Raw genomic sequence first — 114,067 nt, 5'->3', positions numbered from 1 at the left:
CAAACGGAATGGCGGACATCATGCGCGCTGCAGTCGTCAAGAAGACCGGTGGACCCGAGGCCGTCGAGGTCCTGGAGGTTCCCCTCCCGGAACCTGGCCCCTTCGAGATCCGCGTCAAGGTCGCGGCCGCCGCGCTGAATCCCGCCGACGCCGCCGTGTGGGGCGGGTTCTTCGGGCCGCTGGACGAGGTCGAATACACCGGCCTCGGTCTGGACGCCGCCGGGACGATCGACGCGGTCGGTACGGGCGTTCTCCTCAAGATCGGAACGCCGGTCATCGTGTTCCACGCCCCCGTACAGCGCCCCACCAAGGCCCAGGCCGAGTACCTGGTGACCGACCTCAACTCCATCGCCCCCGCCCCTGAGGGCATGGACCTGACACTCGCGGCGACGATCCCCCTCAACGCGATGACCGCCTCGATGGCCCTGGACCACCTCCCGCTGCGCCCTCGCGACACCCTGCTCATCACGGGCGCCGCCGGGGCCGTGGGTGGCTACGCCGTCGAGTTGGCACGGACGCGGGGTGTGCGGATCGTCGCGCAGGGGCGGCCGGAGGACGACGAGTTCCTCCGCGAGCGTGGTGCCACCTGGTTCGTGTCGCGCGACGAGCAACTGAGCGACGCGGTACGCCGGTTCGTGCCGGAAGGCGTGGACGGCGTGCTCGACGCGGCGGCCCTGGGCGCACCCGCGCTGGCGGCCGTCCGCGACGGCGGCGTCTTCGTGAGCGTGCGGATGGACGCGCTGCCGACGCCGGAGCGGGGCGTGGTCGTACGCAACACCAGCGCCGGCCCCGAACCCACGCGTCTCGCCCACCTGTCCGCCCTCGCCGAGGTAGGCGTCCTGACACCACGCGTGGCGCAGACCTACCCCCTGTCCCAGGCCGCCGAGGCCCACGCCCAGCTCGCCCGGGGCGGCCGGCGCGGCCGGATCGTACTGGTGCCGTAGAACCCGAGACCGCCCTACACACCAGCGATCAGCCGATCACGTTCGACACGGGGACGGCTTCCTCCGCGGAAGTGGAGGAAGTCTCTCCATGTCCATTGACGCTTTTTTACGACGGTGACAAACTCGCTACATGACTCCTGAGATCCCGTCCGCCCCCAAGCTCCCCGTGCCCATGGCCGGCACCATCGCGCCACCCGACCTCGCCGACAGCACCTTGCTGCATGTCAGCCCGGATCCGCAGATGACCCTTGGCGCGGTCGAGATCGAAAGCCACCCTGACGTCGCGTTCAGCACCGTGGATCTACCGAACGGAGAGTCGCGCGAGCTGAAGGCCGACATTCTGCGGCCCGCGTCGGGAGACCGGCTTCCGCTGGTCGTCTTCCTTCCCGGTGGTGCGTTCCTTCGCTGCAACAAGGCGATGGCGTTCGACGTTCGTCGACACGTCGCCGAATCGGGTTTTGTCGTCGCCAGTGTCGAATACCGCGTCGCACCCGACGGTGGCACGTACCTGGATTCCGTCCACGATGTGCGGGCCGCCCTCGCCTGTCTGCGGCAGCATGCGGATGACTTCGGTATCGACCCGCGTGCGGTTGCCCTCTGGGGAGAGTCGGCCGGTGGTCATGTGGCGGCGCTGACGGGTGTCACGAATGACCTGCCCGAGTTCTCCGGAGACACGGGGCCCGCCTCAACAGGTGCCGTGCAGGCGGTGGTTGACGCCTTCGGCACCTCCCTGCTCTCGGCGATCGCCGACGACTTCGACGAGGAGGCGCGACTTCACTACCAGCGCACGGCCACGCATTTCTCGGCCTACGTCGGCAAGGCAGGCGCACTGTTCTCGGAGATTCCCGAGGCAGTGAGCGCCGCGGACCCCGCGACCTACGTGACGGCTTCGGCGCCGCCCTTCCTGCTCCTCCACGGCAGCGACGACATGCTCGTCTCCTCCTCCCAGACGCAGCACGTGCACAAGGCCCTTCTCAGCGCCGGCGTGGACAGCACCCGCTATGTCGTGGCCGGGGCAAATCACGGCGATTTCGGAGTCCTCGCGGATTCGGATGCCGCCCTTGCCTGGTCGTCCGCGACCGTCATGGGCGTCATCACCGAATTTCTGAACCGCCACCTCCGCTGAACATGTCGAGCAGGCTCTGCGGAGCGTTGTCGCCGAAGAGCACCTCGTTCAGGTCGGCGCCATCCGTTGCGGCCGCGGCGCTACGAGGGAAGAGGGGCTGCTCGTATGCGGTGAGGGCGGCCTCGGGGTTCTCAGGGCGGGCGGCGAGAGCCTTGCCGAGTTCCGCGCCGTCGTACATGGCGAGGTTGGCGCCCTCGCCGTTCGGGGCCGAGAGGTGGGCGGCGTCGCCGAGCAGGGTTATGCCGGGCACGCGGTCCCAGCGGTGCGCGACGGGGAGAGCGTGGAGGGGTCGTAGGACCAGCGGGGTGTCGCTGTCGGTGATCAGGGCGGTGAGTTCGGGAGCCCAGCCGTCGAATTCCCGCGCGATCCGCCGGGCCGCCGTGGCGGAGTCCGTGAAGTCGATGTCGGCGAACCAACTCTGCGGCCTGGACAGCGCCACGTAGGTGTGGAGGGTGCCGCCGCTCTCGCGGTGTGCCTGGATGCCCTTGCCCGGGGCGAGTGCGAACAAGGAGCCGCCGCCGACCGCTTTCGCGACCGCGGGGTGGCGGTCGTCGGCGTCGTACAGGTAGGTCTCGATGTACGACTTGCCGGTGTATTCGGGTGTCGCGCCGGACAGCAGCGGGCGGACCCGTGACCATGCGCCGTCCGCGCCGACCAGGAGGCTTGTGGTGACGGCGGTGCCGTCGGCGAAGGTCACCTCGTGGCGGCCCTCGCCGAGAGCGCGGACGCCGCTGACCTTGTGGCCCCACCGGACGGTGCCGGCCGGGAGCGAGTCGAGAAGGATGCGGCGCAGTTCGCCGCGCAGTACCTCGGGGCGTCCTCGCGTGCTGTCGTCGTCGAAGAGGACGGTCCCGTCCGGGGCGAGGACGCGTGTCGCCTCGCGGCCCTCCAGGACGAGGCCGCGGAACTCCTCGGTCAGGCCTGCCGCGTCGAGGGCCGGCTGGCCGTTGTCCTCGTGGATGTCGAGCATCCCGCCCTGGGCACGTGCGGTCGGGGCGGGCTCCGCCTCGTAGACGGTGGCCGGGATGCCGTGCACGTGCAGGACGCGGGCGAGGGTGAGGCCGCCGAGTCCGGCGCCGATGATCGTGATGTGCGTGTTCATGGTGACTCCTTCGGGATCCGGGTCGCCGGGTGAGCTCCGAACGACCTCTCTGGAATGCCGTTCCATTGTTGGAACGGTGCTCCAGTCATGTCAAGATGGCCGCATGGCAACACGGACGGGCCGGTCACAGCGGCGTACGGAGGCGCTCTCCCGCGAGCGCATCGTCGAGGCCGCCGTCGAGCTGCTCGACGCGGTCGGCGAGGACGGGCTGACGTTCCGGACGCTGACCGAGCGCCTGGCCACCGGGCCCGGGGCGATCTACTGGCACGTGGCGAACAAGGGTGAACTGCTCGGCGCCGCCACCGACGCCGTCGTCGCCGCGGCCTTGGCCATTGAGCCCGCCGATTCTCCGGACACGCCACAGGACGGGATCCGCGCCGTCGCGCTCGGCCTGTTCGACGCGATCGAGGAACACCCGTGGCTCGCCACGCAGCTCGCGACGCAGATCTCCCACAGCCCCTGGGGGCCGGTGGCGCCGCGGCTCTTCGAGAGCATCGGCCGGCAGGTCCGCGCGCTGGGTGTGCCCGAGGCAGGCTGGTTCACCGCGACCTCGGCGTTGATGCACTACATCCTCGGCGCCGCCGGCCAGAACGCCGCGAACACCGTGAGCGCCGGCACTCTCGGGCCCGACGTGGACCGCGCCCAGTTCCTGGACGCCGTGTCGACGGCCTGGGAGGAACTCGACCCCGACGACTACCCGTTCACCCGGGCCGTCGCGGACCAGGTGCGCGGGCACGACGACCGCGAGCAGTTCCTCGCCGGGATCGACCTCGTCCTCGCAGGCGTCACCACTCTCCACCCGATGAACGGTTAGGTCTGCCGACAGCCTCGGCCATCACCGCCCAGGGCAGGGTCGTCACGTCGCTCGTCGCATGGCCGAGGGCCCTCTGGGCGCCGCCCGCCGAAGTGTCGCCCTGAAAAAAGTCCACGTTCATCCGGTTGTTCCCGAACCTCACCGGCACCCCTGCCTATCGTGCGCCGGAACAGAGCGTTCCGCCCCCGAACCAGAATGCCCGGAGCAACCACCATGCCCATCCGGACCCTTGACCGTTCCCTCGCCGCCTCGCCTCGGCCCACTCGACTCCCCCGGTCGACCCGGCCCGCGCGGAGTGCCGCCGCGCTGCTGTGCGCCGCCGCCCTCACCATGGCCGCTTCCGCCTGCTCCTCGTCGTCCTCCTCGTCCACCTCCGTCGGCGGAGCCGCCGCCCATCACCTCACCGCCTACGTCAGCGGTGACACGAACATCCAGAAGTTGTGGGAGGACATCGTTGTCCCGGCCTTCGAGAAGGCCAATCCCGGTTACCAGGTCAAGGTCGTCTTCTCCGCGCACGGCACCGCCGACGCCACCACGCTCGCCAAGCTCCAGGCCGCCGCGAAGACCGGCCGCGACCCCGGCTACGACCTCATGGAGTCGTCCGTCACCCTCAACGCGGCCACCGCCGGTCTGCTCACCAAGGTGTCGGCGAAGAACGTGCCGGGACTCAAGGACGTCGACTCCGCCCTGCTCGGTCCGGTGGCCAACTCGGCCGTGCCGTACCGCGGTTCATCGGTCGTGCTGGCGTACGACGCGACGAAGGTGAAGACGCCGCCGAAGACGTACGACGGCCTGATCTCCTGGATCAAGGCCAACCCGGGCAAGTTCGCGTACAACAGCCCGGCCAGTGGCGGTTCCGGGGGCTCTTTCGTCGAGACGACGCTCGACCGGCACCTCGACGCGACGACGCTGAAGACCTTCCAGGACGGCTACGACGCCTCTCTCGAATCCAAGTGGGACCCGGGGTTCAAGGAGTTGAAGGCCCTGAACAAGGACGTCTACGGCAAGGGCGTCTACCCGAACGGCAATCAGGCCGTGCTCGACCTGCTCGCCAAGGGGCAGATCGAGCTGGCCCCGGTCTGGTCGGACCAGTACCTGTCGGGCATCCAGAACCACACCCTGAACTCCGGCATCAAGTTCACCCAGATATCGGACCCGACGTTCACCGGCGGCGCCTCCTACCTCGGCATCCTCAAGTCGAGCAAGAAGCAGACCGCGGCCCTGAAGCTGGCCGACTTCTTCCTCCAGGCCGAGCAACAAGACGCGATCGTCAAGCAGTTGGGCGCCTACCCGGTGATCCCGGCGAGCGAGCTGCCCGCGGCGACGGCCGCCCGGTTCAACGGCGTCGACGTCGGCAACCTGCGTGCCGGTTACTCCGGCCAGACCAGCAGCGACATGAACAACCTGTGGCAGCAGAAGGTGCCCGGTCAGTGAGCCGGACCAGCACAACGGGTGCCGCAAGTACCACGGGTACTACGGCGGGGGCGGCGGCCGGCGCCAATTCCGGTGCGCGCCGCCGTCGTTCCCCGACCAGGGCCGGAGCCGTCGGCACACTCATGGTGCTGCCGCCCCTCCTGGTCGTCGCCCTCTTCGTCGGCATCCCGGTGGTCTCCGGAGTCCTGTACACCCTCGGCCACTTCGGCGGCCTCAACTCCGTCATCGCCTCCATCGGCCTGCACCAGCACCCCGCCGACCACTGGTGGGGCACCCTGGCCGCCTACCGCGAGGTCCTGACCAGCGACACCTTCCTGCGCAGCCTGACCGTCACCGTCGAGGTGACGCTGGCGAGCGTGGTGGCCGTCTTCGCGCTCGGGCTCGCCGTCGCGCTGTACGCCCGCATGTCCGGCGGCCGAACTGCCCGCCTGGTCACCGCACTTGCGGTCACTCCGCTCTTCCTGCCCGCGGTCATCGGCTCGTACGCGATCCTCACCTTCTACGCCGGCGACGGCGCCCTCACCACCATGGCGCACGCGCTGGGCTGGTCCTCCGCACCCCGGCTGAGCTACACGACATGGGGCGTGATCGTCGGCCAGGTGTGGACCAACCTCCCTTTCGCCGTGCTGGTGTTGACCTCGGGTCTGGCCGCCGTACCGGACGCGCTGATCGAGGCCGCCCGTGACGCCGGGGCCCGCCCCGCGCAGGTCGTGCTGCGTGTCCTGCTGCCGATGACGAGCGTGCCCGCGGTCATCACGGCCACGTTCACCACCATCGCGGTGCTCGGCAGCTTCACCGTGCCCTACCTCGTCGGGCCGACCGCGCCGACCATGCTCGGGGTCCAACTCGCCAACGCCTTCCAGTCGTTCAACCAACCGCAGCAGTCGCTGGTGACGGCAGTCGTCGTCTTCGCGCTCGCCTCGGTGGTGGGTGTGGCGTACGTCCGCTCCAACGTCCGCGAGACCCGGCGCGCCGCGTCGGTGACGCGGTGAGAGGGCAACGCATGACCGCCGCGGCCGTGGTCCGTCGCGCGGGCGGTGCCGTACTGGCCGCGCTGCTCGCCCTGTTCATCCTGGGCCCGTTGCTGTGGCTGCTCCCCCACGCCTTCGCGGACACCTGGCGCTACCCCGACCTGCTTCCGCAGGGCTGGACCCTGCGCTGGTGGACGGCGGTCGCGGACAACCCGGACCTGGTGGCGGCGGTGCGCTGGAGCTTCGTGTTCGCGCCGGTGGTGACACTCCTCTCGGCGGTGATCTGCCTGCCCGCCGCGTACGCGTTCGCCCGCCGCGACTTCCCCGGGCGCCGGTTCTTCCTGGTGGCGCTGTTCTCCGTCAACGCGTTCCCGAAGATCGGCCTGTACGCGGCGATGGCGTCCCTCTTCTACACGTTGAACCTGATGACGACGTTCTGGGGCGTGGTCGTCGTGCAGTTGCTGGGCACGGTCGTCTTCATGACCTGGCTGCCGGCTGCTGCGTTCGCCGCGGTGCCGCGCAGTCTGGAGGAAGCCGCCCGGGACGCGGGCGCGGGTCCGCTGACCGTCTTCTGGCGGGTCACCCTGCCGCTCGCCCGCCCCGGCATCCTCGTGGCACTGATCATGTCGTTCCTGGCCGCGTTCGACGAGGCCCAGGGCACCCTGCTGGTCGGCGCGCCCACGTACACCACCATGCCCACCGCGATGTACAGCATGGTCACCAACTACCCCGAGGGCGTCGCCGCGGTCTTCTCCCTCCTGCTGTCCGTGCCGTCCGTCCTGCTGATGCTCGGCGTACGGCGGCACATCATGGGCGGCCATCTCGCGGAAGGGTTCCAACTGCGGTGACCAGCACCCCTGTTCACACGGCCACCGCCGGACTCGTACTGTCCGGCCTCACCAAGACCCTCGGCGGCAGGACGGTCGTCTCCGGCCTGGATCTGCATGTCGAACCCGGCGAGATGGTCTGCCTGTTGGGCCCGTCGGGCTGCGGCAAGACCACGACCCTGCGGATGGCGGCCGGGTTCCTGACCCCGGACTGGGGCCGGGTCGAGATCGGCGGCACGGACTACGCCGCCGTACCGCCCGAGCGCCGCCCCACCGCGATGGTGTTCCAGAACTACGCCCTGTGGCCGCACATGACGGTACGTCAGAACATCGGCTTCGGCCTGAAGATGCACAGGGTGCCGCGCGCGGAGGCCGACCGCCGGGTCACCGAGGCGCTGGAACTGGTCGGCCTCGCCCACCACGCCGACAGCCGCCCGGCGCACATCTCGGGCGGCGAACAGCAACGCACGGCGCTGGCAAGGGCGTTGGCCCTGCGCCCCCAACTCCTCCTCCTGGACGAGCCGTTGTCCAACCTGGACGCCAAACTGCGCGAGCGGGTCCGCGAGGAGATCAGGGACATCCAGCAACGCCTCGGCATCACCACCCTGTTCGTCACCCACGACCAGGACGAGGCGCTCAGCATCGCCGATCGCATCGCGGTCATGAACGCCGGCCGCATCGAGCAGTACGCGTCCCCGGACGAGCTGTACCGCACCCCGGCCACGCTGTTCACCGCCGAGTTCGTCGGCAGCCTCAACCGCCTGGACGACGCCGTCGCCGCACCGGGCACAGTACGGCTCGGCCAAGTCACCCTGCCGTGCGCGGAGTTGACCGGCCCGGCGGGGTCGGGACTGACGGTCGGCATCCGCCCGGAGGAAGTACGCCTGGACGGCACATCCGAAGGAGCCGCCGCCCGCGTCGAGAAGGTGCTCCCTCGCGGCCACTTCACCGAGGTGGTCGTGGAGTTGGAGGGCGGCCCGCGTCTGCGGTCGTACGTCTCCGGCGCTACGGCACCCGCGCGCGGCGAGGTCGTACGGGTGAGGGTCGGACAGGCCCTGTCGTACGCGGTCTCCCCCGCCGTAGAGACAGAAGCGGCGGAGGCGGCGTGAGCACGCGGCGGCCGTTGGCCGTGGCGCACCGGGGTGATCCGTGGGCCGCGGTGGAGAACACGCTGGAGGCCGTGCGGCGGGCGGCGGGTGCGGGGGCCGACGCGATCGAGGTGGATCTGCGATGCACGGCGGACGGGGTCGTCGTACTGCATCATGACGACGACCTGCGGCGTCTGTGGGGGCGTCCGGAGTCGGTCGCGGCCCTGACGCTGGCCGAGTTGAGGGACATCGTGCCGACCGTCCCGACCCTGCGGGAGGCCCTGGACGCCGCTGACGGGGTCCCGTTGCTCCTGGACACCGGGGACCCGGTGGTCGCGACCGCGGCGCACGCGGAGCTCGGTCGGCTGGGGGCGGTGGCCATGTTCTGTGGCGCCGCGGAGGCGATGGCGGCGGTGCGGGCGCGCGACGAGCGGATCACGCTGTTCCTCAGTTGGTACGGCGAACTGCCGCCGTCCGAGGGCGTGTTGGGGACCGTACGCCCGCAGTATTTCAATCCCGAGCACCGGTTCCTGAGCGAGGAGGCGGTGGCGTACTGGCATGCGCGGGATGTGCTGGTGAGTTGCTGGACGGTGGACGACGCGGACCGGCGCGGCGAACTGCTCGACTGGGGTGTGGACGCGATCATTGGCAACGACCTGAACGGGGTGGTGAAGAGCTGTGCCGAACGTGCCGAACGGACATGACCTGGACGGTGCTCTGCGGGTGGCCGTGGAGTTGGCCGAGTGGGTGACGGAGGCGATCCGAGGCGGGAACCGAGGAGGTGCGGGTCCGGTCCGGGAGAAGGCGAGCCCGGCCGACATCGTCACGGACACGGACGAGGCGGTGGAGCGGCATGTGCGGACGGTGCTGCGGCGGGAGTTCCCCGACTGGGGCATCGACGGCGAGGAGTACGGCGCCGAGGAGGGGACATCAGCCGACGCGCCGCACTGGGTGATCGACCCGGTGGACGGAACGACCAACTACGCCCACGGGCTTGGCTGGTGCTCCTTCTCCCTGGGCCTGGCGGAGCCGGACGGCGGTCCGCTGCTGGGTCTGGTGGCGGACCCGTGGCGGGGTGAGGTCTTCACGGCGGTGCGGGGCAAGGGCGCGCACCTGAACGGGACTTCGATCCACGCGGCGGACCACACCACGCTCACGGGCCATGTGTTCCTCACGGAGTGGGCGGCCCACGCGCACTGGCCCGGCCTCGACGCACTGCTCGCGCAACTGGCCGACCGGCACTGCACGGCCCGCGTCATGGGCTCGACCGCGCTGTCGTTGGTCCAGGTCGCGGCGGGCCGGGCGACGGCCGCCGCGATCGGCGAGTTCCACCCGGTGGACGGCCTGCCCGCTCTCCTCATCGCGACCGAGGCGGGCGCGGTCGCCGTGCCGCAACTCCCCTCGTACGGTGAACCGTTGCTGCTCGTGGCGCCGGAAGCGGCGGCGGAGGCCGGGGAGTTGTGGCGTTCGACGGTCGGGGCCGCCTAGCGCATCGGACGGCGGCCATCGACTCGGTGGCCGCCGGCGTCCCTACGCCAGGGGCATCACCTTGCGATAGGTGACCACCGCGGCCGTCGCGACCGTCACGTGCATCAGGAGCAGCGCCCCGACACCGGTCGCGCCACCGTCGCCGTAGAGCAGGAAATCGGGGACGAAGGACACCAGGACGAGGGTCGGGACCAGCCACCGCAGCAGTGCCTGGGGGTCCTTCGACACCTTGCGCAGGATGGCCCAGCCGATGGCGCCCGCGACGATGCCGAGCGCCGTCAGGAAGATGTACGACGGTGCCTTCAGGGGCTGGAAGTCGTCGGGTGCGCCAGCGGCCAGGGCGAGTTGGGCGAGAACGGTGTCCACCGCGGAGGCCAGCACGATCGCGGCGAGGACACCTCCCGCGACGACGAGCGGGCCACGGCGGACGGCGACGGCATCAGAGGCGAGTGACATGACAACTCCAGGGAGGGAGATTTCGGGCAGAGCCCAAAAGCCCCGAGACGGACCGGATCGTTTGAACTCTCAAACGAGAGTCTGACCGACTCCGTTTGAAAGTTCAAGCGCGCCTGATGGGCGCCTGTCCTGGCACTCTCTAGGATCGGGTGCACGATCTTGACCCGTGGGAGTTCGGATGAGCGAGGATGTGCGGCCGGAGCCCGGGCTCTCACCGGAGCGACTGGCCTTCTTCACGGACGCTGTCATGGACCAGATCCGCGTGCTGTCGCCGACCTTCGCGTTCTGGCACGCGCCCTATCTGCTGCTGGTCGCGTTCCTGCCGTTCCCCACGACCGTCATCGGCTCCGCGATCACCAATCCGATGGCGCAGACCCTCTTCGCCGGGACCATGGCGGGCATCGTCTTCTGCGAGGTCGCCCTCAAAGAGGTCTCGGCCGACGGCGGCCTCGTCATCGGCGATGTCGCACGGGCCCGCAGACACGCCGACGCCTCCTGGGCGGTCGGCCTCTGGTTCGTTCTGAGCCTCGGTCTCGCCTGGGTGTTCTCCTACGCCTACGTCCTGTGGATCTTCGCGCCGCTGTCCGCCACCTACGGCGGTCCGCTCATCACCCGCCTTCGCACCCGGCGCACCCGCTCCCACGACGAGCAGCCGCCGCCGACCGGGTCGTAGACAGTCGTAGCCAATGGACGGAGTGAAGGGCATGTACAACCTGCGCCGCCTGGAGGCGCTGCGGGAGTTGAAGCACCGCGGCACGCTGGCCGCCGTCGCGACGGCCATGTCGTACAGCCCCTCGGCCGTCTCCCAGCAGCTGGCCCTCCTGGAGTCCGAGGTCGGCGCAGCACTGCTGGAGCGGGAGGGGCGTGGGGTCCGGCTGACGCCACAGGCCGAGATCCTCGTCGCCCGTACGGAAAAAGCCCTACGGGAACTGGAGCGCGCCGAGACGGAGATCGCGGCCTCGCTGCGGGAGGTGTCGGGGACCCTCAGGGTCGCGGCCTTCCAGACCGCCATGCTCGCGCTGCTGCCCGCCGCACTGACCTGGCTGCGCGAGCATCACCCCCGGGTGCGGATGGAGGCCACACAGGCCGAGCCCGACACCTCACTGCCCGGCCTGCTCACCCGGGACTTCGACCTCGTGATCGACGAGACGTTCCCCGGTCACCCGCGACCGGCACGGGCCTCGGAGGTCGAACACCACCCCCTGTACGAGGACGCCATGCGGCTCGCGACCCCCGCGCCCGTGGCGGCCGTGGCCGAACTCGCCGAGCATCCCTGGGTGATGGAACCCGCCGGCACGCCCGCCCACGCATGGGCGACCGGCGTCTGCCACGCGGTCGGCTTCGAGCCGGACGTCGCCTATGTCTCCGCGGACATGCTGACCCACGCACGACTGGTCGAACAGGGCCACGCGGTGGCCTTCCTGCCCGACATGCTCTGGTTCGACCGCACGCCCCGGCCGGCGCTCGACGCCTCCGCCGTCCACGTCCGCACCGTGCTCGGGACCGTGCGCGCCGGTGCCGGGGAGCATCCAATGATCCGGAATCTCCTCGCCGCTCTGGGGTACGCGGTCGGCGGGCTGCCCGCGCGCACGGGGTGACGTCGCCGGGTCATCTCATTCATCAGTATTTCTAATCTTTCACCTCCAAAAACATTCGTTTTACTGAACTGGTGCGGCTTGAGAACGTGAAGGAAAGGGTTCCTCGGACAGACGGGAAGCACAGGACATGGACATCGAAGCGCTCCGCCAGGACACCCCGGGCACCGCGAACCGGGTACATCTCAACAACGCGGGGGCCGGTCTCCTGTCCCGTCGGACGCTGGAGGTCATGACCTCCCACCTGGAGCTGGAGGCGGCCATAGGCGGTTACGAAGCCGCCGGCCAGGAACGGGACCGTATCGACGCCACCCACGCGCACATCGCCCGGCTGGTGGGCGGACAGGCGGACGAGATCGCGCTGTTCGACAACTCCACCCACGCGTGGAACGCGGCCTTCTACTCCATGACGTTCAAGCCCGGCGACCGCATCCTCACCGGCCGGGACGAGTACGGCAGCAGTGTGCTCGCCTATCTGCAGACCGCCCGGCGCCATGGCGCCGAGGTCGTCGTCGTGCCCGACGACGAGGACGGACAGCTCGACACCGCGGCCCTGGCCGACCTGATCGACGAGCGCACCAGGCTCGTCGGCGTCACCCACATCCCCACCAGCGGAGGTCTGGTCAACCCGGCGGCCGAGATCGGCCGGATCACCCGCGCGGCCGGCGTCCCCTTCCTGCTGGACGCCACCCAGTCCGTGGGCCAGTTCCCCGTCGACGTCGCCGAGATCGGCTGCGACATGCTCACCGCGACCGGCCGCAAGTTCCTGCGGGGCCCGCGCGGCACGGGCTTCCTGTGGGTGCGTCCCGAGGCTCTGGAGTACCTGGACCCGTACGTCACCGAGATCGAGGCCGCGACCTGGGACGGCGAGCGCGGTTTCAGCTGGCACGACGGTGCGCGGCGCTTCGAGACGTGGGAGGTCAACTACTCCAACGTCCTCGGGCTGAGCGCGGCCGTCCAACAGGCCCTGGAACTCGGCATGGACGAGATCGGCCGCCGCGCCGTCGCCCTGGGCTCCTATCTGCGTGACCGCCTCGACGCACTGCCGGGTGTCACCACGTACGACCTGGGCCGCGACCGGTGCGCCATCGTGACCGTGAAGGTCGATGCCGTCCCCACGGCCGATGTCGCCGCGGCGCTCGCGAAGCAGGGGATCAACGTCACCACGACCGTGGCCGAACACAGCCAGTTCGACACCGAACACCGCGGCGTCCACCCCCTGGTGCGGCTGTCCCCGCACTACTACAACACCGAGACCGAACTCGACCAGGCCGTCGAGGCCATCGCCGAACTGGCCCGCGGCGCGCGGTAGAGCGAGGAGGCCGCCCGAGGTTCACGGGAACCGGATCGCGGTCGGCGGCCAGGCCGGGGCGGTGTAGGGGCGGCGGAAGGTGTGGCGTCCCGAGCCGACCTCGAACGGGGCGCTGCCGTCCGGTAGTTGGACCTCGGCGTGCGTGTTCGCGGGGACCAGCGCCTCTACGACGATGACGTCTCCCTCGATGCGCCAGCCCGCCTCGGCCCTGCCGTACGGGGTGTCGTGGGCCGCCTTCGCCCAGGTCAGATCGCCGCCCGGGACCGGGGCGATGCGCAGCCGCCGCCAGCCGGGTTCGGCAGCGGCGAGTCCCGCGACCGTGCGGTGCAGCCAGTCGGCGACCGCGCCGAGGGCGTAGTGGTTGAACGAGGTCATCTCGCCGGGGTTGACGGTGCCGTCGGGGAGCATCGAGTCCCAGCGCTCCCAGACGGTCGTGGCACCCATGGTCACGGGGTAGAGCCACGACGGGCATTCCTTCTCCAGGAGCATGCGGTAGGCGAGTTGGGGCTCGCCCGCCGCGCAGAGGGCGTCGCAGATCAGCGGCGTGCCCGTGAAGCCGGTGGCGATACGGAAGGACGCGCGGCGCACGATCTGCGCCAACCGCTCGGCGGCGCCCCGGCGTTGACGTTCCGTCGGCAGGAGTGAGAAGGCGATGGCCAGGGCGTGGGCGGTCTGGGTGTCCGAGGAGAGCCGGCCGTCCGGCGTGACGAACTGGTCGGCGAACCGCTCGCGTACGGCCTGCGTGTGCTCGCGGAAACGGGCAGCGTCCTCCTTGCCGTCCAAGTGTCCGGTGTCGTCCAGGAGTTGGGCGACCTCGGCGAGGACCTCCGCGGAACGGATGACGTACGCGTTGGCCACGAGGTCGCCGTCGGTCCGCGCCTCCCCCGGACGGTCCGGCGGGGCCTGCGGGTCGAGCCAGTCCCCGAGTTGGAAGTCCTGGCGCCACAGTCCGTCGCCCTCGGCGGTGAGCCTGATCGTGGCCTCGACCCAGGCCCGCATGCTCGGGTACTGGGTGCGCAACACCTCCAGGTCTCCGAACCGCTGGTACAGAGTCCACGGCAGGAGCACCGCGACATCGGCCCACACGGCCTGGGCACCCGCGTCCTGGAAGGCGTCCGGCAGCACATCGGGGACGACGAGGGGCGGCACACCGTCCGCTCGCGCCAACTGCTCCGCGGACAGGTCGCGCAGCCAGCCGGTCAGCATGCCGGAGCAGTCGTGGAGGAAGGACGCGGTGGGCGCGAAGACCTGGATGTCGCCGGTCCAGCCCATGCGTTCGTCACGCTGCGGGCAGTCCGTGGGGATGTCGAGGAAGTTGCCGCGCATGCCCTGCACTACGTTCTCGTGCAGCCGGTTCACGAGGGGGTCGGAACACTCGAACCAGCCGGTGCGGGCCATGTCCGTGTGGAGTACGACCGCTTCGACGTCGGCGGGGTCGAGCGCGCCGGGCCAGTCCCCGATCTCGGCGTATCTGAAGCCGTGGAAGGTGAAGTGGGGTTCGTAGGTCTCAACCCGCTCGTCTTCATCCCCCTCTCCCTCCGCCCCATCTCCCTCCACGCCTGCGCCGCGCAGGACGTACGTGTCCGTGGCGGCGGCGACCCGCAAGGGGCGGATGCTCAGTTCGCCGTGCTCCAGCACCTCCGCGTGGCGCAGGGTGACCTCGTGGCCGGCGGGGCCCTTGACCCGGATGCGCAGCCGGCCGACCAGGTTCTGTCCGAAGTCCAGGACGGTCTTCCCCGACGGCGTTGTGATGACCTCGACCGGGACGACGGTCTCGGTGCGGCGCACGGGCGGACCCGTCGGTGCCACCAACTCCGCGCTCGGCTCCGGGAGTTCGCGGACGGAGTCCCAGCCGGACGTGTCGTGTCCCGGCGCGGACCACCCCGGCCGCTCCCGTCGCGCGTCGTACGCCTCGCCGTCGTAGATCTCCGAACGCCGTACGGGCCCGGTCGTCGTACGCCACTGTTCGTCGGTACGGACGGTCTGCGTCGTGCCGTCGGCGTACGCGATCTCCAACTGGGCCAGGAGCACGCGGTGTTCACCGTAGATATTGCGGCGGCCACCGTGGAAACCGAGGCGTCCGGTGTACCAACCCTCCCCCAGCAAGGCTCCGATGGTGTTCTCACCGGTTCGCAGCAACGGCGTCACGTCGAACGTCTGGTAGCGCAGGCGGTGTTGATACGAGGTCCAGCCGGGGGCCATGACCTGGTCACCCACGTGCTCCCCGTTGATCTCGGCCGAGTAGACGCCGTAGGCGGTGATGTACAGCCGGGCGGAGGCGACGGGACCGGCGAGGGTGAAGTCGCGGCGGAGCAGCGCTACGGGGAGCGGTTCCTCGGCGGGGGTGTCGAGGTCCGGGGTGATGGGGCGGGCCGTCCAGTCGGCCGCGTCCAGGAGTCCGGTCTCGGCGTACGCGTGCTCCGACCAGGGTGATGGCGCGTCCTCCCCCTCGCCCCAGACCCGTACGCGGACGCCGACGCGTTCCCGGGAAGCGAGGCACGGCCCGGGCCAGGGGACGAGGACGGACTCGGCGTACTCGACGCGTCCGGTGTCGGCGAGGACCGTGCCGTCGGCGGCGGTGATCTCCACCTGGTGGGCGGCCTGGTGCCAGTCCCCGGTGTCGGTGACCGTGCGCCAGCTGAGGCGGGGAGCGGATTCGCCGATGCCGAGGGGTTCACGGTGGTGCTCGAAGGTGGGTGGTGTGACATGCACGGGGATCAACTCCGGCTCGGGTCATGGCAGATGTACACCCGTGGGGCTCCGCCTTCGTCGGGTACGGGGTCCCCGGCATCGGCGCGCACGCCCTCGCGGACGGTCTCGCCGGTGCGGGGGTCGATCACCCGGTACGGGAGCGGGACGTTGTCCGGGTCGGTGATGAACAGCGGGCCGCCCTCCTCGGCGTAGCAGAGGTACAGGACGCCGGGGACGGACAGGCCCCGGGGCGCCAGGGCGGAGCGCCAGTCGGGCCGCATGTCCGTCAGGGGGAGGCCGTCGAGGACGCGGGAGATCATCCCGACGTGGCGCGAGCCCTCGAAGTCCAGCGCCTCGCGCCAGCCGGCGTCCTCGGCCAGGAAGAACTCCTCGTGGCCGGGTTCGGCGGCGTGCAACCGCCACTGCCACAGGCTCGCCGCGCCGTAGACCACGCCCATCGTGCCGCCGGCGCACAGGTTGCTCCAGGCCTCGTGTCCCTGCCACCAGCCCGCGGCGCGGCCGGGTCGCCCGGTGTTCTCGTACGTCGGCTCGGCGTTGGCGACCGCCTTGGCGGGGGTGTTGCGCCACATGTCGGCGACGCGTTCCTGGACGTGCCCGCCCATGTGGCCGGTCTGGCACCACTGGAAGTGCAGCCAACTCTCGCTCTGGTGGGCGGAGTTGTCGGCGTGCGGCCGGTAGTGGATGCCGCAGGGCTGGCCGTAGTCGTCCCAGCGGCCGACCTCCGCACCGCCCGCCGCGATCTGCGGTTCGTGGCCCTCGCCGTCGGCGCCGACCAGATAGACGGTGGGACCGGCGCCGTAACGAGCCACCAGATAACGGCAGTAGCGCGCGTACTCCTGCGGCGGCACCACCGGACCCGCCACCCGCAGGCCCTTCCAGCCGAACCCGTGGAAGAGCGGCTGGAGTACGGGGACGATTCCGTGCTCGCGCAGGATACCGATCAGCCGGTCCACGTACTGGAAATAGGCCGGGTCGAGCACGTTGACGTGGCCAGTGGGCAGGTCCTCGAAGCCGACGTCGAACCCCTCGTCCACGGTGCGGTCGCGCGGTCCGCGCGCGTCCATGTCGGGCTGGACGCTCATCAGCAGGGCCGCGTTGAAGCCCTTGGCCCGCCGGTCGGCGGCGTACTCCGTGACCTGCTCCTCGGTGGCCCGCCAGGGCAGGGCCCAGGCGGTGTCACCGACCAGCAGCGCGGGTGTCCCGTCGGCGTGCACCAGGCTGCGTCCGCCGGGCGACATCCGCCAAAAGCCGTGCCGGTGGAAGGAGTTGCCGTCATCGACGGCGGGGCGTACGACGAATGTTCCGCCCTGACCCGACAGTCCTTCGTCCGCGACGGTACTGCCGCTGCGCCAGGTCCAGCGGCCGTCCGCCTCCGGGGAGGCGAACCGGACCTTCCAGACCCGGCCGCCGTCCCAGAAGGCGGGGCGGCGCAGGACAGTGCCGGACTCGTGGGTGAACTCGGCCCATACGTCGATGTCGGTGTACGGGTTGGCGTGGTCGCGGGCCCCGGTGAGGGTGATCTCGGTCTGCCGCCAGGGGGCGACCACCGGGTCCGCTTCCGGCCGTGTATCACTCATGAGTCGCCGACGGCGATGTCGGCGGCCAGCGGCAGGGTCGCCGAGGACGATCCGGCTTCCAGGGTGAAGGTCCCCGACTCGACCGCCCAGCCGCCCACTTCGGTGTCCCAGTGCTGGAACGCCCGCGCGTCCACGGTCACCGTCGCGACGGTCTCTTCGCCTGGTGCCGCCTCGACCACGGCGAACCCGGCGAGCCAGCGGAGCGGGCGTTCGACGGTGCCGCCGGGACGGCCGGCGTAGACCTGCACGACCTCCTTGCCGTGCCGGGTACCGCTGTTGCGTATCCGCACCTTTACCGTGAGGTCGGCACCGGACAGCGCCTCGCCGGGTGCGTCGATCGAGGCGTAGTCCCAGGTGGTGTAGCCGAGCCCGTGGCCGAAGGCGTATCGGGGCGGCTGGATTCCGGTGCGGCCGTCGCCCCGGTATCCGATGAACAGCCCCTCGTCGTAGGCGAGTACGCCGTCGATCGGCTCGGTGGCGGGCAGTCCCTGCTCGGTGGCGGGCCAGACGGTCGGCAGTCGGCCGCCCGGCTCCGCGACGCCCAGCAGGACATCGGCGAGCGCGTTGCCGAACTCCTGCCCCGGGAACCAGGCGAGCAGCACCGCCGCCACCTCCTCGGACCACGGAAGCAGCACCGGAGCACCGGAGTTGACCACCACGACGGTACGGGGGTTGGCCTCGGCGACCCGGCGGACGAGTTCGTCCTGCCGGCCGGGCAGCGCCAGGCTGTCGCGGTCGAAGCCCTCGCTCTCGACCTCTTCGGTGGTGCCGACCACGACCACGGCGACGTCGGCCTCGCGGGCGAGTGCCACGGCCCGCTCGATCTCCTCGTCGTCACTGCCGTGCGGGGGCTGGAGGTTGAGCTGGAACATGGTGACCGCGTCGCCGAGGGCGTCGTCCGACGAGTCGACGTCGTGGGTGACCATGTCGTGAGCGACCGTGTCGTGGGTGAGGACGACCTCGGTCTCCTCGCCCTCCGCCAGGTCGACGGTGTGGAGACGCTGCGGCGGAGTCATCAGACCCTCCACCAGGTCGGCGCCCGGCGGGAGTTGGAGGCGCGCGTCGAACACCTCGGCCCCCGCGACGGACAACCGGAAGCGTCCGATGCCCGAGCCGCCGATGGCGTACCGGCCGGCGTCGGCCGCACGGATCACGGTGCGCACCTCGACCCGGGCGACCTGACCGGTGGACACACCGGGGCCGTAGGACCCCATCCAGGTGTAGGCGCCCCCGGCACGACGCTCGGAGCCGAGCAGGGTTCCGTCCTCGGACAGGAAGTTCACCTGCACGCCCTCGCCGGAACCGTCGGGGTGGCGGAGGTAGGCAAGTGCCGCCGCGGGTACGCGGGTCTGCGGGGTGACGCCGACGCCGTGGGTGACCTCGACGCCGTCACCCAGGGCCGCGCGGATGCCGTCGAGCGGCGAGACGGTGTAGGGCGGGAAGACGGTCGCGCTGCCTCCGCCGAGGCTTCGGGCCACGGCGGCGTTGGGGCCGAGGACCGCGATCCGGTTCAACGTGGCTCGATCCAGAGGGAGTTGGGCGTTCTCGTTGCGGGCCAGCACGAATCCGGCGGCGGCGGTCTCGCGCAGCCTGGCCGCCACGGACTCGGCGTCATGGTGCGGCGGACGGGCTGTGGTGGGGATGTCGCTCAGCGCGCCGACGCGGGCGGCGAGGCGCAGCAGTCGTAGCACCTTGTCGTCGACGAGCGACTCGTCGACCTTGCCCTTGCCTACGGCGGCGACCAGCGCGTCGCCCCACGGACCGATCGGGCCGGGCATCACCAGGTCGAGAGCGGCGCGGGCAGACGGCTCGGTGGTGCGGGCGGCGAACCAGTCCGACATCACCAGTCCGTCGAAGTCCCAGTCGTCGTGCAGTACTTGGCGCAGCAGCGGGCTCTCGGTCATCGGGTGCCCGTTGACGCCGTTGTAGGCGGCCATCACGGCCCAGACCCCGCCCTCGCCGACGATGCGCTCGAACGGCGCCAAGTACAGCTCACGCAGGGCGCGTTCACCGATCCGCGCGTCGAGCGTCATGCGCTGGGTCTCGGAGTCGTTGCCGACGAAGTGCTTCACGGTGGCCGCGACACCGCCGCCCTGGACACCTCGGACGTAGGCGACTCCGATGCGGGCGGTGAGCAGCGGGTCCTCGCTGAAGCACTCGAAGTGCCGTCCGCCGTAAGGGGTTCGGTGCAGGTTCACGGTGGGGGCGAGGAGGACATCGACGCCCTTGGCGCGCGCCTCGTGGGCGAGCAGTCCACCGAGCCGTTCGATCAGGGACTCGTCCCAGGTGGCGGCCAGTGCGGTGGGCGAAGGCACGTTGGCAGAGGGGCTGCGCTCGTCCCACAACTCTCCGCGAACTCCGGCGGGTCCGTCCGAGACGACCAACCGGCGTAGTCCGACGGCCGGTTCGGGGTGGAGGGACCAGAAGTCGGCGCCGGTCAGCAGCCTCACCTTCTGCTCCAGGGTGAGCGCGCCGAGGCGCCTGGCGAGCTCGGCCTCGTCGGTGACGGAGGGGGTGGAGGGGGCGTCGGTGGTGGGCTGCCGGGTCACGGCGTCCTCCTCGGTGAGGGTGAAGGCGAATGTGCAGGTGCAGGTGCAGGTGTTGGTGTAGGTGAAGTGGGGTTGTCGGTGCGTTCGATGAGCAACCGGACGTCCCAGGGCCCGAGTTCGAGCGCGGTTCCGGCGGCGAGGGGCTCACCGGTGAACAGGTCGTGGACGTCCCCGGGCAGGCGGTAACCGACCGGTTCCCAGGCCCAGTTGTGGACGAAGCGCAGGGCGGCGCCGTCGGCGGTGGTGGCCGACGTACAGGTGACGGACGGCGGCCGGTCCTCGCGCCAGGCGTCGGAGGGGAGCGAGACCGTGCCGACCCAGTCGGCGAGGCTGCGCGAGAGTTCGCGGTCCGGGACGGTTCCGATGTACGTCACGCGGCCGGCGCCGTACTCGTGGGTGGTGACGGCGGCGAACTGGCCCAGGTGCGGATGGTCGTACCCGGCGAGGACGGTGGCACCCTCCGCGATCAGTCCATCCGCCCAGGCGGTGGCGTGCCCGTGCAGAGCGGGGCCGCTCATGTCCCCCGGTGTGACCGTGACCGGCGTCAGCACATTGGTGAACTCCTGATAGCGCACGCCCGCCGCGGGCCGCAGCACTCCAGGCATGACCGTGTGCCGGGCGACGGCCTCCTCGTCGGCGTAACCGGTGCGCGGGGTGAGGACGAGATGCCCGCCGGCTTCGGCGTACCGGCGCAGCAGGTCGAGCGTCGCGTCGTCCGCGATGTACAGCGCCGGGACGACCAGCACCGGCCACAGGTCCACCAACTCCTCCGGACTGGAGGGAAGTTGTTCCGGGGAAACGATGTCGACGGACAACCCGGCGTCGAACAGCCCCCGGTAGAAGGCGGCGACGATGCGGTCGTAGGACCGCGGATCGCCGAACCAGGCTGGGGTGTTGCCCCGGAGCGGTGCCATGAACTCCATGGCCCAGCGGCTGTCGGCGGACAGCAGCATCGCCACGTCACTGCGGGGCCGCAGGCCCTCGATCGCGGTACCGGCCTGCTTGAACTCCCCAGCGATTGCCGAGAGTTCGTCGTACGTCCGGCCGGGTTCCAGGCTGTGGCCGAGGATGCCGCCCCAGTAGGTCTCGGCGCCGTAGTGCAGGGAGTGCCAGTGCCAGTACTCGATCATCCTGGCGCCGCGCGCGACCATGCTCCACACGGCCTGGCGGGCCTGGCCGCGGTAGAGGGGGAAGTTGTCGGCGGAGCCGCCGATCGAGGTGGCGTTGGTCTCCATGACGAGGAAGGGTTCCTGGCGGATACCGCGTGCCATGTCGTTCTGGAGGTAGAGCCAGGCGGGTCCGGACCAGGCGACGAAGAACGGGTACAGGCCGCCCTCCGGCTCGTCGGGACCCGGCAGCGCCAGCCCGTCCTGCGTGGCGTAGTAGATGTTCGCCCCGGCGATGTCGAGGGGCCGGCCGATCGTCGCGATGTCCAGGCCCTGTTGGCCGAGGGCGACGCAGGTGGTGACGAAGTGGTGCTCAGGGACGAGGCCGCGGACCAACTCGGCGTGCCAGGTGATGTATTCCTGCGTCAGCTGCGATTGATAGCGGCGCCAGGCGAGGTCGTACGACGGGGTGGAGTTGCCGTCGGGGGTCCACAGGTCCGCCCAGTCCTGCAAGCGGTGGGACCAATAGGTGAGCCCCCAGCGGCGGTTGAGGGTCTCGACGTCGCCGTAGCGTTCGCGGAGGTGGTCGAGGAAGCCCTGGAACACCGAGTCGTTGTGGAAGATGCGTAGGCCGGGTTCGTTGTCGACCTGCCAGCCGATGACCGCCGGGTGGTCGGCGTAGCGCCCCACGATCTTGCGGACCAGCCGTTCGGCGAGATGCCGGAAGGCGGGGTGCGAGTAGTCCGCGTCCTGGCGCATGCCGTACGGGATGGGTTGCCCGGTGCCCGAACGGGCCGCCGTTTCGGGGTACTTGCGGCGCAGCCAGGGCGGGACGGCGTAGGTCGGGGTGCCGATGATCGCCTTGATGCCCCGGTCCTGGGCGGCGTCGAGCACCGGTTGCAGCCAGTCGAGTTCGAAGTGGCCTTCGCGGGGTTCCCAGGTCGACCAGACCGACTCGCCGACCCGGATGACGCTGAACCCGGCCTCGGCCATGAGATCGAGGTCCCGCGCGAGCCGCTCGTACGGCTGGTACTCGGTGTAGTACGCGGCTCCGAAGAGCATGCGTGGGGAGGAAGTGCCCATACGGTGCTGGTGGCTTTCTCTCGGTGCCGGTCGGCTGTCTCGGACGGGAGGACGGCTCAGTCCTCGCCCCGGTACCTGAACTGGCCGAAGGCGACGGTCCCTTCAGCGGCGTACATGCCGACGACTCGGCCGGTGAAGGACGCGGCGGTCTCGGCGGAGACGTAGCGGCCGTCGAGCGCCGCGAGTTCGACCGGTCCGGTGCCGGAGTCGACGGACAGGCGGACCACGTCCGGGCCGAGGGCGTCGAGACCCATGCCGCTGACCGGCTCGGTCTCGATCCGTACGGTCACCGGCCCTGCGGCAAGCGGCTGCTCCCAGGTCTGGCAGAGCCCGCCCACCCGAGCCCGGGCACGGGCGACACCGGCGCCCACCTCGATGTCGTAGTGATGGCGTTCGTCGATTCGCAGGCTCAGGCCGCCGACTCCCCCGGCGCTGTCCACGCGGACCGAGAAGGCGGCCGCCTGGTGCTGCTGGCGGCGCCCGACGAACCGTGGCCGCGGGTCGTCCATGGTGGAGCCGTCGGCCTGTACGACGAGGTGGCCCGGTCGTTCGGTGAGCGATGACCAGTCGGCGGCCGGTGTCCGTATGGAGAGCCACTCCGGGCCGAGTTGGGCGCCGGTGAAGTCGTCGTGGTGCTCAACCGGTGCGGTGGGCGCAGTGAGTTCAACTGGCTGCACCACCGGCCAGCCGTCAACCCATTCCAGCGTCGTGCTGAATGTCTCCCGGCCCATCGGAGAGAACGCCCTCGTCAGACCGCCGGGGCGCATCCCCAGCAGGAACAGCGCCCAGCCGCCGTCGGGAGTGCGGACGAGGTCGGCGTGGCCGGTGTTCTGGACCGGGCGGGCGGTGCTGCGGGCGCTGAGCACCGGGTTGGCCGGGCCGCCTTCGAAGGGGCCGTCAGGGCGGGTGCCGCGGGCGATGCTCACGGAGTGCCCGCGCTCGGTGCCGCCCTCGGCGATCAGGAGGTACCAGGTGCCGTCGATCTCGTAGAGGTGCGGTGCCTCGGGGAACATGAGGCCCGTGCCCGACCACAACGACCGGGGTTCTTCGAGGGCTTGGCCCGTCTCCAGGTCCATGCGGACCTGCTGGATGCCGAGGTGCTCGCCGGCGTGGTCGCCGTCGAGCTGGAGTCCCGAGTAGGTGACGAAGCAGGTGCCGTCGGTGTCCCACGCGAGGTCCGGGTCGATGCCCGGCACACCCTGCATGACGATGCCGTCGGACCAGGGTCCCTCGGCCTGTTCGGCGGTGAAGATGAGACTGCCGCGTCCCATCGCGTCGGTGACGACCAGCCAGAAGCGTCCGTCGTGGAACCTGATGGTGGGCGCCCAGGCACCGCCGAGCGTGGGGACCTTCTCCACCGCCAACTGCCCCGGCCGGGTTACCACGTTGCCGATCTGCTCCCACCGCACCAGGTCGCGGCTGTGGAACAGCGGTACACCGGGGAGGTACTCGAAGCTGGAGCACGCGAGGTAGTAGTCGTCGCCGACGCGGGTGATGCTGGGGTCCGGGTGGAAGCCGGGGAGGACGGGGTTGGGCAGGGTCATGCTCGGTCTCCCGACGTCGGGGCGGTCGTGGATACGGCTGTGGAGGCGCCCGGGGACGCGGCTGAGGCGTCGGCCAACCGGCGCCGCTCGGCCCGGCGTTCCGCCTGCCGCTCCGGGTCCGGCACGGGGGCGGCCAGCAACAGGCGTTGCGTATAAGGGTGTTGGGGCGCGGTGGTGACGGTGGCCGCGTCGCCGGTCTCGATGATCTCTCCGCCGCGCATGACCGCCACCCGATGGCTGATGTGCCGGACCACGGAGAGGTCGTGGGTGACGAAGAGGTAGGCGACGCCGGTGCGTTCCTGGATCTCGACGAACAGGTCCAGTACCCGGGCCTGGGTCGACAGGTCCAGTGCGCTGACCGGTTCGTCGCAGACGATGACGCGCGGGTCCCGGGACAACGCCCGTGCGATGGCGATGCGTTGGCGCTGTCCGCCGGAGAACTCGCGCGGCAGCCGCTCCCCCGCGTCGGCGGGCAGCCGTACGTGGTCGAGCAGGTCCCGCACCCGCTTCTCGGCCTCCGTCCGAGGGGTTCCCGCGACGCGCAGCGGTTCGCTGAGGATGTCGTTCACGGTCATCGCCGGGTTGAGGGAGGTGTACGGGTCCTGGAACACCACCTGGATGTCGCTGCTCAGCGCCCGGCGTTCCCTCGCGCCGAGACCCGAGATGACCTTGCCGTCGTAGCGGACGGTGCCGGAGGCGATCGGAGCCAGCCCGAGGACGGCCCGGCCCAGCGTGGTCTTGCCCGATCCCGACTCGCCGACCAGTCCGAGGGTCTCGCCCGCGCCGATGGCGATCGACACGCCCTTCAGCACCCGGAACGGCGGCTTGCGCCAGCCTTTCGCCGGGTACTCAACGACCAACTCGTCGGCGACCAGCAGGGGTTCGATCGGGAGTTCCTTGTTCGGCGTACCGTTCATGGTTCCGTTTTTGGTCCCGTTCAATGTCCCGGTCATGCCGGACCCTCCTGACGTCCGGTGTGCGTGGTGCCCGCGCTGTTCGTGATGCCTGCGGTGTCCGTGGCTCCCGCGACGCTCGCCGACACGGTGCGGTTCAGGCTCAGCGCGGACCGCGGCTCGGCGTCCTCCAACGTGGAGGACAGGAGCATGCGGGTGTACGGGTGTTGCGGAGCGGCGAACAACTCCGCCACGGGTGCGGACTCGACGACCGTGCCGGTCTGCATGACCGTCACGCGGTCGCAGATGTCGGCCACCACGCCGAAGTCGTGGGTCACCAGGATCACGCCCATGTTCCGCTCGCGCTGAAGGGACCGCATCAGGTCGAGCACCTCGGCCTGCACGGTCACGTCGAGGGCGGTGGTCGGCTCGTCGGCGATCAGCAGGTCCGGTTCGCAGGACACGGCGCCGGCGATGAGGACGCGTTGCGCCATACCGCCGGAGATCTGGTGCGGGTAGGAGCGGAAGACCCGTTCGGGGTCGGAGATGCCGACGCGTTCCAGCAGGCCGAGGGTCTTCGCCTTCGCCTCGGCCGCGGACAGGCCGAGGTGTCGGCGTACCGGTTCGACCAGTTGGGCGCCGATACGGAAGGAGGGGTCGAGGTTGGACATCGGTTCCTGCGGGACGTAGGCGATCCGGTGGCCGCGGTAGCGGTTCATCGCGGCGCGGCCGAGCCGTCCCAGTTCCGTGCCGTCGAACTCCAGCCGCGCGGTGGCGACTTGGGCCTCCCGGGGTAGCAACCCGAGGACGGCGAAGGCTGTTTGGCTCTTGCCCGAACCCGACTCCCCCACCAGTCCGAGGACTTCGCCCCGGCGGACCGTCAGGGAGACGCCGTCGACGACGGTCTTCTCGCCCTGGGCCGTCGGGTAGGAGACGGTCAGGCCTTCCAGGACGAGCAGGGCTTCGTCCGTCTCACCCGCCTCAACTGTGACGGGCGGTGCCTTCTTGTCCGCGGTCGGCTTACGGGTCGTAGCGCCACGCGACTTCTTCCGCCCGCCCGTCGCGCTCCCGTCCAGCGCGTCCCGCAGGGCGTTGCCCAGCAGGCCGAACGTGGCGACGGTCACGGCGAGCGCCACTCCGGGCCAGACCATCAGGACCGGCTTCGTGTAGATGTTGCCGAAGGCGTCGTTGAGCATGGAGCCCCAGCTCGCCTGCGTCGCCGAGCCCAGGCCGAGGAATTCGAGCCCGGACTGGATGACGATGCCGAGGCCGAGCATCTGGGCGGCCTGGATGATGGTCGGCGCCTGCACGACGGGCAGGATGTGCCGGCGGATGATCCGGGCGTCCGTCAGACCGGACACCCGTGCCGCGTCGACGTACAGCTCCTCGCGCACGGAGATCACCGAGGCGCGGATCAGCCGGAAGACGCCCGGTGACATCAGCAGGCCGAAGACCGCCATGGCGAGGTAGGTGTTCTGGCCCACCGCGGACATCACGACGAGGAGCACGATGATCGCGGGTACGGCCATCAGCAGGTTGGAGACCCAACTGCTCACCGCGTCGAACCACTTGCGGTAGTAGCCGGCCACCAGACCGGCGGGCACGCCGATCGCCACGGCGACGGCCACCGCGAGCAGCGCGCCGAGCAGGCTGGTCCGGCCGCCGTAGAGGAGTCGGGCCAGGACGTCGCGGCCGACGCCGTCGCCGCCCAGCGGGTGTGTGCCGCTGATCGGGGCGAGGCTGTCGGTCAGTGAGGTGTGGGCCGGGTCCTGGCTGGTCAGCAGGGGTGCGAAGAGGCTGGCCAGGGAGATGAGGGCGAGCAGCACCAGGCAGGTCACGGCCACCGGGTCGCGCAGCAGTCGGCGCAGGAGTCCGGTCCGTCCCTGCGCGGCTACGGCCGTGGCGACCGCGCCCGCCGGCTCTTCGGACTGGGGAAGCGTCATCCGACACGCACCTTCGGGTTGAGCCAGCCGTACGCGAGGTCCATCAGGATGTTGACCACCACGACGAGGGCGACCATGACCACGACGACGCCCATGACCACCGGGGTGTCGCCCTGCGAGCCGGCGCTCGTCGCCTGGCTGCCGATCCCGTTGAGGCCGAAGACCTTCTCGACCACCACCGCGCCACCGACCAGGCCGATGAACTGGAGGGCCAGCACGGTCAGCGCGGCCGGGGCGGCGTTGCGCAGGGCGTGCCGGAACAACAGGCTCCGCTCGCTGATGCCACGGCTGCGCAGGGTGCGGACGTAGTCGGCGCGCAGGACGTCGACCATGGAACCGCGCACCTGTTGGGCGGTGGCGGCGATCGCTCCGACGGAGAGCGACAACGCGGGGAGGGTGATCGACCGGAGCCAGCCACCCGCCGAGTCCGCCAGCGGCACGTAGCCGGTCGCGGGCAGCCAGCCCAGGTCGACGCCGATCACGACGGCGAACACCAGGGCGACCAGGAAGCTGGGTACGGCGAACCCCAACACCGCGAGCAGTTGCACCACTTGGTCCAGGGCGCCCCGGCGGACCGCGGCGGCCACGCCCAGCACCGTGCTCAGTACGGCCGACACCAAGAGCGCGGCCAGCACGATCGACAGGGTCACCGGCAGTTTGTTCTCCAGCGAACTCGTCACGGACTCGCCGCTGAACCACGAGCTGCCGAGGTTGCCGTGCACCGCGTCCGCGAGCCAGTGGCCGTAGCGGACCACGAAGGGCTGGTCGAGCCCGAGTTCGGCGGACTTGGCGGTCACCTGCTGCTGGGTGGCGGTCTGCCCGACGATCTGGCGGACCGGGTCGGAGCCGGTGAGGCCCATCAGCGCGAAGGTCGTGGTCGCGATGACCAGGACCAGGACCAGCCCGGCGACGATGCGCCGGACCAAGAAAACGATCATCTGTCTCTCCACCTTGCCTCTCCCTGACCGGAGTTCATCGGCGGCCGGGCGGAAGCCGTGTCACGGCTCCCGCCCGGTCCGACTCCCGGTCAGCCAGCGGGCTTGAAGTTGTAGATCGGCGGGACGGCGGCGAACGTCTGCGGCGTGAAGGTGACGTTCTTGGTCGTGGCGTAGGTGTTCTCCACGGAGTCCCAGGGCGCGTTCCACGCCTGGTCGACGAGGTACGTGTTGAGCTGCTTGAACAGCGCGTCCTGGGCGGCACCGGTCGCGGACTGCGCCTTGGTGATGAGGTCGGTGACCTTCGGGTCCGAGCTGTGCAGCGGGTTCCACAGCGCGCTCTTTCCCACCTCGATCTGGATGGTGTCCCAGGGGCGGAAGGAGGCCAACGTCATGTACGACAGCGGGTACTTGCCCGCGAGAAGGGCGCTGATGAACTGCGTGACCGGGATCTTGTCGACCTTGACCTTGATCCCGATGTCCTCCAACTGCTGCACCATGGCGGCCTGTTGGTCCGGGAAGACCGACGACACGTCCGGGACGGTGACCGAGAAACCGTTCGGGTAGCCGGCCTCGGCCAGCAGCTGCTTGGCCTTGGCGGGGTCGTAGGTGTACTTGGAGTCGAGCGAGCTGTCGAAGGCCGAGCCGCCCGGGTTGAAGATCTGGGTCGTCGCCTTGCCCAGTCCCTGCTTGGCCGTCTTGACGATCGTGGAGCGGTCGAAGGCGTAGTTCAGGGCCTGGCGGACCCGGACGTCGCCGAGCGCCTTGACGATCTTCCCTTCGCGGTCCCAGATGTAGACGCCCTCGACGTCACCGGAGGTGTACTTGGTGACGTTCAGCCCGCTGCTCTTGGCCGGCGCGACGTTCTTGGCACTGGCCAGTAGCGCGCCGTTGACCTGCCCGGAGCGCAGCGCGTTGAGCACGGCGGTCGGGTCGGTCAGCGGCTTGAGGACGATCTTGTCGAAGGGGAAGGCGGCCTTGTTCCAGTAGCCCTGGTTGCGCACGAAGGTGTACGTACTGCCGTCCGTGGTCGCGGACTTGTCCAGGGTGTACGGCCCCGAGCCCACCGGGGTGGTCTTGATCGTGCCCGCGGCGATGGCCTTGGGGCTGGCGATCATGCCGGCCACGTTGCCGAGGTTCGGGACGAGGGAGGGGTCGGGCACCGAGAGCCTGATCTCGACCGTGGTGGCGTTGACGACGTCGACGCCGGTGATGCCCTTGAGCTGGCCCGCGGCCTCGCTGGTGCCCTTCTCGGTGTGCAACAGGTTGGTCTTGACCGCCGTCGCGTCCAGGGCGGTGCCGTCGGTGAACTTGACGCCGGTGCGCAGGGTCATCGTGAGGACCGTACGGGCCGCGTTGTACGACCACTTGGTGGCCAGGTTGGGCTTGACCTCGGCCGTCGGGGACAGCCGGAGCAGCGAGTCGTATACGGGCTGGTAGTACTGCGTGTTGTTGCCGAGACCGGCGTCGGCCAGATCCCATGGCTGGGCCGCGACCAGGGGGGCCAGGGTGAGGGTGCCGCCGGTGGCCGCCTTGCCCGAACCGGATCCCGATCCCGAGCCGCACGCGGCCGCGGACAACATCAGGACAGCCGATACGGCGGTCAGCGCGATTCTTCGCATGGGTGCTCCGCTGGTGAGTGGTTGACCGGACGGCATCGCACGGCGAGCCGCCCTCAAGGGCCTCGGAGGGAGTGGGACACCAGGTCCTGACGCGGCCTGGACCGTTCTTGGCGGTCAGCCGTTCCTGGCGGAAGGGGGCTATATGTCCACCGTTTTTCGGTGGGTCCGAAATCAGCCACTGATACGTACAAGTGAAACGTATGCGTAACGTAGCCCCGCGCTTGGAGGACCACAAGGGCCGTGCAGCAGCTTTTTGGAAAGGGGGATTCCGGACGAACGGCGACGGACGGTGGAGCCATGGGGCACGGGGAACCGGGAGCAGGGCGCGCGAGGAGTCTGCGCTGTTGCACGCCGGGAGCCGGGCCTACCCGCAGTCGGCCGAAGACCTCCTGGTCACACCGGCCAGGGTCAGGCGGACTCGCGGACGACCAGCGTCAGTGGGGTCACCTGGGGTACCGGTGGCTGGGATTGGCCGGTCACGCCGTTGACGATCATGCGGGCGATACGGCCCACGGCGACGTCGAGGTTGTTGTCGATCGTCGTCAGCGGCGGTACCGCGAACGGCGCCAGCTTGTCGTTGTCGACGCCGATCACGGCCAGGTCGCCGGGGGCGGCGAGGCCCACCCGGCGCATCCCCGCGAGGAGGGCGAAGGCCGTCTCGTCGTTGTAGGCGCACACCCCCGTGACGGCGGGCACGGCCGCGTGCCACTGCTCGGCCGCCGCGGCGGCCGCCGAGATGTCGAGGGGCACGTCCAGCACGACCGGCGGTTCGAGACCGCACTCCTTGCAGGCGGTACGGGCGCCGTCGAGCCGCAGGTCCAGGAAGTCCCGGAGCCGGGGGTCCCCGGGGGCCGCGTAGCCGATGCGCGTGTGTCCCGTCGCCGCGAGCCGCTCGACCTGCATCGCGCCGATCAGGGTCTGGGGCACGGTCAGGACACCCGGGGCGACCGCGGGGCCCATCCCGGCGCTGACCACGTGGATGCCGGCCGCCCGCATGCTGGCCATGTCGTCGGCGCCGACATCGAAGGCCGTCATCACGGCCGCCGGCATCAGCTCGCGCCACAGCGACTTGAGGGGGGCGTGCCGCTCGCGTCGGGTGACGAGGTTCAGACCGTGCCGTTCCAGTTCGTCGCCGAGCAGTTCGACCAGGGCGGTCAGCGTGCCGCCGACGGGAACGTCCGGGAGGAACAGCAGCACGAGATCGCTGCGGCCCAGGCGCAGGGCGCGTGCGGCGGCCGACGGTTCGTAGCCCAGCTTGGCCACCGCGTCGAGCACTTTGCGCCGGGTCTGGTCGGAGATCTTCTGGTGCGACACGTCGTTCAGCACATAGCTGACCGTGGTCTGCGAGACCCCCGCCTCCTTGGCGACGTCGGTCGCCGTCACGCGGCCGGTCCTGCGCGCCATGGGAGTCTCCTGGGGAAGGTCTCGGGCAGTCCTGATTGCGGAGCGATTGCGGGGCGTCGACTGAGCGGCGAACTCTACTGAATCGTAACAGTGGGCATGCGGGATGTCCGATACTCCGGACACCCCGGACCGTGAAAATCCGGTGCGCACCACGCGCCGGCCGACGTCGGGCTCACCCCCTGTTGTCGATGCTCCAGGCCCACATCTTCCCCGTGGCGATGCGCTTGAGGAGGGTGTTGAAGTCGGCCTTGACGGCTTCCGGTGTCTTCTCCGGCGGGAACAAGGGCTTGATGGGCTGGCGCTCCAGGGGCAGGTCCTGGGCGAGGCGGGCCTTGTAGTCGTTGTACACCGCCGCGATGTCCTTGCGGATCGTCTCGCCCTCGCTGTTGCCCAGGAGCGGCATACCGCGCTTGCGGTCGTCGTTCGTCGCGGCGATCGACGCGACGTCCATGAGGAAGCAGTCGATCAGGTCGGTGACGTCCTGCTCCCTGGCGCCGTCCTCCTTGTTGCGCACGTCCCGCAGCAGCAGGTCCGCCATCTCCAGGGTGACGTCGCGGTAGACGGTGTACCGCGGGCTTCCGGGGATGACGCCGAGCACGTGGTCGGCCTGCTGGGCGGTGTCGGAGTTCATCGACGCGAATCCGTCGGGAACGTCCTTCCCCTCAAGACCCGGCACCGGGTACGGCATGCCCCGGAAGTTCTCCTCCTCCTCGTTCATGTTGGGGGCGGCCTGCGCCATCGGATGCATGCCGAACTCATGGCACAGCATGCCCACGATGTAGCCGATGTCGTAGTTCTCCAGGTAGTAGGAGGCCAGCGTGACGAAGACGCCCTCGGCCCCCTTGTCGACCACGTTCGCCGGCGCCTCCAACACCCGCTTCTCCAGCGTGATCCGGCAACTCCGGTCACCGAGAAAGGACTTGACCTTGGAGTTGGAGGCCAGAAGTTCCAGAATCCGCGTGGCCTTCCCCTGCGATTCCGGGTACTTGAGCGACACGTTGGTGAACGAGATGTTCCCGTGCGACAACTTGCTCCGCTGAACCACCGCCCTCTGCACGGCCGCAGCGGGATCGGCCGCCCGCCCGGCCCAGGAGTGACCCCCTTCGCCGAGCATCCGCACGACCCCGGCGTTGCCCGCCTTGCCCTGGAGCGACAGCAACTCGTGCGGCGGCGCAACGGAGTTGACGGGACTGACTGCGGGGCTGACTGCGGGGCCGCTCACCGAGGCACGCCGGGCTCCGGCATCCTTCGGGCGGACTTCGTCTCGGGCGCGCACGTGCTCACTTCCTGGCCGGCCTGACATCGCGATCATCGCTGTCTAACCGCAGGCCGGACGCCCCCACCAGGTCCTCCGGGGCAATGATTCACGCCGAAGATCCACTCCAACTGCCCGTAGGGGCACAGAGGTCCAAGGAGGATTCCGGGGTGTTCAAGGGGTGCGCCGCGCGAATCTGGCACGGGCGTCGTCATGCGCGCCGCGCAACAACTCCACGACCAACTCCCCCGTCCTCTCACCGGGATTGACGACACAGATCCAGCCGAGCGCCCCGTACACCGGGTGCGGCAGCACGGTGTCGGTCGCCGCGAAGTCGTGGGACAGGTCGAGACCGGGTGGCAGCGACTCCCCCGTGAGTTCGCGGAACGCCGAGCGGCCGACATGGATGTTCACGCGCCAACGCCCCGAAGGGTCAAGGTCGGACACGGTGTCGTCGGAATAGTTCTTGGTGACGACGGTGCCGTACGGCTGGACGTTCTGCGGGAGTTGGCCGTCGGGGGCGTAGTAGAAGAAGGCGTCTCCCCAGGCGAGTTCGGGAAACGCACTGCCCGGTTCCGGTACGAGCACGAAGGAGCCGGTGAGGTCTCGTACGGTCGCGATGATCTGTTCCATACTCATGGTTCAAGCATGACCTTCAAGTGCTTATGTGGGGTTGGGCGATGAGTGAACCGGAGGGCGGTCCGAAACAGGAGACGCTCAGGACCGCCGATGCCGCGCGGGAGTCGGGGTATTCGGTGCAACAGGTGCGCGACCTGGAGCGGCTGGGAGTCATCCCTCCGGCGGCCCGGTCGAGCAATGGATACCGTTCCTACGCACCGCTGCATGTCCACGCCCTCCGCGCCTATCGAGGCATCGCCGGTGCTGTAGGACCGGTCGTAGCGCGGCAGTTGCTCGCGGAACTGCGCACGAGGACGATCACGGAGGCGGCCTCGGCGATCAACGAGGTCCATGTGCGGCTCGCGCGGGAACGCGAAGAAGCTTTGCGCGCCCAACATGCCTTGCGCACGATCCAAGCCGAGGCGGACACACCGGAGTTCGAGCAGGACGTCGAGCAGGACAGCGACGCGATGACGATCACCGAACTCTCCAGAGCACTCGGCGTCCGCTCTTCGACCCTGTGCTTCTGGGAACAGGAGGGACTCGTCACCCCTGAGCGCGTGACCTCCGTCCAGGCCCGCCGCTACGACCTCTCCGCCATCAGGACGGCCCGTATCGTCGCGGCCCTCCGTAGCACCGGTTACGGCATTCCGGCGGTGCGCGAGATCGTGGGGTCCCTGCATCAGCTGGACGGCGCGGAAGAGGCCCACCGCGTCCTGCGCGCACGTCTCGACGGGATCGCGCTACGGACCGTGGGACTGCTCCGAGCCGGGGCGGACCTGGCAGCCGTCCTCACCGACCCTCGCTGCGCCCGAACCTGACGTAGGCGAAGAGGCCGAAGACGTTCCCGAAGGCGCAGATCGCGAGCCAGATCTGGGGCGGGAACCGTTGGGTGCGGGGGTGGCGTGCGATGTCGAGCATGCAGAGGACCGCGGGGAGGATCGCGATGAGCGGCACGATCGCGACCCACGGTGTGGGTGGCGGTGAACCGAGGGAGTCGGCGAACACGGGAAGCAGCCCCGGTGTCATGGCGTGTCGGGGGCGAGGATGAAGATGCCGGCGACCTTCTCGTCCGTGTCGAACGCGACGCGGGCCTTCATGTCGCCGGCCTCGTAGGTCAGCGGGATGTCGACGACCGTGTGGTCGCCGATGCGGCGGACGAACGGCTCGCCCTCGCCGTAGCCCTCGAACTCCCCGACGAGCCCGGTGACGGTGGCCAGGCCGTCGCCTCGGACCTTGTCGGTGAAGGCCTCCAGCACCTGCGCGTTGAAGGACTGCCTGGCCTCGTCCATGCGCCCTTCGAGAACGGCCGTGACGATCGCGATCGCTCGCTCCGCCGCGTCGGCCATGCGCACCGTCTTGTCCATGGGTTCTCCCGTGCGGGGATCAATGGGTTTGCCGAACCGCTGGAAGGCGGCCTGGCGGGTGACTCCGAGCAAGTCCCCGAGCTCCTGCCAGGTGTGACCGGCGTCGCGGCTCTGCTGCACACACAGCCTGAGCACCTGTTCCGCCAGGCCGTCGACGTCCCTCGCCCGCCGGACCAGGTCCAGGTACGCGGGTGATGCCAGCGGACTGCCCAGCGCCCGCGCCAGGACCGCGGCCCGCTCGGCCAGCAGGTCACTCAGGGCAGCGAGAGTCTGAGGGGAATCGGCCACACGTAAAGGATGCCTTTACACGTCGACCACGTCAAGGATTCCTTTACGGCTTCGGCCCGGTGTCCGGACAGCCCCCGCCCCAGGACACTCCCCACCGAATTCCCGTGCCGGCACGGTCAGTTCACGGTCAAGAACCTTGACAGGTGATTGGTCTAGTCCAAATATGGTCGCTGTTCGTCCCGGTCAGGGGCGGCTTCTCTCCTCTCAGCATGGGAGCGTCAATGAGACGACCTGGGCCTCTTCGCGCGTCGTTGTCCTGCGCGGCCGTAACCGCCTTGTCCGCGGGGCTTGTTGGTCTCGGCGGAGGTGCCGCGGATGCCTCGCACCGCGCTCGGCCCATGCCCGACCATGTCGCGGCGCCCTACTTCGAGGCGTGGACCGGTGAGAGCCCGGCGGCGCTGGCCGCCGCGTCCGGGAACAAGTACCTGACGATGGCCTTCTTGCAGACCGAGGCGGCCGGTTCATGCTCGGCGTACTGGAACGGTCTGCCCGCCCAGCCGATCGCGAAGTCCACCTTCGGCAAGGACATCGCCACGATCCAGGCGCGCGGCGGCAACGTCATCCCGTCCTTCGGCGGCTACGCGGCGGACACCACCAACACCGAACTGGCCGACAGTTGCACCGATGTCGGCGCCATCGCGAAGGTCTACGAGAGTCTGGTCACGACGTACGGCGTGAGCCGGATCGACCTCGACATCGAGGCCGACTCCATCAACAACACGGCCGGCATCGACCGCCGCAACAAGGCGATCGCGAAGGTGCAGCGCTGGGCCCAACGCACCGGCCGAAGCGTGGAGTTCTCCTACACGCTGCCGACGACCACCACCGGTCTGGCGCCCAACGGCGTCGCCCTGTTGCAGAATGCCGTCGACAACGGCGCGCGCGTGGACGTCGTCAACATCATGACGTTCGACTACTACGACGGCGCGACCCACGACATGGCGGAGGACACCAGGACCGCCGCGACCGGCCTGCATTCCCAACTCGCCGCGCTCTACCCGAAGAAGAACCCGGCGAAGCTGTGGAAGATGATCGGCGTCACCGAGATGCCCGGCATCGACGACTTCGGCCCGGCGGAGACCTTCACCACGCAGAACGCGGTCACGGTGAAGAAGTGGGCCGTCGCCCGGGGTATCAACACGCTCTCGTTCTGGGCACTTCAGCGCGACAACGGGAATTGCGTGGGCACCGGCGGCGCCAACAACTGCTCCGGGATCGCCCAGGACACCTGGTACTTCAGCCACACCTTCAAGTCGTTCACGCGCGACTTCGGCTACCAGCCCTAGCGGCTCGGCTGACTGCGTGTCGCCGCCTCCCCCAGGGCGGCGTCGCGTCAGTCCTGCATCATCTCGCGCACCAGCGGCGCCACCTTCGTGCCGTACAGCTCGATGTTGGTCATGAGGGCGTCGTGGGGCATTCCGGTGATGCCGTACTTGAGGTTGAAGCGGGTCGCGTCGAGGGTTTTGAGGGTGTCCGCGATCTTGCGGGCCACGGTCTCGGGCGAGCCGACGTGCAGGGCGCCGCCGGGGCCGACGTCCCGCATGAGGCTCTCGCGGGTCGGGGTGCGGAAGCCGCGTTCCCGCGCCACGCTCGCGATCAGCTGCTGGAAGGCCGGCACGAACTCCTCCACCGCCTGTTCGTCGGTGGCGGCGACATGGCCGGGGGCGTGCACGCCGATGGGCCGCGCGGGGTGGCCGAACTCCGCCAGCGCCCGCCGGAACAGCTCTGAGAACGGGGCGAAGCGGGCCACGTCCCCGCCGATGATCGCCAGCATCAGGGAGAACCCGTACTGGGCGGTGCGGATCACCGACTGCGGGCTGCCGCCGACCCCGATCCAGGTGGGGATCGAACCCGTCTCGCTGTGCGGGTAGACGGAGACGCCGTCGAGGGCGGCCCGGGTGGTGCCGGACCAGGTGACGGGCTTCTCCTTGAGCAGTTCGGCGAAGAGGGCGACCTTCTCCTCGAACAACTCCTCGTAGTCGTTCAGGTCGTAGCCGAAGAGCGGGAAGGACTCGGTGCTCGACCCTCTGCCGAGGATGACCTCGGCGCGGCCCGCGGAGACGGCGTCGAGGGTGGCGTAGCGCTGGAAGACACGGACGGGATCGTCCGAACTGATCACCGTAACGGCCGAGTTGAGGCGGATGCGCTCGGTGCGGGCGGCGATGGCCGCGAGGACGACGTCGGCGGCCGAGAGGGGCATCGACTCGGTGTGGTGCTCGCCGATGCCGAAGTGGTCGACGCCGGCCCGGTCGGCCAGAACGCCTTCCTCGACGAGGCGGCGGATGGCCTGGCCGTGGGTCAGCGGCGTGCCGTCGGCGTCGTTCGTGACGTCACCGAACGTGTCCAGGCCGAGCGTGATGTCGAAGGGGGTGGTCGGGCTGGTCATCTCATGCTCCTTGGTTCTGCTCGGTGGGTCAGGCGGCGATACGGCGCATCACGCCGAGGAGCCGGGTCAGGTCGGAGGCGTCGACGTGGTCGAGGACATGACGCCGGACGCTGGACAGATGGGCGGGCCATGCCTCCTGGAGGCGGGCGAGACCCTGGTCGGTGAGGACGGCGTTCCAGCCCCGGGCGTCCTCGGCGCACCGCTCCCGTCCGACCAGCCCCTGGGTCTCCAGACGGGTGACGATGCGGGTCATGCCGCTCAGCGAGAGGTTGCAGACGGACGCCAGCTCGCTCATGCGCATGCGCCGGTCCGTGGCCTCGGACAGGTGCATGAGGGTCGTGTACTCGGACAGCGGCAGGCGCTGCTCGCGCAGCATGTCGGCGTCGACGGCCCGGGGCAGCACGAGCATCACCCGCGCGAGTTCGCGCACCAGCTCCTCCTCGTGCGGACTCATGGGGCGCAGTGGCTGCTCGGGCGTGGTCATGCCACCAGTTTACTTGATTGACGAAACAAGTAAGTGGGCTGAACTGTGCGGTGGGGGCGGACCCGCGGCGCTCACCGGCCGGGAGGGATCTCCTCGGTCGTGGTCGCGTGGCCGTGATAGCGCAGCAGGAGCATCGCGGCGTCGTCGTGGAGCGGTCCGGCCGTGTGCCGGACCAGGTCCTCGCGCAGGGAGCCCAGGGCGCTCTGCGCGTCGGGCTCCTTCAGCAGGTGCGCCCGCTCGCCCAGCGGATAGAACGTGCCATGGCCGTCGCGGGCCTCGGTGACGCCGTCGGTGTAGAGCAGCAGTTGCTCGCCCGGCGCGAAGCGCACGGAGAACGGCTTCGGGCTCTCGCTGCCCTGCGCGCCGCCCAGGCCGAGCGGCGGGGCGTAGGAGGGCGGTGCCGGGAAGTCGGCGGTGCCGTTGCGGCGGACGACCATCGGGGGCGGGTGGCCGTAGTTGAGGAAGAGCACCTCGTGGTCCGTTCCGATCTCGGCGAGGACGGCGGTCACGAACTTCTCGTCGGACAGCACGCGGGAGACGCTGCGCTCCAGGCGTTCGCCGAGTCCGACGAGGTCGGGTTCGTCGTGCGCGGCCTCGCGGAACGCGCCGAGCACCACGGCGGCCGTCTCCACGGCGGCGAGCCCTTTGCCCTGCACATCGCCGACGATGACCCGCACCCCGTGTGGGGAGGCGACCACCTCGTACAAGTCGCCGCCGATGCGCGCTTCCGCGACGGCCGAGGTGTACGAGACCGCCGCCTGGAGGGGTCCCGCGGTCAGCGGCACGGGCCGTAGAAGAACTCTCTGCGCGACCTCCGCGATGGAGCGCACGCTCGCGAGTTCGGCCTCGCGGCGGCCGCGCATCACGGCGGCGGCGATGCCCGCGCCGGTCACGCCCACCACCGACACCATCGCCAGGAAGCCCCGGCGTTCCTGGAACAGGCCGTCGTAGAGACCGAGTCCGACGCACAGGGCGAGCGCCGCCGCGCCGAACCACGCGGTACGGCGCCAGCCGCCGACCAGTCCGGCGAAGGCGGGGCCGAGGGAGGCCAGAGGCAGGAAGCCGAGGCCGGGGCCCGTGACGATGTCGCCGACCGCCACCACCGCCATCACCGCGGCGGGCAGCCAGGTCAGCACGGAAAGACTGCGCTGCGGCTTCGCTGCGGCCATGGTCCACTCCAAGGGCGTCGCGGCTTTCGGGGGCCGCCTTCCGCAGGGGCCCCTCCCCCACCTTTGGACATCGCAAGGTTGCCAGGCAATCCCCCCGACGTGCCCGGCGCTTTACCCAATTGAGTCCGAGAACGGATATTTCCTGATCGACGAAAACCAGTCGGCAACCATCTGTTGCCGCCTGGTTGCCGATCACGGACTCAGGGCAAGTGAACTGTGTAGGACCGGCCGCGCAAGATCTGCGGCGGCCCCGGTGCGGTGGCGCCGCGGGGATACCGGGTTGTCCTAGGAGGGGAAGTGATTCGCCATGCGTACGCATCGGCGTACCCATAGGCGTTCCGTACGCGTGGAGTACCTGCTGCCCGACGAGGCCGCGTCGGCGGGTCAGGCACGGAAGTTGACCTCGGAGTTCCTCGCGCGCTCCCGCCATCAGTTGGCACGGGTGGACGCGGAGCAGATCGACGACGCGACGCTGATCGTGTCCGAACTCGTCGCCAACGCGACCGAGCACGGCCGCGGTGAGTGCCGGCTGCGCCTCCAACTGTCCGACGAGCGCGTCACGGTCGAGGTCTACGACGGCAACCCGGCCCCGCCGCGCGTGCGGCCGTTGACGGTCGAGGGCGAGAGCGGACGCGGCCTGGCCATGGTCCGCTGCCTGGCCCACCGCCTGGACGTCACCCCGCTCACCGGGGGCGGCAAGCGGGTGCGGGCGATCCTGGCGATCTGACCCCGGCGGACGGTCCGTTCAGCCAACGCGCAGCGGCGGTACGACGGGCACCTCCGGGGCGGCGTCGATGTCGGCCTGGGTGATCCGGAACTCGACGGGGTAGGCCTCGCGCCGGGTGCGGCGGTCGGGTTCGGTGGTGCGCCACATGTAGAGGCAGCGGGCGCATTGGAGTACGTCCCATACGCCGTGGACCGGCGAGGTGGTCACGGTGTCGACCGTGTCGTGGGCGCAGCGGGGGCAGATCATGGCGGGTGACTCCTGAGGTCGGGTCAGCGGGTTCTTATCGGGCGGCGATGAGGGCGCGCAGCCGGTCGGCCCACTCCGGGGTCTCGGGCAGGTCCCGTACCGGGGTGTCGAAGTGGCCACGGTTGTCCGGTGCGACCGGGGTCGTGGCGTCGATGATCATCTTGCTGGTGATTCCCGGGGTGTTGGCGGCCGGGGCCAGTGCCATGACCGACAGATTGGGGACGATGATCACGTCGTCCTGGGGGTTCACCTTCGCGGACATCGCCCACATCACCTGGGGCAGGTCGAAGGGGTCGACGTCCTCGTCCACGACGATGACCTGCGTGACGTAGCCGAGGCCGTGCGGTGTGGTCATCGCGCGCATGCCGACCGCCTTGGCGAAGCCGCCGTAGCGCTTCTTCGTGGAGACGATCACCGCGAGGCCGTGGGTGTACATGGCGTTGACGGCCTGCACCTCGGGGAACTCGGCGCGGAGTTGTTTGAGGAGGGGGACGCAGGTGTTGGGGCCGACGAGGAAGTCCACCTCGCTCCACGGCATACCGAGGTAGAGGGACTCGAAGACCGGGTCGGTGCGGTAGGAGACGCGGTCGACACGGATCGTCGGCATGCGTCGGCCGCCGGAGTAGTGGCCGGTGAACTCGCCGAAGGGGCCCTCTATTTGACGCTTGCGGCTCTCGACCACGCCCTCGATGACGACCTCGGAACCCCAGGGGACGTCGAAGCCGGTGAGGGGGGCGGTGGCGATGGGGGCGGGGGCCCCGCGCAGGGCGCCGGCCATCTCGTACTCGGACTGGTCGTAGCCCATCGGCATACCGGCGACGATCGTGATGACGGGGTCGTTGCCGAGGGTGATCGCGATGGGGAGGTCTTCACCCGACTCCTCGGCGGCGTGCAGGTGTTGGGCCACGTCGTGCATGGGGACCGGCTGGAAGGCGAGGCGGTCGCGGCCGATGACCTCGATGCGGTAGGTGCCGACGTTCTGCTTGCCGAAGTGGTCCGGGTCGCGCGGGTCGCGGGAGACCACGGCCGCCTTGTCGAGGTAGAAACCGCCGTCGCCGTCGTTGAGCCGGAACAGCGGGAGGACCTTGAACAGGTCGATGTCGGCGCCCTGTTGGGTGTTCTCCCGCCAGGGCGCGTCCGCACGGCGCTCCGGTGCGACCGGGAAGGCGTCCCAGCGGCGGGCGAACTCCTCGACCTGCTCACGCACGGAGGTGTCCGGGGGCAGTCCGAGGGCGAGGGCGTGGTTGCGCCAGGAGCCGTGGACGTTCATCGCGATCCGGGCGTCCGTGAAGCCCTTGACGTTGTCGAAGTAGAGGGCCGGGGCGCCTTCGCCGATGCGTCCGGCCGCGTTGGCGGCGGCGGCCAGGTCCGGTTCGGGGAGGACCTGTTCGGTGATCCGCAGCAGCTGGTTCTCCTTGTCCAGGGTGTCCAGGAAGCTGCGGAGGTCGTCGTAGGGCATGGGGGCTCCGTACGTGAATAGGCGTGTGGCGCAGGGGTTTTGGGCGCCTCGGGTGGCTCTGGCGGTGCGTCAGGCGGCGGGGTGGACGCGGGCGTCACGGGCGGGTCGCATGCCTTCCCAGCGCTTGGCGGCGGGGGCGGGCAGGTCGAGCTGGTCGAGGACGCGGGAGGTGATGTGGGTGACGATGTCGTCGACCGAGGCGGGGTGGTTGTAGAAGGCGGGCATCGGCGGCACGATCCGCACGCCCTTGCGGGCGAGGTCGAGCATGTTCTCCAGGTGGATCTCGCTCAGGGGTGTCTCGCGTGGCACGAGGACCAGTGGGCGGCGCTCCTTGAGGATCACGTCCGCGGCGCGGCCGATCAGCCCGTCGGCGTAGCCGGTGCGGATGCCGGCAAGGGTCTTCATGGAGCAGGGCACGATGACCATGCCGTCGGTGCGGAACGACCCGGAGGCGATGGTGGCCCCCTGGTCCTCGGGGCTGTGGACGACGTCCGCCAGCTCGGCGACCTCGCGGGCGGTGTACCCCGTCTCCAGCTCGACGGTCGTCCGGGCCCAGCGGCTGAGGACGAGATGGGTCTCCACCTCGGGCAGCTCGGCGAGCTGCTCCAGCAGCCGGACACCGAGGACGGCCCCGGTCGCTCCGGTCATCCCCACGATCAGTCGCACGTCGCCAGCTCCTTGCCCAGTCCGGTCTCTGCGCTTTCGACCGTAGGAGCGGTTCGCTGCCCGACAAGGGTAGGCTCGGGACTCACCATGGGAAAAAACGGTCAGTATCGGCCCGAGATCACGGACGTGTCGTACCGTCCGTCACTCAGCGCGCCCATCGGTATGGACATCGTGGGATTCACCGAGCTGCTCGCGCGCGGTGAGCGTCGCGGCATCGATCTTTCGGCGCCGCAGCGGCCGGACTTCCACCACCTGATCCACGTCACCGAGGGCACGCTGCGCCACCGGGTGGACTTCACGGACTGCGCGGTGGAGGAGAGCGGCTGGCTGTGGGTGAGCTCGGGGCAGGTGCACCAGTACGTCCCCGCCGACCTGACGACGACCCGGGGCACGATCGTCATCTGGCAGCCCGGCTTCGTCCTGGCCGATCCCCCCTTCGACCAGTCACCCCTGCTCCCGACGGGCCCGCACGCGCGAGCGGCCCGCCTGGCACTCCGTCACCTGACCCACGAATACGCCGACTTGGCGTCGCTCCCCCTCGACGCCCACCTCCAGACGCTCCGCACGCTCCTCTCCGTCCTCCTGTTGCGCCTCTCGCACGTCCGCCCGGACCCGGTGTCGTCCGCCCCGCCCGACGACACGTTCCGCCGCTACAGCGCCGCCCTGGAACGGGACTTCCGCACGAGCCACCAAGTCGCCGACTACGCCGCCGCGTTGGGCTACAGCCCGCGCACCCTCACCCGGGCGACCCTCGCGGCGACCGGCACGACCGCCAAGCAGTACCTCGACGCCCGCATCCTCCTGGAGGCCAAGCGCCTCCTCGTCCACACCGACGCGACGGCGGCGGACGTCTCCCGCACGCTCGGCTTCAGCGAGCCGACCGACTTCGCGAAGTTCTTCCGCAAGCGAGAGGGCCGTACGCCGCTGGAGTTCCGGGCGGTGGCACGCGGGCAGACATGAGTAACCCGAGCAACCGGAGGTGGGTATGCGGGAGTTCCAGCCGGGTCGGACCGCCGTACGGCGTGATGTGTTCCGGCGGAAGGTGTGGAGTGCCCATGCGTTACGGGTCGTCGAGGACACCGCCGAGGCACTGGTCCTCGGGTGCCGGCCGGGCGCGGAGTCGTTGGCCCCGACGACCTGGATCGAGTCGCTCCTCACCGGCGACCAAACCGCCCGGCTGCGCGCCCTGCCGAACCTGGCCGACGGCAACTGGCAGCTCGGCCGCTGGACTTGGCGGGACACAACCCATCTCCAATGGGTGCCTCCCGACAGATGGTTCAGCGTCAACGCGTTCTTCGACGCCACGGGAGACGGCCAACTCACGCACTGGTACGTCAACTTCCAGCAGCCGATGCGCCGCACACCCATCGGCTTCGACACCTTCGACCTGCTGCTGGAACCTGGTGGTCACGCCCGACCTGTCACGGTGGGACTGGAAGGACGAGGACGAGTACGCCCACGGCCGCCGGTTGGGGGTGGTGCGCGAAGCCGATCATCGGGCGGTGGAAAAGGCTCGCGAGGAGGCGGTCGCGATGATCGAGGGGGGCGTCGGACCGTTCGCCGCGGAACGGGGGTTGGGGACGTGGCGCTACGAACCTCACTGGCCCGACCCTCAACTACCCACCGGGGTCCTGGACTTGAACTAGCCCGCACCGCCCGGGTCTCCCGACGGGCCGATACGCACCGGCAGTTCGCTCAGGCCCCGCAGCAGCGTGCTCGTTCGCCAGGTCAGTGTCGCGGGGTCGGTGGCGAGGGCGAGTTCAGGGCAGTGGTGCAGGAGGAGGCGTACGGCGATGGCGGCCTCGGTGCGGGCCAGGGGTGCTCCCAGGCAGTGGTGGAGGCCGTGGCCGAAGGCGAGGTGCGCGGGTCCCCGGCGCCGTAGGCAGAAGCGGTCGGGCTCGGGGAAGTGCAGCGGATCGCGGGAAGCCGCCGCCAGGGAGATCTGTACCGCGTCCCCGGCCGGGATGCGGGTACCGGCGAGGTCCAGGGACTCGGCCGCGAAACGGAACGCGGTGGCGTGCACGGGCGAGTAGTGACGCAGCGCCTCCTCCACGGCGGCACCTGCCAAGTCCCGTTCAGCGCGCAGCAGTTCGAGTTGGGCGGGGTGGGTGAGCAGGGCGTGGACGGTCGCGGAGATCAGATTGACGGTCGTCTCGTGCCCGGCGACGAGCAGGAGGAAGGCCATTCCGAGGAGTTCCTCGGAGGTGAGGGGCGACGCGGCGGCGGGCTCGCGGGCCGCGCCGACCAGACCACCGAGCAGGTCGGTCTCCTGCGTGCCGCGCTTCCGGTGGATCAACTCAGCCAGGTAGCCGCCCAGGGCGGCGGCGGCCGAGGCACCCGCCTCGGGCGAGGCGGGCATGACGAGTTCGTTCGACCAGGCGTGGAACACCGCGCGGTCGGCGGCGGGCACCCCGAACAGGTCACAGATCACCGTGACGGGCAGCGGCAGGGCATACCGGCTCACCAGATCCACCGTCCCCCGCGCCGGAAGCTCCGCGAGCAGATCGGCGGCGATCTCCACGATCCGCGGCCGGAGAGCGGCGATCCGCGCGGGCGTGAAGTGCCCCGCGACCAGTCGCCGCAGCCGCGTGTGGTCCGGCGGATCGGTCTGCAGCATGTTCCGGCCGAGGGCGTGTCCGCCGTCGTCCTGCCACGTCGAGGAGTGCCGGATGTCGTTGCGCAGGCGCGGGTCGGCCAGCGCGGCGCGAGCCGCGTCCCGGGTGACGACCAGCCAGGTCTCCCCACTGCCCGGCACCAGAACCCGGTGCACGGGGCCGCGCTCACGCAGGGCCGCGTAGACGAGGTGGGGGTCGGCGGTCAGGTCGAGGCCGTCGGGGGCCAGGTCTTGCAGGGTGGGTGCCGTCACGGCACTCCTTTCGTCGGCTACGGGGCACTCCTGGTCGGACGATCACGCGCGGCCACGCCACACGGCATGCACCGCGTGCGCGAGGGCCGTCGCCTGGGCGTGGCCGACTCGGGCCGCTGCCGGGCGGCGGGCGTCGGCGGTCAAGTCGCGGCCCATTGCGCGTCGGGCCGCACGGTCGGGGGTCAGGAGGGTGATCTCGGCTCCCTGGGCGGCGAGTTGGGCCGCCTGGTCCTGGGCGCTGGGGTGCGGGCCGACCGCACGCGGGATCGGTGCGATGGCCAGGATGTGGTGGTGGTCGGCGGCCAGGTGGAGGTTGGCGGTCGTGCGGCTGCCGCCGTCGATCCAGCGGCGGCCCGCGGCCGTGACGGGCGGCGAGACGAGAGGGACGGCGCAGCTCGCGGCGACCGCTTCCAGGAGGGGGACCTTCGAGTCGGCGTCGAACGTCTCCAGGACCCCGGTCGTGGCGTCGACGGCTGCGATCCGCAGGGCGCGGTCGGGCCAGTCCCGTGCGCCGCGCAGCAACGTGCCGACCGCGTCGAGGAGTTCGGACTCGGGTCCGGTGCGTGCGCCGAGGGCCGCACGGCCGAGACGTCGCACGGAGCGCTGCGGATCTCGGGATCCCAGCGCCGCCCACAGGAAGCGCATCGTCTGGGCCGTGGTGACCCGCAGCTGCACCTTGTCGGCGCGGGTCACCTGACGTTCGTACGACTCCTGCGGTGTCTCGCCGGCCGCGAGCCGTGCGCCGAAGATCGCGCCCGCGGAGGTGCCGATGATCACGTCGGCTCGGTCGAGGTCGACACCGGCCTCTGCCAGACCGGCGAGCACCCCCGTCATCCACGCCCCGCCGACGGGCCCACCACCACCCAGGACCAGTGCCGTGCCATGCATGACGCCACCCCCTCACCGCCAAGCAGGGACTACTCCCCACTTGGTGGATCGACGATAGCATCACTACCGGGGAGCACTCCCCACCAGCTCGGAGGACGATGATGACGGGCCCGAACGACGCGCCGGCACCTGCCCGACGCCGCGATGCGCGGCGCAATCGGGAGTTGCTGATCGAGGCCGCCCACGCCGTCTTCACCGAACAGGGGCTGCACGCGCCGATCGACGTGATCGCCCGCCGCGCGGGCATCGGCAACGCCACGCTGTACCGACACTTCCCCACCCGCGCCGCGCTGGTGGACGCGGTCTTCCGCGACCTGCTCACCGACACGATGACCGTGGGCGAGCAGGCACGCGCCGCCGAGGACGCGTGGGCCGGGCTGACCGGTTATCTGGAGACCGTCTTCGCCGGTCTGGCCGCCGACCGCGGCACCAACGACCTGATGACCACCCACCTCGACGGCGTCGAATCACTTCAGGCCGTGCACGCCCACAACCGGCACACCGTGGAACTGCTGCTGAGCCGGGGCCGCGACCAGGGCACGGTCCGTGCGGACGTCACCCCGGAGGACGTCCTGTTCGCCCTCGCCGCCCTGGGCCGCACCGTCCCGTCCCTCACGGCGGCCGCCGGCCCCGACGCCTGGCGCCGCCCGCTCGCCCTCCTTCTCGACGGTCTGCGCGCCACCCCCGCTACGACCCCGCTCCCCTCCCCCACCCTCACCGCGACCCAGCTCAACGACGCGCTACAGGGCCTCGGGCCGCGTAACTAAGCGGATTGCGGGGCGAGTTCACCGGCCCAGACCGGGCTACGGCCGTGCGCCAACCGCAGTTGCCCCCCATCCGGCATCCACGTCCGACCATCTCGCCGCAAGGGCTCTTGCCCACCCGGGAGTTGACGCCCGAGCAGCACGCTGCCCGGCGTAGAAGACCGATCCCTCGAACCTCCAGCGCCGGGCAGCACCCCCCGTACGTTCAACCCACCGAGGTCAGGACTCGACCCCCGCATCCTCCAGCTCGCTGACCGCCTCGGTCTTCTCCTCGGTCGGCGCGGCCGCCCGTACCGCCGGGATGGCCACCGCGACCAGGGCCGCCAGCAGGGCGACGCTGCCGCCGATGATGAGGCCCGTGCGGAAGCCGCCCTCGGAGGTGAAGGTGTAGCCGCCTGCCGTGGTGGTCATCTGGGCGAGGACCACGCCGATGACCGCGGCGCCGATCGAGGTGCCGAGGGAGCGCATCAGGGTGTTGAAGCCGTTCGCCGCGGCGGTCTCGGAGAGCGGGACCGAGCTCATGATGAGGGCGGGCATCGCGCCGTAGGCGAGGCCGACGCCGCTGTTGATGACGATGCAGACGACCATGAGGCCCCAGGCGGAGCTCATCAGGCCCATCGACAGGGCGTAGCCGGCGGTGATGACGAGCACGCCGCTGATCAGGGTGAACTTGGGGCCGCGGGCGTTGGTGAGCTTCCCGCCGAGCGGGGAGACGATCATCATCATGATGCCGCCGGGCGCCATCCAGAGGCCGGACGCGAGCATCGACTGGCCCAGGCCGTAACCGGTGGCCTCGGGGAACTGGAGCAGCTGCGGGACGACCAGCATGCTGGAGTACATGCCGACGCCGACGAAGACCGAGGCGATGTTGGTGATCAGGACCCGGGGGCGGGCCGTCGTACGGAGGTCGATCAGCGGGTCGCTGGTCCGCAGTTCCCATACGCCCCAGGCCAGGAAGGCCACGAGCGCGACGGCGAACAGGCTCAGCACGGTGGCCGAACCCCAGCCCCAGTCGGCACCCTTGGAGATGCCGAGCAGCAGGCAGACGAGGCCGACGGCGAGGCCGAGGGCGCCGGGGGCGTCGAAGCGCTGACCCTTGGCGGCGGCCGGTACGTCCGGGATCAGGAACCAGATCAGCGTGGCGACGACCACGGCGAGAGCGGCCGAACCCCAGAACAGGGCACGCCAGTTGGCGTACTGGGCGACGGCCGCGGCGATCGGCAGACCGAGGCCGCCGCCGATGCCCATGGAGGCGCTGACCAGGGCGATGGAGGGGCTCAGTCGCTCCTGCGGTACGACGTCCCGGAGGAGGGCGATGCCGAGGGGGACCATGCCCATGCCCATGCCCTGCAGACCGCGTCCGACGATCATCGGGACCACGGACGAGGAGAGCGCGCAGACCACCGAGCCCACCATCAGCGGGACGGAGCAGGCGAGCAGCATGCGGCGCTTGCCCAGCAGGTCGCCGAGGCGGCCGACGACCGGCACACAGACCGCGGCCACCAGAAGGGTTGCCGTGATCACCCACGCGGCGTTCGAGGACGAGGTGTGCAGCATCTCCGGCAGGTCGGCGATGAGCGGCGTGACCAGCGTCTGCATGATCGCCGCGGTGGTGCCGGCGAAGGCCAGCGTGGCGACCACGCCGCCTGCGCGGGCTGAAGGCTGGGGGGCGTCCATGACGGGACTCCTCGGCATGTCTGTTCAGTCGGGATGTGAAGGAATGTGCATCGTACACATCGCATGTATCAGCCATGTGATGGGGATGATGCATACGGTCGTGCGAGGATGGGCCGGGCCGCACCGGAGCGCAGGACACGGCGGCGGCATCGGCTGGAAGCAGGAGGCAGCGGACCGATGGACAGGCGCACGCGCGAGGTCGAGTACGAGCAGATGCTTCTCAGCCGGCACGGGTTGCTCGCACAGAAGGGCGGGCGCCGCAAGGACGGTGTGCTGGAGCGCAGCGCCTACATCCTGTTGAGCCGGATCCGCGTCCAAGGGCCCATGTCCATCGGCGAGTTGAGCGACGCCTTCGGTCTCGACACGTCCACCCTCAACCGGCAGACGGCGGCGGCCATGCGGTCCGGCCTGGTGGAGCGCATCCCCGACCCGCAGGGCGGCATGGCCCGCAAGTTCCGCATCACGGACCAGGGCGCGCGGATGCTCGACGAGGAACGCGAGGGTCTCGTCCGGTCCCTGGACCAGATCATGGACGGCTGGCCGGACGAGGACATCGACGCCTTCGCGGCTTTTCTACGACGCTTCAACACCGACATCGAACGGCTCGGCGGGCGCCCCTGGCCACGGCCGTGAGCCCCGCCCCGTGACAACTCACGGAGCGGGGCTCTCAGTTCACGCCGGGCGTGTCCGGGTCAGGAGGAGCGACGGGCGCGGCCGGCCGCGTAGACACCGCCGGCGCCCAGGGCGATCACCAGGGCCGCGCCACCGGCTATGAGGCCGACCGGCGCGTTGGAACCGGTCTCCGCCAGCGGCTGGTTGCCACCGTTCGGCGTCGCCTTCGGAGAGGGCGAGGGCGACGACTTCAGCGGCGGCACGTGCGCGGACGTGGGAGGCGTCGTCGACGGCTTCGGGCTGGGCGGCGGGGTCGACTCCTCGGCGGGAGGCGTGCTGTCGGCCGGGGTCGACGGCGTCGCGGGCGGCGCCGAGGCGGGCTGCGTCGGCGTCGGGGTGGGCGAGTCCGGCGTGCTCGGGGTGCACTCCTTGTCGCCGCCGTTCCACGCCGCGATGAGGTGGTACGGCGTCATGATGTTGTCGGGCTGGTAGGGCAGGGGGCCGTGACCCTCGCCCGTACCGCCGTCGTACGTGACGTCGTCGCCGTACAGGTCGATCTGGCCGTAGCAGTCAGGTGACTTGACCTTCAGCTGCTGCCAGGTCTGCTGGGCGTCGCTCGCGCCGGCGACGTCCTTGGCGGTGAGGTAGACCGTGGCCTTGTCGACCATGGTCTGGTGGCCCGAGGTGTACCAGGTGGAGCCTTCGGCGGTGTACTCGGCAAGGGAGACGGGGTACTTGCAGCTGTCCCCGACGCTCTGGTCGGGAGCCAGCCGGACCTGGACGGTGCCGGGGATGGTGTCCCACTGGAGGAACCCGCCCTGCGAGGTCCAGTCGGCGCCGACAACGTTTCCATCGGCGCCGACGATGCGGTACTGCACGGTGGCGGACTGGCATGCGTCGGAGTCGCTGGCGCTCGCCGGGCCGGCCGCGAGCACGGGCGCGGCGGCGGCGATGAACGCCGTGGCCGCGAGGGCGGACAGGGATTGGAGGTGGTGCGAACGTGACAAAGTGAGCCTCGACGATGGTAAAAGGTGTGGGAGGTGGCAGAACGAGCGGCGGGCGCACGAAAGGAAACGATCGAGGGCGTGCGCGACCGGACCGCTCGCAGGTGCTCCGCTCAGCTAAGACACAGCGAAGCAAGCTGAATTCTTGTCACCTTTCACAACTCCCGTCAATCCTTCACCAGTTGGTCACAGGTCAAGATCAGGGCATCACCGCGAGTAGATGCCAGCGAAGCCCCTCCAACTCTACGTAGAGACCGGAGTCGACCAGCTCGTCGCCGTCCCGATCGTAGGTCAAGTCGGTGAGCAGTTCGGTGAGTTGGTGAGAGCCGCCGCGAAGGTCGGCCCACGGGAGGCGGACCCGGCCCTGGGCGGGTTGTTCGGAGAGGTTGACGACGACGAGATGGCGGCTGGAATCCATTGTCCAGGACCAGGCGATCAGGTTCTCGTGGGTGGGGTTGTCCGGCCAGCCCGTGCAGTCGAGCAGCTGCCACTCCCCTCCCGCGCGCATGCCGGAGGAGGCGACGGAGGCGAGCAACTGGTGGTGGAACGCGAGGAGTTCCTTGTCGACCGGCTCCTCCGGCCGGCGGGAGAGGAAGACCGGCGGGCGCACCCGTCGCCCCTCGAACTGGCCCTCGTGCCAGAGCGTCGCGCCGGGCAGGGTGGCGATGGTGACGGCCGCCGCCCGTTCCCGCTCGGGTGACAGGGTGGCGGCGGCCCGGGGTTCGTCGTGGTTCTCCAGGAAGCGGACCAGACCGCGCTGGTAGCGGACGTCGGCCTGTAGATGACCGCGCACGGAATCGGCGCCCTCGTGCAGCAGCCGGTCGTAGAGGCGTTTGTCGTAGCAGTGGTCGAACCCCTGTTGCTGTAGGGCCCATTCGAGGTCCCAGTACGCCTCGGCGACGAAGAGGAAGTCGGGGTGCCGCTCGCGGACCTTGGGGATCGTGTACGGCCAGAAGTCCTCGGCCGGTGCGGTGCCGGCCCGTTCGCCCCAGGTCTTCGTGAAGACGTCGGTCATCAGCAGCATGGCCATGTCGCAGCGGACGCCGTCGGCCTGGTCGGCGATCGAGGCGAGGGTGTCGACGGCCGCCGTGCGCAACTCCTCGCTGAAGGCGTTGAGTTGGACGACGTCCGGCCAGGGCGCGAAGTACGGGTCGCGGCCTCGGGCGAACACCTTGCCGCCGGCTTCCAGGAAGGCGGCGGGGTCGCGGGACAGGTCGTCCTGGGTGCCCTGGACGAGGCAGCCGGGGCGTTCGGTCAGCCAGGGGTGGTCGGGGGCCACGTGGTTGGGGACGTAGTCGAGGATCAACCGGACTCCACGCGCGGCCAGTTGGGCGCGGGCCGCCGCCAGTCCCTCCGGGCCGCCGAGGGATGCGTCCACGACGTAGTTGCGGACGCAGTACGGCGATCCGGCGACGTCCTCCGGGCGGAGGTCGGGCAGCGCGGCCCGGAACGACGCCTGGAGCGAGGCGTCGCGCAGCCCGATCTCCAGTCCGGCCGGGCTGCGTTCCCACACGCCCATCAGCCAGACGGCGTCCACGCCCGGGAGGGCGATCTCGTCCCAGGCGGGCGCGGGCACCTCGCCGAGGGTGACGGTACGGCCGTAGCGGGTGCTCAACTCCCCCAGCCAGATCAGGGTGTTGATCTCGTAGATCACCGGGTGCTCGGGCCAGGCGGTCATGACAGGGGCTCCTCTCGGTCTCCGGTCGGGCGCAGGCTCTCACGGCCCCGGGCCGACCACTCCTCGTCGCCCAGGGTGTGGAAGAGGGTGGCGGTGACCGCGGACAGGCCGGTCCAGCCGGTCTGGTGGGAGGCGCCGAGTCCGGCGCCGTTGTCGCCGTGGAAGTACTCGTAGAAGAGGATCAGGTCCTTCCAGTGCGGGTCCTTCGCGTACTTGGCCTGGGCGCCGTGCACCGGCCGGTGTCCGTCGGCGTCGCTGAGGAAGGTGGCGGTGAGCCGGTCGGCGATCTCGCGGGCGACCTCGTAGAGGGTGAGTTGTCGGCCCGATCCGGTGGGGCACTCGACGGTGAACTCGGCGCCGTGGAAGGCGTGCAGGTTGAGCAGCGCGCGGATCAGCAGCAGGTTGACCGGGAACCACACGGGGCCACGCCAGTTGGAGTTGCCGCCGAACATCCCGGAGTCGGACTCGGCCGGCAGATAACCGACGCCGTACGACTCCCCGTGCACCTCGAAGGTGTACGGGTGCTCGGCGTGATGGCGGGAGAGGGAGCGGATGCCGTGCGGGCCGAGGAACTCGTCCTCGTCTAGCATCCGGGTCAGGATGCGCCGCAGCCGGTCCTCGCCGAACAGGGCGAAGAGGTAGCGGCCGTCGGCGTTCGGGCCCAGTGCCTCGTGCGAGGAGATGGTGGCCTCGACTGCCGGATGGCGTTCGATGAACTCCCTTGCTCCCGCGACCAGTTCGGGGAAGCGCCGGTCCGCCCAGCCGCCGACCAGGCTGGTGGCCGCGAGCGGGATCAGTCCGACGAGGGAGCGGACCTTGAGCCGGGTCGCCGTGCCGTCGGGCAGCCGCAGCACGTCGTAGAAGAAGCCGTCCTCCTCGTCCCACAGGCTCGCGTTGTCGGCGCCGATGCGGTTCATGGCGACGGCGATCCACGCGAAGTGCTCGAACAGGGACTGTGCCTGCTCGATGTAGACGGGGTTGTCGACGGCCAGCTCTATGGCGATCTCAAGGAGGTTCTGGCAGTACAGCGCCATCCACGCGGTGCCGTCCGCCTGGTCGAGGTGGCCGCCGGTGGGGAGCGGGGCGCTGCGGTCGAAGACGCCGATGTTGTCGAGGCCGAGGAAGCCGCCCTGGAAGACGTTGTTGCCGTCGGTGTCCTTGCGGTTGAGCCACCAGCTGAAGTTCTTCATCAGCTTCTGGAAGGCGTTCTCCAGGAAGGCGCGGTCGGCCTTGCCGGTGCGGTGTTTCTCCAGCTCGTAGAGGAACAGGGTGGCCCAGGCGTGCACGGGCGGGTTGACGTCGCCGAAGTTCCATTCGTACGCCGGGATCTGGCCGTTGGGGTGGAGGTAGAGGCGGCGCAGCAGCAGGTCCAACTGGCCCTTGGCGAAGGTGAGATCGACCATCGACAGGGCGACGGTGTGGAAGGCGAGGTCCCAGGCCGCGAACCACGGGTACTCCCAGGTGTCCGGCATCGACATGATCTCGTCGTTGACCATGTGGTACCAGTTGCTGTTCCGTACCCGAGGGTCGGAGGCGAGCGGGTCGACGCCGTGCTCGGACAGCCAGCGCTCGACGTCGAGGTAGTAGTACTGCTTGCTCCACAACATCCCGGCCAACGCCTGCCGGACCAGCCGCCGTTCGTCGACCGACGAGTCGGCGGAGGTGATGCCGTCGTAGAACTCGTCGGCCTCAGACCGCCGTTGGGTCATGACGGTGTCGAAGTCGCCGGTCCAGTCGGGCAGTTCGGTGGCGGTGAGGCGCAGGCGGACGGTGGCGCTCTGACCGGCCGGGATGGTCAGCACGTGGTGGACGGCGGCCTTGGTGCCGGTCCGTTCGGGGTTGACGGCGCCGGTCTCGCCGCCGACGACACAGCGGTCGATGCCGTCCTTGACGTACGGGGAGGAGTTCGAACTCCCGAAGATCTTCTCGTTGTTGGTGTCGTTCTCGGTGAACAGCGTCTCCGCGTCCGCGTCGCAGTACAGCCAACGCGGCCCCAACTCCTCGTGGTCGGCGCGGAGATGGCCGCCGGGCTCCTGGCGGAGTGACGGTACGGCGGTGTCGCCGGCCCACGACCAGGTGTGCCGGAACCACAGGGTCGGCAGCAGGTGCAGCGGAGCTTCGTCGGGGCCGCGGTTGTGCGCCGTGATCTCGATCAGCAGGTCCTCGGGCCCCGCCTTGGCGTACTCGACGAACACGTCGAAGTAGCGGTCCTCGTCGAAGATGCCGGTGTCGAGGAGTTCGTACTCGAAGTCACCGCGTCCACGGGCCTGGTTGGTGGCCTTGAGGTCCTCATAGGGGAACTCCGACTGCGGGTATTTGTAGAGGTACTTCATGTACGAGTGCGTGGGTGTGCTGTCGAGGTAGAAGTAGTACTCCTTGACGTCCTCGCCGTGGTTTCCCTCGGAGTTGGTGAGGCCGAACATCCGCTCCTTGAGGATCGGGTCGCGGCCGTTCCACAGCGCGAGCGCGAAACACAGCCGCTGTTTGTCGTCGCTGACGCCCGCGATGCCGTCCTCACCCCAGCGGTAGGCGCGGGAGCGGGCCTGGTCATGCGTGAAGTACGACCAGGCGTCACCGGTGTGGCTGTAGTCCTCCCGCACGGTCCCCCACTGGCGCTCGCTCAGATAGGGGCCCCAACGGCGCCAGGGCACCCCGGAATCGTCGGCCTCGGCCAGGCGTCGCCGCTCGGCATCCGGCGTGTCACCGCTCGTCCCCATCGTGTGTCCTCCTCGTGGCCCGGCACCTTCCCCAAGACTCCGGTGTCTTGCGCGCGACGGCAACGGATACAGGGCCGACCCTCCGGATGGCCGCTTCTCGTTCATGTCCGGGTTCCGGCGGATCGTCGATCCCGGGTTCGGGCGGAGTGCGCGCCGACCACGGCGACAGCCAGCAGCAATGCGGCCGTCGCCGCCACCGGCGCCACCAGGAACGCCCCGGCACTGCCTTCCCTGTCGGCCAGGAACCCGGCCAGTGCCTGCCCGGTCGCGGTGCCGAGCGGGCCGCCCGCGCACAGGATCGTCAGGGCGACGGTCGCCCGGTCGGCGGGTGCGAGGCGTTCGGTGAGGGCGTAGAGACTGATCAGGTAGGGAGCGACGGTCACGCCGGCGACTGCCATGGCGGCCGGAAGCGCGTGCCCCCTCTCCCCGGCCAGCAGGGTGAGCGCGCCCAGCAGCAGCGTCGCCGCGAAGGTCACGTACCGCTGACGGAGGCTGAAGCGCGCGGGGAGCCAGGCGCAGGCGGCGCCTGCCAGGGCGCTGCCGATGCCGAAGACGGCGTAGAGGAGTCCGGCGCTGCCGGGGTGCCCGCTCTCGTTCGAGTAGGCGGTGACACCGGTCTGTACGGCGCCGAATATCGTGCCCATCGCGGCCATGGCGAGGAACATCGCGGCAAGTGGAAGGCGGGGCAAGGGAGTTCGCGCGGCGCGCGGGCCCTGCCGGGGTTCGGTGCTCCCCTGGGTCAGGGACAGGGCGAAGGGCAGGGTGGCCAGGACGAGGAGGGCGATGGCGGCCAGGGTCGGCGCTGTCGGGCCGAGAGCGGTGAGCAGTCCGACGAGCGCGGGTCCGGCGACGAAACTGATCTCGTCGGCGGTCGCCTCGTAGGAGAAGGCGGTCGGTATGAGGTCGGGCCGGGCGCGTGCGTGCAGCAGGCGTGACCAGTGGACCCGTACCAGGGGGCCGACCGGGGGCTGGGTGAGTCCGGACAGGGCGGCGGCCGTCAGCATGCTCGCGCGGCCGGTGTGACTCGCCACGACGAGGGAAGTCAGGGCGGCGGCGTTGGCGAGTGCGGTGACCGTCCCGACCAAGCGGTGGCCGTGGCGGTCGGCCAGTGCCCCGGCGATGGGGGCGCCGAGCGCGTTGGCGATGCCCTGGGCCGCCGCGGCGAGTCCGGCGAAGGCGTAACTGCCGGAGGCGGCCTGGACGAGGACGAGGGTCGCGAGGGAGGAGGTCGCGTAGGGAAGCCGGGCCAGAAAGCCCAGGGGGAAGAAGGCCGCGCCGGGAACACGCAGCAGGGATCGGTACGCCATCGGCGTCTCCATGAGCACGTCGGAGAGACGCGCTACCCAGCCACCGGCGCGTTGACGATCCCGATTCTGTCGCGCAGCCTAGCGAGCGGACCGGCCCGTCACCAGAGTGTTCAGTCCCCTCCGTGGTCTCCGTAGGCGGTGACGGACAGGAAGCGGACGGGGAGTTCGACCAGTTCCTGGGGGCCGTGCGCGCCTTCGCCGTCGAGTTGGAGGGCGTCGCCGGGGCGCATCGTGTAGGCCGCCTCTCCGTGGCCGTAGACCATGACGCCTTCGAGCATGAACAGCAGCTCGGTGCCGGGGTGTTGGAAGAGGGGGAAGACCTCGCTGGACTCGGCGAGGGTGACCAGGACGGCTTCCATGCGTTTGTGGGGGCCGCGCAGGGCGCCGAGGAGTTCGTAGAGGTGGCCGACCCGGCTGCCGCGGCGGAGGATCTGGGCGCCGTGTCCTGCGGGGACGTAGACGGCCTCACGTTCGGTGTCGACGCCGCGGAAGAGGGCCGTGACCGGGACGTTCAGGCCGGTGGCGAGGCGGCCGAGAGTCGTGAGGCTGCACGACGTGTTCGCGTTCTCGATCTTGGAGAGCATCGCTTTCGAGATGCCGACCCGGGCCGCCATCTCGGCCACCGACAGACCGGCCGCGATCCGGTAGCGGCGCACCTGGCGGGCGATCGCGGTCTCCAAGTCCACTGGCCCGTCGGCCTGTTCGGGGGTGATCTCCCGGTCGGGCAGCGCGGCTGCCCGGTCGTCGTGGTCGGTGCCCATGGCGGTCATTCTGCCTGATGGGCGGGTGTTCGCCGGGAGTTGTGGGTCGGAGGTCATCGGCGGCTCAGCGCGAAGCGTGGGTGGGGCTCGGCGCGACCCAGGGCGAGGTCGGCGGCCATCGCGCCGATGAGCGGGGTGAACTTGGCGCCGTGGCCCGAGCACGGGGAGACGACGACGAACGGGCCGGTGCGGTCGAGGACGAAGTCCTCGTCGGGGGTGGTGGTGTAGAGGCAGCTCGCCTCGGCGACGGGTGTGGGGTCGAGGCCCGGCAGGGTGCGTTCCACCCACGCGGTGACCTTGTCGCGCGAGACCGGATCGACAATGCCGGTGCGGGTGTCCGCAGTTGCGGGGGTCCCCTCGTCGTGCTGGGCGACCTTGAACGCCGGGAGCGGGCCACCGTCGCTGCCGGACGGGAGGCCGTAGAGGTTCAGTTCGTCCTTGTGGACGAAGACGGGCCAGCTCGCTGACGGGTCGCGGCGGCGGAAGTGGAAGACCTGTTGCTGGGTCACCTGGAGGGGCGGCAGGGGCTCGGGAATGCCCAGTGGGGCGGCGAGTTGGGGCAGCCAGGCGCCGGACGCGACCACGACGGTGTCCGCGACGACAGTGGGGCCGTCCGAACTCAGCGCGACCCGGCCGTCGTTGAGGATCTCCGCGCCGGTGACGCGAGTGCCGGTGAGGACGCGGGCGCCCAGCTCGGCGACCCGTCGCACGGCGGCGGCAACGGTCGCGTCGGCGTCGACCGTGCCCGCGTCCGGGTGGTGGAGCACGGGTCCGTCGAAGCGGAACTGCGGCCAACGGTCCGTCGCCTCGGCCGCGGTCAGCAGTTCGTGCGGTACGGCGGCTGCCGCCAGGATGTCCGCGATGGCCCCCGGGTCTCGGCCCGCGCCGAAGTCCAAACCCCCGGTGAGGCGCAGCAGTCGGGTGCCCGTGTCGTGCTCCAGCTCCTGCCAGAGTTCGCGGGCCGCGCCGGTCAGGCGGACGTAGAGGGGGTCGCCGTAGGCGCGGCGGTAGATGCGCGAACTGCCGTGGGAACTGCCGGACTTGTGGCCGATCTCGTACGCCTCGATGAGCGTGACCTCGTGGCCCTGCCGAGCGAGTTGCCAGGCCGTGGCGGCGCCCATCAGGCCCGCTCCTACGACGGCGATCACAGGGCGGCCCCGGACGTGCCGGGGATCCAGTCGGTGCCGGCGAGGGGGACGCGGGCCATGGCGGCGGACTCGATGGTCAGGGCGACCAGGTCCTCGGGTTCCAGGTGGTGGAGGTGGGCCTTGCCGCAGGCGCGGGCCAGGGCCTGGGCTTCCATGGTGAGCACGCGGAGGTAGTTGGCGAGTCTGCGTCCGCCCTCGACCGGGTCGAGACGGGCGGCGAGTTCCTCGTCCTGGGTGGAGATGCCGGCCGGATCGCGACCGTCCTGGAAGTCGTCGAAGTAGCCTGCGGCGGAACCGAGTTGGCGGTACTCGGCGTCGTGGCGCGGATGGTTGTCGCCGAGGGCGATCAGGGCGGCGGTGCCGATGGCGACCGCGTCCGCGCCGAGCGCGATGGCCTTGGCGACGTCGGCGCCGGTGCGGATGCCGCCGGAGACGATGAGTTGGACCTCGCGGTGGACGCCGAGTTCCCGAAGTGCCTGTACCGCCTGGGGAATCGCGGCGAGGGTGGGGATGCCGACGTGCTCGATGAACACGTCCTGGGTGGCGGCGGTACCGCCCTGCATGCCGTCGACCACCACGACGTCGGCGCCCGCGTGGACGGCGAGCTTCACGTCGTAATAGGTGCGTGTGGCGCCGACCTTGACGTAGATCGGCTTCTCCCAGTCGGTGATCTCGCGGAGTTCGCCGATCTTGATGGTGAGGTCGTCGGGGCCGGTCCAGTCGGGGTGGCGGCAGGCGCTGCGCTGGTCCACGCCGACCGGCAGGGTGCGCATCCCGGCGACCCGGTCGGTGATCTTCTGGCCGAGCAGCATGCCTCCGCCGCCGGGCTTGGCGCCCTGGCCGAGGACCACTTCGATGGCGTCGGCCTTGCGGAGGTCGTCGGGGTTCATGCCGTAGCGGGACGGCAGGTACTGATAGACAAGGTGCTTGGACTGGCCGCGTTCCTCCGGGGTCATGCCGCCGTCGCCGGTGGTGGTGGAGGTGCCGGCCGCGCTCGCCCCGCGCCCGAGCGCCTCCTTGGCGTTCGCGGACAGGGCGCCGAAGCTCATGCCGGCGATGGTGACCGGAATGTCCAGGTGCAGCGGGTGCTTGGCGTTGCGCGCGCCGAGGACGACGCCGGTGTCGCAGCGCTCGCGGTAACCCTCCAGCGGGTAGCGGGACATGCCGGCGCCGAGGAAGAGCAGGTCGTCGAAGTGCGGGAGGGGTCGCTTCGCGCCCCAGCCCCGGATGTCGTAGACGCCGGTCGCGGCGGCTCGTTGGATGGCGTGGATGGTGGCGCGGTCGAAGGTGGCCGACTCGCGCAGGCCGTGCGATGCGAAGTCCATGCCCATGCCCCTCTCTCTGGACCTGCCCTTGTCCCTGTCCATGTCGGTGACAACTCCCTCAGTACGCCGTCGAGTTGTCGACCTTGAAGTGGTACAGCTGTCGGGCCGAGCCGTAGCGGCGGAAGTCGGCCGGGTCCTCGTCGAACTCCGCCGCCTTCAGCAACTCCGCGAGTTCCGTGAGGTGTTCGTCCCGCATCTCCTTCTCGACGCAGTCCGCGCCGAGGGACTTGACCGTGCCCTTGACGTAGATCCGGGCCTCGTAGAGGGAGTCGCCCAGGGCGTCACCCGCGTCGCCGCAGACCACCAGCCGTCCCGCCTGTCCCATGAACGCGCTCATGTGGCCGACGTTCCCGCCGACGACGATGTCCACGCCCTTCATCGAAATCCCGCACCGGGCCGCCGCGTTGCCCTCGATCACCAACAGACCGCCGTGTGCGGTGGCCCCGGCGGACTGGGAGGCGTCGCCGCGCACCCTGACCGTGCCGGACATCATGTTCTCGGCGACACCGACTCCGGCGTTGCCGTGCACGGTGACCGTGGCGCGCTGGTTCATGCCGGCGCAGTAGTAGCCGACGTGGCCTTCGATATCGATGGTCACCTCGTCCCTGAGTCCGCAGGCGACGCTGTGAGCACCTCGGGGGTTCAACACCCGCCAGGCCGGAGCCGGTTCAGGTGCGTGGAGCGCCTGGTTGAGTTCGCGGACGGTGGTGGCCGCGAGGTCGGCGACCTCCGCCCCGGTCAGCGCTGCCATACGTACACCTCTTCCGGCTCGGGTTCGAAGATGCGGGCGTTCTCGATGCCCGGCAGGACGTCCAGGGCGCGGTACTCGGAGGCCATCGCCACCCAGGCATCGGTCTCGGCGACCAGTGCGGGCTTGCAGGCGATGGCGTCGCGGACGACCGCGAAGGAGTCGGTGGTGGAGACCAACAGCGTGTAGAAACCGTCGAACCGCTCGCACAGCAGCCGCAACGCCTTCTCCAGGTCGGTGCCGCGGGCGAGGTGGTGGGCGACGAAGCGGGCGCCGACCTCGGAGTCGTTCTCGCTGTCGAACTCCACTCCCTGGGCCTGGAGTTCGCGTCGGATGGTGGCGTGGTTGGCGAACGACCCGTTGTGGACCAGGCATTGGCCGGGGCCGACGGAGAAGGGGTGCGCGCCCTCGGGAGTGACGGCCGATTCCGTGGCCATCCGGGTATGGCCGACGCCTTGGTAGCCGGTCACTCCGGCGAGCCCGAACGACTCCGCCAACTGGACGGGATTTCCGGTGCCCTTGAGCACGGCGAAACCCTCCCCCGAGCCGATGGCGGTGGCTTGCGGCAGCGCGGTCGCGATGGCGGCGAGCAACTCGGCGACCGGCGACTCCGCGTGGACGACCGTCGCGGCATCGGCGGCGACAACCCCCGCACGCGGCAAGGCCGTTGACGCCTGCTCCGGGGTCACTCCCAGCAGCGAGACGACAGCGCGCCCGGGCGGTGACAGCCGCATGTCGCCGTAGACCGCTACGCCCGCCGAGTCCGGGCCGCGTTCCACGACTTGGCCCAGCATGGCGGCGAGCAGTTCGCCGAGCCGGGGTTCGAGGGAGGGCTCACGCAGATGGAGCCCGACGATTCCGCACATGCGGCTCTCCTCATGACGAGATGCGACACGAGATGGGACTGGTGGGAGAAGCGGGATAGGTGGGTCAGAAAGCGGTGAGGTAGCGGTCCAACTCCCAGGCGCCGACAGTGCCGTGCCAGTCGAAGAACTCCTGCCGTTTGACCTCACCGAAGTACTCGCTGACGCCGGGGCCAGCCGCGTCGAGGGCTCCGCCGATCACCGGGTCGGCGGCCAGTGCCTCCACGGCGTGCAGCAGGGTCGGCGGCAGTTCGGGGCGGGATGCCGTGGCCGCCGTGTCTCCCGGTTCGCCGGGGTCGAGGGCGCGCTCGATGCCGTCGAGTCCTGCGGCCAGGGTCGCGGCTGCCGCGAGGTAGGGGTTGGCGGAACCGTCGCCGCCGCGCAGTTCGACGCGGTTGCCGTCGGGGACGCGGACGAAGTGGGTGCGGTCGTTGCCGCCGTAACCGGCCTTGCGGGGTGACCAAGTCGCTCCCGAGCGCGTCGAGATCGCACCGGTGCGCTTGTACGAGTTGACGGTGGGCGCGATGACGGCCTGGAGGGCGCGGGCGTGGTCGAGGATGCCGCCGACGAAGGAGTAGGCGAGCGGGGACAGGCCCAGGCCGCGGGCGTCGGAGGCATCGGGGAAGGCGGGTTCGCTCCCCCGCCACAGCGACAGGTGCATGTGCATCCCGGAGCCGGTGCGGTCGGTGAAGGGCTTCGGCATGAACGTGGCCGTCATGCCCCGCTGTTCGGCCAGCACCGACACCAAGTACCGCATGGTGATGACCCGGTCGGCGGTGGTGAGGGCGTCGGCGTAGGCGAAGTTCTGCTCGAACTGGCCGTTGCCGTCCTCGTGGTCGTTGGCGTAGTTGCCCCAGCCGAGGGAGTTCATCGCCTTGGAGACGGCGGTGAGGTGGTCGTACATCCGGGTCAACCCGCGTGCGTCGTAACAGGGTTGGGCGGCGGTGTCGCGGCTGTCGGCGACGGTGAGCGTGCCGTGTTCGTCGCGGTGGACGAGGAAGTACTCGATCTCCGCGCCGACCGCGAGGGAGAGTCCGAGTTCGGCGGCTCGCGCCAGTGCGGCGCGCAGGATGACGCGGGGCGCGTACGGCCAGGGCTTCCCTTCGACGTGCGGGTCGCAGTGCACGAGGGCAAGTCCCGGGCGTACGAAGGGCAGTGGGGTGTACGAGGTGACGTCGGGCAGTGCGATGACGTCCGGGTCGCTGGGCTGCTGACCGAGGGCGCCGGCGGCGTAGCCGGCGAATCCGACGCCGTCGGACTGGAGTTCCTCGACCGCCTCGACGGGGACGAGTTTGGCGCAGGGTTTGCCGGCGAGGTCGACGAAGACGGCCAGGACGAACTCGACGCCGTCGGCGCGGACTTGGGCGGCGAGGTCGGGCGTGGGCTCGGTGGTCGTCGCCGGGTCGGTCATTGGTGCCGGGTCGGTGGTCGCGGGCGGTGCGGCTGCGGTGTCCATCGCCATAGGAGGCTCCCAGCATCCGGGTTTCCTGATGTGAATCTCGATTTCTCCCGAGGAAACCGCGCGGGCATTACCGAGCCGTTTCCCGCACGGAAGCAGCCTGTTGCCAACTACCGGGCGGGGCCGCCCGCGACGTAGGGCCGATCTCCTGTGATGAATATGGCGTTCTCAATTATCGAGAGGTAGCCTCTCACTTGATCGTCACAGCTCGTTCCGTCTCGTCAACGTCTCGCCGGGGAGGCCGTCATGGCAGGTACGATGCAGGGCAAGGTCGCCGTGATCAGCGGAGGTTCGACCGGCGTGGGGCGGGCCGTCGGGGCGCAGCTCGCCGAGAACGGGGCGCAGGTGGTGCTGCTCGCCCGGCGTGCCGACCGGCTGGAGGCGGCCGCGCGGGAGATGACGGGGTCGGTGTTGACGATCCCGACCGACGTCAGCAGTGGCGACAGTGTCCGTGCCGCGTTCGCTCAGGTCGAGGAGCGGTTCGGGCGGGTGGACATCCTGGTGAACAGCGCCGGCGTCGCCCGCATCCGCGCCATCGAGGACACCGCCGACGAGGACATCCACAGCTGTGTCGGCACCAACCTCCTGGGCCCGATCCACACGATCCGCTCGGCGGTGCCGCTGCTCCGGGCGGCGGGAGGTGGTGACATTCTCAACATCTCCTCCGAGATCACGCTGGACCACATGCCGCTGATGGCGATGTACGCGGCGAGCAAGCACGGCCTGAACGGCTTCACCGCCGCGATGCACAAGGAGCTGCGCGGCGACGGAATCCGGGTCGCCCTGGTGATCCTCGGCTCGATCTCGGACAGCGCCTTCATCGAGAACTTCCCCGGCGAGGACCGGCAGCGCGCGGCGCCGATATGGGAGGCGGACGGGTACCTGACCAGGGTGGGAGCCATGAAGCCGCTCCCCTCGGCGACCGTCGCCCGGGTCATGTTCCAGTTGCTCAGCACCCCGCCCGAGGTCGTCCAGGACGTGGTGCACATCCGTCCGGCGGGCTGAGAAAACCCCCGTACAGTCCACACGCCGGCCAAACGCCAGCCTTGGGCACCTCATAAACCGGCCTTATGAGGTCATAGACCGGACCCGCATACCGACTTAGGCATGCCTTAGTTTAGGCTTCCCGTCGAGTCGCTTGTTTTCGCTCGAAGGGAACCTGATCATGCCGCGCCCCCTGCGGGTAGCCATCGTCGGAGCCGGCCCCGCCGGGATCTACGCCGCCGACGCCCTGCTCAAGTCCGAGGTGGCCGCCGAACCCGGCGTGTCCATCGACCTCTTCGAGCGGATGCCCGCGCCCTTCGGCCTGATCCGGTACGGCGTCGCTCCCGACCACCCGCGCATCAAGGGCATCATCAAGGCCCTGCACCAAGTCCTCGACAAGCCGCAGATCCGCCTCTTCGGCAACGTCGACTACCCGACCGACATCAGCCTGGACGACCTGCGCAGCTTCTACGACGCGGTGGTCTTCTCCACCGGCGCGACGGCCGACCGCGACATGTCGCTACCGGGCATCGAGCTCGAAGGTTCCTACGGCGCCGCCGACTTCGTCTCCTGGTACGACGGCCACCCGGACGTCCCGCGCACCTGGCCGCTGGAGGCCGAGAAGGTCGCCGTTCTCGGTGTCGGCAACGTGGCTCTCGACGTGGCCCGCATCCTCGCCAAGACCGGCGACGAACTGCTCCCGACCGAGATCCCGCCGAACGTCCACGAGGGCCTCAAGGCCAACAAGGCGCTCGAAGTCCACGTCTTCGGCCGGCGCGGCCCGGCGCAGGCGAAGTTCTCCCCGATGGAGCTGCGGGAGCTGGACCACTCCCCCAACATCGAGGTCATCGTCGACCCCGAGGACATCGACTACGACGAGGGCTCTATCACCACCCGTCGCGGCAACAAGCAGGCCGACATGGTCGCCAAGACCCTGGAGAACTGGGCGATCCGCGATGTCGGCGACCGCCCGCACAAGCTGTTCCTCCACTTCTTCGAGTCCCCGTCCGAGATCCTCGGCGAGGACGGCAAGGTCATCGGCCTGCGCACCGAGCGCACCGCGCTGGACGGCACCGGAAACGTCAAGGGCACCGGCGAGTTCAAGGACTGGGATGTCACCGCGATCTACCGCGCGGTCGGCTACCTCTCCGACAAACTCCCCAAGCTCCCCTGGGACATCGACTCGGGCACGGTCCCGGACGAGGGCGGCCGGGTCATCCAGGAGACCGGCCAGCACCTCCAGTCGACGTACGTCACCGGCTGGATCCGGCGCGGCCCGGTCGGCCTGATCGGCCACACCAAGGGCGATGCGAACGAGACGGTCGCCAACCTGCTCGACGACCACGCCAACGGCCGTCTGCACACGCCCGTTTCGCCCGACCCGGAGGCCGTGGACGCGTTCTTCGCCGAGCGGAACGTCCGCTTCACCACCTGGGACGGCTGGTACCGACTCGACGCCGCCGAGAAGGCGTTGGGCGAACCGCAGGGCCGCGAGCGCGTGAAGCTCGTCGAGCGTGAGGACATGCTCAGGGCGAGCGGCGCCTGATCCGCGTTCCCGTACAGCTGAAGTCGAGGGGCCCGGTGGTCGTGACCGCCGAGCCCCTCGCGCATGTCAGCGCACTCCCCTCCCGTACCGCGCGAACACGGTGTGTCCCGCCTTCTCGATGTCCAGGCACTCAAGCTGGACGGGCGGGCCGCCCGCAGGGAAGAGCCGTTCGCCGGTGCCGAGGACCGTGGGGAAGGTGATCAGCCTGTACTCGTCGACCAGGTCCTCCGCCATCAGCGTGCGGACGACGGGCAGGCTGCCGATGACGATCACGTCCCGCTCCTCGCGCTTCACGGCGTCGACGAGGTCGCCGTCGAGGACGCTCGAATTCGCCCACGCCGACACATCGGTGAGGGTGCGGGACGCGACCAGCTTCGCCCCGGCGTTCATCCGCGCGGAGAACTCGTCGTCGCGGCCCGGCCACAGCCGCGAGAACGCCTGCCAGGTCCCGCGTCCGAGCAGCATGACCCCGCCGTCGAGGATGCTGCCCAGCCGGAACTTGTCGCCGCCGATCTCCGCACGGCCGTAGCGGAGGATCCAGCCGCCGTCCGGGGTGCCCTCGGACCCGTCGGGGTCGGAGACGACCCCGTCCAAGGTGCTGAACTGAATGACGATGACGCTCATGATGGGTGTCCTTTCGGTCGATGCTCACCCGTACGTACCGGTGGCGTCGGCCGAACTCATCGCCGCGAGCGGGGTCAGTTCACAAAAATCCGTTGGGGCAGGTCGAAGGCGTCCAACACCTGCGGATCGGTGAAAACGACATTGCGGGTGATGCGGTCGCCGGTGACCGCGAAGACCTGGAGGCTGTGCAGACGGTGACCGCCCGCGGGGTCCTGTGCGTACGCGGCAAGCGCTGGTTGCCCGTTGGCGACCAGGCGCCTCAACGCCCAGTCCGTTCCCCGGAGTTCGAAGACCCTGCGCATGAACGCGCCGTAGTGCTCGGAGCCCCGGAACCAGAGCGGGACCGGCGGCATCTCCAGGACCACGGCGTCGGCCAACAGCCGTACCAGGGCGGGGACATCGGCCGCCTCGAACGCCCGCAGGTAACGGTCGACGACCTCGCGTGCCTCGCGGTCGTCCGGTTCGGCGATCGCGTCGCCGTCAGCCACGTCCGTGAGGGCGGCGCGGGCGCGCTGGAGTGTGCTGTTGACGGCGGGGACGGTGGTGTCGAGCTGGTCGGCGACCTCGGCGGCGCTGAACTGGAGCACCTCGCGCAGCACGAGCACGGCCCGCTGGCGCGCGGGCAGCCGTTGCAGGGCGACGACGAGGGCCAGCCGCATGTCGGCGCGGGCCTCCATGTCGTAGCGCGGGTCGGGAAAGGGCTGTAGCCAGGGGATGTCGGTCGCGGGGGTGAGGGGTGTCCCGGGGTCCTCGCCCCGTGCGCCGAGGCCGGACGGCAGGGGGCGGCGCGCCCGTCCTTCGAGCGCGGTGAGACACACGTTGGTGGCGATGCGGTACAGCCAGGTGCGCACGGACGCGCGGGCGGGGTCGTACCGGTCGCGGGCCTTCCACGCGCGCAGCATCGTCTCCTGCACCAGGTCCTCGGCCTCGTGGAACGAGCCCAGCATCCGATAGCAGTACGCCACCAACTCGCCCCGGTACGGCTCGAAGTCCACCCATCCATCATGGCGTACGGGCCTGTTGACGTCCCCCGGTGTTCTCTCTCCTCGAACCCCCGTTCCGCGGCCGCCTGCGCGACGCGCGCCGGATCCTCGTCGCCGGCGCGGGCGGCGGCTTCGACGTCTACGCCGGGCTGCCGCTGGCCCTCGCGCTGCGTTCGGCCGGCAAGGAGGTGCACCTCGCGAACCTGTCCTTCGCCGATCTGTACGGCCTCGACCAGGATGTGTGGGTGGACCAGGATGTCGCCGCCGTACGCCCGGACACGGAGGCCCGGGGCGACTACTTCCCCGAGCGGTCCCTCGCCCGCTGGCTCGACCTGCACGACATGTCGTCCACGGTGTACGCGTTCCCGCTGACCGGTGTGGGGCCGTTGCGCGACGCGTACCGCACGCTGATCGGGCATGTCGGCGGTGTCGACGCCGTCGTGCTGGTGGACGGCGGCACCGACATCCTGATGCGGGGCGACGAGCACGGGCTGGGCACGCCGGAGGAGGACATGGTCAGCCTCGCGGCGGTGAACGGGCTGGACGAGGTGCCGGTGCGGCTGGTGGCGTGCCTCGGGTTCGGTGTGGACGCGTATCACGGGGTCAACCACTCGCTGGTGCTAGAGAATCTGGCCGCGCTCGATCGTGAGGGTGCCTGTCTCGGCGCGTTCTCGCTCCCGCGCGAGAGCCGTGAGGGGCAGCTGTACCTCGATGCGGTGGCGCACGCCCAGGAGTCCACGCCGGACCGTCCGAGCATCGTCAACGGCTCCGTCGCCGCGGCCGTACGCGGTGACTTCGGTGACGTCCGTTTCACCGAACGCACGCGCGGCGCCGAGCTGTTCATCAATCCGCTGATGGCGCTGTACTTCCGCGTGGACGCACCGGGGCTCGCACGCCGGAACCTCTACCTCGACCGATTGGAGCGGACCGCCCTCATCCGCCAAGTGAGTTCGCTCATCGAGGAGTTCCGCGACGAACTGCCCCGGCAGCGGCCACCGCGCGCCTATCCCCACTGACCGAACCGAGCAACAGGCGTCCGCCCGTGCCCGCGAGGAGCAGGCCGGTCAGCATGCAGAGGAGGCCGAGGGCGGGTCCAGACGACCAGTTCACGCCGGACGCGCGGAAGGCCAGCACTACGGCCGTGGCGATCGCCGTACCCGGAAGTGCGAGCAGGGCGGGGCGAGTTCGGTCGAGGTCACCCTCGGCCAGGGCACCGAGGACACCGACGCCCAGCGGAGTCGGACGCGGCGGCGGTGGGTCGGCCTGCGTGAGGTGCTGACAGGTCAGGGTGACCAGCACGGCCACGCACAGGAGCCCCAACGTGAACAGCCAGCCGAGGCTGAACAGGACGGGGACGATCGAGCCGCCGCGCGCGATGTACAGCCGGTCTGCGTTGAGCAGCGTCACGGCGAACAGCCTGATGAGCACGATCCCCAACGGGTAGACCGGCGTACGCACTTCCTCCCACCGGCGTGCCCTGCCGACCGTGAACAGACCCGGCGCGGTGCCCAGCATCGCCGCGCCGATCAGCCCCGGGCTCACGGACTCGGGCGAGGGTCACGCACCGAAGACATGGCCGGTGAGACTCACGGCTGCCAGGAGTCCGCCGATGAGGAGGCTGACTACCGCAACGGCGGTGGCCAGCATGGCGACTCCGGCCGTGAGCGGACGTCCGCCCACCAGTGTTTTCGTCATGTGCGGCCCTGCGCAACCGGCGCGGGCAGAGGGGGCGTTGGGGCGGAGTCCGCGAGCGCACTCCGCTTCAGCAGTTCACGGCCGTACATCACGCGCAGGCTCACGACAGTCGTCGCGGTGAACGCGAGCATGCCGCAGCCGATGGCGACCCCGGCGGAGAGCGCCGTCAACCGGTCGAGTCCCAGGGCGTGTTGAAAGACCGGAGCCGCACCGACCGACAACACCGGCGCCAGGCACAAGGCAGTCAGGTGCAGCCGCCATTCCTCCCGCGCCCAGAGCCGCCCCTGACGTCCGGCGCGTCGGGCGTTGACCGCCATCACGGCGTAACTGACCGTGTAGGGAAGGAGATAGGCCCACAGCAGTCGCCGCCCAGTCGCACCGAAGTCGAGATATGAACGCCCGATCCACAACAGGGCGACCGCACCGGCGAGTTGCGCGACGACGAGCACGGGCAGCGGTGCCCAGGAACCCGACACTCCCTCCACCGTCGTACGGCGGTCCCGCGTACGCGAGGCGATCAGCGCGCCGAACACGACCACCGAGCCCAGGTGCGTGATCGCCACCCGGTTGATCTGTTCCATGGTCAGGCCGGGCAACAGCCGGGGCAGGAAGCCCCATTCGAGGCGCAGCAGTGGTGCGGTGAGGAGGAAGCCGTAGCAGAGGAGCATCCAGCGCTGGTGCAGGTCGGGGAGTCCGCCGATCGCGGCGAGGATGCCGAAGGTCACGCTCAGGACGGTGCCGACCAGGAGGGTGGCGAGCACGATCCAGAACGCGGGGCCGCTGAACGCGTCCTCGGGGGCCGTGCGCGCGAGGTAGATACCGGCGCCGGCCATCGAGACGTACACCGTGACCGCGAAGACCACGCCCAGCGCGCGGTGGAGGCGGGTGCGTCGGCGGGCGGCGGTGAGGAGTTGGGCGGGGCCGAGGAGTATGAGGGCGCCGCCGAGGACCGAGTGCACGATCATCGGTACGAGGCTGTGGCGGTAGGGCGCGATGCGGCCCGCGAGGGCGTCGGTGACGTAGTGCGGGGAGACGACGTGGCCCATGACCCATTCGCCGAGGGCGGGGGCGCCGGGGCGGGCGTACGGCCAGAGTTCGGTCATGGCGATCGGCGCGTAGGCCAGGCACACGACCGTGACCGCGATCATCGTGGCGCGGCGCCAGGTGCTGTTCGTCGGACGGCGCACGGCGGCCCCCTGCCGGCTCAGGGCCTCGGCCCGGCCCTCGATGGTCTCGTCTGGACTATCGAGACGGTAGAGGCGGCCGTCGTCGGGGTCAACGGTCCTGCGCGCGTTCGTCGCGGTGCCGCACCCACTGCCAGAAGTCGACCATCATCCGCTCGTACCGGATGCCGAACTCCAGCGCCTCGGTCTGTCCCGGGGTCAGCAACTCACCCACGCCGTCGGCGAGTTCCTCGTAGCCGCGCAGGGTCTTCTCGTGCTCGCCGAGCTGGACCGGGGCGAGGACGTCGGGCCGGCCGCCGAACCACAGCTTGAGAATGCCGCGCTCCCTGGCCTCGACCGGAACGAACTCCGGGTCGTCCAGCCAGCTCCGGAAGATGGACCTGCCCTGGCCGGTGAGGGTCAACACCCGGCGGTTACGGCCGCTTTCCTGCCGTACCTGGGACAGCAGGCCCGCCTCCAGCAGCCGGTCGCACTGGGCGTACACCTGCGCGTGCGGCACCGACCAGAACGGCGCGACGGTCCGCGCGGCCTCCGTCTTCACGTCGTACGGGCTCGCCTCGCCGAGTTTGTCGATGATGCCGAGGACGAGGAAGGAGGAGGTGGTCAGCCGCGCGTCAGACATGCGCCGACCGTATCGCGGTGTCGAACGAATACTTGGGGTCCGCAAATGATGTGAACTGCCCCACGACGGGTAGTTCTTAACTCAGCTAGCCCTTAACTCAGCGCCTCTTCCGCGTGAACACCTCCACTCAAAGGAACTGTGGTCTTGGCTCTCGCGTACCCTGACGCCCCGTCAGCCCGTCGACCCGGGCGTACCTGGACTATTCGCATCACAGGTCACCGCGACCGTACCGCCTCGGTCAGCTGCTCCTCCGGGTGCGGCATGCCCGCCCGGTCGCGCGACATCGCGGCCCTGCGCCGCTTCGCCGAAGCCCATGCGGCGGCCCACGTCAGAGCGGCGACCGTACGCCCCGACGCGGCCTGCGGCTGCCGTCGGCAGCGGTGCGCGGCCCACGAGGGGACCCGGGTCGACTGCTCGGGCTCGGTACTGCTCGTGCTGCGCCACGATCCCGCGGTCGGCCAGGTGTGGACCCTGGCCGAGGTCTGCGCGGCCTGCGCCTCGCTGATGACGCACACCCGCGTCGTCGGCAAGCCGCTGCCGCGCACCCGGCCGCCGCGCGAGGAGACGGTCGTACCCCTTCAGGCGCCGCCCCCGACGAGCGCCCGGTCGGTACCGGCCGGGTTCAGCGCGCCCCCGCCCGAACCGGGCGCCGCGTCCCGGCCGGGTGCCGCGACCAGGCGTCGGGAACGGTGAATTCCGGTGGCACACGGAAGGGACCCGCCCCGAGCGGATGGTGGGCGGGTCCCGTCCGCCCCACCATTCTGCGGACAGGTCCACGTCAGAGGCACGCGTGAAACCCGCCCGCCCGGAGTGAACCGATCACACCCCGCGCGTAAGCTCACGCGGTATCCCAGGAAAAACGGGCATACGAGACTCTACGACCCTTGCTCGACCCCCCGCTTGACCCGCCAAGATCTCCGACGGTGATACTGGTGGGTCAGCACCGCCCCCGCCCGCAGATTGGCCTATGTCGAACTCCTCCACAGCTTCGCCCACGATCCCCCACACGGTGTGGCTGGCTCGCGGCCGCCACGTCGGGTCCGCCGACGCCGCGGATGTCGTACGGCGACAGCTGCAACGGCTCAAGGACCGCGAGGTCATCGACGACCACCTGGAACCCGACGAGGACCAGGATCGGCAACCCGACCCCGGTCAGGATCAGGTTCACGGTCAGGTCCATGATCCGCTCGACCAGGTCTTCGAGGCGCGATGGCGGGTCGAGGGGACGGTGACCGTACGGGCACGGCTGACGCTTCCGCATGTCCCCGAGCCCGGCACCGGTTCCGCCTCCGCCGCCTCCGTCTCGGCGGAGGGTCAGGAGTGGGTCCTGGTCGCGGAGGCCGAGCGGGTCTGGGATCCCCGGTGGCCCTCCCCCGCGACCATGTTCTGGCCCGAGGACCCCGGGAGCGCCGACGCCGGCTGGGACCAGGTGACGGTTCCGGGGCTGCGCTTCGGGCAGGTCAATCCGCTGCCGTCCGACGAGAAGGAGCTGCGGCGCCTGTTCCGTAGCTGCGCGCAGGACGGCTGGAGCATCCACGTCGTCGTGCACGAGGCCATGACCCCGGACGCGCACGGCCGGGAACCCCTGGCCCGGCTGCTGCCCGCGAGCCTCCGGCACCGCGTGGTGGAGCACCGGGCCACACCCGATCAACTACGGTCCGTCAACTGGGCGTTGCTGCGCGAGTTCGACTTTCAGGTGCCGCGCGGCGGTGCCGTGGTGCTGCCCACCAGTCCGGTGGCTCCCTCCTACGACGTGCGCGAGTTCTCCGTGCGCAGCGTCTTCCTCGACGGCTCCGAGCCCACGGAACTCGTCGACGTCCTCTGTCGCTACGCCGCCTCCGCGCGCCCCCTGCCGGACGGCGGCCAGGAGGCCGTCACCGCGCTGCGCGAGCAGTGGAAGCTGATGACGATGGACGAGGAACTGGCCCGGGAGCGCAGGCTCGTGGCCATGTACGCCGAGGCGCTCGAAGCGATGACGAAGTCCCGGGACCTGTACCGGGAGTCCGCGGACCGGGCCAACGAGGCACTGGCCGCACTGCGCGACTCCGCCGGTGCCGCCATGCCCGGGGCCCCGTCCCAGCCGGGCGGGTCCCCGTTCCAGCGGACGTTCGGTCGGTTGCGGGGCGCGACGAAGGCGCTGCGCCCCGCACCGCCGACCGACAGCGAGCAGGCCGATCCGCCGAGTGACAGTGGCCGCTCGGCCGAGGAGCGGTAGACAGTCGGCCTCGGGGCCAGGACAAACGTCGTCACGCAGATGACGTCCTGGCCCCTCGGTCGCGTCGAAGGCCTACGCAGCGCAACGCGGATGGTGAGAATCGACCACCAGTGGTGATCACCGCCCACGCGCCTCCCGAGCCCTCCGTCCTAGCTTGGGGGCATGCCGATGCAACCCTGGTTCCGCGATGCCAAGTTGGGCATCTTCGTCCACTACGGGATCTACGCCGTCGACGGTGTACCGGAGTCCTGGTCCTTCTACTCGGGCCAGGTCCCGCACGACCAGTACATGCGGCAGCTCGACGGCTTCACCGCCGCACGCTACGAACCGCGGGCCTGGGCACGGCTGTTCGCGCGGGCGGGTGCCAAGTACGCGGTGCTGACCGCACGTCACCACGACGGCGTGGCCCTGTGGGACACGGCCCACGGCGACCTGGACGTGGTCCGCCGCACCCCGGCGGGCCGCGATCTGATCGGGCCGTACGCGGAGGCGCTGCGCGAGGAGGGTCTCAACGTCGGCCTGTACTACTCCCATTCGGACTGGAACCACCCCGACTACGCCAGCACGGCGCACCCCCAGCCGTTCGACGAGGAGATCCGCGCCAACCCGTACGCCTCCGCACGGCCCGGCCACGAGGACCCGGCCGCGTGGGCGCGCTACCTGGCGTACCGCAACGGCCAGGTCGGCGAGTTGGTCGACCGCTTCCGGCCCGACCTGTTGTGGTTCGACGGCGAGTGGGAGCGCAGCGAAGAGCAGTGGGGCATGCGGGAGTTGGCCGAGCTGATCCTCGCCGGGAACCCCGACACCGTCCTCAACGCCCGCATGCTCAGCTACGGCGACTACGCGACGCCCGAGCAGGGGGTGCCGTTGCAAGCGCCGGACGGGCCTTGGGAGTTGTGCCTGACGGTGAACGACTCGTGGGGTTTCCAGCACGGGGACGAGCACCACAAGTCGGTGCGGCAGCTGGTGCGTTACTTCGCGGAGACGATCGGGATGGGCGGCAATCTGCTGCTCGACGTGGGCCCGAGGGAGGACGGGACGATAACGCCCGCGCAGACGGAGCGACTTGAGGGTCTCGGCGCGTGGATCGCCCGGCACTCCGAGGCCGTGTACGGCACGGTCGCCGGTCTGCCCGCCGGGCACCACTACGGCCCCAGCACCCTCTCCGCCGACCGCCGCACGCTGTACCTGGTGTGTTTCGATCCGCCGCGCGAGTCGGTGTCGGTGCGCGGCCTGCGTACGCCCGTCAAGCGCGTCACGGTCCTCGGCACCGGCGCCGAACTCGGCCACGACGTCACCGGCGGTCTCGGCGACGTGCCGGGCGTGACGTGGATCGACGCCCCGGGCGCGGCCGACGTCGACGAGTCGGCGACGGTCCTGGCGGTCGAGCTGGACGGGGAGTTGGACCTCTACAGGGGTGCCGGCCGGGATTGAGTCACGAGGTGCCGGCGCGAACCGCCCTGGGTGAAGCCCCCAGTTCGCGTCGGCACGCCTTGTTGAATGCCTGTAGATCGCCGATGCCGACGGCGGCCGCGATCGCCGGGATGGACAGGGTCGACTCGCGCAGCAGGTGCCGGGCGCGTTCCATGCGGCGGTGTCGGAGGTGGGCGACGACCGTGGTGCCGGTCTCGGCGCGGAACAGGCGGATGAGGTGGTTGTGCGAGATGCCGGCCGCGTGCGCCACGTCGGGGACGGTGAGTTGGGCGGCCAGGTTCGACTCGATGTGGGCCACCGCGAGGGCGAATGCCGGGTGGGGACCGGTGGTTCCGCCCGCGGCCGGGGTCGCCAGGTCCGCCACGCGCCACAGCACGGTCCACAACTCGGCTGCCGCGCGGGCGGAGTTGCGCGGTGCCGCCGCGAGCGCCCGATGCATCAGGTCGGTCAGCACCGGCGTCTGCGTACCGGCGTCCTGCATCACGGGCACGGTCAACCGCTCGCCGGCCGACGGGAGTTCCAGGTGGGCGAAGAGGTGCTCGGAGCGGCCCCGGTAGTGGAACCGCACCAGCGCGCCGGGCGGCACCAGGCTCACATGGCCGGGCCTGATCTCGTGTGCCACGCCGTCGACGGTCAACTCGGCCTCGTAGCGGTACAGATGGAGCTGCCAGAGGTCGGGGAGCCGGAACACGTCGCGCGGGCTCACCGTCCCGTGCACGCCGACGCCGAGGCTGGCCACGCGTGGTGGGGCGTCGAGGCCGATCCGTACATGGGTTCCGGTGCCGTTGGTCGCGCTCACGGTGAAAACGTACCAGTGCCCGACAAGGGGTCAACGGCTGTCAAGGCTCTTCGAAGCGTTCGGGTGTGATGTTCCCCTCGTCGGCCATACCGGGGCCGTAACCGGGCATCCGGATAGGGCACATGCCGTGCCGCCGTACCGGAAAAAGGGGCGCCAGTGGACTCGACCACGACCGTGATCGTCATCGTCGCGGTGCTCGCGGTGGTGCTGCTCGCCGTGGCCGTCGGAGTGCTGGTGCGGCTCGTCCGCATGCGGCGTTCCATGCGGCGCGCAGGGCTTCCGACCGGCCCCAAATGGGTTTTCTGGGGTGCCGTCCTCTACTTCGTACTGCCGACCGATCTGATGCCCGATCCCGTGTATCTGGACGACATCGCCGTACTTCTCCTCGCTCTTCGCACGATGCGCAACTCCCTCGGCGAGCAGGAGAAGGGGCTGCCGGGCGAGCTCGACTGACCCCGGTACGCGTGGCGCGCTCCTTACTCTGACTACGCAGAGTAAGGAAACCATTCACTCGTTCGATTCGTATAAGTCTCTGGAAGCAGACGGAAGTCAGCGGGCCAAGCGACCTCGCAGGGTGGCCACCGCTTGCACGAGGCAGTACCGACGAGGGAGAGACGATGCAACCGTTCGCGCTCAACTACGCTCGCCCGGCAGCACAGTTGGAGCTCAGCGCTCCGTACAGCTACGACTCCGGACTGCAGTTGAACGTGCTCGCCGACGGACGGGTCGCCGCCCATGATCTCGCTCTGCTGAGAGAACTGGGGACCACGACGTCCACCGCGGGATCGAAGACTCACTTCGACGACTGAACACGGAACGACGAAAATGACCGTCCTGGTCCTTACCTGCGAAGAGGACGTCACGGCGGACATGGTGGTGGTCCACCTGCACGCGTCCGGCGTCCCCGTGGTCCGGATCGATCCCGCCGACCTCACGGGCGGGGTCGCGCTGTCCGGTGAGTACGTGCACGGAGCCTTCCGCGGCCATCTGTCCGCCGGGGGGCGGCTGGTGAGCGTGAGCGGACTGCGGTCCATCTGGGTGCGCAGACCGGGCTCCCCGGCGACCCGCGCACCCCAGCCCTCCGCGTGGCTGACCGAGGAGGCCTCACAGGCGCTCTACGGCATGCTCCGCGGCTCCGGCGCCCGCTGGATGAACCACCCCGACGCGTCCCGCCGCGCCCGGCACAAGCCCTGGCAGCTGCGTCTCGCGCAGCGCAGCGGGCTGCCCGTGCCGGCCACCCTGATCACCACGTTCCCGCAGGCCGCGCGCGAGTTCTCGCGGCGCTTCCCGGACCTGGTGGTCAAGCCGATCTCCGGAGCCCATCCGCAGGACCCGCCCCGGGCGGTGCCGACGAGCCGGGTCGCGCCGGACACCGACTTCGCCGCCGTCGCGTTCGGCCCGACGCTGCTGCAACGCCGGGTCGCCAAGCGTGCGGACATCCGGCTCACCGTGGTGGGCGACCGGATGCTCGCCGCCCGTACGGCGACCGCCCCCGACCCCGACCCCGTCGAGGTCGACGTCCGTTTCGCCGTGTCCGCGCAGCCGTGGTGCCCCACCGAGGTCCCGCCGCGCATCGCCGAGGCCGTCCTCACCTACATGCGCGAGGCCGAACTGGCCTACGGCGCCTTCGACTTCGCGGAGGACGGCGACGGGACCTGGTGGTTCCTGGAGTGCAACCAGTCGGGCCAGTTCGGCTTCGTCGAGGCGGAGACCGGTCAGCCGATCGCCCGGACCATCGCGGAGTGGCTGGCCCTGCCCGCCGCCTCGGAACTGGAGGGCCTCGTGAACGGCTCGGACAGTGCGGTCGGTTGAGCAGTAACGGTTCGCCTGAGGCGGAAGGGGCGAGCGTCCTCGGTCAGGAGTGGCGCTCTGCCCCGTATGTCCCCAACAGGCTGCACACCGCGTCCTCCTCGACCGCGCGCACCTTGCGCAGCAGTTCCGGGTTCCCCGCCTGGTTCACCTGAGTTGTCAATGAGAAAGTGAGCGAGCGTCGGCCGTCGGGGGTCGCCGCGATCAACTGTGTGTAACCAAGGGTGTTCCCGGTATGTCCGAGGACCACCCCGCACCGGGTGTCGTAGCGGAAGAGCGCGAGTCCGGCGCTGTTGCGGCCGGGGCCGGCCGGTTCGGAGGCGCCGGGGATCCAGTGCCGCTGTTCCCGCACGGCCGCCTTCGAGGTGAGCGCCCCGGCGGCGTAGCCGCTGATGAACGCGGTCAGGTCGCGGGGCGAGGAGGTGATCCCGCCCGAGGCCCACACGCCCGACATGCCGATCGCCTCGCTGACGTCCTCCGGTCCGGACGCTCCGCCGACGGCGTATCCGTGCATGTACGGCTCCGGCATCCGGTACCCCTGCGGCAGGCTCGTGTCGCGCAGACCCAGCGGCTGGTACACGTCGTGGCGCAGCAGGTCCTCGTAGCGCGTGCCGGTGGCCGCCTCCGCCATCAGCGCTACGGCGATGTTGTCCGAGTTGGAGTAGCGGTACTGCGAGCCCGGCGTGAACCGCAGCGGCTCGCCCGCCACGAAGTCGAGCAGGCGCCGCGAGTCGAAGTGCCGGTGCGGGTCGGCCTGGATGAGGCTGCGGAAGCGGGTGCTCTCGCTGAAGTCCGGCAGGCCGCTGGTGTGTTGGAGCAGCTGGCGCAGGGTCACCTTCCGCCAGGCCCGGGGCTGGTGGGGCAGCCGGGTGCCGATCGTGTCGTCGAGGGTGAGCCGGTGCTGTCGTACGAGTTGCAGGGCCACCGCTCCGCTGAACGCCTTGCTGGTGCTCGCGGTCCGGGTGTGGTCGTTCGGTTCGAGCGGGCGGCCGGTGGCGATGTCGGCGGTTCCGGCGCGCAGGACGCGTTGTCGGTCGCCGTCGCGGAGGACGACGATCACACCGGGCGGGCCGTCGGGGGCGGCGACCAGGTCGTCGAGGCCGCGCTGGAGGGAGTGGTCGTCGGCCGCGGCGGGCGACGCGGGCACGAGGGCGCCCACGCAGGTGGCGACCAGCAGGGAGACAAGGCGGAGCGGCAGGGGCATGGAGTGTCCTGGGGGCTGTGGGGTCGGGGCACGACCAGAATCCGGGGGTCCGTGGGCGTCCGCGCGGGCGCGTGCTCCATACGGCCCCCTTCCCCTGTTCACCTCGCGCGGTGTTGCCCCGCGGGGCGTGCTGTGCCGTAATCGGATGACCCGTGGTTCGGATCTTGGCGGTGCCGTGCCGCGCCGGAAGGAGCGGCTGGGATGGACGCTTACGGTGCCGGGGACGGTGTCTCGGCCGCCCCGGGAGGGCTGCTGGACCTGTTGCGGGTCGCGGCGGTGGTGCTGGACGCCGGCGGGTACATCGGGCTGTGGAGTCCCGAGGCGGAGCAGTTGCTCGGCTACTCGCCCGAGGAGGCGCTGACCCAGCGCGCGGACCGGCTGCTGGTGTCGCCCGACGAACGGGTCCGGGCACGTGAACTGTTCGCCCAGGTCGGTACGGGCGCCCGCTGGGCCGGGGTGTTCCCGCTGCTGCACCGGGACGGCACGGAGCGGCTCGTCGAGTTCCGCACGATGCGCCTGCGCGACAGCCACGGTCAGCCGCATCTGCTGGGCCTCGCGGCGGACGCCACGACCGTACGGGGCGTGGAGCGGGACCTGGCCCTGTCCCACAGCCTGGTCCGTCAGACGCCGGTGGGCATCGCGGTGTTCGACACCGATCTGCGGTGGGTCGGCGTCAACCCGGCCCTGGAGCGCATCAACGGCGTCCCGGAGGACGAGGTCGTCGGGCGCCGGGTCGGCGAGGTGCTGCCCGGTCTGGACGTGGCTGCCATCGAGTCACGGATGCGGCACGTGCTGATCACCGGCAAGCCGCTGCTCGACCAGCAGACCGTGGGCCGGACGGCGGCCGACGTGGTGGACCGGGCGTACTCGGAGTCGTACCACCGCATCGAGGACGCGCAGGGCCGGGTCCTCGGGCTGGCGATGGCCGTCCTGGACGTGACCGAGCGGGAGCAGGCGGCCGCCGAGGTCGCGCAGGCGCGCCAGCACCTCTCCGTCGTGGCGGAGGCCGGGGTGCGGATCGGCACGACGCTGGACCTCCAGCAGACCGCCCGGGAACTGGCCGACGTGGCGGTCCCGCACGTGGCCGACCTGGCCGCCGTCGACGTACTGGAATCGGTCGTCACGGACGGCACGATCACCCCGGTGACGGAGGACTCGCAGGTCGAGTTCCGGGCACTGGCCGTCGCCGCCGGCTACCTGACCGACGCGATCCACGCGGCGGACCCGGTGGGCGAGTTGGCCACCTACGGCCCCCACCGCATCATCACCCAGTGCGTCCGCGAGGCCGGCCCGATCCTGGTCGAGCGGGTCGACCCGCCGATGATGCGCCGCATCGCCCGGGACGGCCGCGCCGCCCAGACCCTGCGCACGGCGGGCGTCCACTCCTACCTGGCCGTCCCGCTGATGGCCCGCGGCGAGGTCCTCGGCACGCTGAGCCTCTACCGCACCGTCAACGAGCGCCCCTTCGACGAACAGGACCGCGTCCTCGCCACGGAACTCGCCGCACGCGCCGCGATCTGCATCGACAACGCCCGCCTCTACGGCCGCGAACGCACCACCGCGCTGACCCTCCAACGCAGCCTGCTGCCACCGGCCCCGGCCAGGCAGGAGGGCCTCGACATCGCCGCCCGCTACCTCCCGGCGCTGAGCGAGGTCGGGGGCGACTGGTACGACGTGCTGCCGCTGGGCCCGGGCCGCACCGGGCTCGTCGTGGGCGACGTGATGGGCAAGGGCGTCCAAGCCGCCGCCATCATGGGCCAGTTGAGCACCGCGACCCGCGCACTGGCCCGGCTCGACCTCCCGCCCGCCGAGTTGCTGCACCACCTCGACGACCTCACCGGTTCCCTCGGCGACGCGATCGCCACCTGCGCGTACGGCGTCGTCGACCTCGGACGCGGCACCTGCGAACTGTCCAGCGCCGGGCATCTGCCGCCCGTCCTGATCCACCCCGACGGCGCCGCGGAACTCCTCGACATCCCCGGCGGAGTCCCGCTCGGCGTCGGCGGCGTGGACTTCGGAACCACCGAAGTCGCCTTCACCACAGGGGCGTTGCTCGCCCTCTACTCCGACGGGCTGGTGGAGAACCGCGGCGAGAACATCGATGTGGGACTGCACGCGCTGACACGGCTGTTGCAGAGTTCCCGCCGCCCCCTGGAGCAGACGAGCGACATGCTCCTCAACGCGCTGCGCCCGGAGCCCGACGACGACGTGGCGCTGCTCCTCGTCCGCGTCACCGGTTGACCTCTCCGGTCAGGCGCCCGTGGTCGATCCCGGGCGGATGATCATGAGGACGGTGACGGTCGCCCACAGCAGGTTGAAGATGCCGGTGAACATGGCGAGTTGAGCGGTCCCGGAACGCTCCACGGCCCGCTGTGCGCCGAGTTGCTCCAGGAGCTCGTCCTGGCGGGGCAGTACGAAGGCGATCAGAATGCCGGCCGCCACCGCGGTGAGGGTGATGGAGGCGATGAGCCAGCCGCTGCCCAGAACACCCATCGCGGATGCGGTCGCGAAGCCGAAGAGGGGCACCGCCAGTCCGACGGCGCCGTAGACACGGCAGATGCGATGCAGCAGTCGTACGGTCGTCACGCCCGCGTCGGGTCCGTCCGGGCCTGTGAGAGCGCGGCGGGCCGCCGGTGGGAACATGCTGGCGGCGACGGTCACGGGACCGACCGCGACGATGGCGGCCAGGACGTGCAGAGTGAGAAGGATCTTGGTCACCGGCCCAGATTAGGGACGTCCGGCGCGGGAGCACAGAGGCTGAAACGACAGGTTCCAACGGATTCTCGCCATTCCCTCTCACCAGTCTGTCGCCGCAAAAGACCATGTCATGACGCTGGCGGGAATCCGTCTATCGTGGTGTTCATGCACACCGTCGCGATCCTGGCTCTCGATCATGTGGTGCCGTTCGACATGGCGACACCGATGGAGGTGTTCGGCCGCACCCGGCTGCCGGACGGTCGGAACGCCTATCGGGTGCGGGTGTGCGGCGAGACGCCGGACGTGCGGACGGACGGGTTCGCGCTGCGGGTCGACCATGGGCTCGAAGCCCTGGTGGACGCCGACACCATCATCGTCCCGGGCCGCTCGGAGCGGGCCGCGCCACCCTCCGCCCGGGTGCTGGCGGCGCTGCGGGAGGCGGCAGCGGCGGGTACCCGCATCGTGTCCATCTGCGTGGGCGCCTTCGTACTGGCCGAGGCAGGGCTGCTGGACGGACTGCGCGCCACCACGCACTGGGTCGCCGCCGACGCGCTGGCCCGGTCCTACCCTCTGGTCGAGGTGCGGCCGGACGTGCTGTACGTCGACAACGGGCAGATCCTGACCTCGGCCGGGGCCGCCGCCGGGCTCGACCTGTGTCTGCATCTCATCCGGCGGGACTACGGCTCGGCGGTCGCCGCGGACGCGGCCCGGCTGTCGGTCATGCCGCTCGAACGCGAGGGCGGGCAGGCGCAGTTCATCGTCCACCAGCACCCGCCGGTCCCGCAGGGCTCGACCCTCGAACCGCTTCTCCAGTGGATCGAGGACAACCTCTCCCACGAGATCACCCTGGGGGCGCTGGCGACGCGATCGGGTATGAGCGAGCGGACGTTCAGCCGCCGATTCCGCGAACAGACGGGCAGCACACCACTTCAGTGGCTCCTGCGGGCCCGCGTACGACGCGCCCAGTACCTGCTGGAGAACAGCGACCACACCATCGAACGCATCGCCCAGCAGGCCGGGTTCGGCTCCCCCACCGCGTTCCGCGAGCGCTTCCGCCGGGTCGTCGGCACCAGCCCGCAGGCGTACCGCTCGGCGTTCCACGGCAGGGCGGTCCCCGAAGTGGCGTTCTCCTGACGGATCTACCGACGGCTCTACGCCGCGGCGCGGCCGTCCGCGACCACGCCTCCCGGTGTACTGCGCGCCGCCGCCAGCAGGGCGTCCGCCTTGACGATGGCTTCCCGGATGCCGGTGGTGCCCATCATCACGCAGAGGGTGTAGACGACGTCGTTCAACTCGGTGGCCGCCTGCGGTCGGTGGCGCTCCGCCTGGGAAATGCGCAGCACCGCGTATCGGGTGAGCAGTTTTCTGACGGCCTTCGGGTCCGGCACCAGCACGAAACGCCCCTCTCTCGCTTTTCGCTCCGTGTGCCCAGCCCGCGCCGATCCAACCAACCGGCCGCGAGATCCGGTCAGGCGACCTGCCCGCTGTGCAGAGCCGTGTACGCCCCGCCCCGGCGCAGGAGTTCGTCGTGCGTGCCGACCTCCAGGATCTCCCCGTCGCCCATCACGACGATCCGGTCGGCGCCCCGGACGGTGGACAGCCGGTGGGCGACCACGAAGGTCGTACGGCCGCGCAGCAGCCGGGCGAGGGCCTGTTGAACGAGGGCTTCCGAGCGGGTGTCCAGGGCCGAGGTCGCCTCGTCCAGGATGAGCACCTTGGGGTCGCGGATCAACGCCCGTGCGATGGCGAGGCGTTGACGCTGGCCGCCGGAGAGTCGGGCCCCGCGTTCGCCGACCAGGGTCTCCAGCCCTTGCGGCAACTTCTCCACGAACTCAAGGGCGTTGGCGTCGCGCAGGGCCGCGCGCACCGACTCCTCGTCGGCGTCGTCCATGCCGTAGGCCACGTTGTCGTGGATCGTGCCGTCGAAGAGGATCGACTCCTGGGGGACGACCGAGACGAAGCGGCGGTAGGTGCGCAGGTCGAGGGTGTTCATGTCGGTGCCGTCGAGGAGGAGTTGGCCGGTGGTGGGGCGGATGAAGCCGATGACGAGGTTGAGCACGGTGGACTTGCCGGCGCCGGACGCGCCGACGAGGGCGACCGTCTCGCCCGGGGCGACGGTGAGGGTGAAGTCGTGCACTGCGGGCCGGAGTTGGTCGTTGTCGTAGGTGTGGCCGACGCTCTGGAAAGTGACGGCTCCGCGTACCTCGGTGACCTCCGCCTTGCCCTCGTTGTCCTCCAACTCGGGGGCCTGGAGCACCTCGCCGACCGATCGGACCGATTCCAGGCCCTTGGTGATGACCGGGGCCAGGGTCGTGAGGGACGTGGTGGAGTTGGTGAGGGTGGTCAGGAAGGCGCTCAGCATGACGACGTCTCCGGCGGTGACTCCCCAGACGCCGTAGTACGACACCAGGGCCGCGCCGGCGAGGACCAGGACGCCGACGACGTTGAGGACGACCCAGGCGAGCGAGCCGAAGCGGCCGTTGAGGAGGTCGAGACGGTTTCCGGAGGTGAGCAGGCGGCGCAGGGTGCCGTCCATGCGGCGCAGGGCCTTGCCCTCCAGGCCGTGGGCGCGGGTGACCGGGATGAGGCGGGTCATCTCCGTCACGCGTGAGGACAGGGTCTCCACCTCGTGGCGGAAGTGCTCGTTGTGGGTGCGCAGTCGGGCCCGCAGCCGGGACACGAGGAGCGCGGCGACCGGTACGACGACGATGAAGACGGGCACGAACTCCGGTGTGCGGAAGGCGATGATGACCAGGCCGCCGGTGAGCACGGTGATCGCGCCGAGGCCGGTCTCCGCGGTCTGCTGGACCATCTGCTCGACCGTCTCCACGTCCCGCACGACCTTGGCCTGGAGGACTCCGGCGCTGACCCGGGAGTGGTAGCCGATGGAGAGCTGCTGCATGCGGGTGCACAGTGCGGAGCGCAGGTCGGTGCCCATGCGGCGGACGCTGCCGTAGAGGAGGCGGACGTAGAGCACGTGGAGGGGGTAGTTGATCAGCAGGATGAACAGGATGATGCCGGTGCTCGTCCAGAGGCGGCTGACCGGCTGGTGCTGGACGACGGTGTCGATGATGGACGCGGTGATCAGCGGGAGCAGCCAGATGGGGCTGTGCTTGACCGTGAACACGGCTACGGCCAGGGACAGTCGCCTTCGGTCGGCGCGGAAGAGGTAGGCGAGGGTGCGGATCGGGTGTTCGCCGCGGTAGCGGTGGTCGAGCGGTTTCTCCGTGGACGATGCCATCGGTGGTGGTCCTCCCCCTGCTCCCCCTGTGACCGGCTGGCCACCTGCGGCCAGGTGGCGGGCAAGCGCTTTCCGCCCTTGCCCGCCACCTACTACACCTCAGACATCAGGGTCTTCTCAAACGGCGTCCAGCTCCGCGATCTCGTCGGCGGAGAGGGCGAGTTCGGGTGCGGCGGCCGAGTCACGGATCGTCTCCGGGCGGCTGGCGCCCGGGATCGGCACGACGACCGGGGACTTGGCGAGCATCCAGGCCAGGCAGACGCGCTGCGGGCTGACGCCGTGCTTCTCGGCGATGCGGGCGAACGGGGCGTAGGCGGAGCCGAGTTCACCGGCGCGGGTGATGCCGCCGAGGGGGCTCCAGGGCAGGAACGCGATGCCCAGTTCGTCGCAGAGGTCCAACTCCGGTTCGCTGGAGCGGAAGGCCGGGGAGAACTGGTTCTGTACGGAGACCAGTCGGCCGTCCAGGATCTCGTTCGCCAGCCGGATCTGCTCCGGGTCGGCGTTGGAGACGCCGGCCAGGCGGATCTTGCCCTCGTCGAGCAACTCCCGTACCGCGCCCACGGACTCGGCGTACGGGACCCTCGGGTCGGGGCGGTGGAACTGGTAGAGCCCGATGGCCTCCACGCCGAGCCGGCGCAGGGATGCCTCGCAGGCCTCCTTAAGGTACGCGGGGCTGCCGTTCAGGGTCCAACTGCCGTCCCCGGGGCGGAGATGGCCGCCCTTGGTCGCGACGAGGACGTCCGCGCCCCGGTCGTGGGAGGCGAGGGCCTTGGCGATCAGGGTCTCGTTGTGCCCGACATCGTCGGCGTGCAGGTGGTAGGCGTCGGCGGTGTCGATCAGCGTCACGCCCGCGTCGAGTGCGGCGTGGATGGTCGCGAGGGAGCGTGCCTCGTCCGGCCGCCCCTCGATCGACATGGGCATACCGCCCAGGCCGATCGCACTGACCTCGACGTCACCGATACGGCGGGTGTCCATGCGGGTGCTCCTCCTCCGGCTGTCACGCGGAAACGTGCCGTCCCACACCGCTGGAGCCCGAACCCGGTTCTCGGATCGGGGTCACGACGGGCAGGACGCGTCCTCCAGCCTGTCCGGCCCGGGTCCACAGGTCCAATAGAAGAAATCGAACGCATCCAGCAGCGGGACTGCTCAATCGAGAGCGTCCGGTCGGGACCGCGTCAGTCGGCACTGCTTTGGTCGGGACCGCTCAACGAGCTGCGATCTTGGCGATGAACGCCGTGACGTTGGTGACGGTCCGCTGGATCTTCTCCTCCAGGGTGAGCGACTCGGGCATCCGCGCGCCGACGCCCGCGTCCTTCTTGCCGCGCACGTACAGCGGACAGGCGAGGTCGCTGCATATGTAGGCGCCCACGGAGTTGCCCTGCTGCCCGGCCTTGCCCGCCCTCGCGGCGGCCATCAGCGAGACGCCTCCGGTATGGGTCGTCATGCACATCGAGCACATGCTGCGCCGCGTCTGCCAGGAGGTGACACCGGGGCTGCGCAGCGCGATCGCCGTCAGTTGGTCGCCCAGCTCGATGGCGAGGTAGGCCCGGCCCGGAGCCTGGGGGTCCCGCCAGCCGAGGAAGTCCAGGTCGTCCCACGGCCGTTCGGCCAGATCCCGGGGCACGGACAGGCGCTTGGCCTCGCCCTTGGTGCAGTTCACGAAGGCGGCGCGGATCTCCCGCTCGGTCAGTGGTCTCATGAACGGCACGCTAGTTTGCCTAAAACCTTTAGGCAAATACATAATGGCTATCGTCGATCGGAAGGATGGTTATGGCCAGAGTAGGACTGACGCCGGAGCGGCTGACCCTGGCGGGGGCGGAGCTGGCCGACGAGGTCGGCTTCGACCAGGTGACCGTCTCGGCGCTCGCCCGACGGTTTGACGTCAAGGTCGCCAGCTTGTACTCGCACCTGAAGAACTCCCAGGAACTGAAGACCAGGATCGCCCTGTTCGCCCTGGAGGAACTCGCCGACCGGGTCTCCGACGCGGTGGCCGGGCGGGCCGGCAAGGACGCCCTGGCCGCCGTCGCGGAGGCCTACCGGGACTACGCCCGGGAGCACCCCGGCCGGTACGCGGCCGCGCGGCTCCGGCTCGACCCCGAGACGGCGGCCGCCAGTGCCGGGGTGCGGCACTCCCAGATGACCCGGGCGATCCTGCGCGGCTACGACCTGGCGGAGCCGGACCAGACGCACGCGGTCCGGATGCTGGGCGGCGTCTTCCACGGCTACGTCAGCCTGGAGCTGGCCGGGGGCTTCGACCACAGCGCGCCGGACGCGCGCGAATCCTGGGCCTGGGTCGTGGATTCCCTCGACGAGCTGCTGCGGAACCGGGCCGCGCCCCACGACTGACGTAGTCCTGATCCGGCACATCCCGCTTCCGGATCCGACGTACTCCGATTCCGGGTCCGACCTGTTCCGGTTCAGGGCCTGACCACCCATCCCGGACATCTTGATCAACAGGCTGAGGCGATGAGCACCGAGCACGACATGATCACCACCCCCGTCACCACCGACATGCTGCGCGGCTTCCTCGACGTGGAGCGGACCGCGCACGGTCTGCTGCCGCATCGGCTGCCCGCCCGGGCGCGCCGCCAGATCCCCGACGACCAACTGGCCATGGCCGAGGCACAGCCCTCCGGTATACGGCTGGTCTTCCGCACCCGGGCCACCACGATCGAGTTGGAGACGCTTCCCACCAAGCGCGTCTACCAGGGGTTCCCGGCCCCCGCGGACGGTGTGTACGACCTCCTCGTCGACGGCCGCCTCACCGCCCAGACCACGGTGGCCGGCGGCAACGTGCGCACGATCACGGACATGGTGACCCAGTCCTTCGAGCTGACGGAGGGGCGGCCCGGCACCGCCCGGTTCGCCGACCTGCCGGCCGGTGACAAGGACATCGAGATCTGGCTCCCGCACACAGAGGTCACCGAGCTGATCGCCCTGCGCACCGACGCCCCCGTCGAGAAGGCACCGGACAACGGACGCAAGGTGTGGCTGCACCACGGCAGTTCCATCAGCCACGGCTCGAACGCCACGCATCCGACGGCGACTTGGCCCGCCCTGGCCGCCGCCCGCGGTCAAGTGGAGCTCGTCAACCTGGGGTTCAGCGGCAGCGCCCTGCTCGACCCGTTCACCGCCCGCGCGATGCGGGACACCCCGGCGGACCTGATCAGCGTCAAAATCGGCATCAACATCGTCAACGCCGACTCGATGCGCCTGCGCGCCTTCACCCCTGCGGTCCACGGCTTCCTCGACACCATCCGCGAGGGCCACCCGACGACACCGCTGCTGGTCGTGTCCGCGATCCTCTGCCCGGTCCAGGAGGACACGCCCGGCCCTCTCATGCCCGACTTCGACGGCGGGACCCCACGGTTCCGTGCGACGGGCGACCCGGCGGAACGCGCCCTCGGGCGCCTGACACTCACCGTCATCCGCGAGGCACTCGCCGACGTCGTCGAGCAGCGAGCGGCCGACGACCCGAACCTGCACTACCTCGACGGCCGTTCCCTCTACGGCGAGGAGGACTACGCCGAACTGCCGCTCCCCGACCAGGTCCATCCCGATCCGGCGGGACATCGGCGTATCGCGGAGAACTTCGGGCGGTTGGTGTTCGGCGAGGGCGGCGCTTTCGCAACCGGGACCGGACCCCGGACCAGCTGAGGTCGGCTGAGGTCGGCTGAGGTCGGCTGAGCAGGATCGCGGTTGCACTGCGGCTCAACTGGGCGAACGCGAGCGGGACTTCGAGGCGGTTCCGCAGGACCAGCGGCATTCCTCGCCGCCCGACCGCCGTTCCCGGGCCGGGAACCACCCGTTGCGGGCGGCGAGTGCTCCGCCGCCCGCAGGGCCTTGCCATCGTGCTGGGCCGACCTGCCGAACTCGGCCTCAGCCGCAGCAGATGGGTGCGCTCCGCGTCGAACAGTCACAGCGCGCGGGCGATCGCATCCAGCACGGAGGTGGACATGTGCGGGTTGCGGCCGCGTTCCAGGCGCACGTAATGGTGCCGGTAGGGCGGCCTCCGCGCGTCGCGGGCCCGGTATGCGCCGCGCACCTGGAGCGGACCGCAGTCCCGCCTCCTCAGGGGGTGACCCTGGCACGGCGTGAGCGCGGGAAGTCCCGCGGTTCGGTGTCGGGCTCCTCCGCCATGGCGCCGACCGTAGACCGGCGACGTGCCGTCGCGGCTACGCGAAAGGGGGTCCGTCGGACCCCCGGACCAGATGGGTCTCCCGCCCCCGCCGCCTGCGGTGTTTGACTCAAGGGGAAGCAGCCGATTCTCGGCGGACCGCGACAGGACACGCGGCCCGACCAGGCAGAACGGCGTCTGCTGGACCAGTGCCCGCGAGTGACGGGCACCGATTCGACCACTCACGTGAGGACAGCACCATGGCAGCCAGGACCGACAGGCAGTTCGACGGCGCGTACGTACTCGTCACGGGAGGCGGCAGTGGAATCGGCCGCGCCGCGGCCGTGGCGCTGGCCGCGCAGGGGTGCACCGTCACGGTGGCCGGCCGCACCGCCGCGACCCTGGAGCAGACCGTCAAGCTCATCACCGACGCAGGTGGAACCGCCCGGTACGTCGTCGCCGACGTCCACGACGAAGACGCCGTGGAACAGGCGGTGAAGGCCGCCGCGTCACCCGCGGGACAGCTTCACATGGCCGTCAACAGCGCCGGCGTCGACGGCGGCAACAGCGCCTCCGCCCTGGCCGACTACCCCGTTGAGACTCTCGACCTGATGCTCGCGACGAACGTGCGTGGGATGTTCTACTCCCTGAAGCACGAACTGGCCCGCATGGTGCCGTACTCCAGCGGTGCCATCGTGAACATATCCTCGGGCGCCGGACTGGTCGGCGTCGGCGGGTACGCGGGCTACGTCGCCTCCAAGCACGCCGAGATCGGCCTGACCAAGAGTGCCGCGCTCGACTACGCCGGCGTAGGCATCCGCGTCAACGCCGTGTGCCCCGGCCTGGTCAACACCCCGCTCGTCGCCGGCATGGTCGACGACAATCCCGAGCTGCACGCCGAACTGGCAGCCGCTCACCCGCTCGGCCGGATAGCGGAACCGGAGGAGATCGCCGACGCCATCGTGTGGTTGTGCTCGGAGCGATCCAGCTACGTCACCGGCATCGCGCTTCCCGTCGACGGCGGCTACACCGCCCGCTGACCCTCTCACGCCGCCGCAAAGACGAAGAACTGCCCGACGGGAATCAGGCACACGACACGTCCCACCAGCAGGTCCACGCACGTGTCGTCGCATCGGTCAGCAGCCCCGGTCGCGGTAGGGGCTTGCGCACCCGCCCCGTTCATGTGGCACGCTCACCGGCGACCGGCCGATCGCATCGGGTCGGGGCTCGTCACCAGGTTCGACCGTGGAAAGGCACCGCTATGCGCATCGGACTGCTCGGCACCGGCCCCTGGGCGCAGATGGCTCACGCCCCCGCCCTCAGTGGGCACGGCGCGTGGGACTTCGCGGGCGTGTGGGGTCGCCGCCCCGACGCCGCCAAGGAGCTGGCCGACCAGTACGGGGTACCGGCCTACGACGATGTCGACGCCCTGCTCGCGGACGTGGACGCCGTCGCCGTGGCACTGCCGCCGTCGATCCAGGCCGAGTTGGCGGTGCGGGCCGCGCGGGCGGGACGGCATCTGCTGCTGGACAAGCCCCTCGCGCCGACGGTGGAGCAGGGGCGGGCCGTGGTCGACGCGGTGCGGGAGGCCGGGGTCGCGTCGGTCGTGTTCTTCACCACCCGCTTCCAGCCTGAGACGGAGGTCTGGATCACCGAACAGGCAGCGGCGGAGGGCTGGTTCACGGCTCGGGCCGAGTGGCTCGGCTCGGTGTTCACCACCGACAGCCCGTTCGCGGCCTCGCCCTGGCGGCAGGAGAAGGGCGCACTGTGGGACGTGGGCCCGCATGCCCTGTCCGTGTTGCTGCCCGTCCTCGGTGATGTACGGCGGGTGGCCGCCGCCGTGCGGGGTCCCGGCGACACGGTCGTGCTGGTTCTGGACCACGTCGGCGGTGCGTCCAGCACGCTGACGCTGAGTCTCACCGCGCCGACCGCGGCGGCGGGAGCCACGGTCGAGCTGCGCGGGGCGGCAGGGGTGACCAGCCTTCCGGACAGCTCGGGCGACGCGGTGTCCGCCCTGGGGCGGGCCGCCGACGCGCTGAGCGAGGCCGTACGCACAGGGCAGCCGCACGCGTGCGACGCGGTCTTCGGGCAGCGGGTCACCGAGATCCTGGCCGAGGCCGAGGCGATGGTGGACAGCGAGCCTGCCTGGTCAGTCGCCTGATCACTCGCCACCGGGCGCCTCCTCGTCCTCGTCGAACGGCTCGTCACTCCACCGGAACCAGGCCCGCTCCCCCTCGATATGCAGCAGGAACTCGGGCACGGGACCGTCCGGCGAGGTCAGCGTCACCTGTCGGCTGATCTCGTCGTAGGCCTCCTCCCACCGTGCCCAGTGCCCGTCGTCGTCCACCTTCGTCAAGGCCAGTTCCCGCGCGAACAGCTCCTCTACGTCACCGAACGCCGCACCGGCGGTGAACTTGCCCGACAGCCAGGGGAAGTCGGCGTCGTCGATCAGGATCTCCCCGACCGACTCCTCGCCCCTGCGCACCTGCCAGACCTCGCCGACGAACCCCATGCCCGCCTCCATCCCGCCGTGGATCGACCTGCCGCCAGCATGGCACCCGGCACTGACAGTCGCCCCGGCCCGCGTCGCGCGGGCCGGAGCGACTGTCCTGTCCGCCTACGTTCCGTCGCGCCTACTCGACGACATGGAAGTTGGCCCGCTCCCGGATGACCGGATAGCCGACCTTGGCGAAGTGCGCGGCCATCGGGAAGTTGCCCTGGTCCGTCGCCGCCGCGATGAACTCGGCGCCCCGCTCGGCGAGATAGTGCGTGCACTCGGCCAGCAGGTCGCGGGCGTAGCCGTGGCCGCGCTGTTCCGGTACGACGCCGATGAAGCCGATGCAGGGGCCCGACGGGTTGTGGGCCGGGATGTGGATTCCCGCGAGGTCTCCCTCGGGGGTGCGGGCGATCTGCCACCACTCGCGCGGGGACGGGCACCAGCGGAAGAAGTCGATCTCCTCCTGTGCGGCCTTCTCGACTCCCCCTTGTCGGATGGCCAGTTGGGCATGGGCGTCGAGGGTGACGGAGTGGATGCGGCGCAGGGCGTCGAAGAAGACGGCGTCGTCCGGTTCGGGGGCGAAGACGAGGCGGCCGGGGCGCTCGGGCAGTCCGCACTCCGGGGTCCACCGGTAGATGAAACGCTCGACCAGGAGGTCGTACCCGGCCGCGCGCAGGGCGGTGAAGCGTGTCTCGGCGGCGGCACGGATCTCGGGGTTGTCGCGCCAGCCGGCGGGGAGGTTCAGTTCCGCGCCGACATGCCAGGGCGCGCTGCGCAGGAGTTCGGCCCCCGCCTCCTCCTCGCCCTCGATCACGTCGAAGCAGTCGATGGTGAGGGGTTCGGTGTCGTTCGGGCCGCCCCACCAGGCGGCGCGCGCGACGACCGTGCCGTCGCGCAGTGCCACCCGCTGCCAGTCGGGCCGCCAGGCCGTCAGGCGGTGCGCGGCTCGGGCGCCGAGGGAGTCGGGAAGGGTGTCGAAAAGATGGGCGTCGCTCTCGTCGAGCGCGCGGATGACCAGATCGGTCATGGGTTTCCTCCGGGAGGGGTACTGCGTGGAGCGCTCCCGGTCAGGTCAGTCGTGCCACGCCGGGGCAACGGGGAGGGAGCGCTGGGGTGTTGTGAACCTCATGGCACTCGCCTCCTTCCGCTGGTCTCAGGGCGTGCACGCACACGTTAGGCGATGATCTCCCACCCGTCCAACGTATTTTCGGGCCGGCCCGGCGGAGCGGTACTCCGCCGGGCCGGTGCGCGTCACCTGGAGTGCGTCACCCGATGCGCATCACTTCGGCAGTTGTCCCGGGTCGGTCCCCCAGCTCGTGTTCGGTTCGGTGGCGAGCCGGAAGTCCAGCCTGCCGCCCTTGAGCGTCAGGCCGGCGCCGGTCCACGCGCGCGTGAGGTCACGGCCGTCGAGGCGTACGGTGTCGACGTACTGGTGGGTGTCGTCGGCGTCGGGGGCGGTGATGACGAGGTCCGTGCGGCCGGGCCGGTCGACGACCGCCTTCGGGAAGAGCGGTGCGCCGAGCAGCAGGTCGGCGCTGCCCGGGGTGCGCGGATAGATCCCGAGGGCGGAGAGGACGTACCAGGCGGACATGGTGCCGAGGTCGTCGTTGCCGGGCAGGCCCTTGGGGCCGGTGCCGTAGGCCGTGTCGAGGATCTGACGGACCGTCGCCTGGGTCTTCCAGGGCTGGCCGAGGGAGTTGTAGAGCCAGGGGGCGTGGATGTCGGGCTCGTTGGTCGGGTCGTAGCGCAGTGCGTCGCCGCCCCTGACCGACCACGCACCGTCGGCGGTGTGGAAGAAGCCGTCGAGCCGGGTGGCCGCCGCCTCGCGGCCGCCCATCGCCTCGGCCAGTCCCCGTACGTCCTGCGGGACCATCCAGACGTACGCGGCGGCCGAGCCCTGTGCGAAGCCGAGATCGCTCGCGGGGTTGAACGGGCCCACCCAGGAGCCGTCGAGGTTGCGGGCCTGGATGTAGCCGGTGGCGGGGTTGAAGACGTTGCGCCAGTAGGCGCCGCGTTCCGTGAAGGTCTTCGCCTCGGCGGTACGGCCGAGCAGTTCGGCCCACTGTCCGAGGGCGGAGTCCGCGACGGCGTCCTCCAGGGTCTCGGCGGCGCCACCCCAGCAGTGGCAGGCATCCTGGGCCGCGTAGTGGGAGGTCATGTACTGGGCCAGGTTGGGGCGTTGACCCACGCACTGGCCGGGGCAGCCGGCGTCCGAGAGTTCGTCCGGGTTGGGGACGGTGGCCTGGTGGACGAGGGAGTCGAAGGCGCCCTTGTAGTCGAAGTTGCGGACGCCCATGGCGTAGAAGGTGGCCAGGGTCGCGGCGGTCGGGTCGCCCGTCATGACGTGGGTGGCGCCGCTGATGTGGACCCAGCGGTCCCAGATCCCGCCGTTCTGCTGCGCGAAGTTGTAGAGCGATTGGGCGAAGTCGCCCGCGACGGTGGGCTTCAGGAGGGCGAGCAACTGGATCTGGGCGCGGTACTGGTCCCAGCCGGAGAAGTTGCTGTACTGCGCCCGCTGCCCGCGCGCGAGTCGGTGCACGGCCTGGTCCATGCCCCAGTAGCGGCCGTCCTCGTCGCTGATCAGGTTGGGCTGCATGAGGGCGTGGTAGAGCGCCGTGTAGAAGGTCTGGCGGCGGGCGGGGGTGCCGCCGTCGACGCGTACGGTGCTCAGTTCGCGGTCCCACACGCGGGCGCCGGCTTCGGCGACGTCGGCCACGCGCGCGTGCGGGGCGATCTCCTGGCGGAGGTTGGACTCGGCTCCCCCGAGGCTGACGTAGGAGATGCCGATCCGCATGCGGACATCGTTGTCAGAGGCGGTGTCGAAGCCGACCCAGCCGCCGGAACCGCGTCCCGCGCGGTCGGCGCCGGTGGCGTAACCCTCCCCTCCGGAGGCCGTCGTCGACCCAGGCGACACGGTGCTGTCGTGCCAGGTGCCGACGGAGGAGAAGGCGCGGTCGAAGGAGGCGCTGAAGTAGAGCTTGTAGTAGCTCTTGCGGTTGTTGACGCCGCCGTTGGCGCGGCGCCCGCAGAAGGCTCCGGTGTACACCCAGCCGGTCACCTTCTGGTGGGCGGTGTCGATGTCGACGTGTGCGTCCTGGCTGCCGTTGAGGGAGTTGGAGACGCGGAAGAGCAGGCTCGCCGGGCGCTCGGCGGGGAAGGTGAAGTCGGCGACTCCGGCGCGCTTGCTGACGGCGAGGTCGGCGGTGGCGCCGGAGGCGAGGCCGAGGGTGTAGCGGCCTGGGGTGGCCTTCTCGTCGGCGTGCGAGAAGTTCGACGCGTACACGGCGTCCTTGGTGTCGGCCGAGGGGGACGAGGTGACGTCGCCGACGAACGGCATGATCGGTACGTCACCCGCCGCGCCGGGGTTGCAGCCGGCGCCGTTGACGTGGGTGAGGCTCAGGCCGCGGATGCGGGTGGCGCCGTACTCGTATCCGTTGGCGGCGCCCGTGCTGGTCTGGTCGCCGGTGGTGCTGGTCGGGGACCAGGCGATCATGCCGTACGGGAGGGTGGCGCCGGGGTAGGTGTTGCCGCCGTTGGAGGAGCCGATCAGCGGGTCGACGAGCGCGGACGGCCGCTCGGACGGCCCGGTCGCCGAGGCGAGCGCGGGGAAGGGCGCGGCTGCGGCGAGCGCGGTCGTGACCGCCACGGCCGCGGCTCCGACGCCGAACCGTCTTGCCGTGCCCAGGAGTTGGTGACGCATGCGTCAAGTCGCCTTTCGGGGAAGGGACATGGGGAGAGATACAGGAAGGCACATGGGGCCGAGGAGACAGGGGGCGTCGTGAGGCTAGGAGGCCGCGCGATGGGAGGGAAGAGGCGCACGGGTACGGGTGGTGAAGTACGGGTGAACGCTTCGCCGGGCGCTTAAGTGATCCTTAAGTGGGGGTTAAGTCACTCATCTCGCCACGTCTGTGCAGGTCAGCGCGGTGACGAGTTCCCGCAGAACTGTTGGCTCAGCCCCTGGCCGTGCGTAACATCGGGCCTCGGCGGCGGTGTCGACGCTCGCTGTGAGAGCGCTCTCAATGCGTCGGCACCGTCGCTCCGAACAGTCCGACTCGCCCGGAGGTCCCCCCACATGACTCCCCGTCACCAGCGCACGCTCGGCCGCCGCAAGCTCCTCTTCGCCCTCGGCGGTGCGGCGGTGGCCGCCCCCGCCGTCGCGGCGCTCGCACCGCACGCCCTCGCGGACACCAAGTCCATGGAGACCAGCGCCGCTCAGGCGGGCGCCCTCCCGCTGACGCTGGTCAACAACAGCGGCTCGTTCGACAACGCCAACGTGCACGTCTACGTCGTGGGAAACGTGGACGGCAAGCAGGTGCGGGTCACTCCCGACGGGGCGATCGCGCCGATCGCGCTCTCGGACAACGGCGCGGACGGTTTCACCGACTACGCGATCAGCCTCGACTCCGGTGCGGAGACGACCATTTCGCTCCCGTACCTGTCGGGCCGCATCTATGTGTCGCTCGGCGCGAAGCTCAAGTTCAAGGCCGTGGCGGACGGCAACGGCAACCCGGCACTCCAGTACCCGGCCGGCTGGGTGACGTCCGACCCCAACTACGGGGTGCTGCACGACTGTGCGGAGTTCACGCACAACGCGTCCGGCATGTTCTGCAACACGACGATGGTCGACATGTTCAGCGTGCCCCTGAGCATCCGGCTGACCGGCGCCCAGGACCAGACGACGGGCACCCTGCGCGACGGCGGCCGGGCGTCGGTGTTCGACGCCGTACGGAAGGTCGAGGCGTTCGCCCCGCTGATCGTGGACGACACGCGGGTCATCGCGCCGGGGCACGGGCTGGACGCGGGCCTGTTCGCGGCGGACTACTTCGCGCCGTACATCGACGAGGTGTGGAGCACGTACACCGGCAAGGACCTCACCGTCACCACGAACGCGGGTGCCTTCACCGGGCGGGTGCGCGCCGGGCAATTCACCTTCACCGGCCCGGCCTCGGTCTCGTTCGCCAAGCCGTCGACCCGGGACGTGCTGTTCTGCGACGGCAACCTGGCCGCCCCGAACGACGGCACCACGGGCCCGGTCGCGGCCGTGCTCGGCGCCGGTTTCAACCGCTCGACGCTCCTGTCGAACCCCGCCCAGCCGACCACCGACGCATCGAGCTTCTACGCCACCGACCTCACGAACCACTACGCGAAGGCGATCCACGCGGCCACCGCCGACGGCAAGGCGTACGGCTTCGCCTTCGACGACGTGGCGGACTTCGCGTCGTACGTCCAGGACACGGCGCCGACGGGGATACGGCTGACGCTCACGCCGTTCTAGGTCGTGTCCGCAAAGTCCCGTCGTCCGCCCGAAGGGCGGGCCCCGCGACGTCCGGTGCGTGCTCTGGGGGTCCCCCCGGCCGGAGGCTGGGGGAGTGCCGGGCGGAAGCCCTCGTACTGGACGTACTTGGGCTTTCGCCCGGTGCGGCGAGTGGGGGCACCTCCCACGCCCTTAAGGCAGTGGGGGAGGGACTTTGCGGACACGGCCCAGGCGCTCGGCGTGCGGGGCCGGTCCCGCCGTAGGAGCGTGGTGGTGTGGGAAAGGTGCGCGTGCCGTCGTTCCGCCGGGTTCGGGAGCCGGCCCGGCGGGGGTGGCTTCGGGGCGCGCCGGCGCCGCGGTGGGTGCGGGTGCTGCCGGGGGCGCTGGTCTGCGGGGTGGGTGTGGCGACGCTGGTGAGCCCGCACTCGCTCGACATCGGCTTTCTGCTGGGCGCCATTCCGCCGCTGGCGGGGCTGTCGTACGGGCCGCTCGCGACCGCGCTGATGGGCGGGGCCACGATCGGGCTGCTGACCGTGCCGGCGTTCCATCTCAACGATCCCGGTGAGACCGATCTGCTGACGGTCCTGTTCGTCGCGGTGCTGAGCGTGTTCGTGTCCTTCGTGCGCAGTCGTCGCGACGCCCAGCTGGATCTGGAGCGTACGGTCGCCGAGGCGGCGCAGCGGGCCGTCGTGCCGCCGTTGCCGGAGCGGGTGGGGCCTGTGGGGTGTGCGGGGCTGTACCGGGCGGCGCAGCGCGGGACGCTGGTCGGCGGGGACTTCTTCGACGTGCGGGACGGGCCGTACGGCGTACGGGCGGTCATGGGCGATGTGCAGGGGCACGGGCTGTCGGCCGTGGCGACGGTGGCGTCGCTGCTGGGGGCGTTCCGGGAGGCGGTGCTCGATCTGCCGGGCCTGGAGGCGGTCGCGGCGCGGCTGGACCGGCGGCTGGTGGTGGACTCGGCTCGGTCGGCGCACGCGGAGCTGTTCGCCACGGCGGTGCTGCTGGAGTTCACGGCGGACGCGGACGCGGTGCGGATCGTGGCCTGCGGGCATCCCTCCCCCGTGCTGTTGCGCGCGGGACGGGTCACCGAGATCGACGTCGAGGCGTGGACGCCGCTGGGTCTCGGGCTGTCCGACGCCGGTCCGCTGAGCGGGGTGACCGTCCAACTGCGGCCCGGGGACCGGCTGTTCCTCGCCTCCGACGGGGTGTCGGAGGCACGGGACACGGGCGGTGCATTCTATCCCCTCGTCGAGCGGCTGGCCCAACTCGCCGACGACGAACCGGCCTTGATGGCCGAGCGGGTGTGGGCCGACCTGCTGCGGCACTCGCCGGAGATCCGGGACGATGTGACGATGCTCGTGCTCACGCCCCAGGCGTAGTACGGGAGTTGAGGCTCACGCCTGCTGCTCGTGGTCGCCCTCCGCGTCGATGTGCGGCAGGATCCGGTCCAGGAAGCGTGGTGTCCACCAGGCGTGCCGGCCCAGCAGGGTCATGACCGCGGGCACCATCAGCAGCCGTACGACGGTCGCGTCGATGAGCACGCTGACGGCCAGGCCGAGGCCGAGCATCTTGACCACGATGTTGTCGCTGAGGACGAAGGCCGCGAAGACGCTGGCCATGATCAGTGCGGCGCAGGTGATGACGCGTGCGGTGATCTCCAGGGCGTGGGCGACCGAGGCCTCGGCGTCGCCGGTGCGCAGCCAGGCCTCGTGGACGCGGGAGAGCAGGAAGATCTCGTAGTCCATGCTCAGGCCGAAGATGATCGCGAACATCATCATCGGGACGTAGCTCTCGATGGGGACCTTGCCGGAGACGCCCAGCGCGGGGCCGCCCCAGCCCCACTGGAAGACGGCGACGACGACGCCGTAGGAGGCCGCGATGGAGAGCACGTTGAGGACGGCGGCCTTCAGGGCGACGAGGAGGCCGCGGAAGACGGCGAGGATGATCAGGAAGGCGAGCGCGACGACCACGCCGATGATCAGAGGTAGCCGGCTCGACACGATGTCGCGGAAGTCGACCTGGGCGGCCGTGGTGCCGGTGACATAGCCCTTGGCGGAGGTGCCGGAGACCGCGTCGGGCAGCGTGTCGTGGACCAGGCGGTTGGTGAGGTCGGTGGTGTCGGCGCTCTGGGGGGACTGCTTGGAGTAGACGGTGCCGACGAGGACGTCACCGTCCTTGGTGGTCGTCAGCGGGGTGACCTTGGCGGCGCCCTGCACCCCGTCGAGGGTCTTCTGGGCCTGGCTGGAGAGGTCCGAGCGCTGGGAGGTCGGGACGCCCGTCTGGTCGATGACGATGGTGAGCGGGCCGTTGGAGCCGGGGCCGAAGGCGTCGGTCATCAGGTCGAAGGCGCGGCGGTCCGTGAACGAGGTGGGGTCGGCGCCGTCGCCGATGTGGCCGAGTTGGAGCGAGAACACCGGGATCGCCAGGACGACGACGGCCGCGACGCCCGCCGCGAGGAACGTCCACGGCCGGTGTTCCACGCGCTGCGCGTACCGGTGCCAGGTGCCCGTGGGTTCGGCGCCCGGTGCGGCGTCGGTCTCGGCGACCGGGCGGCGCACCCGGTAGCGGTCGATCCGCTTGCCGAGGAGCCCGAGCAGCGCGGGCACGAGGGTGAGCGCGCCGATGACCGCCGATACGACCGTCACGGCGGCCGCGAGCCCGAGTTTGCCGATGAAGGGCACGCCGGACACGAACAGTCCGCCGAGCGCGATGATCACGGTGCAGCCCGAGACGAGTACCGCGCGGCCGCTGGTCGCCGTGGCCTGTCCGGCGGCGCGCACGGGATCGGAGCCGTTCATGAGGTTCTGCCGGTGCCGGGTGATCAGGAACAGGGCGTAGTCGATGCCGACGCCGATACCGATCATCGTCGCGAGGGTCGGTGACACCGTCGCGAAGGTGAACGCCGCCGCCAGCAGGCCGAGGCACGCGAGTCCCCCGATCACGCTGATCAGCGCGGTCACCAGGGGCATCGCGGCGGCGACCACGCTGCCGAAGCCGATCAGGAGGACGACGATCGCCACGGCGAACCCGATGAGTTCGCTGACCCGGTCGTCGGCGGCGGGCCGGGCCAGTTCGCCGAGCGGTCCGCCGTACTCGACCTGGGCGCCGGCGGTGCGCAGCGGCTTCACCGAGGTGTCCACGCCGTGCAGGTAGCCGTCGCCGAGGGTGGACGGCTGTACGTCGAAACGGATGGTGATGTACGCGGTCTTCGCGTCGGAGGAGAGCGGGCCGACGTTCGGGCCGGTGGACGCCGGTGGCTGCGTGCCGGGCTGGGGCAGCGGGTTCTGCACCGACAGGACGTGCGGGAGTTTCTGAAGGTCGCCGACCGTCTCGGACATCTGCGAGTTCAGGGAGGTGAGCTGCTTGTCCTTGTCGTGCAGGACGATCTGGCTGCTGTAGCCCCCGGCCGCCGGGTCGTGTTCCTTGAGGACCTGGAGACCGTGCTGGGACTGGACCCCGGACAGCGAGAAGTCGTCCGAATAGTCGCCCCCGAAAGACCTGTTGAGGATCTGGAGCGCGGCGAGCGCGACGAGCCAGGCGACGATGACGATCACGAAGTGCCGGGCGCACCACTCCCCCAGGCGCCGCAGCATGCCCTTCGCAGTGGTTCCGCTGCCCCCTGCACTGGCTTCCGTGGGCGCCATGGCCTCGGCCTTTTCCGCGGGGGACACATCCGACATCCCCATTAGACGCCCCTTGGATCACACCGGCATCTCGGGCATATCGGTGTTTCGGGCAGGGGTCAGCCGACGTCCCACAGGAACCGGTGCGTGTGGATGCCGAAGTACGGGAACGACCGGACGCTCCGCACCCCTTCGATCGGCCGCACCACGTCGTTGACGAAGTCGAGCAGATCCCGTGGTCCGGGAGTGACCACCTCGGCGAACAGATCGAAGCCGCCGGAGGTGAGCACGGAGTACACCACCTCGTCGCGCAGGGCGAGTTGGTCGGCCACGGCACGCGGGTCGCCGTCCACCTCGATGCCGAGCATCGCCATGGCCTGCCCGCCCATGGCCATCGGGTCCGTCACCCCGACGACCTGAACCGCCTTGGAATCCAACAGGCGTTGGAGCCGCTGCCGGGCGGCCGAGGCGGACAGGCCGACCTTGGGTCCGAGGTCGGCGTAGGCGATACGTCCGTCGGTCTGGAGCTCGCGCAGGATGGCCCGGTCGATGTCGTCCACGTACTTGCCTCCAACTCCCTGTGTCAGAGCGCCAGTTCGGCGAGCGCGTCGGCGAAGACCCGGGTGTGGATGTCTACGTCCTGCTCGGTGGTGTCGGGGCACATGAGCGCCATGCTGTGGAACGGGGTGAGCAGGATGCCCCGGTTGGCGAGGTAGAGGTGGAGGAAGTCCTCCAGCTCCGGGTCTCCGGCGGCCTCGGACTCGGTGCCGGTGCGCGGTGCCGGGGAGGCGAAGCGGTACTCGCTGCGGGCGCCGAGACGGCTCACCGTCCAGGGCAGCGCGTGGGCGTCGATGCCCTCCCGCACCCCCGCCGCGAAGCGTTCGGACAGTTTCGCCATGTGGGCGAACGCCTCGTCGGTCAGGACGTGTTCGAGCGTGGCGCGCATCGCGGCGACGGACAGTGCGTTGCCCGCGAGGGTGCCCCCGACCCCGCCCATGTCGACCAGGTCCAGATCGGCCCGGCCGAGCAACCGGTCGGCGAGTTCGGCGGAGAGGCCGTAGGCACCGGCCGGGATGCCGCCGCCGATCGCCTTGCCGATGGTGAGCAGATCGGGTTCGAGATCCCAGGCGGCGGTGCAGCCGCCCGGTCCCGCGGAGAACGTGTGGGTCTCGTCGTTGATGAGCAACGTGCCGTGTTTCCTGGTCAGTTCGCGTACGGCGGCCAGGTACCCGGGCTCGGGCAGCACGATGCCGATGTTGGTGAGCGCGGGTTCCATGAGGACGGCGGCGACGTCGCCGTGCGCCAACTCCCGTTCCAGCTGGGCCGGATCGTTGAACTCGGCGACGCGGCTGGTGAGCGTGACGTCGCAGGGGGCGCCGACGTTGCCGGGGCGGGCGGTGCCGTGGCCGTCAGGTCCGACGACGATGAGCGACTCGTCGACACTGCCGTGGTAGCTGTAGCTGTTCACCAGGATCTTGGGGCGCTCGGTGACGGCGCGGGCGAGCCGGATCGCCCAGCGGTTGGCGTCGGTCGCGGTCAGCGCGAAGCTCCAGCGGGCCAGCCCGAAGCGGCGGGCGAGTTCCGCGCCGACCCACTCGGCGTCCTCCGTGGGCAGCATCGCCGTGGCGCCGCCCTGCTCGGCGAACCGCCGCCGCACCGCCTCCGCGACGACGGCGGGCGAGTGGCCGGCCATCGCTCCGGTGTCGCCGAGGCTGAAGTCGATGTACTCGTGGCCGTCGATGTCGGTGACGCGGGCGCCCCGGGCGGTGTCGAGATAGCGAGGGAAGGCTCCCGCGGTCTTGTTCATCCAGGTCATCGGCACCCGCCCGAAGAGATGCTCGGCACGGGCGTAGGCGGCCTTCGAGCGCGGGTTGAGCCGCTCGGCGTCGGCGCTCTCACGGGCGAGGAGGTCCTTCAGGCGAGTGCGGTCCATGGGATTCCTCGGTGGTGTCGGCGACGGAATGTCCGGACGCTATGACCGAAAGGGGTGCAGGGGCAAGAGGTGACGACTGAATCAGCTGTTCGGGCAGTCGAATCATGCGTCGGCGCCCCGCCCATGGGCTTCGGCTTCGACCTCCTCCGCTTCGGGACGTCGCCCCACACGGAGACATGCGGGGCGGACGGTGCCCCTCTCACGTACCAGCGGTGACGCGCCAGCAAGATCAACGGCCGTGCGGTGATCCCAACGAACGGCTGACGTCCGCCGGGAAGTGCAGCAAGTCCCGCCCGATCGCCCGGAGTTCCGCCGCGCCGGTCAGCCGCATCGTCTCCACGAGTTCCGCCGTCAGCTCCCCGATCAGGCGGGTCACACCCTCCGCACCGGCCAGGGACAGCGCCCACAGCGCGGGGCGGCCGACGAACACCGCCCGGGCCCCGAGGGCGAGCGCCGTGACGATGTGGGTGCCTCGGCGCAGTCCGCCGTCCACATAGACCTCGGCGCCCGTCCCGGCGACCGCGTCGACCACCTCCGGCAACGCCCAGGCGGTCGGGACCAGGCCGTCGAGCTGGCGGCCGCCGTGGTTGGAGACGATCAGCCCGGCGGCGCCCGCGTCCACGAAGGCGCGGGCGTCGTCGCCGCGCAGGACGCCCTTGACGACGACCGGGAGCCCGGTCAGGCCGCGCAGCCAGGCGATGACGTCCGGCGTGAGGTCGGGAGCGTGTTCGGCGGCCTCTCGGTCGGGGGTGCCGGTGACGTTGCCGTACAGGTCCTCCGGTCCCACGAAGTCGGCGACATGTGCGCCGGGTCTGCCGTGCGAGCCGATGACGGGGGTGTCGGCGGTCAGGACGACCGCCCGGGCGCCGGCCGCCACGGCTCGCCGGAGCGTCTCCTCGGTCAGGGACCGGTCGCGGGCCACGTACACCTGCACCCACCACGGCGCGCCCGAGGGTTCGAGGGCGGAGAACGGGACCGCCGTGTTCGAGGTCACCGCGAGCAGCGAGCCCGCACCGGCCGCGCCGAGCGCGGTGGCCGCCTCGCCGTCGGGATGGGCGCGGCGTTGCAGAGTGCTCGGGGCGATGAGGACCGGTGTGTCGACCGCCGTGCCCAGTACGGTCGTCGAGGTGTCGCACCGGGACACGTCACGCAGGATGTGCGGTCGCAGGCGGAACCGGTCCCAGGCGGGGGCGGCTTCGGCAACGCTGAGGCCCTGGCCCGCACCCCGGCGGAAGTAGGCGTGGATCTCCGGCGGAAGGACACCGGCCGCCTGTTCCTCGATGCCGTCCAGCCAGCGCGCCACGCCCGTCACACCGCTCCCCCTTCGTGCGTGATGCACCGACCTTGGCGACTCAACTCTCTTTCCCCACCGGCCATTTCAGACACTTGCCACAGAAGCGAACAGAGGCCTGTCAGTTTCGAAGGGAACTCCTGTTACACCGTGCGAGAGCGGTCGATGACGGTGTGTACTGTGCTCCGGGCGCCCCGCCTGAGGGACCGGAACTGAGCCTCATGGGCCCCGACTCCGCCCTGCCCGACTTCGCTTGGACTCGATTCGATGACCGAATTACCGGACCTGGTGGCCGGTGCGCTCGCCGCCGGCACGCTGTCCGCGCTGGCGCTCGGTGCCGGGCTGCTGCGGTCGCGGCGTCAACGTGCCCTACAGCGTGCGGAGATCGCCGCGCTGCGGGACCGACTGGACGGTGTTCAGTCGGAGTTGGCGGCCGAGGTCGAGCATCTCGCCGTGCAGCGGATTCCGGCCGCCGCCCGGCATCTCACGCATCCCCGGGTCGCCGTTCCGGGGCCCGGGCAGCCGCAGTTCATCGGCTCGCCCCTCGGGATCGCCCTCGAAAGCGTGCTGAACGCGGCGCGTTCGGAACTCGCCGCGCAGCGCACCCGCATCGACGCCGCCGCGCAGGCCGGGATGCGCGGGGCGACCCGTGAGATCCAGGCCGCGCTGTACCGGTTGCAGGATGCCCTGCGTTCGCTCCAACAGCGGTACGACGACCCCGAGTTGGCGCAGACCCTGTTCATGCTGGACCACGAGAACGAGCAGTCGCTGCGCCGTGCGCAGGTCGCGGCCGTGGTGTGCGGGGCGTGGGTCGGGCTCGCGCGTGAGGAGTCGCACCTCGTCGAGGCCGTCACCGGCGGGCAGGCCCGGCTCGCCGGGTACCACCGGGTGCGCGTGCACAACCACCTCGAAGCCGGTACCGCGCTCGTCTCGCACGCCGTGGAACCGGTCGCGATCATCGTCGCCGAACTCATCGACAACGCGCTGCGGCACTCCGCGCCGGACACCGACGTCGTGGTCAACCTGGAACACGTGCACCACGGTGCCTGCGTCACCGTCGACGACGCGGGGCTCGGCATGACCCAGGACGAACGCGACCACGCGCGGCGAATGGTGGCCGGTTCCGACCCGATCCTGCTCACCGACCTGGGCGATCCGCCGCGCATGGGGTTCGCCGCGATCGGCCGCCTGACCCGGCAGTTCGACCTCAGCGTCGACGTGTCCTCGCCCTCCCCGTACGGTGGCGTCCGCGCGGTCCTGCGCATCGACAGCCATCTCCTCAGCCGTATCGACCCCGAGCGGCAGCCGCCCGCGGCCGGTGCCCCGCGTTCGACCCGCCGGGCTCCCGCCCCCACTCGCGCACCCGCTCCCGCACCGGCCCACTCCTACGGCTCCGAGCACGCCGAACCGGCCGGAGTCGACGCGTCCGGGCATCAGGCCGTACCCGATGCGGGCGGCCTCCCGCGACGCCGTCGCCGCACCGCGGCCACCGCACCGGCCGCGTCGGTCGCACCGGCCGCCCGCGAGACACACCAGCCGGAGCGCAGCCCGGAGCAGGCCGCCGCCGCGCTCGGCGCCCTCCAGTCCGGCACCGCCGCCGCGCGCGCCGCGCACGACGACGCCGGAACCGCCGCAGGAAAGCAGGCCGCGGCGGCCGAAGCAGTGACAGCGCACGAGACACAGCAGACCGACTACGAAGGGGGAGCGGCTAGATGATCAGCCGCGATGGGGGCGACACGGCATGGGCGCTCGATCCGATCCTGGAGGTGCCGCATGTGGTGGCGGCGGTGCTGTTGACCCGGGACGGGCTGGTGCGGGGGTACACCGACGCGCTGTCCCAGGCCTCGGGCGAGCGGGTCGCCGCGATCACCAGCACGGTGCAGGGGGCGTGCCGTACCGCCGCGGCGGCGTTCGCCGACCGGGAGGGGGCCGAGATTCGGCAGGTGGTCATCGAGTCGGACCACGGCTATGTGCTCATCGTCCCTACGGATCACGGGACTTGTGTGGCGGCCTACGGCGACAGCGAGGTACGGCTGGATCTGCTGGCGCACCGGGTGCACTCGCAGGTGGCGCGGCTGGGTGAGAAGGCGATGGCCGCCGCTCCGCGGGGAGTTGACGGCGGCGCGCCGGCATGACCGGCCGCCGCGGCGGCCGTCCTCTGGTTCCCGCGTATCTGTCGACCGGGGGTGTGGCCCGGCCCAGCCGCCCGCATCTGGAGCGGCTGACGGTACTCAGTGGCAGCGGCGAGCCCGCCCCGGCCGACCTGCCCGCGGCTCAACTCGCCCTGCTGGACGCCCTGTACGGCGGTTCGCTGACGGTGCTGGAGGCGGCGGCCCTGCTGGAGCTGCCGGTGTCCGCGGTGCGGGTCCTGGCCGCCGGTCTCCTCGACCGGAGCCTGGTGCTCGCCCGCGCTCCGATCCCGCCCGCCGAACGCTTCGAACCCGACCTGCTGAAGAGAGTCGCAGATGGCCTACGCGCCCTCAAGCACCACTAGCGGCAGCACGACCGGTGGCGTCCATCTGCCGGACACCGCCCGCGAGTTGGTCAAGATCCTGGTCGCGGGTCCCTTCGGGGTGGGCAAGACGACGCTCATCGACTCCGTGTCGGAGATCCGGCCGCTGCACACCGAGGAGCGGATCAGCGAGGCGTCCGTCGCGGTGGACGATCTCGACGGGGTGCGGGAGAAGTCGACGACGACCGTCGCGATCGACTTCGGCCGGATCAGCCTGCCGGGCGGGATCGTGCTGTACCTGTTCGGCACGCCCGGGCAGGAGCGGTTCCGGGCGCTGTGGGAGGACATCGCGTACGGCGCGCTCGGGGCGCTCGTCCTGGTCGACAGCCGGCGCGTCGACGCCTCGTTCGACGTGCTCGGGATGGTGGAGGAGAGCGGGCTGCCGTACGCCGTCGCCTTCAACACCTTTCCGGACGCGCCCCGTCACCACACCGAGCAACAGCTGCGCGCCGCACTGGACTTGGAGCCCGGAACGCCGCTGGTGACCTGTGACGCCCGGGACGCGGACTCGTCCCTCGACGCGCTGCTCGCCCTGGTCCAGCATCTGATCGACCGCGACCCTCCGGAGCACCGGTGACCACCATTTCCCCCGTCGGCCCCACCCGGCCCGTCCGCCTGTGGGAGGACGGCTTCGCGCTGGATCCCTACGGCTACTACGCCGCCCTGCGCGCCCAGGGCCCGGTCGGCTGGGCCGAACTCGCCCCGGGCGTACCGGCGTACGTCGTCACCGAACGGCGGGCCGCGCTGGAGTTGCTGCGCGACACCGACGCGTTCTCGCACGATCCCCGGCCGTGGGAGACGACGGTCGCCGAGGACTCGCCGGTCCTCGGGATGATGCGCTGGCGGCCCAACTCCCTGTTCTCGGACGGCACCGAGCACGTCCGCTACCGTGCCTCGCTGATCGACACCTTCGACCGGATCGAGCCGCACGACCTGCGCGCCCGGGTGCACCGGGCGGTGCATGTGCTGGTGAGCCGGATCGGGCCGCGCGGAGAGGCCGATCTGGTGGGCGAGTTCGCCAGGCCGCTGATGGCGCTGGTGTTCAACAGCCTGTTCGGGCTGCCCGACAGCCAGAGCGAGCGGCTGGACCGGGCGCTGGGCAAGATGATGGAGGGCGGCGCCCAAGCGGCCGAGGGCGAGGCCGAGTTCGGCGGTTACGTCCTCGAACTCATCGCCGCCAAGGCGCAGGCGCGCGGCGACGACCTCCCCAGCTGGCTGCTCGACCATCCGGCCGGACTCACCCCGGAGGAGGTCACCTGGCAGGTGTTCCTCACGCTCGGCGCGGGCCACGAGCCGACCGCGAACCTGGTGTCCAACGCCCTGTCCCGCATCCTCGGCACCTCGGTCTACTACTCCACGCTGACCAGTGGTGCCCGACCGGTCATGGACGCCGTGGTGGAGGTCCTGCACCACGAGACGCCGCTCGCCAACTACGGCATCCACTACGCCCGTTCGCCCGTGACGTTCCACGGCGCGTGGATCAGGCCCGCGATCCCGGTCGTCGTCTCGTACGGCGCGCTCGCGCACTTCGCCGAGCAGGAGGTCGTCACCGGCCGGCATCCCAAGGACGCCTCGCACCTGTCGTGGTCGGCGGGCCCGCACGCCTGCCCGGTCAAACAGCACACGCTGCTGATCGCGACGGAGGCGATCGAGCGGCTCACCCTGTGGCTGCCGGACCTCGAACCCGTCGTACCGCGCGCGGAGTTGACCTGGCGGCCGGGTCCCTTCCATCGCTCGCTCACGTCGCTGCCCGTGCGGTTCAGCCCCCGCTCCCCCGACCAGCCAGGAGACCTGTCGTGACCGTGTCCGACCGCATCGCCCTCGACCCGTTCGGCGCCGACATGGCCGCCGAGAGCGCCAAGTTGCGTGCCCTCGGCCCGATCGTGCCCGTCGAGTTGCCCGGCGGCATCCCCGCCTGGGCCCCCACCGGCTACGACACCCTCAAGGAACTGATCCTCGACCCGCAGGTCAGCAAGGACCCCCGGCTGCACTGGAACCTGTGGTCGGAGATGGGCGAACACCCGTCCTGGGGCTGGGTGTTGGGCTGGATCGGTGTCATCAACATGCTCTCCACCTACGGCACCGACCACGCCCGCCTGCGCAAACTCGTCGCGCCCAGCTTCACGCACCGGCGCACCGAGGCGATGCGCGCCCGGGTCGAGACGATCACCGTGGAACTGCTCGACGCGATGGCTGCCGACGACGCCGAGGTGGTCGATGTCAGGGCGGCGTTCGCCCGTCCGCTGCCGATGCGGATCATCTGCGAACTGTTCGGTGTGCCCGACGAGTTGGTGGACGACACGGGCCGGCTGATCGCGGCCATCATGGACACCTCGGACCCGTCCCCGGAGCACGCCGCGTCCGTGCAGCGGCAGATCGGCACGGTGCTGCCCGCGCTGATCGCCCACCGCACCGAGCACCCCGGCGACGACCTCACCACCGAACTGATCCGGGTCCGCGACGAGGACGGCGACCGGCTCAGCGACGAGGAACTCCTGTACACCCTGCTGCTGGTGATCGGCGCGGGCTTCGAGACGACGGTCAACCTCATAGGCAACGCGATCGTCGCGCTGCTCAAGCGCCCCGAGCAGCTGGCGGAGGTGCGCGCCGGAAAGATCGGCTGGGACGCCGTCGTCGACGAGACCCTGCGCGTCCACCCGTCCATCGCCTCGCTGCCGCTGCGGTTCGCGGTGAGTGACCTCACTGTCGGCGAGGTCACGGTCCCGGCCGGGGACGCGATCATCACCACATTCGCCGCGGCCGGGTTCGACCCCGCGCACTACGGCCCCGACGCGGACGTCTTCGACGCGGCCCGCGGAGCCGACGACCACCTGTCGTTCGGCATCGGTGTGCACCGCTGCATCGGGGCGCCGCTCGCCCGTGTGGAGGCCCTGACCGCGCTGCCCGCGTTCTTCGACCGCTTCCCGGACGCCCGCCTCGCCGTGGCGGCGGACGAGCTGCGCCAGGTGCCGTCGTTCATCGCCTTCGGCTGGCAGCAGGTGCCGGTACGGCTGCACGGCTGAGCCGCGCGCCCCCGCACCGCCCGTGTACCCGACGGCGGTGGAACCGCCCCGCCGCGGCCACGGGGGGAGGCCGCGGGCGGAGCCGGTCCTGCCCGGGTTCGGGGGAGAGACCCGGGCGCTCTCGTCGGCTTCCCCTGATTCGGCGGGGTACACACCCACCGGACCGACGGGTGACAACGGGCCCGCGCGGCGACCCGCGCGGGCACGGCATAAGCTCGGCGGGTGGCCAAGTACTTCGACGTGCATCCGGACAACCCGCAGCCCCGCACCATCTCCCAGATCGCGGACAGTGTGCGATCGGGTGCGCTGATCGCGTACCCGACCGACTCCTGCTACGCGCTGGGCAGCCAGCTGGGCAACCGTGACGGCATGGAGCGGATCAAGACGATCCGGCAGCTGAACGACCGGCACCACTTCACGCTGGTGTGCCAGAACTTCGCCCAGTTGGGCCAGTTCGTGCACATCGACAACGACGTGTTCCGCGCCATCAAGGCCTCCACGCCCGGCAGTTACACGTTCATCCTGCCGGCGACGAAGGAGGTGCCGCGCCAGTTGCTGCACGCGAAGAAGAAGACCGTGGGCGTGCGCATCCCCGACCACGTCGTCACCCAGGCCCTGCTGGCCGAGCTGGGCGAGCCGCTGCTGTCCAGCACCCTGCTCCTGCCCGACGAGGAGGAGCCGATGACCCAGGGCTGGGAGATCAAGGACCGGCTCGACCACGTGGTGGACGCGGTGGTCGACTCCGGGGACTGCGGCACGGAACCGACGACCGTCATCGACTTCTCCAGCGGCGAGGCCGAGATCGTCCGCAAGGGCGCGGGTGACGTCTCCCGCTTCGAGTGACCCCGCCGGAAGGGCCGTAGCCGGGCGTGCCACGATGATCGGAACACGCCGCGCCGGGCCGGCAGGTGGCCCGGCGCCGATCCGCTGGGAGGCACCCCCGCCATGACCGCCGTACAGGGCACAGCCGTGGACATCCCCACCGAGGACGGCGTCGCCGACGCCTATTGGGTGCATCCCGGCGACGAGCGTCCCCGTCCGGCCGTGCTGCTCTACCAGGACGCGTTCGGACTGCGCCCCCACCTCAAGTCGATGGCCGACCGGCTGGCCGGGGCCGGTTACGCGGTCCTCGTGCCGAACGTGTTCTACCGGCAGGGGCGCGCGCCCGTGGTCGAACTGCCCGAGTTCATCGATCACGACGGGCGTCCGGAGATCTTCGAGAAGGTCGGCCCGCTGATCATGGGCCTGGCCCGGCATCCCGAACTGATCGAGCGGGACGCCGGGGCCTATCTGCGCTGGCTGGCCGAGTCGCCGTCGGTCGTCGACGGACCGATCGCGATCACCGGGTACTGCATGGGCGCCCGACTCGCGCTGTACACCGCCGGCGCCTACCCGGACCGGGTGGCGGCCGCGGCCGGCTTCCACGGCGGACGGCTGGCCACCGACGACCCGGACAGCCCGCACCTGGCCGCCGAACACATCACCGCCGAGCTGTACTTCGGCCACGCCGACCAGGACCCCTCGCTGCCCGAGGAGCAGATCAAGCGGTTCGAGGACGCGCTCACAGCAGCGGGCGTCCGGCACCGCTGCGAGGTGTACCCGGGTGCGCGGCACGGCTACACGCAGGCCGACACCTCGTCGTACGACGCGAAGGCCGACGAGCGTCACTGGGTCGCGCTGCTCGACCTGCTCGACCGTACGTTCTGATCGACAGACGGCTTTCACTGATTCAATCCGGGTGCCCACGGCGCGAGTTGCCGTGGGCACCTTTCGTTCAACTTGTTGACATGCTCGCGGCTCGGCGCGACTCTGAGAGCGCTCTCACACAGGTACGGACCAATTTTTCGTACACCCCCCACACGGAGGTGAGTAGTGCTCGCCAGACTCATGCGTCGACTGGGTGCCGCGACCGCGGTGGCCACGATGGTCGCGCTGGCCACACCGGTGACGGCGGACGCCGCGGTGCCCGCCACGATCCCACTGAAGATCACCAACAACTCGGGCCGCGGCGACGCGGTCTACATCTACGACCTGGGCACCAACCTGGCCACCGGCCAGCAGGGTTGGGCCGACGCCAACGGCACGTTCCACGCCTGGCCGGCCGGTGGCAACCCGCCCACCCCGGCGCCGGACGCGTCGATCGCGGGCCCGGCGGCCGGGCAGTCCACCACCATCCGGATCCCCAAGTTCTCGGGCCGCATCTACTTCTCGTACGGCCAGAAACTGGTGTTCAAGCTGACGACCGGCGGTCTGGTGCAGCCGGCCGTGCAGAACCCGACGGACCCGAACCGCAACATCCTCTTCAACTGGTCCGAGTACACGCTGAACGACTCCGGGCTGTGGATCAACAGCACCCAGGTGGACATGTTCTCCGCGCCGTACGCGGTCGGGGTGCAGCGGTCCGACGGGTCCACGGCAACCACCGGGCATCTCAAGTCGGGTGGTTACACCGGGTTCTTCAACGCGCTGCGCGGGCAGCCGGGCGGCTGGGCCAACCTGATCCAGACCCGGTCCGACGGAACGGTTCTGCGAGCGCTCTCACCGACGTACGGGATCGAGACGGGCGCTCTGCCGAGCACCGTGATGGACGACTACATCAACCGGGTCTGGTCGAAGTACTCGTCGTCGACGCTGACCGTGACGCCGTTCGCCAACCAGCCGAACACCAAGTACTTCGGCCGGGTGTCGGGCAACGTCATGAACTTCACCAACAGTTCCGGGGCGGTCGTCACGACCTTCCAGAAGCCGGACGCGGCCAGCATCTTCGGCTGCTCCAAGTACCTGGACGCCCCCAACGACCTGGTGCGCGGCCCGATCTCACGCACGCTGTGCGCGGGCTTCAACCGCTCCACGCTCCTGGTCAACCCCAACCAGCCGGACACCTCGACGGCGAACTTCTACCAGGACGTGGTGACCAACCACTACGCCCGCAAGATCCACGCGCAGATGGCCGACGGCAAGGCGTACGCGTTCGCGTTCGACGACGTCGGCGCCCAGGAGTCCCTGGTGAACGACGGGAACCCGCAGCAGGCCTACCTGACGCTGGACCCGCTGAGCTGAGGACACCGGAACACCCCGCACGCCTGGGGGCGCGTGCGGGGTGCCGGACCTACAGGCGGATCAGCTGGTCGTGACGGCGGTGTCGTCGATGACGAAGCTGGTCTGGAGCGAGGAGTCCTCGACGCCGCTGAACTTCAGGGCGACCGTGGTCCCCGCGAAGGCCGACAGGCTGAAGGACTTCGCGACGTAACCGCTGGCCGCGTTGAGGTTGGAGTAGGTGGCCAGGGTGGTCGATCCGGCGGTGACCGTCAGCTTGTCGTAAGCCGTGCTGGTGGTCGTCTCCGCCGTGTCGATGTGGACGTAGAAGGTGAACGTCGTCCCCGTGCAGCCGCTCGGGACCGTCACCGACTGGGACAGCGTGTCGGTGTGGGTCGAGCCGTAGCCGTCGAGCCAGGCCTTGTACGAACCGGTACGGGCCGCCTGGCTGGTGGAGCTGGTGATGACGCCGCTGGTCGCGGTCCAGGTGGTGGCTCCCGACTCGAAGCCCGCGTTGCCCAGGAGCTGGGTCGAGGTGCAACTGCCGCCGCCGGTGGCGCTCACTGTCCAGGTGAAGGACGCTGTGCCGGTCGCGCCGGTGGAGTCGGTCACCGTGACGGTGGAGCTGTAGGTGCCCGCGGTCGTCGGGGTGCCGGTGATGGCGCCCGTGGAGCTGCTGATCGACAGTCCGGTCGGCAGTCCGGTAGCGGCGTACGTCAGGGTGCCGCTGTTGGTGCTGCTGGCCGTGACGGCGAGGCTCACCGCGGTGCCGACGGTGGAGGACTGGCTGCCCGGGTTGGTGACCGTGACGCCGGTGGTCGGCACGGTGATGTGGCTGCCGACGTTGATACCGGCGAAGGCGTTGCCGACTCCCGCGTACTGGGCGGAACTTGAGCCGTACAGCGACGCGGCGGCGCTGAGTGCGGCGGTGCGCGCTCCGGCGTAGTTGGTGCTGGACGTCATGTACGTCGTCAGCGCCTTGTACCAGATCTGCAGTGCCGCGGCCCGGCCGATGCCGGCGACGGCGACGCCGTCGGAGGTCGGGCTGTTGTAGGTGACGCCGTTGATGGTCTTGCTGCCGCTGCCCTCGGAGAGCAGGTAGAACATGTGGTTCGCCGGGCCCGAGGAGTAGTGCACGTCGAGGTTGCCGACGCCGGAGTACCAGCTGTCGGCGGAGCCGCCGTCCTTGTCGGGCTCGTCCATGTAACGCAGCGGCGTGCCGTCGCCGTTGATGTCGATCTTCTCGCCGATGAGGTAGTCGCCGACGTCGGTGGAGTTCGCCGCGTAGAACTCGACGCCCGTGCCGAAGATGTCGGAGGTCGCCTCGTTCAGGCCGCCGGACTCACCGCTGTAGTCGAGCCCGGCGGTGTTGGAGGTGACGCCGTGGCTCATCTCGTGGCCCGCCACGTCCAGCGAGGTCAGCGCGTGGGTGCTGCTGGTGCCGTCGCCGTACGTCATGCAGAAGCAGTCGTCGTCCCAGAAGGCGTTGACGTACGCCGTGCTGTAGTGGACGCGCGAGTAGGCGGCGACGCCGTCGTTCTTGATGCCGCTGCGGCCGAAGGTGTTCTTGTAGAAGTCCCACGTCATCTGCGCGCCGTAGGCCGCGTCCGCGCCGGCGGTCTGGGTGTTGGAGCCGGCGCCCGTACCCCACACGTCGTCGGAGTCGGTCATCAGCGTGCCGGTGCCGGACGTGCCGTTGCTGAGGCTGTACGTCTTGTGGCCGCCGCGCGTGGTGTCGTAGAGCTGGTAAGTGGAGCCGGAGAGCGTGGTGTTGAGGGTCACGGTACCGCTGTACTGGGTGTTGCCGGTGCCCGTCTTGATGCCCTGGTAGCGGTAGAGCTCCTTGCCGCTGGAGGCGTCCGTGACGACGTGCAGCTGGCTGGGCGTGCCGTCGTCCTGGAAACCGCCGATCACGGTCTCCCAGGCGAGCTTCGGGGTGCCGCTGCCGGCCCAGATGACCTTGCGGGCGCTGTCGGTGGAGGGGCTCTTGGCGTCGAGGGTCTTGGCGGTGGTGAGCGCCTTGGTCTCGGCTGCCGACTTGGAGAGGGACGCGGTGGTGGAGGCGACCGCGACGGTGCGCTTGTTGTTGAACGTGGCGCTCACGGTGCCCGTCGCAACGGAGGCGGGCGGGGTGTGCACGACGAGGTCGCCGCCGAGGACCGGGAGGCCCGCGTAGGTGCGCTCGTAGCGGGTGTGGACCGTGCCGTCGTTGTCCTTGACGACGTCCCGGACGACCAGCTTCTCCTTGGCGCCGAGGCCGAGGGTGCGGGCGGTCGTCGCGCTGTTCGCGGTGGCGCTCCTCACCAGGGCGGTGCGCTGGGCCGGGGTGAGCTTCGCCTCCAGGCTGCCGGTGAGCAACGGGCTCGGGTGGGGGGATGCGGGCTTCGCGGTCGCGGGCACCGACTGGATGCCGACGGCCAGGAAGGCGGCGGTGGAGACCAGGGCTCCTACCGCCATCCGCTTGCGGGGGATGCGTCTCACTCTTAACTCCTACTGCGACGACCGCGGACGCGGCCGGTGACAGACCGGGCAGCCGGGTCTGCTGTCCGGGAAGAGCCGAGCTGTGCGGGACCGGTACGAACTTTGACCAATCCGTGGAGGATCCGTGGGGGTGGCTGGGTGGAGGATGACAGTCTTGACCCGTCCATGTCACCCAGGTCAGGGGCACTCAAGGGTTTTCCCTCTGTCAGGGATTTCGCTACAAGTTCCGAAATTATTCGTGACGGCTGAGCCACGCCGGCGAAACAGACCCTTCCTAACGTCGCAGTCAGCCACAGAGGTCCCATCAGCCGCATTACGGCCGTCGGACCGATAACGCTGCTTTCCCCGAAAATCCCGGAACCCGAAAAGGGCGGGGCTCCGGAATTCCCTTCACTGTCCTCAGCGCCCCATGAGACAGGAGCCCCCGAGTGTCCGATCCCTCCCGCCGCGGCGTCCTCAGACTGTCCGCCGGCACCGCCCTGCTCGGCACCCTCGCCCTCGCGGGCTGTGGACGCGGCGACACCGCGACCGCCACCGCGAAAGCCACGGCCAAGCCGATCGACGACAGACCGGCCACCGGCACCGTCAACGTCTGGGCCGCGCAGGGCGACGCCGACGTCCTCGACAAGGTGATCAAGCCCTTCAAGGCGGCGAACCCGGACGTCACCGTCAAGTTCACGCTGATACCGAACTCCGAGTACTACACGAAACTCCAGGCGGCGATCGCGGCGGGCAAGGGCCCCGATGTGGCCCAGTTCTTCCCCGAGTCGCAGGCGCAGTTCCTCGACCCGTCGATCCTCCGGCCCGTGCCGGACGGACTCGTCGACTCCGGCGCCTTCTTCAAAAGCCTCTGGGACGCGGGGCTGGTCAAGGACGTCGCCTACACGGTGCCCTGGTACGCGTACACGTACGCCCTCGTCTACCGCGCCGACCTCGCCAGGAAGGCGGGCGTCGAGGCACCCACGACCTGGGCCGAAATGGTGCCGTTCTTCAAGGCGTTGAAGAGCGCCGGAGCCGTGCACGGCCTCGGCGCGGACAACGGCTGGGACATCTTCAACGGCCAGGACGTCGCGATGTACGCCTGGCAGGCGGGCGGCAACCTTCTCTCGTCCAGCGGCAGTTGGACGCTCGACACACCCGAGATGGTCGACGCCCTCAAGTACAACGCGTCGTTCTTCACCTCGGGTTCGGCCGACACCGCGACCCCCACCTTCCTCGACGCGCAGCCGTACTTCGTGTCCGGCAGGACGGCCACGATGATCACCGGTCCCTGGGTGCTCGGGCAGCTCGACACCGCCGCGAAGAAGACCGGCTGGACGGCGGCCCATGTCGCCACGGCACCGCTGCCGGCCGGTGCCTCGGGCAGCGTCTCCTTCTCCGCCGGGGGGACTTGGGGCGTCCTCGCCGACAGCGGGAACACGGAGGCGTCGTGGAAGTTCGTCCGCCACGTCGCGAAGCCGAGCACGCAGGTCGCGCAGTACTCGGCGTACGGCTCGCTGCCCGCGGTGATCTCCGCCTGGGACGCTCCGGCCGTCAAGAAGCAGCCCCTCCTCGACGCCTTCCTCACCCAGCTGAAGAACACCAAGGCCCTTCCGCAGGTGGGCACTTGGCAGCAGGTGGCCACCCGGCTGGGCAAGGAGACGGAGACCGTCGCGAAGGGCACACAGACCGCGGAGAAGGCCGCCGCGAGCATCCAGGCGTACGCCAAGAGCCTCGGCACGGGCGCGGAGTGAGCCGCGGATGACCACCACGCTCGTCCCGGGAGCGCGGCGCCGGGCACGCAACTCCCGTCGTACGGCGGTCGCTTGGCTGTTCCTCGCGCCGTTCGCCGTCGTGTTCCTTCTCTACACCGCGGTCCCCACGGTGGCCGCGCTCGGCTTCAGCCTGACCGACCTGCGCGGCTCCGACCTGCGCCACCCCCTCGCGGTCGACTTCACCGGCCTGGACAACTACCTGCGCCTGTTCCAGGACCCGACCTTCCTGCGGGACATCCTGAACACCGGCGTCTTCGTCGCCGTCGGCGTCCCGTCGACGATGGTGATCGGCTTCGCGCTGGCCGTCGCGCTGAACTCCGGGATCCGGCGGCTGCGTGGCGTGTTCCGTACGGTCTTCTTCGCGCCGGTCGTCACCAACGTCGTCGCGGTCGCCCTGATCTGGCAGTACGCCTTCAACGCGGGCGGCACCGTCAACAAGGCGCTGGGCTACATCGGTCTCGCCGGACCGAACTGGCTGGACGATCCGCACCTAGCGATGCCC

At 70.4% G+C, this 114,067-nt stretch carries 102 protein-coding genes and 2 pseudogenes (1 of these 104 only partly in view); 48 read left to right on the top strand and 56 right to left on the bottom strand.

What is annotated here, in order from left to right; translation table 11 throughout:
• Positions 1-20: 20 nt before the first annotated feature.
• Positions 21-944, top strand: a complete 924-nt coding sequence (locus tag OG194_RS46060; RefSeq protein ID WP_327406699.1) for a zinc-binding dehydrogenase — start codon at positions 21-23, stop codon at positions 942-944.
• A gap of 130 nt (positions 945-1,074) precedes the next feature.
• Positions 1,075-2,070 (top strand): alpha/beta hydrolase, encoded by a 996-nt coding sequence (locus OG194_RS46055; RefSeq protein ID WP_327406698.1) that lies wholly within the window; start codon positions 1,075-1,077, stop codon positions 2,068-2,070.
• Here the strand turns inward: OG194_RS46055 and OG194_RS46050 are convergent.
• Positions 2,039-3,172 (bottom strand): FAD-dependent oxidoreductase, encoded by a 1,134-nt coding sequence (locus OG194_RS46050; RefSeq protein ID WP_327406697.1) that lies wholly within the window; start codon positions 3,170-3,172, stop codon positions 2,039-2,041. The genes OG194_RS46055 and OG194_RS46050 overlap by 32 nt on opposite strands.
• A gap of 103 nt (positions 3,173-3,275) precedes the next feature.
• Between OG194_RS46050 and OG194_RS46045 the strand changes: the two genes are divergently transcribed.
• The 7 genes from OG194_RS46045 (at position 3,276) to OG194_RS46015 (ending at position 9,794) form a co-directional block, all read left to right on the top strand.
• Complete coding sequence (locus OG194_RS46045) at positions 3,276-3,986, top strand: TetR/AcrR family transcriptional regulator (protein WP_327406696.1); 711 nt, start codon at positions 3,276-3,278, stop codon at positions 3,984-3,986.
• Between the two features lie 213 nt (positions 3,987-4,199).
• Positions 4,200-5,420, top strand: a complete 1,221-nt coding sequence (locus OG194_RS46040) for an extracellular solute-binding protein (protein ID WP_327406695.1) — start codon at positions 4,200-4,202, stop codon at positions 5,418-5,420.
• Positions 5,421-5,542: 122 nt separating this feature from the next.
• Complete coding sequence (locus tag OG194_RS46035) at positions 5,543-6,412, top strand: ABC transporter permease (RefSeq protein ID WP_327406694.1); 870 nt, start codon at positions 5,543-5,545, stop codon at positions 6,410-6,412.
• Between the two features lie 11 nt (positions 6,413-6,423).
• Positions 6,424-7,239, top strand: a complete 816-nt coding sequence (locus OG194_RS46030; RefSeq protein WP_327406693.1) for an ABC transporter permease — start codon at positions 6,424-6,426, stop codon at positions 7,237-7,239.
• Complete coding sequence (locus OG194_RS46025) at positions 7,236-8,327, top strand: ABC transporter ATP-binding protein (protein ID WP_327406692.1); 1,092 nt, start codon at positions 7,236-7,238, stop codon at positions 8,325-8,327. Before OG194_RS46030 ends, OG194_RS46025 begins: the two co-directional genes overlap by 4 nt.
• Entirely contained in the window at positions 8,324-9,010 is a 687-nt protein-coding gene (locus OG194_RS46020; protein ID WP_327406691.1) for a glycerophosphodiester phosphodiesterase, read from the top strand. The genes OG194_RS46025 and OG194_RS46020 overlap by 4 nt, the downstream gene beginning before the upstream one ends.
• Positions 8,994-9,794, top strand: a complete 801-nt coding sequence (locus OG194_RS46015) for an inositol monophosphatase family protein (protein WP_327406690.1) — start codon at positions 8,994-8,996, stop codon at positions 9,792-9,794. Before OG194_RS46020 ends, OG194_RS46015 begins: the two co-directional genes overlap by 17 nt.
• Before the next feature lie 42 nt (positions 9,795-9,836).
• Here the strand turns inward: OG194_RS46015 and OG194_RS46010 are convergent, their stop codons facing one another.
• Positions 9,837-10,250, bottom strand: a complete 414-nt coding sequence (locus tag OG194_RS46010) for a DUF6069 family protein (protein ID WP_327406689.1) — start codon at positions 10,248-10,250, stop codon at positions 9,837-9,839.
• 178 nt (positions 10,251-10,428) lie between these two features.
• Between OG194_RS46010 and OG194_RS46005 the strand changes: the two genes are divergently transcribed.
• The 3 genes from OG194_RS46005 (at position 10,429) to OG194_RS45995 (ending at position 13,157) form a co-directional block, all read left to right on the top strand.
• Entirely contained in the window at positions 10,429-10,923 is a 495-nt protein-coding gene (locus OG194_RS46005) for a hypothetical protein (RefSeq protein ID WP_327406688.1), read from the top strand.
• A 31-nt stretch (positions 10,924-10,954) separates the two neighbouring features.
• On the top strand, positions 10,955-11,848 hold the full coding sequence (locus OG194_RS46000; protein WP_442811831.1) for a LysR family transcriptional regulator: 894 nt from the start codon (positions 10,955-10,957) through the stop codon (positions 11,846-11,848).
• 127 nt (positions 11,849-11,975) lie between these two features.
• Positions 11,976-13,157: an aminotransferase class V-fold PLP-dependent enzyme gene (locus tag OG194_RS45995; RefSeq protein ID WP_327406686.1), complete on the top strand. Its 1,182-nt coding sequence runs from the start codon at positions 11,976-11,978 to the stop codon at positions 13,155-13,157.
• 21 nt (positions 13,158-13,178) lie between these two features.
• On the opposite strand, the gene OG194_RS45990 is transcribed toward OG194_RS45995, so the two are convergent.
• The 12 genes from OG194_RS45990 to OG194_RS45935 all read right to left on the bottom strand — a co-directional run bounded on the left by OG194_RS45990 (position 13,179) and on the right by OG194_RS45935 (position 32,413).
• On the bottom strand, positions 13,179-15,869 hold the full coding sequence (locus OG194_RS45990; protein ID WP_327406685.1) for a glycoside hydrolase family 78 protein: 2,691 nt from the start codon (positions 15,867-15,869) through the stop codon (positions 13,179-13,181).
• A 5-nt stretch (positions 15,870-15,874) separates the two neighbouring features.
• Positions 15,875-17,446 (bottom strand): apiosidase-like domain-containing protein, encoded by a 1,572-nt coding sequence (locus OG194_RS45985; RefSeq protein WP_327406684.1) that lies wholly within the window; start codon positions 17,444-17,446, stop codon positions 15,875-15,877.
• The gene (locus OG194_RS45980) at positions 17,443-19,995 is read right to left on the bottom strand and encodes a beta-glucosidase family protein (protein ID WP_327406683.1); all 2,553 of its coding nucleotides are present in this window, start codon (positions 19,993-19,995) and stop codon (positions 17,443-17,445) included. The genes OG194_RS45985 and OG194_RS45980 overlap by 4 nt, the downstream gene beginning before the upstream one ends.
• Positions 19,992-22,184: a beta-galactosidase gene (locus tag OG194_RS45975; protein ID WP_327406682.1), complete on the bottom strand. Its 2,193-nt coding sequence runs from the start codon at positions 22,182-22,184 to the stop codon at positions 19,992-19,994. Before OG194_RS45975 ends, OG194_RS45980 begins: the two co-directional genes overlap by 4 nt.
• A 56-nt stretch (positions 22,185-22,240) precedes the next feature.
• Positions 22,241-23,728, bottom strand: a complete 1,488-nt coding sequence (locus OG194_RS45970) for a glycoside hydrolase family 43 protein (RefSeq protein WP_327406681.1) — start codon at positions 23,726-23,728, stop codon at positions 22,241-22,243.
• Positions 23,725-24,645 carry an ATP-binding cassette domain-containing protein gene (locus tag OG194_RS45965; protein ID WP_327406680.1) on the bottom strand — a complete coding sequence of 307 codons (921 nt, stop codon included), beginning with the start codon at positions 24,643-24,645 and terminating at the stop codon, positions 23,725-23,727. The genes OG194_RS45970 and OG194_RS45965 overlap by 4 nt, the downstream gene beginning before the upstream one ends.
• Positions 24,646-24,677: 32 nt before the next feature.
• A complete protein-coding gene (locus OG194_RS45960) occupies positions 24,678-26,564 on the bottom strand; it encodes a dipeptide/oligopeptide/nickel ABC transporter permease/ATP-binding protein (protein ID WP_327406679.1) in 1,887 nt (628 codons plus the stop codon).
• Positions 26,561-27,502, bottom strand: a complete 942-nt coding sequence (locus OG194_RS45955; protein ID WP_327406678.1) for an ABC transporter permease — start codon at positions 27,500-27,502, stop codon at positions 26,561-26,563. The genes OG194_RS45960 and OG194_RS45955 overlap by 4 nt, the downstream gene beginning before the upstream one ends.
• 89 nt (positions 27,503-27,591) lie before the next feature.
• Positions 27,592-29,121 carry an ABC transporter substrate-binding protein gene (locus OG194_RS45950; protein ID WP_327406677.1) on the bottom strand — a complete coding sequence of 510 codons (1,530 nt, stop codon included), beginning with the start codon at positions 29,119-29,121 and terminating at the stop codon, positions 27,592-27,594.
• Between the two features lie 408 nt (positions 29,122-29,529).
• Positions 29,530-30,525 carry a LacI family DNA-binding transcriptional regulator gene (locus OG194_RS45945; RefSeq protein WP_327406676.1) on the bottom strand — a complete coding sequence of 332 codons (996 nt, stop codon included), beginning with the start codon at positions 30,523-30,525 and terminating at the stop codon, positions 29,530-29,532.
• Between the two features lie 172 nt (positions 30,526-30,697).
• Positions 30,698-31,747 carry a hypothetical protein gene (locus OG194_RS45940; RefSeq protein ID WP_327406675.1) on the bottom strand — a complete coding sequence of 350 codons (1,050 nt, stop codon included), beginning with the start codon at positions 31,745-31,747 and terminating at the stop codon, positions 30,698-30,700.
• A 207-nt stretch (positions 31,748-31,954) separates the two neighbouring features.
• Positions 31,955-32,413 carry a DUF6194 family protein gene (locus OG194_RS45935; RefSeq protein ID WP_327407416.1) on the bottom strand — a complete coding sequence of 153 codons (459 nt, stop codon included), beginning with the start codon at positions 32,411-32,413 and terminating at the stop codon, positions 31,955-31,957.
• Positions 32,414-32,460: 47 nt separating this feature from the next.
• On the opposite strand from OG194_RS45935, the gene OG194_RS45930 reads away from it, so the two are divergent.
• Positions 32,461-33,219 carry a MerR family transcriptional regulator gene (locus OG194_RS45930; protein ID WP_327406674.1) on the top strand — a complete coding sequence of 253 codons (759 nt, stop codon included), beginning with the start codon at positions 32,461-32,463 and terminating at the stop codon, positions 33,217-33,219.
• Here the strand turns inward: OG194_RS45930 and OG194_RS45925 are convergent.
• Both OG194_RS45925 and OG194_RS45920 read right to left on the bottom strand, forming a co-directional pair.
• Positions 33,191-33,427: a PLDc N-terminal domain-containing protein gene (locus tag OG194_RS45925; protein ID WP_327406673.1), complete on the bottom strand. Its 237-nt coding sequence runs from the start codon at positions 33,425-33,427 to the stop codon at positions 33,191-33,193. The two genes, OG194_RS45930 and OG194_RS45925, sit on opposite strands and share 29 nt — an antisense overlap.
• Entirely contained in the window at positions 33,424-34,053 is a 630-nt protein-coding gene (locus OG194_RS45920; protein WP_327406672.1) for a DUF3887 domain-containing protein, read from the bottom strand. Before OG194_RS45920 ends, OG194_RS45925 begins: the two co-directional genes overlap by 4 nt.
• A gap of 221 nt (positions 34,054-34,274) precedes the next feature.
• On the opposite strand from OG194_RS45920, the pseudogene OG194_RS45915 reads away from it, so the two are divergent.
• Positions 34,275-35,315 (top strand): annotated as a pseudogene (locus tag OG194_RS45915) (chitinase); the annotation flags it as partial.
• 71 nt (positions 35,316-35,386) lie between these two features.
• Here the strand turns inward: OG194_RS45915 and OG194_RS45910 are convergent.
• From OG194_RS45910 to OG194_RS45900, 3 genes are all read right to left on the bottom strand, one after another.
• Positions 35,387-36,439, bottom strand: coding sequence for an LLM class flavin-dependent oxidoreductase (locus tag OG194_RS45910; RefSeq protein ID WP_327406671.1), 1,053 nt, complete (start codon positions 36,437-36,439; stop codon positions 35,387-35,389).
• Between the two features lie 28 nt (positions 36,440-36,467).
• Entirely contained in the window at positions 36,468-36,923 is a 456-nt protein-coding gene (locus OG194_RS45905) for a MarR family winged helix-turn-helix transcriptional regulator (RefSeq protein WP_327406670.1), read from the bottom strand.
• 71 nt (positions 36,924-36,994) lie between these two features.
• Positions 36,995-38,092 carry a PP2C family protein-serine/threonine phosphatase gene (locus OG194_RS45900; protein WP_327406669.1) on the bottom strand — a complete coding sequence of 366 codons (1,098 nt, stop codon included), beginning with the start codon at positions 38,090-38,092 and terminating at the stop codon, positions 36,995-36,997.
• A gap of 307 nt (positions 38,093-38,399) precedes the next feature.
• Between OG194_RS45900 and OG194_RS45895 the strand changes: the two genes are divergently transcribed.
• Positions 38,400-38,819: an ATP-binding protein gene (locus OG194_RS45895; protein WP_327406668.1), complete on the top strand. Its 420-nt coding sequence runs from the start codon at positions 38,400-38,402 to the stop codon at positions 38,817-38,819.
• 18 nt (positions 38,820-38,837) lie between these two features.
• On the opposite strand, the gene OG194_RS45890 is transcribed toward OG194_RS45895, so the two are convergent.
• The 3 genes from OG194_RS45890 to OG194_RS45880 form a co-directional block, all read right to left on the bottom strand.
• Complete coding sequence (locus OG194_RS45890; protein ID WP_327406667.1) at positions 38,838-39,065, bottom strand: non-oxidative hydroxyarylic acid decarboxylases subunit D; 228 nt, start codon at positions 39,063-39,065, stop codon at positions 38,838-38,840.
• 34 nt (positions 39,066-39,099) lie between these two features.
• Positions 39,100-40,524 (bottom strand): non-oxidative hydroxyarylic acid decarboxylases subunit C, encoded by a 1,425-nt coding sequence (locus OG194_RS45885; RefSeq protein WP_327406666.1) that lies wholly within the window; start codon positions 40,522-40,524, stop codon positions 39,100-39,102.
• A gap of 69 nt (positions 40,525-40,593) precedes the next feature.
• Positions 40,594-41,190, bottom strand: a complete 597-nt coding sequence (locus OG194_RS45880; RefSeq protein WP_327406665.1) for a non-oxidative hydroxyarylic acid decarboxylases subunit B — start codon at positions 41,188-41,190, stop codon at positions 40,594-40,596.
• A gap of 87 nt (positions 41,191-41,277) precedes the next feature.
• On the opposite strand from OG194_RS45880, the gene OG194_RS45875 reads away from it, so the two are divergent.
• From OG194_RS45875 to OG194_RS45865, 3 genes and pseudogenes are all read left to right on the top strand, one after another.
• Positions 41,278-42,150, top strand: coding sequence for an AraC family transcriptional regulator (locus tag OG194_RS45875; protein WP_327406664.1), 873 nt, complete (start codon positions 41,278-41,280; stop codon positions 42,148-42,150).
• Between the two features lie 25 nt (positions 42,151-42,175).
• Positions 42,176-42,526, top strand: a pseudogene (locus tag OG194_RS45870) (DUF402 domain-containing protein); the annotation flags it as partial.
• A 67-nt stretch (positions 42,527-42,593) separates the two neighbouring features.
• Positions 42,594-42,836: a hypothetical protein gene (locus OG194_RS45865; RefSeq protein WP_327407437.1), complete on the top strand. Its 243-nt coding sequence runs from the start codon at positions 42,594-42,596 to the stop codon at positions 42,834-42,836.
• Here OG194_RS45865 and OG194_RS45860 read toward each other — a convergent pair.
• Positions 42,833-44,056, bottom strand: a complete 1,224-nt coding sequence (locus OG194_RS45860) for a cytochrome P450 family protein (RefSeq protein ID WP_327406663.1) — start codon at positions 44,054-44,056, stop codon at positions 42,833-42,835. The genes OG194_RS45865 and OG194_RS45860 overlap by 4 nt on opposite strands.
• A 42-nt stretch (positions 44,057-44,098) precedes the next feature.
• Positions 44,099-44,944 carry a patatin-like phospholipase family protein gene (locus OG194_RS45855; RefSeq protein WP_327406662.1) on the bottom strand — a complete coding sequence of 282 codons (846 nt, stop codon included), beginning with the start codon at positions 44,942-44,944 and terminating at the stop codon, positions 44,099-44,101.
• A 98-nt stretch (positions 44,945-45,042) separates the two neighbouring features.
• On the opposite strand from OG194_RS45855, the gene OG194_RS45850 reads away from it, so the two are divergent.
• A complete protein-coding gene (locus tag OG194_RS45850; protein WP_442811765.1) occupies positions 45,043-45,711 on the top strand; it encodes a TetR/AcrR family transcriptional regulator in 669 nt (222 codons plus the stop codon).
• Between the two features lie 216 nt (positions 45,712-45,927).
• Here OG194_RS45850 and OG194_RS45845 read toward each other — a convergent pair whose 3' ends face one another.
• Positions 45,928-47,385 carry an MFS transporter gene (locus OG194_RS45845; protein ID WP_327406660.1) on the bottom strand — a complete coding sequence of 486 codons (1,458 nt, stop codon included), beginning with the start codon at positions 47,383-47,385 and terminating at the stop codon, positions 45,928-45,930.
• Positions 47,386-47,562: 177 nt separating this feature from the next.
• On the opposite strand from OG194_RS45845, the gene OG194_RS45840 reads away from it, so the two are divergent.
• A complete protein-coding gene (locus OG194_RS45840) occupies positions 47,563-48,018 on the top strand; it encodes a MarR family winged helix-turn-helix transcriptional regulator (RefSeq protein WP_327406659.1) in 456 nt (151 codons plus the stop codon).
• A gap of 59 nt (positions 48,019-48,077) precedes the next feature.
• Here the strand turns inward: OG194_RS45840 and OG194_RS45835 are convergent, their stop codons facing one another.
• From OG194_RS45835 to glnT, 10 genes are all read right to left on the bottom strand, one after another.
• On the bottom strand, positions 48,078-49,004 hold the full coding sequence (locus OG194_RS45835) for a hypothetical protein (RefSeq protein ID WP_327406658.1): 927 nt from the start codon (positions 49,002-49,004) through the stop codon (positions 48,078-48,080).
• 196 nt (positions 49,005-49,200) lie between these two features.
• Positions 49,201-50,679 carry an alpha-amylase family glycosyl hydrolase gene (locus OG194_RS45830; RefSeq protein ID WP_327406657.1) on the bottom strand — a complete coding sequence of 493 codons (1,479 nt, stop codon included), beginning with the start codon at positions 50,677-50,679 and terminating at the stop codon, positions 49,201-49,203.
• The gene (locus OG194_RS45825; RefSeq protein ID WP_327406656.1) at positions 50,676-53,396 is read right to left on the bottom strand and encodes an MGH1-like glycoside hydrolase domain-containing protein; all 2,721 of its coding nucleotides are present in this window, start codon (positions 53,394-53,396) and stop codon (positions 50,676-50,678) included. Before OG194_RS45825 ends, OG194_RS45830 begins: the two co-directional genes overlap by 4 nt.
• 101 nt (positions 53,397-53,497) lie before the next feature.
• Positions 53,498-54,703 (bottom strand): MFS transporter, encoded by a 1,206-nt coding sequence (locus tag OG194_RS45820; RefSeq protein WP_327406655.1) that lies wholly within the window; start codon positions 54,701-54,703, stop codon positions 53,498-53,500.
• 110 nt (positions 54,704-54,813) lie between these two features.
• Positions 54,814-55,464, bottom strand: coding sequence for a helix-turn-helix domain-containing protein (locus OG194_RS45815; RefSeq protein WP_327406654.1), 651 nt, complete (start codon positions 55,462-55,464; stop codon positions 54,814-54,816).
• A 53-nt stretch (positions 55,465-55,517) separates the two neighbouring features.
• The gene (locus OG194_RS45810; RefSeq protein ID WP_327406653.1) at positions 55,518-56,612 is read right to left on the bottom strand and encodes an FAD-dependent oxidoreductase; all 1,095 of its coding nucleotides are present in this window, start codon (positions 56,610-56,612) and stop codon (positions 55,518-55,520) included.
• Positions 56,609-57,937: an FMN-binding glutamate synthase family protein gene (locus OG194_RS45805; protein WP_327406652.1), complete on the bottom strand. Its 1,329-nt coding sequence runs from the start codon at positions 57,935-57,937 to the stop codon at positions 56,609-56,611. Before OG194_RS45805 ends, OG194_RS45810 begins: the two co-directional genes overlap by 4 nt.
• Before the next feature lie 58 nt (positions 57,938-57,995).
• On the bottom strand, positions 57,996-58,688 hold the full coding sequence (locus OG194_RS45800) for a glutamate synthase (protein WP_327406651.1): 693 nt from the start codon (positions 58,686-58,688) through the stop codon (positions 57,996-57,998).
• A complete protein-coding gene (locus OG194_RS45795) occupies positions 58,676-59,551 on the bottom strand; it encodes a glutamine amidotransferase (RefSeq protein WP_327406650.1) in 876 nt (291 codons plus the stop codon). Before OG194_RS45795 ends, OG194_RS45800 begins: the two co-directional genes overlap by 13 nt.
• Before the next feature lie 64 nt (positions 59,552-59,615).
• Complete coding sequence (gene glnT, locus OG194_RS45790) at positions 59,616-61,010, bottom strand: type III glutamate--ammonia ligase (RefSeq protein WP_327406649.1); 1,395 nt, start codon at positions 61,008-61,010, stop codon at positions 59,616-59,618.
• A gap of 243 nt (positions 61,011-61,253) precedes the next feature.
• Here glnT and OG194_RS45785 point away from each other — a divergent pair, with 243 nt between their 5' ends.
• Positions 61,254-62,012, top strand: coding sequence for an SDR family oxidoreductase (locus OG194_RS45785; protein WP_327406648.1), 759 nt, complete (start codon positions 61,254-61,256; stop codon positions 62,010-62,012).
• A gap of 160 nt (positions 62,013-62,172) precedes the next feature.
• Positions 62,173-63,537 carry an FAD-dependent oxidoreductase gene (locus tag OG194_RS45780; protein WP_327406647.1) on the top strand — a complete coding sequence of 455 codons (1,365 nt, stop codon included), beginning with the start codon at positions 62,173-62,175 and terminating at the stop codon, positions 63,535-63,537.
• Between the two features lie 66 nt (positions 63,538-63,603).
• Here the strand turns inward: OG194_RS45780 and OG194_RS45775 are convergent, their stop codons facing one another.
• Together OG194_RS45775 and OG194_RS45770 are read right to left on the bottom strand one after the other, a co-directional pair.
• Positions 63,604-64,161, bottom strand: coding sequence for a dihydrofolate reductase family protein (locus tag OG194_RS45775; protein ID WP_327406646.1), 558 nt, complete (start codon positions 64,159-64,161; stop codon positions 63,604-63,606).
• Between the two features lie 74 nt (positions 64,162-64,235).
• On the bottom strand, positions 64,236-65,156 hold the full coding sequence (locus tag OG194_RS45770; protein ID WP_327406645.1) for a sigma-70 family RNA polymerase sigma factor: 921 nt from the start codon (positions 65,154-65,156) through the stop codon (positions 64,236-64,238).
• A 38-nt stretch (positions 65,157-65,194) separates the two neighbouring features.
• Between OG194_RS45770 and OG194_RS45765 the strand changes: the two genes are divergently transcribed.
• Entirely contained in the window at positions 65,195-66,160 is a 966-nt protein-coding gene (locus OG194_RS45765) for a DUF1152 domain-containing protein (RefSeq protein ID WP_327406644.1), read from the top strand.
• Here the strand turns inward: OG194_RS45765 and OG194_RS45760 are convergent.
• The 4 genes from OG194_RS45760 to OG194_RS45745 form a co-directional block, all read right to left on the bottom strand.
• Positions 66,099-66,686, bottom strand: coding sequence for a hypothetical protein (locus OG194_RS45760; RefSeq protein WP_327406643.1), 588 nt, complete (start codon positions 66,684-66,686; stop codon positions 66,099-66,101). The two genes, OG194_RS45765 and OG194_RS45760, sit on opposite strands and share 62 nt — an antisense overlap.
• A gap of 15 nt (positions 66,687-66,701) precedes the next feature.
• The gene (locus OG194_RS45755; protein ID WP_327406642.1) at positions 66,702-66,839 is read right to left on the bottom strand and encodes a hypothetical protein; all 138 of its coding nucleotides are present in this window, start codon (positions 66,837-66,839) and stop codon (positions 66,702-66,704) included.
• The gene (locus OG194_RS45750) at positions 66,836-68,026 is read right to left on the bottom strand and encodes a DUF2306 domain-containing protein (RefSeq protein ID WP_327406641.1); all 1,191 of its coding nucleotides are present in this window, start codon (positions 68,024-68,026) and stop codon (positions 66,836-66,838) included. The genes OG194_RS45755 and OG194_RS45750 overlap by 4 nt, the downstream gene beginning before the upstream one ends.
• An 88-nt stretch (positions 68,027-68,114) precedes the next feature.
• Positions 68,115-68,645, bottom strand: coding sequence for a PadR family transcriptional regulator (locus OG194_RS45745; protein WP_327406640.1), 531 nt, complete (start codon positions 68,643-68,645; stop codon positions 68,115-68,117).
• A 261-nt stretch (positions 68,646-68,906) separates the two neighbouring features.
• Here OG194_RS45745 and OG194_RS45740 point away from each other — a divergent pair, with 261 nt between their 5' ends.
• From OG194_RS45740 to OG194_RS45730, 3 genes are all read left to right on the top strand, one after another.
• The gene (locus OG194_RS45740) at positions 68,907-69,338 is read left to right on the top strand and encodes a hypothetical protein (RefSeq protein ID WP_327406639.1); all 432 of its coding nucleotides are present in this window, start codon (positions 68,907-68,909) and stop codon (positions 69,336-69,338) included.
• A gap of 274 nt (positions 69,339-69,612) precedes the next feature.
• Complete coding sequence (locus OG194_RS45735) at positions 69,613-70,860, top strand: hypothetical protein (protein WP_327406638.1); 1,248 nt, start codon at positions 69,613-69,615, stop codon at positions 70,858-70,860.
• A 162-nt stretch (positions 70,861-71,022) separates the two neighbouring features.
• A complete protein-coding gene (locus tag OG194_RS45730) occupies positions 71,023-72,294 on the top strand; it encodes an alpha-L-fucosidase (protein ID WP_327406637.1) in 1,272 nt (423 codons plus the stop codon).
• A 1-nt stretch (position 72,295) separates the two neighbouring features.
• On the opposite strand, the gene OG194_RS45725 is transcribed toward OG194_RS45730, so the two are convergent.
• Complete coding sequence (locus OG194_RS45725; protein ID WP_327406636.1) at positions 72,296-73,093, bottom strand: AraC family transcriptional regulator; 798 nt, start codon at positions 73,091-73,093, stop codon at positions 72,296-72,298.
• Between the two features lie 156 nt (positions 73,094-73,249).
• Here OG194_RS45725 and OG194_RS45720 point away from each other — a divergent pair, with 156 nt between their 5' ends.
• From OG194_RS45720 to tgmB, 3 genes are all read left to right on the top strand, one after another.
• Positions 73,250-73,546 carry a YkvA family protein gene (locus OG194_RS45720; protein WP_327406635.1) on the top strand — a complete coding sequence of 99 codons (297 nt, stop codon included), beginning with the start codon at positions 73,250-73,252 and terminating at the stop codon, positions 73,544-73,546.
• 164 nt (positions 73,547-73,710) lie between these two features.
• A complete protein-coding gene (tgmA, locus tag OG194_RS45715) occupies positions 73,711-73,902 on the top strand; it encodes a putative ATP-grasp-modified RiPP (protein WP_327406634.1) in 192 nt (63 codons plus the stop codon).
• A gap of 16 nt (positions 73,903-73,918) precedes the next feature.
• Positions 73,919-74,905, top strand: a complete 987-nt coding sequence (tgmB, locus tag OG194_RS45710; RefSeq protein WP_327406633.1) for an ATP-grasp ribosomal peptide maturase — start codon at positions 73,919-73,921, stop codon at positions 74,903-74,905.
• A 43-nt stretch (positions 74,906-74,948) separates the two neighbouring features.
• Here tgmB and OG194_RS45705 read toward each other — a convergent pair whose 3' ends face one another.
• The gene (locus OG194_RS45705) at positions 74,949-76,106 is read right to left on the bottom strand and encodes a serine hydrolase domain-containing protein (RefSeq protein ID WP_327406632.1); all 1,158 of its coding nucleotides are present in this window, start codon (positions 76,104-76,106) and stop codon (positions 74,949-74,951) included.
• A 201-nt stretch (positions 76,107-76,307) separates the two neighbouring features.
• On the opposite strand from OG194_RS45705, the gene OG194_RS45700 reads away from it, so the two are divergent.
• Positions 76,308-78,347, top strand: coding sequence for a SpoIIE family protein phosphatase (locus OG194_RS45700; protein ID WP_327406631.1), 2,040 nt, complete (start codon positions 76,308-76,310; stop codon positions 78,345-78,347).
• A gap of 9 nt (positions 78,348-78,356) precedes the next feature.
• Here the strand turns inward: OG194_RS45700 and OG194_RS45695 are convergent, their stop codons facing one another.
• Positions 78,357-78,824 carry a hypothetical protein gene (locus OG194_RS45695; protein ID WP_327406630.1) on the bottom strand — a complete coding sequence of 156 codons (468 nt, stop codon included), beginning with the start codon at positions 78,822-78,824 and terminating at the stop codon, positions 78,357-78,359.
• A gap of 144 nt (positions 78,825-78,968) precedes the next feature.
• Between OG194_RS45695 and OG194_RS45690 the strand changes: the two genes are divergently transcribed.
• On the top strand, positions 78,969-79,937 hold the full coding sequence (locus tag OG194_RS45690; RefSeq protein WP_327406629.1) for a GlxA family transcriptional regulator: 969 nt from the start codon (positions 78,969-78,971) through the stop codon (positions 79,935-79,937).
• Between the two features lie 17 nt (positions 79,938-79,954).
• Here the strand turns inward: OG194_RS45690 and OG194_RS45685 are convergent, their stop codons facing one another.
• The 4 genes from OG194_RS45685 to OG194_RS45670 all read right to left on the bottom strand — a co-directional run bounded on the left by OG194_RS45685 (position 79,955) and on the right by OG194_RS45670 (position 83,743).
• Positions 79,955-80,197: a DUF5133 domain-containing protein gene (locus tag OG194_RS45685; RefSeq protein ID WP_327406628.1), complete on the bottom strand. Its 243-nt coding sequence runs from the start codon at positions 80,195-80,197 to the stop codon at positions 79,955-79,957.
• Positions 80,198-80,271: 74 nt separating this feature from the next.
• Positions 80,272-82,044 carry an ABC transporter ATP-binding protein gene (locus OG194_RS45680; protein ID WP_327406627.1) on the bottom strand — a complete coding sequence of 591 codons (1,773 nt, stop codon included), beginning with the start codon at positions 82,042-82,044 and terminating at the stop codon, positions 80,272-80,274.
• 117 nt (positions 82,045-82,161) lie between these two features.
• Positions 82,162-83,019, bottom strand: a complete 858-nt coding sequence (locus tag OG194_RS45675; RefSeq protein ID WP_327406626.1) for an aldo/keto reductase — start codon at positions 83,017-83,019, stop codon at positions 82,162-82,164.
• 229 nt (positions 83,020-83,248) lie between these two features.
• Positions 83,249-83,743, bottom strand: coding sequence for an FBP domain-containing protein (locus tag OG194_RS45670; RefSeq protein WP_327406625.1), 495 nt, complete (start codon positions 83,741-83,743; stop codon positions 83,249-83,251).
• Positions 83,744-83,814: 71 nt separating this feature from the next.
• Here OG194_RS45670 and OG194_RS45665 point away from each other — a divergent pair, with 71 nt between their 5' ends.
• The 4 genes from OG194_RS45665 to OG194_RS45650 all read left to right on the top strand — a co-directional run bounded on the left by OG194_RS45665 (position 83,815) and on the right by OG194_RS45650 (position 88,322).
• Positions 83,815-84,390 (top strand): TetR/AcrR family transcriptional regulator, encoded by a 576-nt coding sequence (locus OG194_RS45665; protein WP_327406624.1) that lies wholly within the window; start codon positions 83,815-83,817, stop codon positions 84,388-84,390.
• Positions 84,391-84,510: 120 nt separating this feature from the next.
• The gene (locus OG194_RS45660) at positions 84,511-85,701 is read left to right on the top strand and encodes a GDSL-type esterase/lipase family protein (RefSeq protein ID WP_327406623.1); all 1,191 of its coding nucleotides are present in this window, start codon (positions 84,511-84,513) and stop codon (positions 85,699-85,701) included.
• A gap of 720 nt (positions 85,702-86,421) precedes the next feature.
• The gene (locus OG194_RS45655) at positions 86,422-87,201 is read left to right on the top strand and encodes an SDR family NAD(P)-dependent oxidoreductase (RefSeq protein WP_327406622.1); all 780 of its coding nucleotides are present in this window, start codon (positions 86,422-86,424) and stop codon (positions 87,199-87,201) included.
• Between the two features lie 221 nt (positions 87,202-87,422).
• Positions 87,423-88,322, top strand: a complete 900-nt coding sequence (locus OG194_RS45650; protein WP_327406621.1) for a Gfo/Idh/MocA family protein — start codon at positions 87,423-87,425, stop codon at positions 88,320-88,322.
• On the opposite strand, the gene OG194_RS45645 is transcribed toward OG194_RS45650, so the two are convergent.
• From OG194_RS45645 to OG194_RS45635, 3 genes are all read right to left on the bottom strand, one after another.
• Positions 88,323-88,673 (bottom strand): hypothetical protein, encoded by a 351-nt coding sequence (locus tag OG194_RS45645; RefSeq protein ID WP_327406620.1) that lies wholly within the window; start codon positions 88,671-88,673, stop codon positions 88,323-88,325. It lies immediately after the preceding gene.
• A 121-nt stretch (positions 88,674-88,794) separates the two neighbouring features.
• Entirely contained in the window at positions 88,795-89,685 is an 891-nt protein-coding gene (locus tag OG194_RS45640) for a GNAT family N-acetyltransferase (protein ID WP_327406619.1), read from the bottom strand.
• 252 nt (positions 89,686-89,937) lie between these two features.
• The gene (locus tag OG194_RS45635) at positions 89,938-92,358 is read right to left on the bottom strand and encodes a GH92 family glycosyl hydrolase (protein ID WP_327406618.1); all 2,421 of its coding nucleotides are present in this window, start codon (positions 92,356-92,358) and stop codon (positions 89,938-89,940) included.
• A 372-nt stretch (positions 92,359-92,730) separates the two neighbouring features.
• Between OG194_RS45635 and OG194_RS45630 the strand changes: the two genes are divergently transcribed.
• Both OG194_RS45630 and OG194_RS45625 read left to right on the top strand, forming a co-directional pair.
• Positions 92,731-93,933, top strand: a complete 1,203-nt coding sequence (locus OG194_RS45630; protein WP_327406617.1) for a glycoside hydrolase family 64 protein — start codon at positions 92,731-92,733, stop codon at positions 93,931-93,933.
• Between the two features lie 254 nt (positions 93,934-94,187).
• On the top strand, positions 94,188-95,291 hold the full coding sequence (locus OG194_RS45625; protein WP_327406616.1) for a PP2C family protein-serine/threonine phosphatase: 1,104 nt from the start codon (positions 94,188-94,190) through the stop codon (positions 95,289-95,291).
• 15 nt (positions 95,292-95,306) lie between these two features.
• Here the strand turns inward: OG194_RS45625 and OG194_RS45620 are convergent, their stop codons facing one another.
• From OG194_RS45620 to OG194_RS45605, 4 genes are all read right to left on the bottom strand, one after another.
• Positions 95,307-97,556 (bottom strand): MMPL family transporter, encoded by a 2,250-nt coding sequence (locus OG194_RS45620; protein ID WP_327407415.1) that lies wholly within the window; start codon positions 97,554-97,556, stop codon positions 95,307-95,309.
• A 98-nt stretch (positions 97,557-97,654) separates the two neighbouring features.
• Entirely contained in the window at positions 97,655-98,095 is a 441-nt protein-coding gene (locus OG194_RS45615) for an Lrp/AsnC family transcriptional regulator (protein WP_019056942.1), read from the bottom strand.
• A gap of 23 nt (positions 98,096-98,118) precedes the next feature.
• Positions 98,119-99,468: a transaminase gene (locus OG194_RS45610; protein WP_327406615.1), complete on the bottom strand. Its 1,350-nt coding sequence runs from the start codon at positions 99,466-99,468 to the stop codon at positions 98,119-98,121.
• Between the two features lie 229 nt (positions 99,469-99,697).
• On the bottom strand, positions 99,698-100,780 hold the full coding sequence (locus OG194_RS45605; RefSeq protein ID WP_327406614.1) for an alpha-hydroxy acid oxidase: 1,083 nt from the start codon (positions 100,778-100,780) through the stop codon (positions 99,698-99,700).
• A gap of 246 nt (positions 100,781-101,026) precedes the next feature.
• Here OG194_RS45605 and OG194_RS45600 point away from each other — a divergent pair, with 246 nt between their 5' ends.
• The 9 genes from OG194_RS45600 (at position 101,027) to OG194_RS45560 (ending at position 109,354) form a co-directional block, all read left to right on the top strand.
• Positions 101,027-102,475, top strand: a complete 1,449-nt coding sequence (locus tag OG194_RS45600; protein ID WP_327406613.1) for an ATP-binding protein — start codon at positions 101,027-101,029, stop codon at positions 102,473-102,475.
• Entirely contained in the window at positions 102,472-102,894 is a 423-nt protein-coding gene (locus OG194_RS45595) for a roadblock/LC7 domain-containing protein (protein ID WP_327406612.1), read from the top strand. The genes OG194_RS45600 and OG194_RS45595 overlap by 4 nt, the downstream gene beginning before the upstream one ends.
• The gene (locus OG194_RS45590) at positions 102,891-103,253 is read left to right on the top strand and encodes a DUF742 domain-containing protein (protein ID WP_327406611.1); all 363 of its coding nucleotides are present in this window, start codon (positions 102,891-102,893) and stop codon (positions 103,251-103,253) included. The genes OG194_RS45595 and OG194_RS45590 overlap by 4 nt, the downstream gene beginning before the upstream one ends.
• A complete protein-coding gene (locus OG194_RS45585; RefSeq protein ID WP_327406610.1) occupies positions 103,225-103,848 on the top strand; it encodes a GTP-binding protein in 624 nt (207 codons plus the stop codon). The genes OG194_RS45590 and OG194_RS45585 overlap by 29 nt, the downstream gene beginning before the upstream one ends.
• Positions 103,845-105,071: a cytochrome P450 gene (locus OG194_RS45580; RefSeq protein ID WP_327406609.1), complete on the top strand. Its 1,227-nt coding sequence runs from the start codon at positions 103,845-103,847 to the stop codon at positions 105,069-105,071. The genes OG194_RS45585 and OG194_RS45580 overlap by 4 nt, the downstream gene beginning before the upstream one ends.
• Positions 105,068-106,294: a cytochrome P450 family protein gene (locus OG194_RS45575; RefSeq protein ID WP_327406608.1), complete on the top strand. Its 1,227-nt coding sequence runs from the start codon at positions 105,068-105,070 to the stop codon at positions 106,292-106,294. Before OG194_RS45580 ends, OG194_RS45575 begins: the two co-directional genes overlap by 4 nt.
• 222 nt (positions 106,295-106,516) lie before the next feature.
• Positions 106,517-107,137, top strand: coding sequence for an L-threonylcarbamoyladenylate synthase (locus OG194_RS45570; RefSeq protein ID WP_327406607.1), 621 nt, complete (start codon positions 106,517-106,519; stop codon positions 107,135-107,137).
• A gap of 102 nt (positions 107,138-107,239) precedes the next feature.
• Positions 107,240-108,001 (top strand): dienelactone hydrolase family protein, encoded by a 762-nt coding sequence (locus tag OG194_RS45565; protein WP_327406606.1) that lies wholly within the window; start codon positions 107,240-107,242, stop codon positions 107,999-108,001.
• Between the two features lie 165 nt (positions 108,002-108,166).
• Positions 108,167-109,354, top strand: a complete 1,188-nt coding sequence (locus OG194_RS45560; RefSeq protein ID WP_327406605.1) for a glycoside hydrolase family 64 protein — start codon at positions 108,167-108,169, stop codon at positions 109,352-109,354.
• A gap of 60 nt (positions 109,355-109,414) precedes the next feature.
• Here OG194_RS45560 and OG194_RS45555 read toward each other — a convergent pair whose 3' ends face one another.
• Positions 109,415-111,811 (bottom strand): M4 family metallopeptidase, encoded by a 2,397-nt coding sequence (locus OG194_RS45555; RefSeq protein WP_442811764.1) that lies wholly within the window; start codon positions 111,809-111,811, stop codon positions 109,415-109,417.
• 428 nt (positions 111,812-112,239) lie between these two features.
• On the opposite strand from OG194_RS45555, the gene OG194_RS45550 reads away from it, so the two are divergent.
• The gene (locus OG194_RS45550; RefSeq protein WP_327406604.1) at positions 112,240-113,544 is read left to right on the top strand and encodes an extracellular solute-binding protein; all 1,305 of its coding nucleotides are present in this window, start codon (positions 112,240-112,242) and stop codon (positions 113,542-113,544) included.
• 7 nt (positions 113,545-113,551) lie between these two features.
• Positions 113,552-114,067 carry the 5' portion of a carbohydrate ABC transporter permease gene (locus OG194_RS45545; RefSeq protein WP_327406603.1) on the top strand. The gene runs 396 nt beyond the window's last position, so 516 of the gene's 912 nt are visible here — the first part of the coding sequence; the start codon lies at positions 113,552-113,554; its stop codon lies beyond the right edge, outside the window.

The sequence above is a fragment of the Streptomyces sp. NBC_01288 genome (genome assembly GCF_035982055.1).
Lineage (GTDB): Bacteria > Actinomycetota > Actinomycetes > Streptomycetales > Streptomycetaceae > Streptomyces.
The sequence above is the reverse complement of the archived record's forward strand: the minus strand, read 5'-3'. Positions and strand labels throughout refer to the sequence as shown.

Excerpts from the sequence above, each read along its gene's own strand:
- OG194_RS45665 (WP_327406624.1), top strand. The coding sequence starts at position 83,815 with ATGGCCAGAGTAGGACTGACGCCGGAGCGGCTGACCCTGGCGGGGGCG.
- OG194_RS45970 (WP_327406681.1), bottom strand. The coding sequence starts at position 23,728 with ATGACCCTGCCCAACCCCGTCCTCCCCGGCTTCCACCCGGACCCCAGC.
- OG194_RS45620 (WP_327407415.1), bottom strand. The coding sequence starts at position 97,556 with ATGGCGCCCACGGAAGCCAGTGCAGGGGGCAGCGGAACCACTGCGAAG.
- OG194_RS45885 (WP_327406666.1), bottom strand. The coding sequence starts at position 40,524 with ATGCCCTACGACGACCTCCGCAGCTTCCTGGACACCCTGGACAAGGAG.
- tgmA (WP_327406634.1), top strand. The coding sequence starts at position 73,711 with ATGCAACCGTTCGCGCTCAACTACGCTCGCCCGGCAGCACAGTTGGAG.
- OG194_RS46060 (WP_327406699.1), top strand. The coding sequence starts at position 21 with ATGCGCGCTGCAGTCGTCAAGAAGACCGGTGGACCCGAGGCCGTCGAG.
- OG194_RS45595 (WP_327406612.1), top strand. The coding sequence starts at position 102,472 with ATGATCAGCCGCGATGGGGGCGACACGGCATGGGCGCTCGATCCGATC.
- OG194_RS45565 (WP_327406606.1), top strand. The coding sequence starts at position 107,240 with ATGACCGCCGTACAGGGCACAGCCGTGGACATCCCCACCGAGGACGGC.
- OG194_RS45925 (WP_327406673.1), bottom strand. The coding sequence starts at position 33,427 with ATGACACCGGGGCTGCTTCCCGTGTTCGCCGACTCCCTCGGTTCACCG.
- OG194_RS45820 (WP_327406655.1), bottom strand. The coding sequence starts at position 54,703 with ATGGCGTACCGATCCCTGCTGCGTGTTCCCGGCGCGGCCTTCTTCCCC.
- OG194_RS45705 (WP_327406632.1), bottom strand. The coding sequence starts at position 76,106 with ATGCCCCTGCCGCTCCGCCTTGTCTCCCTGCTGGTCGCCACCTGCGTG.
- OG194_RS45855 (WP_327406662.1), bottom strand. The coding sequence starts at position 44,944 with ATGCATGGCACGGCACTGGTCCTGGGTGGTGGTGGGCCCGTCGGCGGG.
- OG194_RS45775 (WP_327406646.1), bottom strand. The coding sequence starts at position 64,161 with ATGAGCGTCATCGTCATTCAGTTCAGCACCTTGGACGGGGTCGTCTCC.
- OG194_RS45975 (WP_327406682.1), bottom strand. The coding sequence starts at position 22,184 with ATGGGCACTTCCTCCCCACGCATGCTCTTCGGAGCCGCGTACTACACC.
- OG194_RS45635 (WP_327406618.1), bottom strand. The coding sequence starts at position 92,358 with ATGCGTCACCAACTCCTGGGCACGGCAAGACGGTTCGGCGTCGGAGCC.
- OG194_RS45895 (WP_327406668.1), top strand. The coding sequence starts at position 38,400 with ATGCGTACGCATCGGCGTACCCATAGGCGTTCCGTACGCGTGGAGTAC.
- OG194_RS45745 (WP_327406640.1), bottom strand. The coding sequence starts at position 68,645 with ATGTCTGACGCGCGGCTGACCACCTCCTCCTTCCTCGTCCTCGGCATC.
- OG194_RS45805 (WP_327406652.1), bottom strand. The coding sequence starts at position 57,937 with ATGGACTTCGCATCGCACGGCCTGCGCGAGTCGGCCACCTTCGACCGC.
- OG194_RS45755 (WP_327406642.1), bottom strand. The coding sequence starts at position 66,839 with ATGACGAAAACACTGGTGGGCGGACGTCCGCTCACGGCCGGAGTCGCC.
- OG194_RS45965 (WP_327406680.1), bottom strand. The coding sequence starts at position 24,645 with ATGAACGGTACGCCGAACAAGGAACTCCCGATCGAACCCCTGCTGGTC.
- OG194_RS45690 (WP_327406629.1), top strand. The coding sequence starts at position 78,969 with ATGCACACCGTCGCGATCCTGGCTCTCGATCATGTGGTGCCGTTCGAC.
- OG194_RS45600 (WP_327406613.1), top strand. The coding sequence starts at position 101,027 with ATGACCGAATTACCGGACCTGGTGGCCGGTGCGCTCGCCGCCGGCACG.
- OG194_RS45660 (WP_327406623.1), top strand. The coding sequence starts at position 84,511 with ATGAGCACCGAGCACGACATGATCACCACCCCCGTCACCACCGACATG.
- OG194_RS45735 (WP_327406638.1), top strand. The coding sequence starts at position 69,613 with ATGTCGAACTCCTCCACAGCTTCGCCCACGATCCCCCACACGGTGTGG.
- OG194_RS45850 (WP_442811765.1), top strand. The coding sequence starts at position 45,043 with ATGATGACGGGCCCGAACGACGCGCCGGCACCTGCCCGACGCCGCGAT.
- OG194_RS45900 (WP_327406669.1), bottom strand. The coding sequence starts at position 38,092 with ATGGCCGCAGCGAAGCCGCAGCGCAGTCTTTCCGTGCTGACCTGGCTG.
- OG194_RS45650 (WP_327406621.1), top strand. The coding sequence starts at position 87,423 with ATGCGCATCGGACTGCTCGGCACCGGCCCCTGGGCGCAGATGGCTCAC.
- OG194_RS45795 (WP_327406650.1), bottom strand. The coding sequence starts at position 59,551 with ATGTGCGGAATCGTCGGGCTCCATCTGCGTGAGCCCTCCCTCGAACCC.
- OG194_RS46040 (WP_327406695.1), top strand. The coding sequence starts at position 4,200 with ATGCCCATCCGGACCCTTGACCGTTCCCTCGCCGCCTCGCCTCGGCCC.
- OG194_RS45845 (WP_327406660.1), bottom strand. The coding sequence starts at position 47,385 with ATGGACGCCCCCCAGCCTTCAGCCCGCGCAGGCGGCGTGGTCGCCACG.
- OG194_RS46055 (WP_327406698.1), top strand. The coding sequence starts at position 1,075 with ATGACTCCTGAGATCCCGTCCGCCCCCAAGCTCCCCGTGCCCATGGCC.
- OG194_RS45670 (WP_327406625.1), bottom strand. The coding sequence starts at position 83,743 with ATGAGACCACTGACCGAGCGGGAGATCCGCGCCGCCTTCGTGAACTGC.
- tgmB (WP_327406633.1), top strand. The coding sequence starts at position 73,919 with ATGACCGTCCTGGTCCTTACCTGCGAAGAGGACGTCACGGCGGACATG.
- OG194_RS46045 (WP_327406696.1), top strand. The coding sequence starts at position 3,276 with ATGGCAACACGGACGGGCCGGTCACAGCGGCGTACGGAGGCGCTCTCC.
- OG194_RS45785 (WP_327406648.1), top strand. The coding sequence starts at position 61,254 with ATGGCAGGTACGATGCAGGGCAAGGTCGCCGTGATCAGCGGAGGTTCG.
- OG194_RS45995 (WP_327406686.1), top strand. The coding sequence starts at position 11,976 with ATGGACATCGAAGCGCTCCGCCAGGACACCCCGGGCACCGCGAACCGG.
- glnT (WP_327406649.1), bottom strand. The coding sequence starts at position 61,010 with ATGGCGATGGACACCGCAGCCGCACCGCCCGCGACCACCGACCCGGCA.
- OG194_RS45780 (WP_327406647.1), top strand. The coding sequence starts at position 62,173 with ATGCCGCGCCCCCTGCGGGTAGCCATCGTCGGAGCCGGCCCCGCCGGG.
- OG194_RS45890 (WP_327406667.1), bottom strand. The coding sequence starts at position 39,065 with ATGATCTGCCCCCGCTGCGCCCACGACACGGTCGACACCGTGACCACC.
- OG194_RS45930 (WP_327406674.1), top strand. The coding sequence starts at position 32,461 with ATGAGTGAACCGGAGGGCGGTCCGAAACAGGAGACGCTCAGGACCGCC.
- OG194_RS45630 (WP_327406617.1), top strand. The coding sequence starts at position 92,731 with ATGACTCCCCGTCACCAGCGCACGCTCGGCCGCCGCAAGCTCCTCTTC.
- OG194_RS46005 (WP_327406688.1), top strand. The coding sequence starts at position 10,429 with ATGAGCGAGGATGTGCGGCCGGAGCCCGGGCTCTCACCGGAGCGACTG.
- OG194_RS45675 (WP_327406626.1), bottom strand. The coding sequence starts at position 83,019 with ATGGACACCCGCCGTATCGGTGACGTCGAGGTCAGTGCGATCGGCCTG.
- OG194_RS45960 (WP_327406679.1), bottom strand. The coding sequence starts at position 26,564 with ATGACGCTTCCCCAGTCCGAAGAGCCGGCGGGCGCGGTCGCCACGGCC.
- OG194_RS45840 (WP_327406659.1), top strand. The coding sequence starts at position 47,563 with ATGGACAGGCGCACGCGCGAGGTCGAGTACGAGCAGATGCTTCTCAGC.
- OG194_RS45800 (WP_327406651.1), bottom strand. The coding sequence starts at position 58,688 with ATGGCAGCGCTGACCGGGGCGGAGGTCGCCGACCTCGCGGCCACCACC.
- OG194_RS46000 (WP_442811831.1), top strand. The coding sequence starts at position 10,955 with ATGTACAACCTGCGCCGCCTGGAGGCGCTGCGGGAGTTGAAGCACCGC.
- OG194_RS45815 (WP_327406654.1), bottom strand. The coding sequence starts at position 55,464 with ATGGGCACCGACCACGACGACCGGGCAGCCGCGCTGCCCGACCGGGAG.
- OG194_RS45905 (WP_327406670.1), bottom strand. The coding sequence starts at position 36,923 with ATGACCACGCCCGAGCAGCCACTGCGCCCCATGAGTCCGCACGAGGAG.
- OG194_RS45590 (WP_327406611.1), top strand. The coding sequence starts at position 102,891 with ATGACCGGCCGCCGCGGCGGCCGTCCTCTGGTTCCCGCGTATCTGTCG.
- OG194_RS45985 (WP_327406684.1), bottom strand. The coding sequence starts at position 17,446 with ATGAGTGATACACGGCCGGAAGCGGACCCGGTGGTCGCCCCCTGGCGG.
- OG194_RS45950 (WP_327406677.1), bottom strand. The coding sequence starts at position 29,121 with ATGCGAAGAATCGCGCTGACCGCCGTATCGGCTGTCCTGATGTTGTCC.
- OG194_RS45910 (WP_327406671.1), bottom strand. The coding sequence starts at position 36,439 with ATGACCAGCCCGACCACCCCCTTCGACATCACGCTCGGCCTGGACACG.
- OG194_RS45700 (WP_327406631.1), top strand. The coding sequence starts at position 76,308 with ATGGACGCTTACGGTGCCGGGGACGGTGTCTCGGCCGCCCCGGGAGGG.
- OG194_RS45610 (WP_327406615.1), bottom strand. The coding sequence starts at position 99,468 with ATGGACCGCACTCGCCTGAAGGACCTCCTCGCCCGTGAGAGCGCCGAC.
- OG194_RS45730 (WP_327406637.1), top strand. The coding sequence starts at position 71,023 with ATGCCGATGCAACCCTGGTTCCGCGATGCCAAGTTGGGCATCTTCGTC.
- OG194_RS45955 (WP_327406678.1), bottom strand. The coding sequence starts at position 27,502 with ATGATCGTTTTCTTGGTCCGGCGCATCGTCGCCGGGCTGGTCCTGGTC.
- OG194_RS45655 (WP_327406622.1), top strand. The coding sequence starts at position 86,422 with ATGGCAGCCAGGACCGACAGGCAGTTCGACGGCGCGTACGTACTCGTC.
- OG194_RS45680 (WP_327406627.1), bottom strand. The coding sequence starts at position 82,044 with ATGGCATCGTCCACGGAGAAACCGCTCGACCACCGCTACCGCGGCGAA.
- OG194_RS45945 (WP_327406676.1), bottom strand. The coding sequence starts at position 30,525 with ATGGCGCGCAGGACCGGCCGCGTGACGGCGACCGACGTCGCCAAGGAG.
- OG194_RS45740 (WP_327406639.1), top strand. The coding sequence starts at position 68,907 with ATGCCCGCCCGGTCGCGCGACATCGCGGCCCTGCGCCGCTTCGCCGAA.
- OG194_RS45875 (WP_327406664.1), top strand. The coding sequence starts at position 41,278 with ATGGGAAAAAACGGTCAGTATCGGCCCGAGATCACGGACGTGTCGTAC.
- OG194_RS46035 (WP_327406694.1), top strand. The coding sequence starts at position 5,543 with ATGGTGCTGCCGCCCCTCCTGGTCGTCGCCCTCTTCGTCGGCATCCCG.
- OG194_RS46010 (WP_327406689.1), bottom strand. The coding sequence starts at position 10,250 with ATGTCACTCGCCTCTGATGCCGTCGCCGTCCGCCGTGGCCCGCTCGTC.
- OG194_RS46050 (WP_327406697.1), bottom strand. The coding sequence starts at position 3,172 with ATGAACACGCACATCACGATCATCGGCGCCGGACTCGGCGGCCTCACC.
- OG194_RS45640 (WP_327406619.1), bottom strand. The coding sequence starts at position 89,685 with ATGACCGATCTGGTCATCCGCGCGCTCGACGAGAGCGACGCCCATCTT.
- OG194_RS45830 (WP_327406657.1), bottom strand. The coding sequence starts at position 50,679 with ATGACCGCCTGGCCCGAGCACCCGGTGATCTACGAGATCAACACCCTG.
- OG194_RS45585 (WP_327406610.1), top strand. The coding sequence starts at position 103,225 with ATGGCCTACGCGCCCTCAAGCACCACTAGCGGCAGCACGACCGGTGGC.
- OG194_RS45825 (WP_327406656.1), bottom strand. The coding sequence starts at position 53,396 with ATGGGGACGAGCGGTGACACGCCGGATGCCGAGCGGCGACGCCTGGCC.
- OG194_RS45935 (WP_327407416.1), bottom strand. The coding sequence starts at position 32,413 with ATGGAACAGATCATCGCGACCGTACGAGACCTCACCGGCTCCTTCGTG.
- OG194_RS45645 (WP_327406620.1), bottom strand. The coding sequence starts at position 88,673 with ATGGGGTTCGTCGGCGAGGTCTGGCAGGTGCGCAGGGGCGAGGAGTCG.
- OG194_RS46030 (WP_327406693.1), top strand. The coding sequence starts at position 6,424 with ATGACCGCCGCGGCCGTGGTCCGTCGCGCGGGCGGTGCCGTACTGGCC.